Source organism: Thalassolituus maritimus, assembly GCF_900156675.1.
Lineage (GTDB): Bacteria > Pseudomonadota > Gammaproteobacteria > Pseudomonadales > Oceanobacteraceae > Thalassolituus > Thalassolituus maritimus.
In genome coordinates, this window is record NZ_FTOH01000006.1 from 115,343 (window position 1) to 230,685 (window position 115,343).

Sequence of the window (115,343 nt, forward strand, 5' to 3'; positions counted from 1 at the left end):
TTGCGGGATATTAAATTCGCGACGCCAATGGGGCAGTTTCAGGTAATCCGGGCGGAAGTTGTGTCCCCATTCAGAAATACAGTGCGCTTCATCGACGACCAGCAAAGAAATAGCAACGCCCCGGATAAATTCGCGGAAGCGCTCATTCTTTAAACGTTCTACGGAGATAAACAGTATTTTAATTTCGCCATTGCGAACGCCTTGCTGTACTGAAGTCAATTCTTCGCGGCTGAGAGTGGAGTCGAGGCTGGCAGCGGCAACGCCTTTACTACGAAGAAAAGCCACCTGGTCCTGCATCAGTGCCAACAGCGGCGAAACGACTAAGGTCAGGTTCGGAAGCAGCAGGGCGGGTAGCTGATAGCAGAGCGACTTACCTGAACCCGTTGGGAAAATCGCGGCAGCAGATCGCCCGGCCAGTATGGTCTCAATAACGGGTTGCTGGCCTTCGCGTAGCTGTTCAAAGCCGAAGGTACGTTTAAGTGGCGATTGCCAGTCAGGATTCGTATTCATCTGTGCATCCTTGCAGAGTTTGTAGTGGATTAACAGTCCACGATAGCGAAGACAGACGGATCAATCCAACGGATTCTGGCAGCCGCTTTGTCGCTGGTGGCGTATTTTGTCGGGCGATTATGGGGCAGATAAGGCCACTTTGCCTCTTTTGAGATAATAGACAGGCGTTTATCAGGTATTCTGGTGTCCGACTCGAATAACAAATTAAATGGAGTTATCCATGCTCAAGCTCATTAAACCTGCTCTGGCACCTGCGGCCGTTGCTGGTCTTTCTCTTTCGCTGGCGGGGTGTTTTCCTCAGGGGTTTACTGGTCTGCCGCTAGTTGATCGCAGCCTGAGCGCGGAATCACCAGAGGGTATCTGGATGATTGTGACGGAAGAAAACTCCAGTATCCCGAACGCTGAAGACAGCATGAATCCATACGCCTATGCGGGTATGACCCGTGAGTTTGTAAAAGTCACTGCGAACGAGCAGGGCATTTACGAGCTCACCCGATGTGACAGCGAGTGGCGCAAAGACTTTGAACTGACAGCGACCGAAACAGGTTATGAGGCGACGCTGACTGAAACTGGTGACATGGATGAATCCGGTGTCACTGCAATGACACTGACCGACCTGACTGTGACGTTCGCCAGCAATAACCGGTCGCTGTCGGCAGAAGGTAGCCGCGTCACCACGCCTGTGGGTGAAAGTACGACGCTGACACTCGAAGGTGTCAAAGTCAGTGACAGCACCAGCTTTGAAGATGCTGAGCAACTGACCTCAACGTATGGCCTGGACTACACTAATTTAGGCAATGCAGGCTCAGTAGATAGCTCGATTGCTAACTGTGTTGGCATAGAGTACGGCGAACAGGTGACTGAGCAAGGTGGTGATGATTTTATCTACACCGAAAACATTTATACCTACTATGACGAAAGCGATCGTCAGACACAGTACTATCGCTTCTATCAGGCGAACGCTGGCACGGTGACGGAGTCACTTGGTGCGATCATTAACACTGAAGATGTTTTCACTTTATACGTTAACGCCTGCAGTGATGGTGAACCGGCCTGCAGTGCGGCTGCTGAGTGGACAGAAACGTCCTCAAACTCTATCGCGGGTGTGAGCTTCGATATCAATTACGAGGTGATTGATAATACCTACGTCATCAACCCGCTGGCGCTGACGCCATGGACAGCCTTCTTATGGCCACATGACGGCGACTTTATGCATGCACAGGTGGCGGTCACTATCGACAGCTACCAGCAGTACGAAGATTGATGATTACTGAATGATTATGAGAGCCCGGCAGCAGCCGGGCTTTTTTTATGCTTAGTCTTCGTTATCAGTGCTTTTGGCAGACAGTTGTTTGAGCAGGCTCTCTGGCACCTTGTGAATGAGAAGAGATTTGTTCGCAGGATTGAATTCAATATCTTTCCCCAGTAGGGCGGCCGAAAAGCTCAGACTCAGATCTTTGTTTTTTCCACTGAAACGAATAAACCCTTTGAGCTTCTTACGGTCCGGAATCAGCTCTGCTTTTACGGCATCGGCAACGTTTGCCACGGGAGCGCCGGCTGCAACCAGTTCTTCGGGGGTAGCGCCTTCGGGAGCGGGCTGCTTACGCCGCTCTTTCTTCTTTTCTATTACGTAATGCGAAAACGCTTCTGCAGGTTTTGCGTTGGTCTCGTTGGCGAGGTGGTTTTCCAGTTCTTCGAAGACGACGGGTTCGCCACGCAGATCCTGTTCGATGCAGTAATCGACGACCTTAGACTTATATTCAAACGCCTGCTCCTCGGGAAGCGTACGACTGTAGGAGTCAACGATTTCAAGGAACTCCTCTGTTTCTGCTGTTGTATTCAGGGTATCCGTGAACCCGATAGCGTCGAGGATCGCGTTCTGGAGAGGGCGGTCACCGCGGCCAAAAGAAAAGGTGATGTACTTTGCGTCTTCATCCTGTGCCCAGTCGGTGAGGTTGATACATACACCAAAGCCGGTATTTGAGAAGTCCAGGTAGCGGGTTTCTGACAGGTTGAGGTTAGCATCGACCGTTACGCTGTCTTTGTAGCGCAGGTGGAAGATATAGAGCTTGTCGGCATCCGCAAGTTCTTCGTGAAAGACTGCGATATAGCCGTCTACAAGAAGGTCGGTACTGTCGAGGCTGGCGCTGATGTGTGCAATGGCTTTGCGTGCCCAGCTCGAAAACGGCATGGCTTCTTTCTGCCAGTTGCGGATAAGCGCGCTGAACGCTGGCGATTCGGGATTGAAGACGCCATAACGCTTGCCGCTACGCTGAAGAAGAATGCCTTTCAGTTGAGAGGCACAACGCTGGTAGTAACCTGACAGAGTATCTTCACCTACTTCGCCCTCTAGGTCGCTGTAGGTCACAGTGGCCGCTGGTTCTTTTTCCAGCTTAGCTATTTTGTGAGTGATGAAGTGCTTGAGCGCCATACTATCTCCTGACATCACGCCTCAGCGACGTGTACGAAATGTGGCCGGATAATATCATGTCAGCGTTAAGACGGCCTGTTCCTTACCTGTCAGCGTTTTTGCTATCCTTAATAACCACATTGAGGAGAAAACCATGCGTAATTCACTCAAGCAGTTATTTTTTATCGGTGCGCTGTCGTTAACCTTTGCAGGCATCAGTGTTCAGGCTGAAGAAAGTGAAGGTAGCTATCCAGAATCCTGCCCGGAAATTTATCACCATACGATGAAACAGCTTCACAGTAGTAAGATGCTGAATCTGTGTGATGTGACGGACGGTAAGTCCGTATTACTTGTGAATACGGCGAGTCACTGTGGCTTTACCGATCAGTTTGGCGATCTTGAAGCGATTCATGAGAAATATAAGGATCGCGGACTGGTCGTTCTGGGCGTGTCTTCTGATTCTTTTAATCAGGAAGCAAAGGACGAGGCAGAAGCCGCTGAAGTCTGTTTCAAAAACTTTGGCGTCACCTTTACCATGTTATCGACAGTACCTGTGAAGGGGGAGAATGCTCACCCACTTTTCAAAGAGGTCGCCAGTCAGGACCAATACCCTCGCTGGAACTTTTACAAGTACATGATTAACCCGGAAGGTAAGGTGGTTCACTCGAATTCGAGTTTCCGCATTCCAGATGAAGAAGTCATCGAGAACCTGCTCAGCAGTGCTGGCCTGTAAAACAGTTTGAACTTCAGACCGGATAAGCCATCTATATCTTTACGTTCATTATGATGGAGAGTAAGACATGGATCTTATCCGGATTTTACTATCAGTACTGGTACCCCCACTTGGTGTGTTTTTGCAAGTTGGTATTGGTGGGGCATTCTGGCTGAATATTCTGTTGACCCTGTTGGGTTATCTGCCAGGTATCATTCACGCGGTATGGGTTATCGCGCGTAGATAGTTGCAGCCTAACGGTTGTGCAAGAACACAAAGAAGCCGCATCTGATGCGGCTTTTTTGTGGGTGTTTGATTTGTTGGTGTTTTAATACCAATACTCCGGCATCCGTGCCTCAGAAGTATTGAAGCCTGACGTCTTACCGGTTTTCAAGACGAGCGTAATCAAGCACGCCGTAGTTCAGCGGACTGTCCTTACGGAACCAGCTATGCAGCTCGTCACTCTTCTGCCAGAAGTCTGGTGACGTGCGACGGACAGCGAACTGCCCTGCCAGCGACTTGTAGTCTTCCTCTGATTCAAGCGCCTTAATGCCAGAGATAAAGTCACCTAACCTGTACTCAGGTACACGGTAAATGGCCGCTGGATAAGTGCCAAGAAGCCCAGGTACGATCGTCAGGTAATCCTCTTCCGGAAGACGATTGTTTTCCTCATACAGCAGGCCCGTCAGGTTGCTGTGGCCGCTTGCTCTCAACAGCGTGAATACCTGAGGGTCACCCATCACCTGATCAATCATAACGAATGAGATCTCAGGCATCAGCGTGGCTTGCTTACCCACAACATCATTGATCGGTAAGAGTGCTGAAAGCCGCTCAGGAGTGACGGCACCTGACAACTCGTAGCGCATAGAGGTGGCGCCTTTCAGGTGGGTCTTCAGCAGGCCATACAGTTCGATTTTCTGTTCCTGAGTCTGATATTCAATCCCCGGATCAGTAATAACTGAGTCTTCATAATTTACCAGATACTCATCGACTTCATCGCTGGCGTCCCGATACCAGTAATTGGCCAGTTCAATCCGCTTTTTCTGAGGTAGGAAGGTAAGGAAGTTGTGTTCGCCCTCCATTCTCAGAAAATCCATATACAGACGGGTCATCAGCTGATGGCCGACGTTACCGTAGACGTCGAATTCGGCGACTAGCAGATAGTGGATTCGCTCAAGCAGTGTGTAGTCGACTACCCAGGCCGTTTTGGTCGGCTGACCAATAAAACCCTGCTCAACAGACGAGCTGTCGAAGTGCCTCATAATTGTCAAAGCGGCATTCGGGTTATGCCCATCGCCGTCCCAGATCAGATCCAGATCGAGCTCTTTGCCCTCAGGGAAGTGCTCGATCATTTTTTGGTTTTTAGCTTCGAGGTAGTCTTTGTGCAGGTCAGAGTACTTCAACCAGTTGCTCAGAATCCCTGCGTTACTCTCTGCCTCGCCCGGTAAGCGCAGGTTCTCGCTTTGTTCGCTGAGGAAGTCTGCAAGCTCTCCGGAGTCAATGGCATCAGGGTCGATAAATACGGCCCAGAAGTGGTCATCGATCACATTCAACGCAACTTGCCCACGACAAACCGGCCCCTTGATAAAGCCACGGATAATGTATTCAGACTCTTCAAGCATAAAGCGATAACGGGATTTCACCGGTAAATCGTGGAAGGCGATAAAGGGATTGGAGGCGATATGAACTTCGTATCCCGGCAAGCTGCTAATTTCATAGTCTGGCTCGTTGAACAGCGACTTCATCCATTCCATGCGCTCATCGTTGAGGCGGTAAGGCATGTGAGTTTTGGCTACGATGGTTTCTTTTATACGCTCTAATCGATAATAGATACGCTTCACGCCCGGGTCGTCATATGGGCGACGCGTCGCTACAACCTCGATGGGGAGACCCGGTGGGGTATACGAACGGACCAGCCGGAAGAAGTTTTCTGGCCGTTGTTTCGGGTCGATACCACGGAAAAGAGGCTCATCCGAAAAATACAGGCTGGCCAGGAAGAGGTGTTCGTACATATACCGACTGGCCAATTGCTGTTTCAGGCTGTCGTCGTTCAGGTACGTTTCCCAGTCTCTGATCGTCTGTTTAGTTTTATCGGAAAGGGGCTTCGGCTGAGACATCGGCGAGCCGGCTCTCAGCCACTGCACCAGAGTGTTATATTCGCTATCACTGATCTCAGGGAGCCCGTATGGCATTCCCCATTTTGGGTGCTCTTCTGCGTACTCATTGAAATCTTCACGCGTCGGGCAAGACTGGGAGCGATTCAGAGCCAGATTGTAGTCATCACTCAGAAGTACATTTTCAGGTGCCGGCGCGTTTTTCTTCAGTGCCAGCATTTGATAAATGAGCGAGTTAGCGAGGTTTACTTCCGGGCTTTGAGTTCGCTCATTAAGCACAGAGTGGAAACCCATTTGTCGCCACTCCGCCGTTGAGTCTGCGTCGATACCTAATCGGGTCGGTTCGGCCGCGGTCAGCCTTGTTCCGTGGTATACCTTCTGAGGGTTAGCTCCCCTCATAATGCCTTCCGCCGACGTCAGTTTTAACTGGCACGGTGCATCGTTACAGGCATGACAGACAACACAACGCTGATCCAGAACCGGCTTTACTTCCTCTCTGAACCAGGCGGCTTCCTCAGCCTTGAAGTCAGCTCTACGCTCTACAATAAGCGATTTACCGAATAATTCCTGGGTGTCTAAAGACTGCAAGCCTGCAGTAGCACAGCCCGTCAGGACGATAATCCAGACGAGCCAGGTTCTTTTAAAAAATTTCATCATAATTCAGCACTACGATCAGGCGTAATCGTATGGTCCACCTTTCTTGAGTGCGTTCTGGTAGGCTGGAAGCGCGTGTACTTTTTTCACCCAGGCATTGATCGCGGGTAACTTAGAGGCAATATCGGAGCGGGTCATGGCAGCTTCCAGAGGGAATATCATCTGGAAGTCGGCGGCGGACATATCGTCTCCGGAGAACCAGACGTTTTTACTCAGGTGATCCTCGATAAAGCGCAGGGAGCTCTCAACGTTCGGGCTGATGAAACTCTTCATTACCTGATCGGCAATTCCTTTGGCTACCGGTCGGACAAAGAAAGGCATCGGGGCCGTTTTTACTTTGGTGAATACCAGACTCATAACCAGATACGGCATTAGCGAACCCTCAGCAAAGTGCAGCCAGTATTCATTTTGCTGAGCGGCATCAGAGTCGGGGGCATTGGTGAAGCGATTATCTTTGTCGTAGTTGCGGATCAGGTAGTTGATGATCACAGCGGATTCGGCGATCACTTTTCCACCGTCTGTTATCAGCGGTGACTTTCCAAGAGGGTGTATCGCTTTGAGTTCATCAGGCGCCAGGTTGGTTTTAGGATCGCGTTTATAAAGCTTGATTTCATATTCGATACCCAGCTCTTCGAGCAACCAGAGAATACGTTGTGAACGCGAGTTTTCAAGATGATGAAGCGTGACCATAAGTACCTGACCATTAAGAATTGAAGTTTACACACTCTTATAACGGACACGCTTTAGGATTGAAAGTGCCTTATCCGAGCGGGTACTGAATTGAGTGATAAAGAGAGGGATATGCAGCGAAACAGAGTGTTCCGTTGCTTCCAGAGCTGGCCGAATCAATCACATCTGTTTTTAAGCGGAGGTAACCAACCAGGGAACCGCGCTGACGGATAGCATCCCGCGTTGAACTCGGGACAGCATTGTCTGGAAGCGCATTCAGAAACTCGTCTGGAGCCTCCTGAAATCCTCGCGTCTCAGAACGAAGCAAGTGATCTCCACCCACGAGGAAGTTGTCGCCTGTTCATTGTAAACGATATCGCCACGGTCAGAGGCCAGGAAAACGTCATACAGGCCTTCGCCACTCAGATACTCGCGCTTCTCATGGGAGTTTCCGTTTATCGATCTGCCCAATCATCATAGAATACGGGAATCAAAGTGTGAGCTGATGTCATATATGACATAGGTTCGGAATTATTTATGGCCATTTGGCCCGACTGAGAGTGTAGTAAACAATGGAACGGACAGAGCGGGATTTTTACGCGCGCGATAAAGAAGATCAGGAAGCCTTTCTGACGCAAACCTGGTGCAATGACTGCATGGAAGTGGACCTGGGAATGAAAGACCCGGTTGAGTATGAAATGGGCGGCGTTGTTTATATCGACGGTAAGTGTGTAAAGTGTGGCAGCACGGTTACGACTGAGATTGCCGACGATGATACGGACGGAGAGTGGGACGACGAGTAACGTCATCCCATTCGTAGTGAGCAGGCTTTGATCGCAGATTAAGCCTGTTCTTCTGCTTTCTTCCAGCGCGTAAACATCAGCGAAGCGATGAACATCAGCGCTATGGTCAGAACCTGAAGCCACATCCAGGTGCCAGCTCCTGTTGCGATAATCACAACGAAGTAGAACATGGCCATGTACGCAAGCCAGGAGGCTGCGTAATGCGATTTCTTGATGATGCCCGGAATGAATAGCAGCAGTGGGATACACTTCACTAGCCAGAACATCAGTGTAGCTCCGAGAATATCCTCATCGCCTTTTACATGTTCTGGTGCGCTGGCGTAAGTACCTGCCAATAAAAGGCCGAAGAGGCCGAGATAACAGATCACCATTGCCCACCAGGCGCGGTTTGACTTCATTCGTCTGCTCCAGACAGTCGTTTCGCCAGTGTTGCCATGCGTGCCCCCTGAGCTTTACACAATCCAATTTCTTCCTTGCTTAACTCGCGATCGCCGTTCGGGCCCGCCCAATGCGTAGCGCCGTAAGGGGTACCGCCTGAGGAGGTTGTGGATAAACCGGCCTCACTGTAGGGTAGGCCAGCGATGACCATCCCGTGATGCATCAATGGTGTCATCATGGATGTCAGTGTGGTTTCCTGGCCGCCGTGCAAGGACGAAGTAGAAGTGAACACACTGGCAGGTTTATCAATCAGCGCGCCCGTCAGCCAGAGGTTGCTGGTGGTATCGAGGAAATATTTCAGCGGGGCAGCCATGTTGCCAAAGCGGGTTGGGCTGCCCAGTACCAGGCCAGAGCAGTGCTTGATATCGTCGAGAGTGCAATAGACTGCGCCGTCGTCTGGCACTGCCGGTGCCGTGGCTTCAGATACCGGGCTGACTTCTGGCACAGTGCGTAAACGGGCCTCTAGTCCGGTCGATTCGATACCGCGTGCAATCAGCTTAGCCATTTCTGCTGTTTTGCCGTGACGGCTGTAATACAGCACCAGAACGTAGGGCGTAGCCATTAAATAATCTCCAGTACCTGCTCTGGTGGGCGGCCAATGCGTGCCTCATCACCCTTGATCACAATTGGGCGCTCAATCAGCTTGGGTGATTCGATCATTGCCCGAATGATGGCATCGTCACCAACGTTTTTATCATTCAGACCATGTTCTTTATATTCGGCTTCTTTGGTTCGAAGTAGCTCACGCGGCGTGATGCCGAGCTTATCAATGACCGCTTTCAGGGTCGCTGCATCGGGTGTTTCTTTCAGATACTCGACCACCGTTGGCTCGACGCCGTTTTCTTGCAAAAGCGCCAGTGTCTGGCGGGACTTGGAGCAACGGGGATTGTGATAAATGGTAATATCGCTCATGCTTTTTCTGAATTCCGGTAGACAGTCATTTGGTCGCCATTGTAACAAGGATACCCGTTAAGGATACCTATGAAGCCGAGTTTTATCCCTGAACCAGCCCATGTCGGACGCGTTTTATGGCAGACACTCAAACGTTTCGAAAGCATGGAGCGTCGCAAAGAAGCTGCTGCTCTGACCTACACCACGCTGTTCGCCCTGGTGCCTGTGATCACCGTCAGCTATTCGATACTCAGTGCTATCCCGACGCTGCAGGAGTGGGGGCAGGATGCGAACCAGCAACTGCTTAGCTATGTTTTGCCGCAGGGCAGTGAAGTGATAACGGATTACCTGCGCCAGTTCAGTGAGCAGGCACGACAGCTGACCTGGATAGGTATCGCCGCCTTATTTGTGACTTGTATTTTCCTGCTGCAAACCATTGAAGGACAGTTCAACCGAATCTGGAACGTTGAAAGTTCGCGTTCGAAAATTCAGACATTTTTCCGCTATTGGGCTGTATTGAGCCTCGGTCCGCTGCTGTTTGGTGCCGGCGTGGCCACATCTTCTGTTCTGGCGTCGATGCCGCTTTGGGAGAGCTCTCCCGGTGGACCTCTGACAATACTAGCGCGGCTTATCCCGTGGATACTGACCATCGGCGCAGTGACTGTGGTTTATCTGATGGTGCCTAACTGCAAAGTACCCGTGCCTCATGCATTGATAGCCGCCGTTATCGTTGCCTCGGCTTTTGAATTGGGCAAGTTTCTGTTCAGTGGCGCTCTGGGGCTTTTTCCATCATATAAGCTGATTTATGGCGCGTTTGCTGCCGTTCCGCTGTTTCTGTTGTGGATCTATGTATCCTGGATGCTTCTGCTACTGGGGGCTGAGCTGAGCTATGGCCTGAGCCATTATCGTCGGCCTGGTGCAGGGCGTCATCCGGTGAATGAGCGATTGCGACTGGCAGAAATTCTGATCAAAGCCCGGAGTGGTGAACCTCTAAATCGCGAGCTGGATATCCGGCGCCAATTGGGTGACGTCGATGCAGGGCGAGTTACCAATATGCTTAATGAATTTCGCAAGTCGGGTTGGGTTGTATTCACGGAGGAGGGGCGCTGGGCCTGGGTTCGGGCGCCTGAGACCATTAAAACCTCTGAGTTCTTTGCCGGGCAGACATTGAAGGAGCTGTGTAAGGCCAATGCCGGAGATGCCAAAAAGCTGGTGAAATTACGCCAATGGCAAAATGACTTTAGTTCAGAGTTCGGAGAGCGCTTCGATATACCGCTCAGTGAATTACTTGACTGAGAGCGCGTGTCAGCCCCGAGTGATGAGCAGATACATCAGGAGAACCCAATGAAACATGCGATACAGGAAGTAGCGAGTGAGGCGGGCACGCCCGAGATCAGCGCTCCGGCGGTCTCGCTGCGCGTACACCCGCAAAGGTCATCGCTCTACGAAGAATTGCACAACCGTCCATCGCCAATCATTGAGGGCGGTTGTCAGGTCACTCACTTTACAGTGATGCTCGATAACAATCGTGAAGAAATTCTCGAGCACGTAAATGACCTATGTCGTCGTTATAGTGTGCCGGCTCCGGGTAACGACTCCAGTTGCTTGTATCAGGATTTTGGTGGGTTTGAGCTGCGCTGGGAACGCCATCTGGAATTTGCGAACTTCACCTTTATCAGCAAAGACGCAGCCCCGTTTTCTGACGATGCTCTGGCGTTTATTCCTAAAGACTGGCTAGCCAGCATGCCCGGAGAATTAGTCGTAGCCGTTAATCTGGTGATGGTTGAATCCGAACCCAGTGACGTTGACCTGAAGCGCTGGTTCGAAGGTCAGCGTGTGTCTGGTTCAGAAGTCGCTGAGAATAAAGCCCAGGTCTGGACCGCGTTTAAGCTTCATAGCGACGGATTTGGGCGTATCGTCGCCTGGAACCGGGATCTCAATGCTTATCAGGCCGGTCGCATGGTACAGCGGTTGTGTGAGCTGGAAACTTACCGCCTGATGTCATTGCTGGCTCTGCCTGTAGCCCGGGAAATGGGCGCAGAATTGTCACGTATCGAGGACAATCTGGCGACTCTGAATTTGAGTATCTCAGAAATCGACAAAGACAAAGATGAGCGCGAGCTGCTGCAGGAACTGTCGCATCTGGCGGCAGAAGTCGAGCGCCATCGCTCTGACACAAACTTCCGATTCTCAGCTTCAGTGGCCTACCACGATCTGGTCAGAGACAGGATCAAACAGCTGCAGGAAGTCCCAATGGATGGTGTTCAGAGCCTGCAGGAGTTCCTTGAGCGTCGACTGACGCCAGGCATCAAAACCTGTAACTCGGTCAGGGATCGTCTTGAGGATTTGTCGCGTCGTATTCACCGGACCACAAGTCTGCTGAGAACACGAGTCGACTTGTCGATTCAGGAGCAGAATCAGCACCTGTTATCCTCCATGAACCGTCGCAGTCAGTTGCAACTGAGATTGCAGCAGACGGTGGAAGGGCTCTCGGTGGTTGCTATCGGCTACTATCTGTTGTCGTTGCTGGAAATAGCATTTAATGGCCTGAAAGCGGTAGGGGTACCTATCGATGTCAGTCTGGCGAAGGGCGTAGCGATGCCTGTGGTGCTGTTATTGGTGCTGCTCGGTGTTCGCAGCGTCCGAACGCATATCACACGACGGAACCGGGCTGCTGACGGAAACAGCGGAAAATCAGAGCGGCAGTAAACTGACACTGTGCGGTAAGAAACGACCGCATATCTTTTTATCTATCTGATTTTTAAAGGATTTGTTATTTTGGCTTGCTAATTGCTGAATCCTCCTCATCTTCAGTGGAGGATGCAGTATGCTGAATTGGTTGCCTGAACATATACAGAAGCCGGTGGCGTCGATACCAACCACCGGCACTCCTCATTCTCTCGTCCGTCGTTCAGCGGATGTATTGGCTCTTCTTATTCGCGATGCGCTGCTGGCGGGCGATCATGAGAGCGCATTCGCACTTGCCGGAGTACGTGATGTACTCAATGGTCTGAGTAAACCGACAGATCCTCTTCGTCGACGTGCCGAATCTGACGCATATGACTTTATTGCCGACTACACTGAAAGTCAGGCAGAGGTTGGAGTGCGCGGGCAGGCTCTTGCAGATCTGAAACTCGTTGCTGATGTTCTTGCAGCAACCGATATCGCCCGTAAACAGGAAGCAGCCTCTGGGCAACTCTGCAGTTTTGCCCGTGTTGAAGAGATTATCGGAAATTTGTATGCGAAAAGTAACGACTAGCCTGCTGCTGTCATTGGCAGCACTTCAGGCAAATGCGTCCACCTTTCAATGGGGGCAGGAAATTTCAGGGGCGCCCGACAGCGGCGTAGGTACACGATTTGCGACCAGCACCGTTGCGATTTCATTGCCGCTTGAGCGGGCTGACCGTGGCACAGAATCTCTGACTTCTGATGTGTCTCTGGAGTTAACTGAATTCCGTTGGGAAGGCGCGAATGCCGCCGAAGGTGAATACATCTGGTTATCTGTACCAATTAAATACCGACAGAAACGCACTGGCAGCACTGAGTTTCATCTGATGGCTGAGCCCGGCGTCATGACGGACCTCGATGCTGTTGGTACTGAGAATCTCAATCTGAACGTTGAGGTCAGTGGCCGGACTTACACGGGCCGCACGACCTTCTGGCAATACGGTATTGTGGTTGACCGTAAATTTGGCGACCGCAAACCCCGGCCGCTTCTGGCGCTGGCCACCAAGCTGACCTCCGATACTGAAATGTGGTTGGGTTTTCCCAAGTCGAATATTCAGACCCGATGGAGTCAGGAGTTCTCAACCTATGCCCGCTTCTATCCTGACGGTGGTTACTGGAAAGAAGAAGTCGATGATCTGACCCCAGCAAAGGTAACGACCGTCTCTTATACGAACTGGAGAATGGGGGTTGGTGCAGAGTTTCGCTGGCGCAATGGCGTGTGGCTGAATGCCGAGATTGGTCAGCTAAGAAATCGTACGATCAGAGCGACCGACAGTACCGGAGTTGAAGTCAGTGCAGACCCGGCTGAAAACGGTTACTGGCAGCTGGGTGCCAGCCTGAGATTCTGATACATTGGGCAGAGTGTCACATAACAGGTTGCTTATGCTTCTCTTTGCCCGCTACATCCGGTTTTACCCTCTACTTCTGGCGGTAGTTTTCGCTTCTATGATGCCCTCTGGTGCATCTGCAGCACCGCCACCATTCCCCGACAGTGAATTAATCGAACGTTCTGAAGAGAGTGTTTCGCGTTACAGGCTTGTACTTTCTGAACTGAAGCACCAGCGTGCGGATACATTTGGAGAGCGTGAGTTGCGTGTCTCCGGAGAACGTGAGCGTACCGTGTATAATTTGCCGGACGGCGTAAGTCTCGAAGAGGTGAGAGTGTACTTCCGGCGTCAGACCGATGGCCAGAGAACGCTCTATGAGTGTATTGGTATCGATTGCGGAAGCAGTAACTTCTGGGCAAACGACGTGTTTGATCTGTCCAGCCTGGTCAGCCGCGACAAAGATCAGGCGTATTTCGTAACCATTGAGCCATACGCTGATACCCAGAAACTGACCATGGTGTATATCTCCATGCGTGGCGGGCGTCAGCCGAAAGTTCTGATTGATCAGCTAGTCACACGGGCACCCCTGAAAATCGGTCAGGTCACCCAGGACGAAGTACTTGCATCATTGTCCGTGACGTCGGGCTGGCTTCCGGGCTTTGTAGCAGACAGTCGTGGCGTGAACGTTACCGAAAGCCAGATTCTGTTTGATGCTATTCAGGGCCTCTCTGTTGGTCTGAAGACACGCTTACACTTGATGGTGCATTGTTATGATGGTGCACATATCAAGGACACATTAGAATGCTCCGAACGTTTGGCCGAGCAGGTACGCAAAGCGTTACCGGGCATTGATGTCAGAGCGCTGGGTGCATTAACTCCAGCCCCTGCGGCGGACCGCCGACCGGCTGTTCGCTTTACGTTCTGGCCGGGCCGTTAAAGCAGATAAATGCCAGCTCTGGCCTGGCGATAGGACTCGAAAATCCGATGAAACAGTCAAAGAAAACCGTCGCTCTCGCGCTGGGGAGCGGTGGCGCGCGCGGTTATACCCACATAGGTGTCATCCAGGCGCTCGAAGAGCGTGGCTACGATATCGTTAAAATTTCCGGTTGCTCAATGGGTGCCATTGTTGGTGGCTTTTATGCGGCAGGAAAACTTCCGCAGTATCGTGACTGGGTCACCAGTCTCGGTTATATCGACGTTCTTAAACTTGTGGATTTCAGCTTGTTATCCGGTGGTGCTATCAAGCTTGAGAAAGTCTATGGTGTTATCAGTGAGCTGCTGGGTGAGATCAATATTGAAGACCTGAATATTCCTTACACCTCGGTGGCTACCGACCTGAAGCATGAAAAAGAAATCTGGTTCCAGCGGGGTTCACTGGTCGAAGCAATGCGTGCTTCTGCTGCAATTCCAACCATTCTTGAGCCCGTCATCACTGACACAATGATGCTGGTGGACGGCGCGGTATTGAACCCCTTACCTATTACCCCGTGCGTATCAGCTCATGCTGACCTGATTATTGCCGTTGATATCAATTCGGATGTGCCGACACCACAGAACCTCGTAAGAGATGTTGCGGAATCTGAAAGCGAAAAGAAAGCCTGGCTCAATACCGTTATGGATCGTGCTTCTGAGTGGCTTGGTAAGCGCACGAATGAAGCCCGTAAAGAAGCGAATGAGAATCTGGGAAAACTGGAGACCCTGACCCGTATGTTTGAGGTCATGCAGTCTTCTCTGAGTCGCTTTAAGACGGCAGGGTATCCGCCTGATCTGCTGATCCGTATTCCGACTGAAAGCTGTGAAATGTACGAATTTTATCGTGCACAGGAGATGGTTGATCTGGGCTATCAGATTGCTAACGACGCGCTTGATGCGTTCGAGCACGGCCACAGTAGTCTCTATGGTGAGCGCCGCTGCTGATCCTGATACAATAGCGCCTTTTTTGGACGGCCAGACCTGATGAAATTCGACCAACTTGCTCAGGAAGCTATCAATGAACTGTCTACGTTGCAGGATTTTGTGCGCTGGGCTGTGAGTCGGATGGCGGAACATGAGGTTTATCATGGGCATGGTACCGACAATCCGTGGGACGAAGCTCTGTATCTGGTTGCACACGCATTGAATCTGCCATGGCAGTTAGCAGATAACTGGCGTTCGTCGAAACTGACTCGCTCAGAGCGTGAACGCGTTGTTGACCTGCTGAGCCAGCGGATACACGAAAAAGTACCGACACCGTATCTCACGGGGGAAGCCTGGTTTTGCGGTAAACCCTATCTGGTCGATGAGCGGGTTCTGGTGCCACGGTCGCCGATTGGTGAGCTTATTCAGGCACGTTTTTCGCCCTGGCTTCCTGGCAGTGCAGAGCCGGCGCGTATTCTGGATCTTTGCACAGGCTCTGGCTGCATCGGCATTGCCTGCGCTCATGAGTTCGGGAACGCTCAGGTGGAACTGCTCGATATTTCGTTTGAGTCCTTAGAAGTGGCTGAAGCCAATATTGGTATGCATGGCCTTGATGATCGCGTTTTTGCATTACAGTCGGACCTGTTTTCCGCGGCTTCCGGACGTTACGACATCATTGTGTCGAATCCTCCGTACGTCGATGCCGATGATATGGCGGAGTTGCCGAAGGAGTACCGCCACGAGCCTGAGCTTGCACTGGCGGCCGGGGATGATGGTCTGGATCTGGTCAGAATTATGCTGGCAGAGGTCCGGGAGTATCTGACGGACGACGGTATCTTCATTCTGGAGGTCGGTAACAGCTTCCCGGCCTTACAGGCGGCATACCCTCAGCTGGCGTTTGAGTGGCCCGAGTTTGAACACGGTGGGCACGGTGTCTGTGTTCTGAGAGCCTCAGACCTTGATGTATTAACTGAAGAATTAACAACAGGCGCGTGAGCGCTGCGACGGAAATCTTATGTCTGGTAACAGTTTCGGAAAATTATTCACAGTCACCTCGTTCGGTGAAAGTCACGGACTTGCCCTCGGGGCGATTGTTGATGGTTGCCCACCGGGTATTCCACTGACTGAAGAAGATCTTCAGGCTGACCTGGATCGTCGTAAGCCGGGAACCTCGCGTCACACGACTCAGCGTCGCGAGCCTGATCAGGTAAAGATTCTTTCTGGTGTTTTCGAAGGCAAGACCACAGGCACGCCGATTGGCCTGATTATTGAAAATACCGATCAGCGCTCTAAAGACTATTCAAACATTGCCAAAACCTTCCGTCCTGCACATGCTGACTACGCTTATACGCAGAAGTATGGTTTCCGCGACTATCGTGGTGGTGGTCGTTCATCAGCACGCGAAACCGCGATGCGTGTTGCTGCCGGTGCGATTGCAAAGAAAGTGCTGGCCGGAAAGGGCATTGAAGTCCGTGGTTACCTTTCTCAGCTTGGTCCAATTAAGGCTGAGGCCTTCGACTGGAACGAGGTTCACAATAATCCTTTCTTCTGTCCTGACGCGAGTAAAGTGCCAGAAATGGAAGAGTACATGGATAAGCTACGCAAAGAGTGTAACTCTATTGGTGCCCGAATCAGCGTCGTGGCGACAGGTGTAAAGCCGGGTCTGGGTGAGCCGATCTTTGACCGACTTGATGCAGATCTCGCTCATGCACTCATGAGTATCAATGCAGTGAAGGGTGTAGAAATTGGTGACGGTTTTGATGTTGTTGAGCAGAAAGGCACTGAGCACAGAGACGAAATGTCGCCAGAAGGCTTCCTGAGCAATCATGCGGGGGGCGTACTCGGTGGAATTTCTACGGGACAGGACATCATTGCGCATATTGCGCTTAAGCCAACCTCGAGCATGGCTCTGCCGGGGCGCTCTGTAGATACTGACGGTAATCCGATTGAAGTCATCACGAAAGGGCGTCATGACCCGTGTGTTGGCATTCGTGCGACACCGATTGCCGAAGCCATGATGGCCATCGTGCTGCTTGACCACCTGATGCGTGACCGTGGCCAGAATGCCGATGTTGTATGTACTACGCCAGTGATTCCAGGCCAGGCGCCGGAATAAACATCAAGATAAGCACTTCGACTACCAGCGGGCGCTTATGACCGCTGGTACCTTCACCTCATACGTTTGTCTGGTCGTCCGCTGATGCCAGTTTCACCATCGCGCTTCGCCTTATTTTACGCCCTGTACTTCGCACTCCTGGGGTGTATTGCTCCCTTCTGGGGCCTGTATCTGAAACACCTCTCGTTCACTGCGGTCGAAATTGGCAGCCTCATGGCCTTGTTTGGCGTTGTCAGAATTCTTGCACCCAATATGTGGGCCGCTCAGAGCCGACGATTCCGTGGCCCGGTTCAGATGGTGCGAATGGCTGGTCTTCTTACTCTGGTTTGCTTTTCTCTGATCTACGCAACACAAAGCTTCTACGGCGTGGCTGCAGTTATGATCGCGTATGGCTTTTTCTGGGCAGCCATGCTGCCGCAGTACGAAGTACTCTGCATGCAGTCGCTGTCGAATCAGGTCGATCGCTACAGTCGCGTTCGCATGTGGGGTTCCGTTGGTTTTATTGTCAGTGTGGTGTTGCTTGGTGCAGTACTTCAGGCGTTAAGTATATCAGTGTTGCCTGCTGTGATGTGGGCGCTCATGTTCTGCATCGTAGCTAACGCCTGGCTGATGCCACATGTTAATCACCCTGTCAGACCTGAAAATCAGACAGACCAGCAGTTCTGGCGGCGCTTACTTAAGGGGCCGGTTGCAGGTTTTATTCTTCTTAATATTCTTCTGCAGTTGTCTTTTGGACCTTATTACACCTTCTTTAGTATTTACCTCGATGAAGCTGGTTACAGCGCCAGTCTGACCGGGGTTATCTGGTGTGTGGGGGTGATCGCCGAAGTTGTGCTGTTCTGGCAATTCGGACGCATTATGCATCTGCTTAGCTGGAGAGGCTGGGTCGTTCTGAGTCTTGTTCTTACAGCCGTTAGATGGATGTTGACCGGATACCTTATCGGGTCTCTCTGGGTGCTTATGCTGTTGCAAATCTTACACGCGTTCAGTTTTGGCGTGATGCACGCAGTATCAATGCGTTATGTTCAGACACTTTTTCCGGATCATCTTCAGGGGCGTGCCCAGGCTTTATACAGCAGTGTCAGTTTTGGCTTAGGAGGTGCGGTGGGGGCCTGGGTCAGTGGCTTGCTCTGGGAGCCTCTGGGTGGCACGCTGGTGTTTGTGCTTGCAGGGGCAGCCTCCTTGGCCGGTGCGGTCATAGCCTGGCTTAGTTTGTCCCCAGATGAGCAGCGACAGAGCCGCCAATAACCAAATAAAGGAACACGAAATGAAAGTGAATGTCACATTCGATATGACGCCAGAAGAATTCCGTCGTCTGCTTGGTTTACCCGACGTTCAGCAATTTCAGGCAGATGTGTTTGAACAAATGATGGAAAAAATGAAGGCGGGAGAAGATGGATACGATCCAATGAGTATCTATCAGCCAATGATGGAAAAAGGCATGAGCGCAATGACCAATTTTCAGCAGAATCTGATGTCTATGATGATGGCGGGACAGTCCAAAGACTGACGGAATTGGATAAATCCGGACACAGTGGCGGGCAATGTAAGCTTTGCTCATTGCGGTGCGGTTAAAGAGGTGCAATCACCGCTGTGACTGCTACTTTAATCGTACGGCTGTCACCCAAGTGTAATGATACTTCTGCAGCATGTGGAAGTGAAAGTTGTTCTTACCAACCATTGAAGGAGCAAGACCATGCAAGAGAATATTCTTAATGCATTCGCTGAACAGGCAAAAACGATGTACGCGCCTATGTCGAAGTTCAACAGTCTGTTCGTTGAAAACATGGAGAAGCTGACTGAGTATCAGATCAACGCGGTTAAGAGCTACGCTGAAATGGGACTGAGCCAGATGAAATCCGCGGCTGATGTACAGGACCTGGAATCAATGCGCACGTTCGCATCTTCTCAGGCTGAAGTTGCATCTGGCATGAACAAGAAAATCATGGAAGACGTTAAAACACTGTCTGACATGACTATGGAGTTCAAAACCCAGATGGAAGGCATCATGGAAGAGATGCGCAACACTGCGGCTGAAACTGCCAAGACAACTGCTAAAACTGCGGCGTCAAAAGCTAAAGCGGCTTAATCTGACGGGTGCAGTGAATAAGGCCACCCTTGCGGTGGCCTTTTTTGATTGGACGTCTTACCAACTGGGTTGTTTATTAATTACATGGAGATTGAACGTCGATGAGTGATGTGTCTGAGCAGCTGACGGCTGCAGTTAGCGATTATTTTGATATGGCTATACAGGCGGCGGAGCATACCGGCAAAGTTTGGGAAAAATTCATACAGCAGCCAACCTCGGCAGAAGACCCGGCAGCCTGTGTATTGAACGATTTCTCAGAAGCCCTTAAAGAACTGGGCGAAGCCATGATGGAGCACCCGGATAAACTTATCGATGACCAGATGGATCTGCTCAAAAAACAACAGGCGTTATTTCAGAACACCGTACTTCGTCTGATGGGTAAAGAGGTAGAGCCAATTGTCGAGCCCGAAAAAGGCGATAAACGATTCAGGAATGCCGAATGGGAAGCGAACCCTTTCTTTGATTATCTGAAGCAGCTTTACCTTATTCAAGGAAATACCCTGAAAAAGATGATCGATGACACAGACGGCCTTAGCGATAACGCACGACGTAAAGTTGAATACCTGATCCGTCAGTATACAAATGCGATGGCACCCTCCAATTTTGCCGGCCTGAATCCTGATGTGATCAATAAAACGCTCGAAACCGGAGGGGCGAACCTCGCTCACGGTATCGAGCAACTAACTGAAGATCTGGAGGCCAGTGCGAATGGCGCACTAAATGTTGCTATGACGGATACGTCGGCCTTTCAGGTCGGTGTGAACGTAGCAACGACGCCGGGTAAGGTGGTGTATCAGAATGAACTGATGCAGCTGATTCAATATTCGCCAACAACGGAAGAGGTTTTCAAGCGCCCACTTCTGGTCATTCCGCCTTTTATCAACAAGTACTACATCATGGACCTGCGTGAGAATAACTCGCTGCTTCGCTGGCTGGTAGGTCAGGGGCATACGGTGTTTGTTATCTCGTGGGTTAACCCCGGTCCGTCATTACGTGATAAAGGTTTTGATAACTATCTGCTGGAAGGCCCGGTTGAAGCGCTGAATGTGATTGAGCAGATTACCGGTGAAAAAGATGTTAACGCGATCGGTTATTGCCTAGGCGGCACTCTGTTATCGGCGACTCTGTCTTACCTGAAGAAAAAGCGCAAAGAGCGTATTAAGTCGGCCACCTTTCTTGCGACACTGATCGACTTTTCGATGCCGGGAGAAATTGGCGTATTCATTAACGAAACGACCATCGCTGGGCTGGAAAAACAAATGGATATGCTCGGTTATTATGATGGCCGTCAGATGTCGTTCAGCTTTAACACCTTACGCGAGAATGATCTTTTCTGGTCTTTCTTTGTGAATAATTATCTGAAGGGCGAGCGTCCGGCTGCATTTGATTTACTGTACTGGAATACGGACAGTACGAACCTTCCGGCGCGCATGCATTCTTACTATCTGCGCAACATGTATCTGAACAATCTTCTACGCGAGAAGAATGCACTGGAAATCGATGGCGTAAAAATCGATCTTTCTGCAGTTAAAGTTCCGACCTATTTCCTGTCGACGTCTCAGGACCATATTGCTCTGTGGAAAGCCTCTTACGAAGGAGCCAAAGTGCTTGGTGGAAAGCCACGCTTTGTCCTGGGCGGCTCAGGTCATATTGCAGGTGTTATTAATCCTCCAGCCGCCAACAAATACAACTACTGGACCAACGACTGCTTGCCTGAAGACAGTGATGAATGGTTCCAGGGCGCCGAAAGCCATCGTGGCTCATGGTGGCCGGACTGGGAGGCCTGGATTCAGGAGCAGGGTAGTGCGGAGCGTGTGCCGGCTCGTGAGCCCGGGGACGGTCCACTTGCAGCGATCGAAGATGCGCCCGGAAGCTATGTGCGTATGCGAATTCAGGACGTGGTCGGCCGTTGAGTGGTCTTTATAATGTTTCCATTCAGGGTGGCTCCGGCAGTTTCTGTTGGAGCAACTTTTGGGTATGATCAAAGCCTTAGTCAGCATTGAGAGAAGCTCGTGTCTCAGTTTGATCAGGAATCGATCGTTTACGGCGTGATACGCCACATTCCTTCCACAGAAGACCTCGCAGCCCGCCGCGAGCGCCGCACCAACTGGAGTGCGATACAGTCCTTGCCTGTTGGTCTGGATGATGACTTCTCCCTGCTTAAGCGTGAGATGTTCTCAATCTCTGGAGATGACATTTTCAGTGGGGCCTATCAGACGCAGATCATTCACTTCGCTGCCTCTTACCGTGCTGTAGAGTATGAGTGGGAAAGCTGGTTGCGCCAGTTCGAAAGTCTGCTGAAAGCGATGCACTGGGTTTCCGCCACGGTCCACCTGGAAACCGAACTCTCTGGTAAGCACACCTTTAACTGGCAGGCCGAGCACGGTCACACACCGTCAGATGCTGAATTGCGTATGAGTTGTGAGTGGGAGCGGGAGGGTGCTTTTGCAATCTGACTTTCACTCTGGCGATGGACAGGCGCCAGAAGAGGGTGTCATCCGCGTTCCCTACGACCGTCTTTCGGCCGACGCCCTGGACGGTATTATCGAAGAGTTTGTCAGCCGTGAAGGCACCGATTACGGCGACTATAACTACTCTTTTGACGACAAAAAAGAACAGGTTCGTGAGCAGATACGCCGCGGGCAGGTTGTCATCCTGTTTGACCCGGTTGGGGAAACCTGCCAACTGGCGCTTCTCGATCAGTTACCCCCGGGGCTTTGACCATCGGCTTTTATAATTTATTGCGGATTAAATCCCGCAATAAAAACCGGTTTGGCGCCAAAGCATCGACCACGGTTTGACTGGTACTGACGGCATCACCAGCCATCTGTTCGGCGATCAGTTCTGCGCATAAAGAAGAGGACGCCAGTCCTCGCGAGCCGTGGCCAATATTCAACCAGACTCCGCTCATCCAGGGCATAGGCTCACGAGGGATGCGCTTCGCGTTTTTGGTCATCGGGCGAAAGCGCTTTACGAATTCATCTTTAACAACCAGTGGCCCCGCCATCGGCAGGTAGTCCGGTGTTGTACAGCGAAAGCCCACACGGCCACCAATAATTTCAGCGGAGTTCGCAGCAGTTTCCCATTCAGCACCAAAATCACAGAGATGGCTCAGGTTGGTTTGATGATCCGAGTCCCGAAGCTCTGCTTCTTCATCTTTTAAGTTATAGGTAGCACCGAGTACGAGGCGCCCGTTGAGTGGCGGTGCCATGTAGCTGCGCGCGCAGAGTACGGTATCTGCCGTTGGTAATGCATCAGCATTAAGATAAGTAAGCTGCCCACGAATTTTTTTGGTTGGCAGGTAGCTATGCTCACCAGCAAGTTCATTCGCTTGGTGGGCTGTTGCTATTACGATCGCAGAGGCATCAAGGTCACCAGAGTCTGTAGTAATGGCCAGTGCATTCTGTTCGCCGGTTATCCTTGTTACTGCGGCGGTAATAAACTGAATATTCGGGTGGTTGACGAGAGCTTTGCAGAAATCAGCCGGAGATACCCATCCGGCCGCTGGGAAGATCAGCCCTTTCTTTTCGCTATCAGACGCTACGAATTCAGCGGGTGGTTGATGCCGCTCTACAAAGCGTTGCTGACGCACTTCTTCTTTAGCGCTGTAGGCGAGCTGTAGTACGCCACAGGCATCCCAGGTTTTATTATTCTCTACTGGAGCTTCCAGCATACGCTCGACTTCTTTCAGAGCGAGCAGATAGGCCTGACGATAAAAATCAGAATGGGTTGCCTGGTTGTCTGCGGCCAGCTTTATGTAAAGTCCGCCTTGTGGATTCCCTGAGGCCCCATTGGCGATACCTTCAGGGTCGCACAGCGTGACCCGGAAACCACGCTCTGCCAGCGCTCGCGCTGTGGTGCAGCCAGAGAGACCAGCACCTGCAACGACGACTTTGCTGGCGTCTTTAAGTGGTGCAGGAAACAGTTGCCATGGTAGATGGTTATGCAACCGACCTTGCTCTGGGCCGGTGGTTGCCGCATACCTGCCTGCGAGCATTTCTCTTTTGCGGCCGAAGCCTGGTACTTTTGCGATGTTAAAACCGGCGCCTTTTAACCCTCGCCTGACCACGCCTGCTGCGGTAAAGGTCGCCACCGTCGGTATTCGATTTGAGCGAGGGTTTCTGCTAATGCGTCGAATCTCAGAAAACAGCGCGTCAGACCACATCGCAGGGTTTTTCGCTGGGGCAAAACCATCAAGAAACCAGGCGTCAACCGGGCCATTCAGTTGGGGGAGAGCAGAATGAACATCATCAAAAATCAGCGTCAAAGAGACCCGCTCATCCGGCCATTTGAGAGTATGGAATCCTCTTAATGCCGGAGGGTAAGCTTCAATAAGCCTGTCTGATAATTCCCTAAGCTCCGGCCACAGGGCCAGTGCTTTTTGCAGTTGTTCACGGCTTAACGGGAATTTTTCGATGCTGGTAAAGTGCAGCCAGTTATTCTCGCCACGAGTGGATTGGAAAGCCTGCCAGGTAGCAAGAAAATTGAGCCCGGTGCCAAAGCCGGTCTCAATAATGCGGAAGGGCGCCTGGTGAGACTGCCAGCGCTGCGGAAGGCCATTCTGTTTCAGAAAAACGTAGCGGGTTTCCTCTAAGCCGTTCTCAACTGAAAAGTATGGGTCGTCGAAGTCATCAGCCACCGGGAGCCCATGCTCGTTCCAGGTGAGGTCTGGATGCCTCAGAACCGTATCGGTATCACCCGTGGTTGTTTCTTTGATGCTCAAATTTCTCACCCGTCCGGTTTCTCGGTGCGTATTGTAATAAAGCTGACGAAGGAGCGGTATACTCCCGGCTATGATGATTGAAATAGCAACCGTACTCTTTCCTGTCGTGCTCTGTGCTTTGCTGGGCGCAATATGGGCACATACCCGCACTGGCTACGACAGTGATTTTGTGTCCCGTCTGGTGCTGAATATAGGCGCGCCTTGCCTGATGTTATCGGTATTAGGGCAGGTCGATATTGATCCTCAGGTCTTCGGTCAGACAGCTCTGGCATGCGTGCTGGTAACGGTCTTGATGACACTTCCGGGCATCATAGTGCCGCGTATGCTGGGGGACAGTGTCCGCACGTATTTACCCTCATTTCTTTTTCCTAACGTTGGAAACATGGGGCTTCCTGTTTGTATGCTGGCATTTGGCGAGCAGGGGCTGGCTCTGGCACTGGCGTTTTTTATGATGTTGTCTGTCGCGCATTTCCCAGTAGGTATTCTGCTTGCAGGAGGAAAAGACGCCGGAGGACTAAGTGGTGTTGCGCGTATGCCTATTATGTACGCAATTCTGCTTTCCGTCATTCTCGTTATCAGCGGCGCGCGTTTGCCTGAATTTCTGAATAACGCGGTGGCCTTGATCGGTGGTATGACCATTCCCCTTATGTTGATTACTCTTGGTGTATCGCTCTATGGCCTGCAGGTGAGCGGGTGGGGGAAGGCATTTTTATACAGCCTGATCCGGATACTCGGCGGTCTCGCAGCCGGGTTGCTTGTGTGCTGGTTTATGGAACTCGAGGGTGTCGCTCGCGGTGTGGTGCTCATCCAGAGTTCGATGCCTGTGGCGGTATTCAATTACCTTTTTGCCGTCCGTTATAACAAAGAACCCGGCGCAGTGGCCGGGTTAGTGGTCGTGTCGACCTTTCTGTCGTTCGCATTCCTGCCGGTTCTTCTGGCAGTGTTACTTTGACAGACACGTGGCTGACGACTGTGTGTCGATCATCCGCTTAGGGCTTCAGTTTTCAATCAGAGGGGCGGGTGCTTCTTCGCTGTCTTTTTCAACGACGACAGCGCTGTTGATAATAATATCTTCCGCCGGCTGATCGCGGCGGCCGACGCGTGTTTCCGCAATCTTATCGACCACATCCATACCTTTAACAACTTCGCCGAATACTGCATAGCCGTAATCACGTACGCCATGGTCCAGGAAGGTATTGTCTTTTACGTTAATGAAAAACTGGCTGGTGGCACTGTCTACGCTTGCAGTACGAGCCATTGCAACCGAACCGCGCTTATTTTTAAGACCATTTTTAGCTTCGTTTTTTATCGCCGCACGGGTTGGTTTGCGGTTCATTGAGGCATCGAAACCACCACCCTGGATCATGAAATTCTTAATTACGCGATGGAAGATGGTGCCATCGTAATGACCTTCCTCAACATAGGTAACGAAGTTTTCAACAGAAATTGGTGCTTTCTCTTTATCGAGTGCCAGCTCAATGTAACCTTCGCTGGTATTCAGACCGACGTGGACGGTCTCCTCGGCATTCGCGCTGAATAAAGGAAGTGCCAGGAGTGCCAGCATTAAAAACTTACGCATGAAATTTTCCTTATTTATTAATGTATCTGCTTTATGCCCAGCCGCTGTTACTACGACGACCGCGGAGACCCGGTAGAATAAGGCCACCGATAATACCTACGACAACCAGGCCGCCGCCGTAGATCAGATAAGAGAGACTTCTGTCGCCACGAAGTTCCTGATTTTCCGCTGACAGTGTACTTACCTGAAGTTCCAGTTCCTGTGTTTTTCGGGTCAGCTTTCGTGCTTTTTCGTCAAGCGCGACGGCATTCTCTGAAATAGTACGGATACGTTCGAGTTCGCGCTCTAACTCTGTGCTGGAGCGACTGGCATCGGCGCGTTCAGACTTGGCCGTTTCGAGTTCTTGCGTCAGTTCTTCTACCTGGTTCCGGGCGGTTGTGAGTTCAGCTTTGATATTATCGAGTTCACGATTTGCCAGAATCAGATTTTCTTTGGCCACGGGTTCGTTAACCAGGTATTGAGTACGTACGTAACCTTCCACGCCTTTCGTTGTTTTCACGTGCGTGAAGTCACCTTCTTCGCCAAGGTAGATAAGGTGCTCGCCACTCTGAACGACTTTCAGAATCCGATACTCATTAGATGGGCCAGAGCGTAGCTGGATATACAGTTTGTCGGTTACATAACGCTTTTCGACAGCTTGTGCTGCCTGGCTGGCAAGCATGAGTCCGAGTAGCAGGCTGATCATGTACTTCATTGAGTCCTCCGTCACTGATCTTGTTGGTCTTCTTGGCTTCAGTGGGTACTGTTTAAGGTAATACTTTTTTGAACGGTTTGACGACGACGTGTGCGTACACGCCCGCTGCAACGTATGGGTCGGCATCTGCCCATGCCTGTGCTGCATCAAGTGATTCAAACTCAGCGACGACGAGGCTGCCGGTGAAGCCTGCTTCACCCGGGTCTTCACTATCAATGGCAGGGTGTGGGCCTGCGATCAGGAGTCGACCTTCGTTTTTCAACGCTTCAAGTCGTTCAAGGTGGGCGGGGCGGGCTTCTTTCCGCAGTGGCAAGCTGTTTTCTATGTCCCGACTGATAATGGCGTACCACATGTTACGGTTTCCTCGTTGTATCACTTATTCTGTTGTTCGGAAGGTTTGGACAGGTTTTCTCGCTCACAAGAGAAAATATGGCTCAAAATCGCTTATTCGCTATGTGGCGGCTGTGCATTTACAATGGTCTGCATTATGTCGTAAGCCACCCAGAGCGTCCAATCGTGAACTCCGTGATAGACCTTCACTGCCATACTACTGCTTCCGATGGCAGCCTGAGCCCAGCCGAGCTGGTGGAGCGGGCGTCAGAACGTGGCATTAAAACGTTGGCCATCACAGACCATGACACCCTCGAAGGGTTCCGTCAGGGACGTGATATGGCCGAAAAAAAGAATCTGCGTCTGATACCGGGGATCGAGCTATCCTGCGTGTGGGGCGGTGCGACGATACATATCGTGGGCCTGAACATGGACGTAGATTCTGCAGCAATGAAGGAAGCCGAGGCGTTTCAGTTGAAGGCGCGCAATGAGCGCTGTGAGTTAATTGCTCAGCGAGTCGGCAAAAAACTGAAGCAGGATATCTGTATGGACTCAGTGCGGGAGTATGCGGGCAGTGATATTGTGGGACGTCCGCATTTTGCCCGCTACCTGGTCGATCAGGGTTGGGTGCCTTCGATGCAGGCCGCTTTCACGAAATATCTGGGCTCGGGAAAAGTCGGTGACGTGAAAACCAGCTGGCCTGAACTTGAGCAGGTGGTGCGATGGATCGTTGATGCTGGCGGTGTGGCTGTTATGGCGCACGCGCATCTGTATAAAATGACGCGAACCAAGCTTCGTGCCTGCATGTCTGACTTCATTGAGGCAGGGGGCTCCGCCGTTGAAGTCGCTTACGGGCAGATGGACAACAATCAACGCGGTCAGATGACGACCCTGGCAAAAGATATGGGTCTGATGGGCTCATGTGGTAGTGATTTCCATGGGCCGAACCGTTTTGGGCTTGATCTGGGCGTTATGCCAGCGTTCCCTAAAGATGTCACGCCAGTATGGTCTTTGTGGCAATAAGCAAAGAGCCATCTAATTGAACTATTGAAGGATTTATTTTGAGCCAGTTTTTTCAGATCCACCCAGAAAATCCTCAGGCACGTCTTGTTAAGCAGGCGGCGGACATAATCCGTGAGGGCGGGCTGGCAGTTATTCCGACAGACTGCGCCTATGCGCTGGCCTGTCGCCTGGGCGATAAAGCCGCGACTGAGCGTGTTACAAGGCTGCGCCAGTTAGGATCTAAGCATAACTTCACTCTGTTGTGTCGTGATCTCTCTGAGTTGTCGACTTTTGCAAAGGTTGATAATACCGAATACCGGTTGCTCAAATCGCATACGCCAGGGGCATTTACCTTTATCCTCCCGGCAACCCGTGATGTACCTCGCCTGTTGATGCATCCTAAAAAGCGGACGATAGGTATCCGTGTTCCGGATAACGCGATTGCGATGGCGCTGCTTGAAGAAATCGGCGAACCTCTGATGACGAGTTCGCTGATCATGCCCGGAGATGAGCTACCTCTTTCTGACCCGTATGACATCCGCGCCACGCTGGAGCATCAGCTGGATGTGGTCATTGATGGTGGTTTCTGCGGTTTTGAAGCGACGACCGTCGTCGATATGACCGGAGACGTTCCTGAGATCGCACGTCAGGGCGTGGGCGATGCCAGCGCCTTTGCCGAGTAAATTAAGTAAGTAATCCGCAGGTTACCGGCCCTGTGACTCACCGGTTAAAACCGCTATCATTGCGCCCTTTACGATTGAACGGATGTAACGGGTTCTTCCAATGAGCAAACAGCGTGTTTTAACCGGTATCACGACCACCGGGACTCCCCACCTGGGTAATTATGTCGGTGCTATTCGTCCGGCGATTGAAGCCAGCCGCGATACCAATAACGAGTCCTTCTACTTCCTTGCTGACTTCCATGCGCTGATCAAGTGCCAGGACCCTGCAGCTGTCCATCAGTCGACTAAAGAAATTGCCGCCACCTGGCTGGCTCTCGGACTGGACACAGATAACGCCGTATTCTATCGCCAGTCTGACATCCCTGAGATTCCGGAACTGACCTGGGTGCTTAACTGCGTGTGCGCGAAAGGGCTTATGAACCGTGCTCACGCTTATAAAGCTGCTGTTGATGCCAATGTTGAAGAAGGTGAGGACGCGGATAAAGCCATTACCATGGGGCTGTTCAGTTACCCTGTTCTGATGGCGGCGGACATCCTGATGTTCGGTTCAAACAAGGTACCTGTCGGTAAGGATCAGATTCAGCACGTTGAAATGGCCCGTGATATGGCGCAGCGCTTCAACCATATCTACTGCAAGAAAGAGCCATTGCTCACTTTGCCGGATTATCAGGTGGACGAAGACAGTGCCATTCTGCAGGGGTTGGATGGTCGTAAAATGAGTAAAAGTTACGGCAATACCATTCCTCTGTTTTTGCCAGAAAAGAAGCTGCAGAAGCATATCAATAAGATTAAAACCAACCTGCTTGAGCCGGGTGAGCCAAAAGATCCGGATACATCAGCCGTGTTCCAGATCTGGAAAGCGTTTGCGACTCAGGAGCAGACCGCTGAAATGCGTCGTGCTTTCGAGGAAGGTATTGGTTGGGGCGATGCCAAGAAGAAACTCTTTGCACTGATCAATGAAGAAATCGCCGAGGCCCGCGAGCGCTATGAAGACCTTCTTGCGCGTCCAGCCGACATTGAGGCTGAGCTTCAAAAGGGAGCTGAGAAAGCGCGTGCCGTCAGCAAGCCTATGCTGGCGCAGGTACGTGAAGCCATCGGTATTTCCGGTCTCAAGTAATTTTGAGCGGTAGCGGTGGTTACCAGAGCGTGACATCGCTGCCGAGTCAGCGTAAAAACGAATACATAAGAAGCAAAGAGAGGAAGCAGGCTTGAGTACAGTGGATCCGCAGAGGCGGGTGGTTTCCGGAATGCGCCCGACTGGCCCGGTACATCTGGGGCACTATCATGGTGTTCTGAAAAACTGGGTTAAGTTGCAACACGAGTACGATTGCTTTTTCTTTGTTGCCGACTGGCACGCCCTGACGACCGGTTACGCCTCCCCGGAAGACATCGCTTCAAGCACCTGGGAAATGGTGGTTGATTGGTTAGCCGCCGGCGTGAATCCTGGTGCCAGCCATATGTTTATTCAGAGTCGTGTGCCGGAGCAGGCGGAGTTGCACCTTCTTCTGTCTATGATCACGCCTCTCGCCTGGTTAGAAAGGGCGCCAGCCTATAAAGAGTTCATTGAATCTAACCGGGAGCAGGATAAGGCCAGTTACGGCGTTCTGGGTTATCCATTACTGCAAAGTGCAGATGTGCTTGCGTACCGGGCTGGTCTGGTGCCGGTGGGGGCGGATCAGACGCCACATGTCGAACTGGCCCGCGAAATCGCCCGTCGGTTTAATCATCTGTACGGTTCAGAAGAAGATTTTGCTGCCAATGCAGAAGCGGCAATCAGGAAGCTGGGCAAGAAGACCGGAAAGCTTTATACCGAGCTGCGTCTTGCACACACACGTCACGGCGATACAGAAGCTTTGGCAACGGCTCAGGCGCTGATTCGCGAGCAGAATAAGCTGACGCTGTCAGATAAAGAGCGACTGCTCGGGTATCTTGAAGGGGACAGTGTAGCCATCCTTCCGGAACCTCAGCATGTGCTGGCAGAGCAGGCGGCGAAAATGCCGGGGCTAGACGGACGTAAGATGTCCAACACCCACGATAATATTATTCCGCTGAGAGCGGAGCCGGAAACGGTTGAGAAGGCACTCCGTAATATGCCGACAGACCCCAACCGGGTGCGGCTTGCGGACCCTGGTACGCCAGAGGCCTGTGCTGTATGGCAGTTCCATCAGGTTTACACCGAAGGGGCTGAACTCATCGAAGTGCACGATAAGTGCAGCAGTGCTGGCTGGGGTTGTATTGAATGTAAACAATGCGTTGCTGACAAGATCATTGCTCAGCAAGCACCGATCAGACAACGGGGCCGGGACTTCGAAGAGAACATTGACCTGGTGCACAGCATCATCGCTGAAGGTACAGAGCGTGCTCGGGATGCTGCCCGGGCAACGTTAGAAGAAGTACGTGATGCGATGGGCTTAGCCTATCGCTGAGATCACTATGGAAGAAAACGGATCAGAGAAAACCAGTAAAGCCCGTCAGAGCGAAATGCCGTTTGCACTCGTGCAGGGGCAGCCAATGACGCAACTGCCACTCGATCTGTATATTCCGCCAGACGCTCTGGAAATTATCCTTGAACAGTTTGAAGGGCCGCTGGATCTGCTGCTCTATCTGATCCGTAAACAGAATCTCGATATCCTTGAAGTGCATGTCGCGGATATTGTTGAGCAGTACATGCAATACATCAGTATGATGCAGGCCCTGCAGCTCGAACTTGCCGCCGAATACATGGTAATGGCGGCCATGCTGGCCGAAATTAAGAGCCGGATGTTACTGCCGAGGCAAAAAGCCGAGGGAGAGGATGGCGAAGAAGAAGACCCGAGAGCTGAACTGATTCGCCGCCTGCAGGAGTATGAGCGTTTCCGTACTGCAGCGGAGCAGATTGATGAGCTTCCCCGGCTTGAGCGAGATATCTTTGTCGCTGATGTTGATGCTCCGGACAGAATTCAGGAGCGTATTCACCCTGAGGTCGATATGCGCGAAATCATGCTCGCTATGGCAGCGGTTATGCGTCGGGCAGAGCGCTTTGAACATCATGAGATTGAGCGCGAGCAGCTCTCAACCCGTGAGCGAATGGCTGATATTCTCGAAAAACTGAAAGGCGGGCATTTTGTTCCTTTCAGTCAGCTGTTTGCGCCGGAGGAGGGTAAGCTGGGCGTTGTGGTCAGTTTTTTGGCAATACTAGAGCTGATCAAAGAGCGCTTACTCGACCTTGTTCAGCATGAGGTGCTCGGCGTGATACATGTGAAATTGAGGGGTACGGATGAGCACGCCACCGCTTAAGAATATACTGGAAGCAGCCATGATGGCCGCAGGCGCGCCATTGTCTGTTGAGCGGATGAAAACCCTGTTTGCGGAAGGTATGGAGCCGACATCCTCTGAGCTTCTTGATGCGATAGTTGAACTGCGCAAAGACCTTCTCGGACGTGGAATAGAGGTGTCAGAGGTCGCTTCTGGCTTCCGTTTGCAGGTCCGTACAGAGACAGCACCGTTTGTTGCCCGTCTCTGGGAAGAGAAACCGCAGCGTTATTCACGGGCTTTGCTTGAGACACTGGCCCTGATCGCGTACCGTCAGCCGGTTACTCGTGGGGACATTGAAGATGTCCGTGGTGTCGTGGTCAGCAGTTCTACGATCCGCACACTGCTGGAGCGGGACTGGGTTCGTGTTGTCGGGCATCGTGATGTGCCTGGTCGCCCGGCCATGTATGCCACTACGAAAGAGTTTTTAGACTATTTTGGCCTTCAGTCGCTGGAGGATCTGCCATCTTTAATGGAGATTCGCGAACTGGAAGACACCAGTCGTCGGCTTGAGCTGGGCGATGATGCCGAAGCACGCCGGCCAACGCCTGACCGGTATGACTTTACCAGTGATGAAGAACGAGAAGAACGCGGCGCCGAAGTACTCAGTCAGACTGAGGATGACCTGGCGGCGGCCTCGGCACTGGTTGATAAAGTAGAAGATAACGTATTCGAACCGGTAGAAGGCAAACCCGGTAAAGGAGAGCCGCGCAAGGTCCGCGATCTTGGGCAGATCTTGCAGCGACTCGAAGAACAGCATTCTTCCGCGGAGGAGACCACGGAAGAGAATGACGAAACACAACGCAGTGACGAACATGATGATGTCACTGCTCAGGAAAAAGAATCTGACAATGAATGAGCGTATTCAGAAATTACTGTCGCTGACAGGTGTCGCCTCCCGTCGTGAAGCTGAACGCTGGATAGCAGACGGTCGTGTAACGGTGAATGGTGAGCGGGCTAAGCTCGGAGACCGAGCGGGGCGCAACGATGATATCCGCGTTGATGGCCGTGCGGTATCTGTTGAAGAAGCAGGGGTTAATACCCGTGTGATCGCCTACAACAAACCCGTTGGTGAAGTCTGTACCCGTGATGACCCTGAAGGTCGACCGACCGTTTTTGATCATCTGCCGAAAACAAAGAATGAGCGCTGGATCAATGTCGGCCGCCTGGACATCAATACCAGCGGTCTGTTGCTTTTTACTACCGACGGAGAGCTTGCGAATAAGCTGATGCACCCTTCGAGTGGTGTCGACCGCGAATACGCCGTACGAGTACGTGGTGACGTTGATCAGGATATGATCAATCGCCTGAAAGAGGGCGTGTTGCTCGAAGACGGCATGGCCAGCTTTACCGACGTTCGTTATTTTGATGGCGAAGGTCAGAATAAGTGGTATCACGTTGTTCTTATGGAAGGCCGTAACCGGGAAGTGCGTCGACTCTGGGAAAGCCAGGAAATTACGGTCAGCCGCCTGAAGCGTGTTCGTTATGGTTGTATCTTTATGCCAGCGAATGTCCCGGTCGGTACCTGGGTCGAGCTTGGGCAAAAAGAAGTGAACGATCTGTATGATCTGGTGGATCTGCGTCGTCGTACAGTGAAGAAGTTTGTTGGCAAAGAAAAAGAGCAGTATCTACGCCAGATGCGTCGCCAGAAAGTTCGCCAGACTGCGAGTCGCAGAAAGCGCTAATCGAGCCTCAGGTTCGCGCCAACCAGAAAAAAGCCGTGCAATGCACGGCTTTTTTAATCGGCTTATTCAGTGCCCATTAGCCTCCTGGTTTGGCTCTGGGCTAGGCTCCTCACTGACATCGCCCTGTCGGGTGTACTCGATATCAAGATCACTGATAACCCGGTTGCGACCGCTGTCCTTGGCAACATACAGCGCTGTATCGGCCCGAGATACGAGCTCTTCGGTATCATCGCTTGGCTGCAGTGTTGCACAACCAATACTGGCGGTGACCTGCAACTTGTCTTTTTTACCTGCAAAGGACAGCTGGCCAATGCCCATGCGAACGCGTTCGGCAATGCGTAAAGCGCCCGACTGATCTGCATTGCTGAGCATGATCAGAAACTCTTCACCGCCGTAGCGAAAACACATGTCGGTCTGGCGAATGCAGCCGGTCATGGCTTTAACGGCTTCTTTCAGTACTTTATCACCCATGCTGTGGCCAAACTCGTCGTTCACTTGCTTGAAGTGATCAAGGTCGAGCATCAGCACCGAGAGAGGTTGGTCGTGACGTTTGGAGAGTTCGACTTCGCGACTCAATGTTTTATCGAGCGCTACCCGGTTGCCGGCACCAGTGAGAGGGTCGCGGAAGGCAGCAGCTAATGCTTCATGGTATCGAAGCGCATTGCGCAACGGATAGACCAGTGTCGTCATTAAGCCTTCTATATTAGCGAGTTCATGTTCGCGGAAGCGAGTAGAGCGATGGAACGTCATATCACCCATGTAATCCTGTTGTGTCTGAAGTCGGTAGTTCGCGGTGTGCAGGCTGTTGCGCCCAACCGCTATTGTCGTATTGGTGGGCTCATGATGAAACGTCAGGCCGTCGACCAGAACCGCTTGCTGAATTTCTTCGAGAAAGATCTCGAGTAACTGACCTAATTCGAGCGTGGTCTGCAACTTGCCAGACAGGCGTAACAGCACCTCAGGGCGGATATCCGGTCGGGGTGCCAGATCCCCGAAAGGTGTAATGACCTTGTCGTCTCGCAGTTCCGCTCTGCCATTCATTGGGCTGACCATGAGCTACCTCATACATTGGTGATATCAATGTGAGGGAATAAGCGATTTCTGTGCCATAGTTTTAAAATCTTAAAAGTTGTTTTAAAACAATAGGTTATAAGATTTTTGGAAGTGGAGTGAAATTTAACGCCAGTTCATTGACGAAAAAAGCGGCAAAACTGAGCCAAATTGATGACTAAGTATGCCGCCCGGAAGGATGTCGTTTATTTTTGCTGAGCATCCAGGCTCTGCCCGTGCGTTCCTATTGAGGCTGGGCTCATCAGATGCAGGTAGAGATCCATGATTTCTGAGGCTGGTTTGACCGTCGCAGGGTTCTCTGCAGGATACGCTGCCGCCCGCATGCCGGTGCGTGTGGCGCCCGGGTTGATGCAGTTGACGCGAATATCACTGGTATTCTCAAGTTCTTGTGCAGCGACCTGCATCAGGCCTTCTGTTGCAAACTTGGAGACAGAATACGCACCCCAATAGGCTCTGCCTTCACGCCCTACGCTGCTGGTGGTGTAGATCAGCGATGCGTCTGCGGGGGCTTCGCGGAGAAGAGGAATCAGGTGCTTAGTCAGTAGGAACTGGCCGTTGACGTTGATTTTCATTACTTTCTGCCAGGTGTCCCAATGATAATTGTCGAGCATGGTGCGTTGCCCGAGAACCGATGCATTGAGTAACGCGCCGTCGAGATGCCCGAAGTGCGAGCCGATAAGCTGAGCCAGCTCGACAAAGAGGCTTTCGTCCTCTGATGCAAGGTCAAAAGGCAGTACGGCAGCCTGAGGCAGGCCTTCGGCTTCTATCAGGTCGTAGGTGTCATTCAGAGCCTCTTCCGTACGACCGAGCAGCAGAACCGTCGCGCCAGCTCTGGCGTATGTCAGGGCGGCTTCGCGGCCGATACCGTAACCACCGCCTGTCACTAATATGACGCGATTCTTTAATGTTTGCTCTTTATCTGCGGTCATTTTCTGATTTCCGTTTGATTCTTTGATAACTCGTAAGGGTTCTGGGCGGCAAGAGTGGCAACTGCCGGTCAGGCTTTGCCGCTCAGAAGGGCCGTAATTTCATATGGATCGTTGACGTAATGGTCGGCTTGCCATGCTTGAGGATCTTCTGATTCTTCTATATAGCCAAATAGAGCGGCGATGCTTGTCATGCCCGCTGCTCTGGCGGCTTCGATATCGCGGATATGATCGCCAACATACCAGCAGGAAGATGGCTGAACCTCCATCATAGATGCACACAGCAACAAGCTGTCCGGGGCTGGCTTGGTTCTTTGAACATCTTCAGGGCACACGACGAACTTACACGCCAGTGGCATCCTCTCCAGAAGCAGGTCGGTGTAGAGCCGTGGTTTATTCGTGACGATACCCCAAGGAACAGAACCTTGTTCCAGTTTATTGAGTAGCTCAGAGAACCCTTTAAACAGCTGAGCTTTGTCGCCTACGGTGTTCTCGTAGCGATCCAGCAAGCGTTGACGGTAGTCCTGAATATCCGGGTGGCTCCGGTCTATCTCCCAGGTAAGGCAGGCCAGTGCAACTCCACCGTTGCTTACCTGCTCGCGGATCGTGGAATCAGCGAGCGCGGGCAGGCTTTCTTCCTCACGTAGAGAGTTCACGACATTGAAGAAATCTAAGGCCGTATCGACCAGGGTGCCGTCAAGATCAAACAGAACAGCTTCGGGTGTCATGCGTCTTCCCGGCGGGTCGCAACGAGATAGTTCACGTCCACGTCCTGATCCTTGAGGCTGTATTCCTGCGTCAGCGGGTTATAGATCATGCCTGTCATATCAAGCACCGAGAGATCTGCCGCACGGCACCAACGCGTCAGTTCGCTGGGTTTGATGAATTTATCGTAATCGTGCGTTCCTGCAGGAAGCATGCGCATGATGTACTCAGCGCCAATAATGGCCATTGCGTAGGCTTTCGGATTTCGATTAATAGTCGAGAAAAATACCATGCCTCCTGGTTTTACCAGTTTGTAGCAGGCCTGAATAATCGATGCTGGATCTGGCACGTGCTCAAGCATTTCAAGGCAGGTGACTATGTCGAACGAGGCAGGCATTTCTTCGGCGAGTTGCTCAACCGGTATTTGTTGATACTTCACACTGACGCCGCTTTCAAGTGCATGCAGCTTAGCGATATTCAGAGGCGCTTCCCCCATATCAATACCGGTTACATCTGCGCCGCGTTGCGCCATGGCTTCACTGAGGATGCCGCCGCCACAGCCGACATCCAGTACCTTTTTACCCGCGAGAGAGGCGTGACGGTCAATGTAATTGGTACGCAGCGGGTTGATGTCGTGCAGTGGTTTGAATTCACTCTCACGATCCCACCAACGGGAGGCGAGGGCCTCAAACTTAGCAACTTCTGCACGATCTACATTCAGTTTTTTTAGTTCAGTCATAATATGTCCGCTGTTCTGTTACGCGTTAAGACCCGGCTCTGATATGCCCTTTGGTGGCATGTCTCAGGGTTGAATCTTGCTTTGCCATTGGCGTGTTTTTTCGAGAATCTGACTGGCGTCGATGGATGTCAGTTCACCCCGGCTCAATAGTGCTTTGCCGGCTACCCAGACGTATTCGGTGTAGCGGCTGCTGTCTGTGTATACAAGCTGTGACGCCGGATCGTAGAGCGGGCTCTGGGTCAGTTCGCTCATGCGCACTGCCTGCAGGTCTGCGTACTTTCCAGCTTCTATTGAACCTGTCAGTTCATCAATACCCAGCGCTTTGGCGCTGCCAGAGGTTGCCATTCTCAGCGCGGCCATAGCCGGGACGGCGGCGGCATCGTTAGCAACGGCTTTAGCGAGCATGGCGGCCGACTTCATTTCCCCCTGAATGTTCAGGTCGTTGTTGCTGGCCGCGCCGTCTGTGCCTAAGCCCAAATTAACGCCTTCGCTCAGGAGTGAGGCTACCGGACAAAAACCGCTGGCTAGTTTTAAGTTGGATTCCGGGCAGTGGACAACATTAGCGCCGGTCTGTTTGAGAATATCGATATCGATGTCGTTTATCTGAGTCATGTGAACACAGCTGACACTTTCGTTGAGAAAACCCAGTTCTGCCAGTCTCTGGGTAGGGCGCATTCCGCGTTCTTCAAGACTTTGGCTCACTTCAAATGCGGTTTCGTGAAGGTGAATCTGCACAGGCATCTGAAGCTGGCTGGCGGTGGTTGTTATCTCTTTCAGTGGTTCGTCTGACACCGTGTAGGGAGCGTGTGGACCAATGCCTACATGAGCTAAAGGCTGGTGGCGGTATTTGCTGTGAACGTCCAGAGTTTTGCGAATGTACTCGTCTGCGTTCTGAGCAAAGTTCGTCGGGAAGTCCAGCACAGGCGTATAGCTGACAGTCCTCATGCCCGCATCAATCGCTGCCTCGATGCTGTCGCCTGAATAGAAATACATATCGGCAAAGGTCGTGGTGCCGCAACGCAGCATCTCCGCGATGGCAAGCTGAGTGCCCTGATAAACAAAGTCACCACTGACCCACTGCGCCTCTGCAGGCCAGATATGATCCTGTAGCCAGGTCATCAGGGGCAGATCGTCGGCCACGCCGCGGAAAAGAGACATGGCAGCATGTCCGTGCGCGTTGATATAGCCGGGCAGGAGAACATGGTCTTCCAGATTTATATGCTCTTTTGCTTCGGGGCCTTGCTCAGTTTGGGGCTTCAGTCCGACAATCCGGCCGTTGGTCACGTATACCGAGTGGTTTTCCAATACTTCGCTGCTCTCGCCAAGGGGCAGTACCCAGCGAGCATCAATGCGCAGATCAGCCTGCATGGTGCTTCCTCATTCGCTTTGCTCGCGATTATAGCGAATGCAGAGGGCAGGGTGCGAACTGTTCCGCAAGGCTGACTGTTAATTGAACAGTAGGGAACGTCCGTTCAGAGACGAAAACGCCTCAGAGAGCCATTCAGGAGCTCTCATTAGGTATCAGCACGATTTGTGGTATGATCGCAGCCCTTGTTTGTCGCTCTGTGAGCGGCAACTCCATTCAAAGGAAATCCGCCGCCGGCGGGAGAGAGTACAGGCCCGAGTTTATATGAGTGACTTAGCCAAAGAAGTTCTGCCAATTAATATTGAAGACGAGCTGCAGCAGTCGTACCTTGATTATGCGATGAGCGTAATTGTAGGGCGGGCTCTGCCTGATGTCAGGGATGGCCTTAAGCCTGTACACCGCCGCGTGTTGCACGCTATGAACATTCTCGGCAATGACTGGAATAAGCCTTACAAAAAGTCTGCGCGTGTTGTTGGTGATGTGATCGGTAAATACCACCCGCACGGTGACTCTGCGGTGTATGACACCATTGTTCGGATGGCTCAGGACTTCTCTATGCGCTACACCCTGGTCGATGGTCAGGGTAACTTCGGTTCGGTGGATGGCGACTCTGCTGCGGCGATGCGTTACACGGAAATCCGGATGGAGAAGATCAGCCATGAAATGTTGGCTGATATCGATAAAGAGACCGTTGACTGGGTACCCAACTACGACGGTACTGAGCAGATCCCAGAAGTGCTTCCTACCCGCATCCCTAACCTGCTGGTGAATGGCTCGTCTGGTATCGCTGTTGGTATGGCGACGAATATCCCGCCTCATAACCTGACAGAAGTTCTGAATGGCTGTCTGGCCTTGATCGATGACCCGAATCTGACCGTCGATGATCTGATGGAATATATTCCAGGCCCGGATTTTCCAACAGCCGCATTTATTAACGGTCGCGATGGTATTGTTGAAGCGTACCGCACTGGCCGTGGACGCATTTATCTGCGTGCTCGTCATCAGTTCGAAGAGGACGAGAAAAACGGCAAAGTATCCATCGTCTTCACCGAAATCCCATACATGGTCAACAAAGCTCGCCTGATCGAGAAGATCGCCGAGCTGGTTAAAGACAAGAAAATCGAAGGCATTACCGAACTGCGCGACGAGTCGGATAAAGACGGTATGCGTATCGTCGTTGAACTGCGTCGCGGTGAAATGCCAGAAGTCGTATTGAATAACCTGTTCGCTCAGACTCAGTTGCAGGGTGTATTCGGTATTAACACCGTCGCCCTCGTCGATGGGCAGCCTAAGACTCTGAACCTTAAGCAGTTGCTTGATGCGTTTGTTAAGCACCGTCGTGAAGTTGTTACAAGACGCACAATTTATGATCTGCGCAAGGCGCGTGAACGTGGTCATATTCTCGAAGGTCTTGCTCTGGCGCTGGCGAATATTGATCCAGTGATTGAGCTGATTAAAAAGTCGCCTACCGCGGCGGAAGCGAAAGAGAGCCTGATTGCGGCGGCTTGGGCGCCAGGTGATGTGCTGGATATGCTGGAACGAGCAGGCGAAGATGCCTGTCGTCCGGATGACTTGCCAGAAGAGTACGGTTTCCGTGATGGTAAATATCACCTTTCACCGGTTCAGGCTCAGGCAATTCTTGATCTGCGCCTGCAGAAGCTGACTGGCCTCGAGCATGAAAAACTGATTGCTGAGTATCAGCAGAAGCTTGAAGAAATTGCAGAATACCTCGAAATCCTTGGCAGTGCTGAGCGCCTGATGGAAGTGATTCGCGAAGAACTTGAGTTGATTCGTGAAGAGTATGGCGATGAACGTCGTACTGAGATCATTGCGCAGAAACGCGATCTCACTATGGCCGACCTGATTCCGGAAGAAACTCTGGTTCTGACTTTATCCCACACCGGCTACGCCAAGACTCAGCCAATGGATGCTTATCAGGCACAGAAGCGCGGTGGTAAAGGTAAGTCGGCGACGTCGATGAAAGACGAAGACTTCATTGAGCACCTTTTGGTTGTTAACAGTCATGATACCGTTCTCTGCTTTACCGATGCCGGTAAAGTGTATTGGTTGACGGTTTATGATATCCCTCAGGCCAGCCGCAACTCTCGCGGTCGCCCTATTGTGAATGTGCTCAATCTGTCTTCTGAAGGCGAGCGTATTACTGCAATTCTGCCGGTGGAAGAATACCGTGATGACCTGTACGTCTTTATGGCAACGGCCCGCGGTACGGTTAAGAAAACCACGCTGGATCAATTCAGTCGACCACGCTCATCAGGCCTGATTGCCTGTGAGCTGGACGAAAACGACTGGCTGGTCGGTGTGGCTATTACTGACGGCCAGCAGGACATCCTGATGTTGAGCGATGCGGGTAAAGCAGTCCGCTTTAAAGAGTCGGATGTTCGTGCCATGGGCCGGACCGCTCGCGGTGTGCGCGGTATCAAACTGGCGGAAGACCAGCGTGTTATCTCACTGATCGTCCCTGAGGAAAACGGTACGATTCTGACGGCATCGCAGCGCGGCTTTGGTAAACGCACAAACGTAGAAGAGTTTCCAACGAAAGGGCGTGGTACGCAGGGCGTTATCGCTATGGTGACCAGCGAACGCAATGGCGCTCTCGTGGGAGCGGTTCAGGTCTTCAATGGTGATGAGGTCATGCTTGTCAGTGATCGCGGCACGCTAGTGAGAACGCGTGTCGACGAAGTGTCAGTTCTGGGTCGGAATACGCAGGGTGTCACGCTCATTAAAGTCTCTGAGAAGGAGAAGCTTGTTGGTGTTGAGCGCATCTGTGATGAAGACGAAGCTGACCTTCTTGACGGAGAGCAAGTGGACTCTGCGAACGACGTTGATTCTGATGGAGAAACAGCTGAATGACTGAAAATATGAGTCAGCAGTCGCATGATGACGAGATCGACCTGTTTGATCTTATCGACGATGTTCGTGATAAATGGTACTGGCTGGTGGGTAGTCTGCTGGCTGGTATTGCACTTGCAATAGCTTATGTGATGACGGCGACGCCCGAATACCAGACCGAGGCGACCATTACTGAAGCAGCTCCTTCGGAGTTGCTGCCTTTTAGTCAGGCAGCACTGCGAAATAGACTTACCCTTAGTGCGTCGGTTAAAGACGTGCAAAATAATGGTGTCGAAGATGAGCCTGTTAGTTTGACGGATGAGGCTGTTTTTGAATTGGATGCTGAGGCTGCTTTTTCCAGTGCGCGTTCTGTACTTCGTTCTGCGTCAACTCGTAAGGCTTTCTATAATTTTTTGCTGAGTCAGCCTGATGAAGAGTTATTGCCACTGATTTCCTCGCAAGCGCTGACGGAAGAACAGAATCTCGCTAATTTTCTTACGCGGTTCTCATTCAGCGATCCGGGGAAGGGCGATACAGACACCTACCTGACTGTAAAGTTTAAGTTGGGCAGTAATGCCGAGCTAGCGCGAGATGTTCTGAATGACTACATCGCTTACGGGCTCATTTTGCATGAGAAGCGCGTCAAAAATGAGTTCGAGCGTAAGGTTCATGCTGAACTTGAGCTATACCAGACCTGGGTTGATAACTTCCGTAGGGTCTACGAATCAGAGAAAGCGCGCCAGATAGCCCGATTGGAAGAAGCTGCTCAGATTGCTGCGAGCATCGGCCAGAAAAAACCGTTTTATAATACAAACGATGTGGTTGTCAGTAGCGAACCCCCGCTTTACATGATGGGAGAGCAAGCGCTTCGTCAGGAAGCTGAATTACTGCGCAAACGTTCAGACTCTCCATCTGAAGATATTTTTGTATCCGGCCTTTCTGTTGTTAAGAATTCGATAGCAACTCTTGAGGGTATCGTCGTTGATTGGAACGAAGTCGAGTTGGTCGATGTGGATCAGCCTGCACTCTTGCCTTTGAAGCCAGCTAAGCCCAAAAAACTTCTTGTCGTGGCATTGGGCGCCGTGGGTGGCGCAATGTTCGGTTTGCTGGCCGCTTTGATTGCTGCGGCCTCAGCTCGCCATTTGAGACGTAATGAACGTAACCCTTTGCATTTTTAAGCGTGTGGAAAAATTATGAATCGTATTTTTAATTTCTGTGCAGGACCGGCTGCGCTGCCTACAGCAGTGCTGGAGCGTGCTGGTGCTGAGCTGGCGGACTGGCACGGCAAAGGCATGTCTATCATGGAAATGAGCCACCGCAGCAAGGAGTTTGTTGGTGTGGCCGAGAAAGCTGAGCAGGATCTCCGGGATTTAATGCTTATTCCGGACAACTACAAAGTTCTTTTTATGCAGGGTGGCGCCAGCAGTCAGTTCGCTATGGTGCCCATGAATCTGTTGCGCGGTAAAAGCACCGCTGACTACATTAATACCGGGCAGTGGTCGTCTAAGGCGATCAAGGAAGCGAAAAGCTTCTGTACGGTGAATGTTGTGGCCTCGACGGAAGGTAATAATTTCACATCTGCGCCCTCTCAGGCGGAGCTGAAACTGAATCCTGATGCGGCTTATGTTCATTACACTCCGAACGAAACCATTGGTGGCGTCGAGTTTGACTACATTCCTGACACTGGCGATGTGCCTTTGGTGGCCGATTATTCCTCGTCCATTCTTTCTGAAAAAATCGACGTGTCGAAATTCGGATTAATCTATGCCGGTGCTCAGAAAAATATTGGCCCTGCTGGTTTATGTGTCGTTATCGTTCGTGAAGATTTGTTGGGTGATGTTGTTGCCGGTACTCCGACGATGTTCGACTACAAAGTGGCTGCTGATAACGCATCTATGTATAACACGCCACCCACCTACAGCTGGTACCTTGCCGGTCTTGTATTCGCCTGGCTCAAGGAGCAGGGTGGCGTTGAAGGAATGGCCGAGATAAACAAGCGTAAAGCGGATCGGCTGTACAGCTTTATTGACGCGAATGATTTTTATGCGAACCCGGTTGCGAAGAACAATCGCTCCCGTATGAACGTTCCATTTACCCTTGCTGATGATGCGTTAGATACGGTGTTTCTTGAAGAGAGCGAACAGGCAGGTCTTATGAATCTGGCTGGATATCGCAGTGTTGGTGGAATGCGTGCCAGCATTTATAACGCAGTGCCAGAAGAAGGCGTAGATGCATTGATAGCGTTTATGGCTGACTTCGCTAAACGTCACGGGTAACAGGTTGAATCATGAGTGAAGCACAGGAACTGGATAAGCTGCGTCAGCAGATAGATTCGCTGGATAAGCAGATTCAGGAACTGATTAATCAGCGCGCGCAATGTGCCCAGGATGTCGCTGAAGTTAAGCAAAAGTACGCTTCTCCGGGGGAGAAGGTTGTATTTTACCGCCCAGAGCGAGAAGCCCAGGTTCTGCGAAAAGTTATGGAGCGCAACCGAGGTCCTCTCGGCGATGAGTCAATGGCCCGGCTCTTCCGTGAGATCATGTCTCAGTGTCTGGCCTTGGAAGAGCCACTGCAGGTAGCCTACCTTGGCCCTGAAGGAACCTTCACTCAACAGGCGGCAGTGAAACACTTTGGTCATGCAGTGAACTGTGAAGGGCAAGTGTCTATTGCAGATGTCTTTCGTGAAGTGGCCAGTGGCGCCGCGAATTATGGTGTCGTTCCAGTAGAGAATTCTACTGAAGGTGTCGTCACCCACACGCTCGACAGCTTCTACGATTCCAATCTCCATATTTGCGGAGAAGTTACTTTACGTATTCATCACCATTTATTGGTGAAGAGCGAGGATCAGCAGATCACACGCGTATACTCTCATGCTCAGTCTCTGGGGCAGTGTCGGCGTTGGCTTGATCAGAATTTTCCTGCAAGCGTAGAGCGCATCGCGGTGAACTCGAACGCTGAAGCAGCGAGACGTGCGGCTGCAGAAGAAGGCGCAGCAGCGATTGCAGGGGAAGCGGCGGCGGAGTTATATGAGCTCGTGACGCTCCATGCGAATATCGAAGACCGTCCGGATAATACGACCCGTTTTCTTATTATCGGTCGACAGGAAACCGGAGCAAGTGGAGCAGATAAGACGTCTATCATGGTATCGAATCGCAACAAGCCCGGGTCCTTATATCAAGTGTTGGCACCTTTCCATGAGGCTGGCGTTAACTTGACGCGGATCGAAACGCGCCCGGACCCTTCCGGTACCTGGAATTATATTTTCTTTATTGATTTTGAAGGACACTGCGAAGACGATGCAGTGGCGGCTATTCTGAAAAAGTTGCGTGAAATTGCGGTCGATTACAAACTGTTGGGTTCTTACCCGCGCGCCGTGCTCTGACAGAGGTTATAAATAGTGGCTGTAGATTTTTCTGAATTGGCAGTAGAAGGTGTTCGTTCACTGCGCCCTTACCAGCCAGGTAAGCCTATTGATGAGCTTGCCCGGGAACTTGGTCTGAACGAGTCAGATATTGTGAAGCTGGCGAGTAATGAAAATCCGATGGGTCCGAGTCCTGCGGCTCTGGAAGCAATTCGTCGCGAAACAGCTGAATTGCATCGTTACCCTGATGGTGCAGGTTTTGTCCTGAAGAAAACCCTGAGCGATAAACTGAATGTTCGCTCCGAGCAGATTACTCTGGGCAACGGCTCAAGTGATATTCTCGATTTTATTGTCCGCGTGTTTGTGAACGACGGTGACAACGTTGTCGTGTCTCAGCATGCGTTTGCTATATATGGTTTGGTCGCACGGACGGTAGGTGCCGATTGTATCGCCGTACCTGCGAAAGACTTTGGCCATGACCTTGAAGCAATGCTGGGTGCAATTAATGAACGCACCCGTATTGTGTTTGTGACGAACCCTAATAATCCGACAGGCACCTGGAATCATCGCGACGAGCTGATTGCGTTCCTGAATAAGGTGCCAGAGAACGTTATCGTTTTGCTGGACGAGGCGTATTTTGAGTACGTCCATGAAGCCGATTACCCAAATGGTATTGAGCTTCTGGATCAGTATCCGAATCTGGTGGTAACCCGCACTTTCTCAAAAGCATACGGTCTGGCCTCTCTTCGAGTAGGTTATGGGGTTTCCAGTCCTGAACTGGCAGACCTAATGAATAGGGTGCGCCCTCCGTTCAACGTTGATTCTTTTGCTCTCGCTGCAGCCAACGCGGCGATGCTGGATGAGGAATACGTGCGGGAAAGCATTGCGCTTAACGATCGTGGCATGAATTATCTGACATCCGCTTTCGATAACCTCGGTCTCTCTTATATTCCATCTGTCGGTAACTTTATTAGTTTCCGCGTGCCGGATGGTGTAGATGCGATGGAAGTATACTCCGGCTTACTTAAGCAGGGCGTTATCGTTCGCCCTGTTGCGAACTACGAGATGCCAGAGTACCTCCGGGTATCAATCGGTACTGAGTCGGAAAATGAGATATTCATACGTGCGTTACAGAAGGTGCTGGCTTGAGCGGCAAACTTCTGATTCCTCGTGTTGCCGTCATTGGATTAGGGCTGATTGGCTGTTCCTGGATTAAGGGGCTCAGGGTTCGTGGTTGCCTGGAAGAGGTTCGTGGGTATGACCGCAACCTCGACTCCATGCAGCTGGCATTATCGGAGGGCCTGATTGACGCTTACAGTGAAAATATCGCTGATGTTGTCAGGGATGCTGACCTTATCATCATCTCTGTGCCTATCATGGCAGTTAAGAGTGTGCTTGAAGCGGTGCGGGATCACATTTCCGAGACTGCAGTATTAACGGACGTCGGCTCTGTAAAGGGGGCCGTTGCTTCAGATGTTGCAGCGATACTTGGCGCGAATTTCTCCCGCTTTGTATTGGGACATCCGATCGCAGGCTCAGAGAAGAGCGGTGTGATGGCTGCAAACGAACATCTTTATGTTCATCATAAGGTCATTATTACCCCGCAGGATCATACAGATAAAAACGCACTGGCATTGGTGCGCAGCGCCTGGCAGGCTGTCGGTGCCGACCTTGAGCATATGTCGGTAGATCATCACGATGAAGTACTGGCTGCGACCAGTCACCTGCCGCATCTTCTGGCCTATTCGCTGGTTGATACTCTGGCGAACAGTCACGAGAACAAAGAGATTTTTAATTACGCTGCGGGCGGCTTTCGTGATTTTACCCGAATTGCTGCCAGTAGCCCGGTCATGTGGCGCGATATTTTTGCTGCCAACAAAGACCACTTGCTGAAGACGCTGGACCTCTTCAGTCACGACCTGTCTTCTTTACGAGCTGCGGTTGAACAGGGCGATGCCACCACTTTGATGGGGGTGCTGACCCGTGCGAAAGCAGCTCGAGACCATTTTTCTAAAATACTTGCCCGCCGGGCCTATGTTGAACCTATGAAAACAGCTTCTATTTCTTACATCGCTAATCCAGGCAAAGCTCTGTCGGGTAGCTTCCGGGTGCCGGGAGACAAGTCCATTTCACACCGTTCAATCATGCTGGGTTCACTGGCGAATGGTACGACTGAAGTGACGGGCTTCCTTGAAGGTGAAGATAGCCTGGCAACGCTGCAGGCGTTCCGCGATATGGGCGTAGTGATCGAAGGCCCACATCGCGGTCGAGTGACGATTCACGGTGTCGGGCTACACGGTCTCCAATCTCCGCCTAACGCGCTCTATCTTGGCAACTCAGGGACGTCAATGCGCCTGCTCGCAGGTCTGATGGCCGGGCAATCTTTCGATGTTGAGATGAGTGGTGATGAGTCTCTCTCTAAACGCCCTATGGGGCGCGTTGCTGATCCTCTAGCTCTGATGGGGGCTATTGTTGATACTGCTGAAGGCGGTCGACCACCTTTGAAAGTTAAAGGCGGTAGTGACCTGAAAGGCATTCACTATGATTTGCCAATGGCCAGTGCTCAGGTCAAAAGTTGTGTATTGCTGGCGGGACTGTATGCCGAGGGTGAAACCTCCGTTACTGAGCCTGCACCGACTCGCGACCATACCGAGCGTATGTTGCGTGGCTTTGGTTATGACGTTATCACTGAAGGCAACAAAGTGACGCTGCGCTCTGGTGGCGAACTCACGGCAACTGAAATTGACGTGCCTTCTGATATCTCTTCGGCGGCCTTTTTTATGGTGGGCGCGAGTATCATGCCGGGTTCTGATATTACGCTGGAGCACGTGGGTATTAATCCAACGCGTGTAGGAGTGATTAATATTCTGCGAGCTATGGGCGGTAATATCGATGTTCTGAATGAACGTGAAGTCGGCGGCGAGCCCGTTGCTGATATCCGCATCCGTTCAGCTCAACTGAAAGGCATTCATATCCCTGAAGATCAGGTGCCTTTGGCGATTGATGAATTCCCAGCGATCTTTATTGCTGCTGCCTGTGCCGACGGCGAAACCGTACTGACCGGTGCAGAAGAGCTGCGCGTAAAAGAGAGCGATCGTATCCAGGCGATGGTTGATGGTCTGGTAACACTGGGCGTAAATGCAGTCGGCACAGAAGATGGGGCTGTTATTCAGGGCTTTGGCTCTGAAGGTAGTTTCGGCGGCGGCGAGATTGATAGTCAGCATGACCATCGAATTGCTATGAGTTTCGCCATGGCGTCGCTGCGTGGTTCCGCGCCGATTGTGGTGCGTGACTGTGCCAATGTGGCGACGTCTTTCCCGAGCTTTGTTGAACTGTCGACGACGGCCGGCCTGGAGTTGGTGGTTGAAGGTGGTGATTGTGAGTAATCCACAGGCGTTACCGGTGGTGATCACGGTTGATGGTCCATCTGGAGCGGGCAAAGGCACTGTCTGTGCGATTCTTGCCGAAGCTTTGGGTTGGCACCTCCTCGATAGTGGTGCTCTGTACCGAATTACCGGACTGGCTTCAGATCGCAGAGGCATCGCTCTGGATAGCGAAGAGCTGGTTGCTGACGTGGCGGCCAACCTTGATGTGCGATTCATCCCAACTGGGTCCGGTGTGCAGGTTATTCTCGAAGGGGATGATGTCACCACGACGATCCGGACTGAGGAGGTGGGTAGTCTTGCTTCGCAAGTTGCTGCGTTGCCAAAAGTCCGTGAAGCACTCCTGCAGCGTCAGCGTGACTTTCGTCAGGCACCGGGGCTGATCGCGGACGGTCGGGACATGGGTACTGTCGTATTCGCTGATGCCCAGATCAAAGTCTTCCTCACAGCCTCCGCCGAAGAGCGCGGTCAACGTCGCTATAAACAGTTGACTGAGAAGGGCATTGATGCTAGTTTGCCCGCCCTTATCGAAGACATCCGGGTTCGTGATGAGCGTGATAGCAACAGAGCTGTCGCTCCGTTGCGCCCAGCGAGTGACGCGACAGTGATCGACAGTACCTCTCTTTCTATCGAAGAAGTGCGTGAAGAGATCCTTTCGCTGGTCCGCCAAGCAGGACTGATCTGAGATTAAAACCTCTGTATCTGCCAGCTTCCCGAAGGAAGTCGGTACGGAGAGTTTTATTATTAACTAACCCCAGATGCTGGCAGTCTGGTCAGCGCTTACTGTTTATCCGATGGCGGATAGCAGCGCGTTTTATGAGACAGGTGTATATACATGAGCGAAAGCTTTGCTGATCTATTTGAAGAATCCCTTAAAGAACTGGACATGCAGCCAGGTTCAATCGTTGCTGGTACCGTTGTTGATATCGACAGCGATTGGGTGACGGTTAACTCAGGCCTGAAGTCGGAAGCTGTTATTCCGCGCAGCCAGTTCCTGAACGAAAAAGGCGAACTGGAAGTTGCTGTTGGCGACGAAACCTTCGTCTCACTGGAAGCTGTAGAAGATGGCTTCGGTGAAACTAAACTGTCTCGTGAAAAAGCTAAGCGCGCTGAGAGCTGGAAAGAGCTGGAAAAAGCCTTCGAAGCTGATGAAATGGTTACTGGTGTTATCAACGGTAAGGTCAAAGGTGGCTTCACTGTTGAACTGAAGAACATCCGTGCGTTCCTGCCAGGTTCTCTGGTTGACGTTCGTCCAGTACGCGATACCGCGCACCTGGAAGGCAAGGAACTCGAATTCAAAGTGATCAAGCTCGACGCTAAGCGTAACAACGTTGTTGTTTCACGTCGTGCCGTTCTGGAAGCTGCTAACAGCCAGGAACGTGAAGAGCTGCTGGCTAACCTGCAGGAAGGTCAGTCTGTTAAAGGTATCGTTAAGAATCTGACCGACTACGGCGCGTTCGTAGATCTGGGCGGTGTTGACGGTCTGCTGCATATCACTGACATGGCGTGGAAGCGCATCAAGCACCCAAGCGAAATCGTTGCTGTTGGTGACGAGATCGACGTTAAAGTACTGAAGTTCGACCGTGAGCGTAACCGAGTATCTCTGGGTCTGAAGCAGCTGGGTGATGATCCATGGGTTAACATCAACGACCGTTACCCAGAAAACGCCCGTGTTAAAGCACGCGTTACTAACCTGACTGACTACGGCTGCTTCGCTGAGCTGGAAGAAGGTGTTGAAGGTCTGGTTCACGTTTCTGAAATGGATTGGACTAACAAGAACATTCACCCAAGCAAAGTCGTTCAGGTTGGCGACGAAGTTGAAGTGATGATTCTGGACATCGACGAAGAGCGTCGTCGTATTTCTCTGGGTATCAAGCAGTGCACCATGAACCCATGGGAAGAGTTTGGTACTAAGTTCAACAAAGGCGATAAGATTTCTGGCAAGATCAAGTCAATCACTGACTTCGGTATCTTCATCGGTCTGGACGGTGGTATTGACGGTCTGGTTCACCTGTCTGATATCTCTTGGAACGACACTGGCGAAGACGCAGTTCGCAACTACAAGAAAGGCGATGAGCTGGAAACCGTTATCCTGTCTATCGATCCAGAGCGTGAGCGTATCTCTCTGGGTGTGAAACAGCTTGAAAGCGATCCATTCTCTGAGTTTGTAGCTGAAAACGACAAGGGCACTATCGTTACTGGTAAAGTGATTGCAGTTGACGCTAAAGCAGCAACTGTTGAAATTGCTGAAGGTGTTGAAGCAACTCTGCGTGCTTCAGAAATCAGCCAGGACAAAGTTGAAGACGCGCGTAATGCTCTGAACGAAGGCGACAGCGTTGAAGCTGCAATCACCTCTGTTGATCGCAAGAACCGCACTATCAGCCTGTCTGTTAAGGCAAAAGATTCAGTAGCTGATAAAGAGGCTCTGAAAGAGCAGCGTGCTAAAGCAGAAGCTGAAATGACTGGTCCTACCACTATTGGTGACTTGCTGAAAGAGCAGCTTCGCGGTAAGGAGTAATCCTTCACCCCGTGCTAAAGAAACCCGCTCCGGCGGGTTTTTTTGTGCCTGAATACCTTGGATTGCTCACAATTGACTGTTTCTTGAGCTTGCGACTTGCAAATTCCATAAGCTAACTGCATGATTTAACTGGAATTATCTAAAAGCTTCGTTCTCAAGGAGGGAATGCAGTGACGAAATCCGAGTTAATAGAGAGAATCGTCAGTCGTCAACCGCAGTTGTCGGCGAAAGATGTTGAACTGGCGGTCAAGACGTTGTTGGATCATATGTCCCAGACATTGTCTTCTGGAGACCGTATTGAAATACGGGGCTTTGGCAGTTTCTCGCTTCACTATCGAGCGCCGCGGGTTGGTCGCAATCCTAAGACTGGTGAGACTGTCGAGCTGCAAGGGAAGTTTGTACCGCATTTCAAACCCGGAAAGGAGCTCAGGGATCAGGTGAATGATAGTATGGCGGTGTGACTTCTACGCCTGCTGTACTTAACCAGCTATTGCTGGCCCAAACTCTGAATCTATACGAAGTACACACCAATCATGCTGTCTGCTGAACTGTTCGACACGGCACTCCTTTATATCCTTCTACTCGCAGCAGTGGCGCTGGGTTGGACGCTTGGTTATCGCTATGCGCAACAAGGTAAGAAAGTAAATTACCCGGACTGGATTCCCTCCGTTGATTACTTGCTTGCCGAGAGCAACGATGCCGCTCTCGAAAAGCTTATAAAAATAGACCAGATGGACGATGAGTCTATCGACTTGCTTCTGAAGCTTGGTAAGAGCCTTCGTGATAAAGGCGAACTCGACCGGGCCATGCACCTTCATCAGAAACTTTTTGCCCGTGCGGATCTGGAGCGTAGTGCCCTCTACGCGATTCAGTTTGAATTGGCCTGTGATTATTCAGCCGCTGGGTTGCTTGATCGAGCGGAGCGCATATTGCGTGAGCTACTCGCTGCAAAAGGGCGCAATTCAGATCGGGCGGCGACTCTTTTGATCGAACTCCTTGAAGAGGAAGGAGAGTGGAGCAATATCCTTGAGCTTTATAAGGATAAAAAGTTGCCCACGACTGCCCGTCTCAGTCGCCGAGTGTCCCACGCTGTTTGTGAACTGGCGGAGAGAGCACTCAAAAAGTCCGATTTCCTTGAGGTTCAGCAGCTCTGTAAGCAAGCACTTAAAATAGACTCGGCCTGTGCTCGTGCTTACGTCGTTCAGGGAGATCTTGCGTTTGGCCAGAACGAGTATCGGGAAGCTGTGCGCTGCTATCTGAAGGCGGCAGAAATCGACGAGAGCAGCGTTGTCAGTGTTGTTGAGCGAATGACAGAAGCTTTCAGTATCAGTGGTGATAAAGAAGGTCTGAAAACGCATCTTCATGACCAGTGGGCCAGGACCGGGTACGTGCCCGCCCTCATGGCGTCCATGGGGGTTGTTGTTACACAGGGGGCCCCCGAAGAGGCAGTAAGCAGGATTCTTGATGAACTCAGGCTGCGTCCCTCGAATCAAGGGTTCCTGGCACTTGCTGAGCTCGTTGTTACGCAGCGTCAGCAGCTCGACAAGTCGCAGTTGTTACAGCTCTATGATATTCTCCGCGGCATCGTTGCAGTCGAACCAAAATTCGTCTGTTCTAATTGCGGATTTAAGGCGAAGGAGCCACATTGGCGCTGCCCAAGTTGTAAGGACTGGGCAAGCATTAGGCCATTCGTACCGTCGCCTGTTCAGAAAAAGCCAGATATATGACCACAACCTCACCTATTGTTGTCGCGCTCGACTTCCCCGATATGAAACAGGCATTGTCGATGGCAGATCAGCTCGATCCATCTTTGTGCCGCGTCAAAGTAGGTAAGGAGCTCTATACCGCAACCGGTCCTGCCATCCTGGAAGAGCTTCATAAGCGAAATTACGAAGTATTTCTCGACCTTAAGTTTCACGACATCCCGAATACCTGCGCCAAAGCCGTTGGGGTTGCTGCCGACCTAGGGGTCTGGATGGTCAATGTTCATGCCTCTGGTGGCCAACGGATGATGGAAGCCGCCCGCAACGAACTTGAAAAGAAATCGCACAAGCCACTACTGATAGGTGTGACCGTCCTTACCTCAATGGAGCAAAGTGATCTTGCAGGAGTAGGCTTGGATGTCGAGCCGATGAAGCAAGTTGAGCGATTAGCGAAGCTTACTCAATTATCTGGGCTGGATGGTGTGGTCTGTTCGGCTCGTGAGGTTGCTCTAATCCGGGATGTGTGCGGTCCAGAATTTCTCACTGTCACGCCAGGGATAAGACCGGATGGTTCTGATGTGGGCGACCAGAAACGCGTTATGACGCCGAAGCAGGCGGTTGACGCTGGCGTGGATTATATGGTGATTGGCAGGCCCATTACTGAAGCTGCACATAGTGGGTGTGCACTTGAAACGATAGCAGGCGAAGTGGCCTAAAAGAATTTAGTTGTGGAAAGAAAAATGACGGATAAAAAAGTTGCACTCATCACCGGCGTTACCGGCCAAGACGGCTCTTACTTAGCAGAATTTCTTCTGGAAAAGGGATATGAGGTCCACGGTATCAAACGTCGTGCCTCACTGTTTAACACAGAGCGTGTTGATCACATCTATCAGGACCCGCACGAAGAAAACGTTAACTTTCACCTGCACTATGGTGACCTGACGGATACGTCTAACTTAACTCGTATTCTTCGTGAAGTTCAGCCAGATGAAGTATACAACCTGGGCGCACAGTCCCACGTTGCTGTTTCCTTTGAGTCGCCGGAATACACGGCTGACGTCGATGCTATGGGGACGCTGCGTCTGCTTGAAGCGATTCGTTTCTTAGGGCTTGAGAAGAAAACACGCTTCTATCAGGCATCCACTTCTGAGCTGTATGGTCTGGTGCAGGAAATCCCTCAGAAAGAGACCACGCCTTTTTACCCGCGTTCTCCATACGCCGTTGCAAAAATGTACGCGTACTGGATTACCGTAAACTACCGCGAGTCATACGGTATGTACGCCTGTAACGGTATTCTGTTTAACCACGAATCTCCACGTCGTGGCGAAACCTTCGTTACCCGTAAGATTACCCGCGCGCTGGCTAACATCTCTCAAGGTCTCGAGAAGTGTCTGTATCTTGGCAACATGGATGCGCTCCGTGACTGGGGCCATGCTAAAGACTACGTACGTATGCAATGGATGATGCTGCAGCAGGACACCGCAGAGGATTTTGTAATCGCTACGGGTAAGCAGATTTCTGTTCGTGAATTTGTTCGCCTGTCCGCTAAAGAGCTGGGTATTACACTGCGCTTCGAAGGCGAAGGTGTTGAAGAAATTGCCATTGTTGAAGCGATTGAAGGCGACAATGCTAAAGCTCTGAACGTCGGTGACACCATCGTTCGCGTTGACCCTAAATACTTCCGCCCAGCAGAAGTAGAAACCCTGCTTGGTGATCCTACCAATGCTAAGAACAAGTTGGGGTGGACGCCAGAAATCACCGTTGAAGAAATGTGCGCTGAGATGGTTCAGTCGGACCTGCAGAAAGCAAAGCAGCATGCACTCCTGAAAGAGCATGGTTTTGATGTCGCTGTTGCGATTGAAAGCTAAGCCTCAGGCAAGGAGATAGATAGAGCTATGAAGCGCATATTCGTTGCTGGCCACAAGGGAATGGTGGGATCAGCCATCGTTCGTCAGTTGTCAGAGCAAACAGACGTTGAGCTGATTGTGCGAGACCGCATTCAGCTCAATCTTCTGAATCAGGCAGAGGTCCAGGCATTCTTTGAAAAAGAGAATATTGACCAAGTATATTTGGCTGCGGCTAAGGTAGGGGGCATTATTGCCAATAATACCTATCCAGCGGAGTTCATATACGAAAACCTCATGATCGAATGCAATATCATTCAATCAGCGCACCTGGCGGGAGTGAATGATCTGTTGTTCCTGGGGTCATCCTGTATCTATCCTAAGTTGGCCGAGCAGCCAATGTCCGAGAGCGCGTTGCTTACTGGCACTCTGGAGCCGACCAACGAACCGTACGCAATCGCCAAGATTGCTGGTATTAAACTCTGCGAAAGCTACAACCGTCAGTATGGTCGTAACTACCGTAGCGTGATGCCAACGAACCTGTACGGTGAAAACGATAACTTCCACCCGGATAACTCCCACGTTATTCCTGCGTTAATGCGTCGCTTTCATGAAGCCAAGCTCAATGATGTGCCCGAAGTCGTGGTGTGGGGCACTGGCAAACCAATGCGAGAGTTTTTGCACGTGGACGATATGGCTGCGGCCAGTATCTTTGTGGCGAACGTGAGTGATGAAATCTATCAGTCATGCACTGAGCCTATGCTGTCGCATATTAATGTGGGTACGGGTGTGGACTGCACTATCTCTGAGATGGCACACACCATGGCCGAGGTGGTTGGGTATAAAGGTAAAATTACCTTTGATACGACCAAGCCCGATGGTGCACCGCGCAAACTGATGAATGTGGATACGCTTAAGAAACTGGGTTGGACGTACAATATCGAGCTGAAAGAAGGTTTAGCCAGTACGTATGAGTGGTTTTTAGAGCATCAGGATGATTTTCGCGAATAGTTCAACGCAAGCCCTGTCATGTTTTTGAATATTCTATTTTGAACAATTTTTGTAGGGTTGCGGGCATCGGAGCAGCTTGGAAATCTTCGGTGTATTGCGTGGCTTTAACCAAACGCTAGTTTCGAATACTAAAGCCTGATAAAGGGTGGCATAACCAAAGCTCAGCGTACCTTTTATCAATGATTGCACAAGGCTAAGATATGGATACTGTAGACAGGATATTTTTAGGCTTACGAAAGATAGTTGCGAATACTGTGAACAGTGTTGTAAATATATTTCGTAAGGACGTGCTAGTAGAATCCTCTGCAGTACATCGTAGCGTTGTTATTGGTACGGGATCACAAGTTAAGGTTGGTACCGCAATTGACCCGGCGAGTACTATAGGTTCATACGTATACATCGGGAAATATTGTAACGTGACCAGAGCTAACATCGGTTCCTATGTCTCAATTGCTAATGGTGTATCAATTGGTCAGGGTGAGCATGATATTACAAGAATAAGCACAAATTCGTTATTCTATGAGAGTGCTTATGATGAGCTGACAAAGGAAGACCTCATCATCGAGGAGGATGTATGGATTGGGGCTGATTCTATTGTATTGAGAGGTGTTGTTATTGGGCGAGGAGCTGTAATCGGTGCTAATAGTGTTGTTACTAAAAGTGTTCCTCGTTATGCCGTCGTTGTAGGGGCTCCTGCTAGGGTAATTAAATACCGGTTCTCAAATGATCGTATCGCTAGTATTGAAAAATCTGAATGGTGGACCTATAGCCCAACGGACGCTAGATTAATATTTAAAAGAATTACTGAAAATGTATAAAAAGGCTAGTTTGGTAGTTGATTACCATCTGAATAATAAAATATTTGACATTAATGACTGTGCGGTCAATAGGGATGACTATGGCTATTCCATATGGCTCTTAAAAGAGAGATTAAAAGCGAAAGGATATGAGCTTTCAACTTGTGATATTAATCGGCCTTCAGATTCTGAACTGGTAATATACTTTGACTACCCGGCAACGGGAATTGAAAATCCTTCAGCTATAAACATATTATGTCTTTTTGAAAATGAAATAATAAAACCAGAAAATACGCCGTCACCCGTTTTTGATCAGTTTGATTATGTGTTTTCTTGGAACGACGACTATCTAGAGAAGCGTAATTTCAGGAAGTTTAATTATACTCACAAACTGAATCGCCCATACAACTTCAGAAATTACCCCGGCTTCACTGATAGAAAGCTATGTACTTTGATTTCAGCAAATAAGATGACTGAACATCCTCGGGAACTTTATTCTGAGAGACTGAAGGCTATAGCTTGGTTTGAGAACAATGCAGCGGAAGATTTCGATTTGTATGGAGTTGGTTGGGATCAATTTCCTAACGACGGTAGATTGAGAAGTAGAGTATTGAATAAACTAGCTCCATTTACTAATTTTATGAAGAAGTCATATCCCTCTTATAAGGGTATGGTTGAATCAAAAAATCAAACTTTAAGAAATTATCGGTACAGTATTTGTTTCGAGAATGCCTCGGGATATCCGGGTTATATATCAGAGAAGTTATTTGATTCTCTAATGGCTGGTTGTGTTCCCATTTATTATGGTGCGCCGAATGTGGCTGATTACATTCCGGAGGGTTGTTACATAGATTTTAGAGATTTCACTTCATATCATGATTTATATGATTATCTTATCGTGGCTTCATCAGATGAATTCTACAGTCGTCAGCGTGAAATCGAGAGCTTCTTGAATTCGGAAAGGTCTAGTCCGTTTGAGGCTCAGCGGCTACCTGAGCTGATACTCAAATGCTTGGAGGAGCACTAGTGATTACTATTAAACTCAATGGAGGGTTGGGAAATCAACTATTTCAGTATTCAGTAGGAAGAGCTCTTTCCCTTAAATACGACGTTCCATTAAGAATTGACGCTTCATTGTACCAATTCTATGACGTTCATCCTTTTAGACTTAGTAGTTATTCAATTGGTGGCAGCTTATATAGTAGACCAGGAAAACTATATAAGATTATTAATAGTATTAAGGTACAATCTAATCTTAAGAAACTTAACCTGAGGAAGAATGTTTATATTGAAGAATCAATTGAATATGACCCTGGTGTTATATCAATGGGCGCGGATGCGGTTCTGTATGGGTACTTTCAATCAGAGAAATACTTCTCATCAATAAGGGATGTTTTACTCAAAGACCTTCAGATCGGTCAGCTTCAGAAAGAATGTTGTGGGCATATTGTTAACGAAATAGTTGGTCAGGAATCTGCATCATTGCATGTTCGCAGAGGTGACTATGTTACAAATGGTGAAGCTAATAAGGTACATGGCCTATGTGGTTTGAATTATATATATGAATCAGTATCTATAATTCGAAATCGAGTTGGTAACTCCCATTTAAGAATATTTGTTTTTTCTGATGATATTGAATGGTGTCGGAATAATATTGAATTGGATAATGTATTTTTTGTGGAGGGGAATGATACATCACCTGAAGTAGACCTGTACCTAATGAGCCTTTGTAGTCACAATATAATCGCAAATAGTACGTTCAGTTGGTGGGGGGCATGGTTAAATCAGAACTCCAAAAAAATAGTCATATGCCCAAGGCAATGGTTCAGAAGTAACTCCCTTAGTGATAGAGATATAGTTCCCGACAGCTGGCTTAGGTTATGAGCTTAAATTTTAATAGAATAGATCGTGACCTGCTAATAGTTGCAACAGGAAAAATAATACAGATAATGGTCGCGTTTGTCGCTCTCAGGCTTCTGACGTATCAGTTGGATGTTTCAGAAGTAGGGCGGTATTACATACTACTATCGCTGCTCACATTCGTTAATTTTCTATTTTTAAATGGGGTAGGTCAGTACTATAATCGTTTCTTATATAATTACAAAGATGCTGGTAGTTTGGCCTCTGCCACAAAAGCACTTTTCTTAGCTCGCACTATCTTGATTTTAGTTGCGACGACTGTCATGCTTCCGTTTTTCTTTCTTTCAGAAATATCCAAGAATTTTAGTTTTTATTACTTTTTTCCTGTTATCTTACTTTCACTTTTTGCGGGCACTGCATTAGCTTTTATCAATGCGGTGAATATATTGAAGTTTCGGGTTGCTTTTGTTGGTTACACTGTTGTTTATTCTGTTGCTGGCGTAGCGCTGGCTTTTACTTTTACAGAAGCTACTGAGCTTGGTGCTATAGGTTGGTTAATTGGAATATCTATTGGCCAGCTGTCTGTCCTGTATTTTTCTTATAATAAGTTAATTATAATGACGGAATCAGGTGTTAGTCTCAAAGGTTTCTTGATGGGCGTAGACTTTAAAGGTCTTATTGCCTTTGTTATTCCTATATCTCTGGTTCTGCTACTTCAATGGGTGAATAATAGCTCTTTTCGGTTGCTTATTGCGGAGTCATATAGTCTTGAAGTTGTTGCTGGTGTGTCTGTCGCCTTCGCTGTCTCTGCTTCCATTTTTAATGCCTTCGAAGGTTTTCTCACTCAGTACTATTTACCTGGTTACTATAGTAGTATTTCAGCAGCGGATCGTGAAGTGCGTTTACTGCATACGAATTCTATAATTTCAAAACTTTTAGGATACTACTTTTTATTATTTGGCTTTATAGTGTTTTTTAGCGACTACATACTTATATTGCTAGTAGACAGTAAATTCCATCATCTTGGCTTATATCTAAAGATTGCTGCCGGGTTTGAATTATTTAGGGCCTCGTCGAATGTCATTTATTTAGTATCGCAATCCGAGGTTAATACAAAGGGTGCAATATTTCCTTATGCTGCCGGTGCTGCTGCTTTAGTTTTCTCACTAAGTATCTTTAATTTTCAATCAGAAATGTTTTTTGTTCCGCTAATAGTGTTCTTATCATCATTGTTGGTTTTTATATTGTTATTTTTAAGTATGAGAAAGTTGCTACCGATAGTGTTTCCTTGGAAATCGTTGATGCGATCGCTAATATTGGTGATGCCACTGAGTGTTACGCTCTTACTGGAAATTCGCTATGAGTTGTTATGGGTGATATTTCTTTCTTTAGCTGGTTCGGTTTATTTTCTGTTTTCTCTTTTAATATTATATCGAGAGGATTCTAGCGGATGATCAGACGATTTTTACTGGATTAGTACATGGAATATTTTTCGATTCTTTTCTTTGTCATATTATTTTCAGTACTCTCGATATTCAAGAGACGTAATGCAATCTATTTTTTTCCTATTGTTTTATGCTTGGTTGTTTTTTCTGGTACTAGGTACCAGACAGGTAATGACTGGATGGGCTATCAGCAGGTTTTTGATGCGCAAATATCGTCTAGAGCGGGCATATTTGATACGTCTGGGCGAATGGAAATAGGGTATTTAGTAGTAAACAATATAGTTGTTTCTGTTGGAGGAGAATTGTGGTGGATATTTTTTATATTCGCTTTAATGAATGTGTTTCTTTTCTATAAAGGATTTTTGATTTATACGCCGTTTGTATCAGTTGCTTTGCTATTGTACTTGAGATTTAGTTACTTACAGCTTGATTTTATGTTCCTACGGCAGGGATTAGCGATAGCGATATTCTTCTATGCGTTAAAGTATATAGTGGAGAAGAGAGCGAAACTTTACTTTATATTGATATTATTAGCTTGTTTTTTTCATATCAGTGCAGTCGTTCTTTTTCCTTTGTATTTTCTTCTTAATCGTCATTTTAGTTTGAAGTTTTTGTGGACTTTGGCTTTGACTTCGTTGATTCTAGGAATGTCTCCATGGATGGAGTATCTATTCTCTATTATTGAGGCACCGCTTAAGGTAATAGGTTTGGCCTCCCCAATCAAATCTTATCTATTTGGAGATACCTGGGCTGACCAGGGCCGTGGGTTTAGTATATCTATTGTTGAAAAGGTTTTTGTACTTGTATTTTTCTCTTGTTATATAAATTACTTCAATAGAAGATTTAATTACTTTTCAATATTCTTCAATCTAGGGTTTCTTGCCCTGCTTACTAGTTTGATTTTTATGAACTATTATGTTTTCTCTGAACGTCTTGTTATTATTTTTAATGTGGCATATATCATTTTGATATCCTACACTATGTCAATACTTTCACCTTATACTAGGGTTTTCGCACTGATGGCGATCGCATCTTATGTGTCCTTCTGGTGGATTAGATACATCTTAACAAGTGATGTTTACTTACCCTATAATAGTATTATTTATACCGGTGGTTTATGAGTGTGTCTGTTATACTCCCTGTCTATAATGGTGGGAAGTATCTATGTCAAGCCGTTGAAAGTATATTAAGTCAAACTTACAGAGATATTGAATTAATCTGTATAGATGATGGTTCTACTGACGGCTCTCTTGCCGTTCTCGAGTCATTTAATGATATACGTATGAAGGTTATATCTAGGGAAAATAGAGGTTTGATCGCTACATTGAACGAAGGAATACAGCTTGCCAAATATCGGTATATCGCGAGAATGGATGCTGATGATGTATCACTGCCAGATCGACTGGAGAAGCAAATTAAGCATATGAAGCGTCGCAGGCTTGCTGTTGTTGGAAGTAGCTATGAGTATATAGACTCAGATAGTGTAGTCTTGGGACGTAGAGTTGTACCTGGGAGCAGAGTGTTCACGAAGTACCTCTTAGATTTCGGTGCGTCCCTTTGTCACCCGTCTGTAGTTTTTGATCGAGAACTGCTCGGTGAAGATCTGTATTATTCTAAGGACGCTATCGCCTGTGAGGATTATGAGCTTTGGCTCAGGCTATCTAATTTAGGGAAGCCTATGGGTAACGTTAAAGAGGTTTTACTAAGGTATCGTGTATTAGATAGTAGTATCTCAAGAATGTTGTCCGAAAAGCAAAAGAATGGGAAGGTAACTTTATTGTTAGGTGAGTCGTCATATATAAAAAGCTTTTCTGACGCCGAGTATATGCTTGGAGAAAGTGGCTCGGGTGCTAGTATCGGTTTGCTTAGAAAATTATCATTGTCCATATCTGCATTCCGATGTCACGGGCCACTCAGAGCTTTATTTGTATTGACGTATCTAGTAATTCGGAGGTAAACATTCTTTGGCTTCTATAGACTTTTTATTTTCTACTTTTGAAGAGAGAATTGATGGATTATTGAAGAACCTTCCGGGATTCTGTTCAAATCGAAATATTATAATCGTCCATCAAACTCAGGATCCCAATAGTTTTCGGTACGTTAAAGAATATTTGTCTGATAGAGATGATGTTCAATATATTCAACAGAATGAATATGGAGTTACAAAAAGTAGAAATCTAGCAATTAAATATTCATCTTCGGACTATGTTTTATTTTGTGACGATGACGTCGTATACGAAGATAATGTCACTAGTATTCTTCTTCGCAGTATGGTCGGGTGTGACGCCTGTACTTTCAGAATATCGTCAACCGCTGAGGGCTATACTAAAGACTTTAAAAATTATGAATTTACTCATAGTAGGTTTTCTATTTTATCGGTTGGTACTATTGAAATTGCATGTGATAGAGCATTCTTGATTAAATATGAAATTTTGTTTCCAGAGGAGTTGGGAGCAGGAGCTAAGTACCCAAGTTGTGATGAACCTGTTTTCCTTTCTAAAATTCTCGCTAATGGAGGAGTCTTAAAATACAAACCTGTGACAATATGTTCGCATCCTCCCATTAGCAGCGGGATCAAGATTGACACATTTGAATCATTGTTATCCAGAGCTATTGCTTTTAAATATATTTTTGGTAGCAGAGTTTATATTGCGGTATTTGTTTTATTCTGGATTAAAAATATTCGACGCATAGACGCGAAATTGGCATTATATGTCCTTCTAAAAATTTTTAGAGGTAAACTACTTTAATTTTTTTATTAATCCATGAACAGAATACTTTAACATTCGGCTTAAACTTTGTTTTTTCGAAAGGCCTACGGTTTTTGTATATAAGTCCCACTGTGCTCTCGCTGCTGAAAGCTTGTTTTTTGTCATCCCTGTATCTGTTCGGTAGTAGGCTAGGCTTTCAGTGATGCAGTACGCACGATCTATGTGTGTCAGTAGAGTTAACCACAATGCCATATCTTGACGCATCCTAATCGTCGGCATGTAATGTTTGCCAAGTATATATTGGTCATATACCGCCGTGAGGCACCCTATGCAGTTTGAGTCCAATAATTTGTCATAAGTAACGATAGGAGGAGCTTTTACTACTGAACCGTATTTCTCTGATGTAAACTTTTGGTAGTAAGTATATGTAAAGGCGTAGTTGTACTGCTGCATAATACTTATTTGTTTTGATAGCTTTTCCTTCCCCCAAAGATCATCCGAGTCAAGAAATGCTATATAGCGCCCGGTGGCACGAGCAATGCTGTTGTTTCTTGATACCCCTGCTCCGTAATTTTTTTTCGATACGGCAAGTTTAATTCGCGGATCTTCGAAGTTGGCTATTAGCTGCGTGGTATTATCGCTGGAAGCATCGTCGGTAATTAACAGTTCCCAGTTTTGATAAGTTTGGTTGATTACGGATCTTACAGATTCTTCAATTGTGCTGGATGCGTTGTAGGTTGGCATTATGATAGATACAAGCTCTTCACCCTTTGTTACCGTGAGGCTCATCTGGCACCAAACCCGGTCAACATCGTCTTTATCGTCTTGAAGACGATGTCTAGGTCCAGCCAAATGCTTAGGTTTTTTACATAGTAAAAATCGTGAGCAAGTTTTTCCCGTGTCTCGTCTTCATCGGCAGCGTAGCCATGTGTGACTTGTGCCCATCCTGTGATCCCGGGGCGGACGATGTGTCGGAAGCTGTAGAGTGGAATAACTTTTTCAAATTCCTTAACGAAAGCAGCCTGCTCCGGGCGCGGGCCAATCAGGGCCATATCGCCTTTGAGAATATTCAGGAACTGCGGCAGCTCATCAATCCGCATTTTTCGTATAAATTTACCTATACGTGTAATTCGTGGGTCATCCTCGCCCGCGAACTGAGCACCGTTCGCTTCAGAATCAGTACGCATACTACGGATTTTATACATGCTGAACTCACGACCACCTTTGCCTACTCTACGCTGTACAAAGAAGGCTGGCCCCTTTGATTCTAACTTTACCGCTATGGCTACTATGATGATGAAAGGCACGGTAACAGGTGAAGTGGCTAGTATGAGAGACGACTCAAGCAAACGCTTCGCAGTCAGGTAAGCTTGCGAGGGCAGGAGCTCATGTCCTGCAAGCTCGCCGTAGTGGTCGAGAGGGCTTTTTCCTGAAATTGATTCGTAGGCAGCTACTGAATCCATTACGGGAGTGTCTTTTGAGAGCTCTTCTGCAATGAATTGCTGCCATTCTGCAGGCAGCTGCTCATTGCTATCCACAATGATGCCGATCGTGTCAGGGGCGGTAAACGATGGCTTTTCAAGTGCATAGAACTTGGATGGATTCAGCCTGATTAATTCCTGGTAGAACCCAAATGGAATAACTGCATAGCGTCCAGTTTGCAAGTGCTGTCTGAGCTTGAATTCGGAATATGTAACGATTGGAACTACACACAAGGACAGAAGTAAAACTGAGCGTGAATAATCGATGCGCGTGAATATGATAACTGCAGTAATAGATAGCAGAGAAACCGTAAGCACCGGGATCATATAAGACAGCGGTCTATTCCCGGGGAATCTGCCCAGGTTATGGAGAGTAACGCTCGAAATAAGATAGCCTATCAGTGATCCAAACAGCACGTTCAGAAACTGAGGTGCTTTTAGATTTAATCCGGTAAAGAGGGCTGAACCCGATGTGATAAGCGAAGCACAAATAAATAGCCCGAGAAGGACGGTAGTGCTGTGTATCAGGAAAGATTTTCGAGAGAGTGACGCTGGCTGCAGGGAGCTGTCAATCGCGTGTCCTTGTACCATGCCGCCGACCTTGGAAAAAGAAGTGGCTCCCCGAGCTGGACTTGAACCAGCGACCAATAGATTAACAGTCTACTGCTCTACCGACTGAGCTATCGGGGAACATCAAGCAAGTGGTGCGCATTATGTCAGGATCTTTTTTTCTGTCAATACAATAATGCGCAAAATTATGATTTTTATAGAGTTTTTACGACTCAGAGTATCCGTTAGGGTTGGAGCTCTGCCAGTGCCAGGTGTCTTTTACCATTGCGGCGATGTCGAGCTCAGTTTCCCATTGAAGTATCTGCTTCGCCTTGGTCGCGTTTGCATAGCATGCTGCGACGTCTCCTGGGCGACGTGGGGCTATTTCGTACGGTACGGGCGTGTCGTTGACTTCAGAGAATGTGTTCACAAGTTGCAGCACGCTGGTGCCATTGCCTGTGCCCAGATTAATCGCTTCTACGCCAGTTACAGCTTTACTACTGAGTAAGTTGTCAACGGCTTTCAAGTGACCCTTTGCAAGATCCACGACGTGAATGTAATCACGTACTCCTGTGCCGTCTATGGTGTCGTAGTCGTCGCCAAACACCGAGAGCTTTTCTCTTCTGCCGACCGCGACCTGCGAAATGTAAGGCATCAGATTGTTGGGAATGTCTTTCGGGTCTTCGCCAATTAACCCCGATTTATGTGCTCCGACAGGGTTGAAGTACCTGAGCAGAATAACGGCCCATGGTTGTTCAGTTTCTGTGAGGCGGTCGGCTTCAGGCAGATCGCGGAGCATCTCTTCAATAATGAGCTTAGAGCGTCCATAAGGGTTGGTCGCCGACAAGGGCATGTCTTCCGTTAATGGAAGCTTTTCTGGATCGCCATACACGGTTGCAGAGGAGCTGAAGACCAGGTTTTTTACACCGGCTTTCTCCATTTCCTGGCATAGAGTGATAGTGCTACCGAGGTTGTTGTCATAGTATGCCAATGGCATCTGGCAGCTTTCCCCAACGGCCTTCAGGCCAGCGAAGTGAATGACTGCCGCAATGCTGTGTTGGCTGAAGATACTTGCTAACAACGCTGGATCACGGACATCACCTTCAATGAAAACAGGCGCTGTTCCGGTGATTTTTTCTACACGATTGAGGGCTTCAGGTGAACTATTACTCAGGTTGTCGATCACGACCACATTGTAGCCGGCTTCGATCAGTTCAACGCAGGTGTGGCTTCCAATATAGCCAGCGCCACCGGTGACCAGAATTGTTTTACTCATATCAATCCTTCGCTATTCGTGAAAATACCGCACCTTTCTGGCCGCGATATTTTGCATTCTCTCGTTTGTTATAAGGACGCTCAGCCGGGCTGCTCAAGGTCTCGAATGACATAGCACAGATAACCATTTCGGGCCTGAGCGCGAGTGGAAGCTTGCCATTGTTATAAAATTCGAGAACGATCTGTCCCTCCCAGCCTGGATCAATCCGGCCAGCGGTTACGTGGACCATCAGGCCGAGGCGTGCGAGTGAAGAGCGGCCATCGAGCCAGCCAACGAGGTTGTCCGGAATACTGACAGACTCCATAGTGGCGCCCAGAATCAGCTCGCCGGGGTGGATATAGAGGGCTTCATCCTTCGGGATCTCGATCTCTTTGCTCATGATACGATCTATATCGCGGTTGAGCTGATCGCGGTCTCCCGACAGGTCCAGGTGGGTGACCGAGTTGTTATTAAACACTCGAAAACGGTGATCCAGGCGCAGGTCGACACTGATTCCAGCAATTGCATCATGCCCGGGTGGTGGGTCGATGATGATATCGCCAGAGGCAATTTTCTGTTCGATGTCTACATCGCTGAGTCTCATTGTTTGGCCTCGTTATTGCGCACTGTTGTCTGAAAGTTCAGCCTTGTGCTGCGGGTAATGTACTTTAGTCGCTTGAATCTGGTAGCGGAGCTTACCGTCTTTTTTATCACGCAAGCGGATCAGTGGGTAGCCAGGGGCATCGGCTAGCCAGGCATACACTTCTCGCTTCTTGCTGTCGCGTACCTGCTCGATCTTAATCGCGTCGAATGTTCCCGCTTTGATTCTAATTTCTTCTTTTCCAACTACGCGGAAGCGGAAGGGTTTCGTTTTTGATTTTTCAAAAACGGGTAAGGTGAACTCTGTATTACCTTTCGCTACCTCTATGCTAGCTTGCAGCATGTAAGTCAGGTTGTCCTGAATACCTTCCTGCCAGTGATCATCACGCTTCCGGTCTTTCTCGAGGTCTTCAATGCTTTCGGCATCTGCAACAAAGTGCAGGGTGCGGTCGGGTTCGTCGATCATCCCCGAGGCACGATAGCTGTAGTTGACCGGTACAATCTGATTGTCTTTATAGATGAAATCACTGGTCTCCCGCAGTGATGCAATGCTTGCCTCTGCATCAAAGTCTACCCGCCAAAGGTTCTCTGAGCGTTGTTCCAGTGTACGTGTTGCGTCGATATCGAAGCTGAACCACCCAATACGGTACTCACTTGTGTACTCAACAGAATAAGGCGTTAGTGTTTGGGGAGTCTGAGCTTTAGATTCATCTGATATTGCAGAATTAGGTGTGATGGTGGCACATACGGCGACCAGTACGCTGGTCAGCTGCTTGCGGAGTAGGCCTTGAATCATGGTGCCGTCCTGTCGTTGAAAGGTCTCTTATGAGACCTCGGATTATCCTTCCAGTTTCACACCTGTGTCTGGCATTGGTTTGCCATCGAAGGTGGCGAGGCCTGACACCATCTCCAGTCGGCCTTCGACGAACCATTTTACAGCGATGGGATAAATAATATGCTCTTGAAGCTGGACGCGTTTCCGCAGAGTTTCTTCGGTATCGCCGTCCATTACCGGTACGACCGCCTGAATAACGTTGGGGCCGTCATCCAGTACTTCAGTCACAAAGTGCACCGTGACGCCATGCAGGTCATCGCCAGCTTCGAGTGCCCGGCGGTGGGTGTGCAATCCCTGATATTTAGGCAGCAGAGAAGGGTGAATATTGAGCATTCGGCCTTCATAGCGGCGCACAAGATCGGGAGTGAGGATTCTCATAAAGCCCGCGAGAACGACCAGGTCAGGTTGGTAGTCGTCGATGGTGCGCATCAGAGCGACGTCAAACTCTTCTCTGGAAGTGAAGCCACGGTGATCGATGACACTCACATCCAGGTCGCGGTCGCGGGCTTTCTGCACACCCGCGGCCTCAGGTTCGTTACAAATCACGCCAGCGATTTCTGCATCGATTGCGCCACTCAACACCTGATCGGCAATGGTCAGCATATTGCTGCCACTGCCTGAAATCAGAATAACGATGCGTGGCTTTTCTACATCTCCAGTAGGATAGCGTGACGTTACGTCGTTCATGCACGGTTTCCTGTGAACTGAACAGCGTCTTCATCGCCATTGAGTTCCTGGATTTCACCGATGATCCACGACTGTTCACCTTCGGCGTTGAGAAGAGCGATGGCTGCGTCTGCTTTCTCTTCTGGTAGCGCGATGATCATGCCGACACCACAGTTGAAGGTTCGGAACATCTCGCGGGTTTCCACGTTGCCGTTACTCTGCAACCAGGTGAAAACTTCAGGCCATTGCCAGCTATTGGTATCAATGACAGCCTTGGTGCCTTCTGGCAGGACGCGCGGAATGTTTTCCTGGAAACCACCGCCGGTGATATGAGACAGAGCGTGGACGTCTGAAGCATTGATCAACTTGAGAAGAGATTTAACGTAAATCTTTGTTGGCGCCATCAGAGCATCAGCAACAGGCTGGCCGTCGAGGTCAGCTGCCAGATCGGCATCGGATACTTCAATGATCTTACGGATCAGAGAATAACCGTTTGAGTGAGGGCCGCTGGATGCAAGGGCGATCAGCTTATCGCCTGCCTGCACCTTGGTACCGTCAATCAGATCGTCTTTTTCGGCGATACCGACGCAGAAGCCAGCAAGATCGTAGTCTTCGCCTTCATACATGCCTGGCATCTCAGCGGTCTCACCGCCTACCAGAGACGCTCCAGCCTGGGCGCAGCCCTCACCAATGCCTTCGACCACAGCAGCGGCCACGTCGACGTTCAGTTTGCCGGTTGCATAGTAGTCGAGGAAGAACAGAGGCTCCGCACCTGCGACAACGAGGTCGTTCACACACATGGCAACCAGATCGATACCGATGGTGTCATGCTTGTTAAGATCCATGGCAAGGCGCAGTTTCGTGCCCACGCCATCGGTTCCGGAGACCAGCACAGGCTGACGATAGCCCTGTGGTAGCTCGAAGAGGGCACCGAAGCCGCCAAGGCCAGCCATGACCTCCGGTCTGCGAGTGCGTTTGGCGACGCCTTTGATGCGGTCAACCAGTGCGTTACCAGCGTCGATATCGACGCCTGCGTCTTTGTAGCTCAGGGATTTTTGATCACTCATGCCGTCTGTCACAGGTAGTGGCTTATGAAAGGCGCGTATTCTAACGATTTGTCCGCCATCCTGCATCCCGCAAATAAAAACAAACTGCAGACTGTTTATCGGCGGGCTTCGTGGCACAATAGCCGCGGACACGAAAGACTGAGGAATAGTAGTGCGTCTTCTGACATTCCTAACAATATTTTGCATAAGCGTTTCAGCTTCCGCCGCGACAGTTAATAACCTCTATGATGTTGCGGTTCCTGTTGCAGATCAGACAGAAGAAAGCCGCAGTGATGCGATCGGCGGTGCTTTTCAGCGCATGTTAGTGCGCCTTTCGGGGACTGAGCAGGTGCTCGAGAACCCGGTTTTAATGGGCGAACAAGGCAATGCACAGAGTTATATGAGCAGCCTGCGTTATGAGCGCGGCAGTGAAGAGCAGCTGTTGCTCAGCGTCACATTCATGGCCGGGCCGATGCAGAAGTTACTTGAGCGGGCCGCAGCGCCTGTCTGGGGTAGCTCACGCCCACGCACCCAGATATGGCTGGCGGTGAACTCAGATGATGGGCGTACCGTCGTTGGGCCAGAAGAAAGTCAGTGGAAGTCAGCATTTGATGATGCCATGCGTAGCCGCGGCTTGCCCTGGATGTTCCCAGCCTGGGATCTCGAAGATCAGATGGCTCTGCCTGTTGCCAGTCTCTGGGGACTTTTTGAAGAAGACATCAATTCCGCAGCCGCGCGTTATTCCAGTGATGGCTATGTAGCAGGGCGTATCATGGCCCTTGGTAGTTCGTTCAGTTTCACTGGCTATATCAATCACGCAGATATTCATCATTCCCTGTCAGTACAGGCCGACACTCCTGAATTGCTGGCATCAGGCGTCGCAGGTGAGATTGCTGAAAAGCTGTCAGAGCGCTACGCGGTCATTCCTCTCACGGGAATAGATAACAGTGAATTGATTCGCGTCACTGGTGTGACGACCTTTGCTGATTACCGCGCGTTGCTCGAGTACCTGAGCGCGAATGTCGCCGTCAGGGATGTTGTAGTCGTGGCGTCTGACCGGGATGAGGTCACTCTTGCGCTTGATTTGACCTCTAGCTGGTCGCAGGTGCTTGATAGTATGGCACTCGATAAGAAGATTACGGCAAACGAGGAGGGCGTCGCCTATGTCTGGCAGCGCTGAAGTCCGTAACAACGAGCCATCTCAGCTGACCCTACAGGTCGCACTCAGAGATGACGCCCGGTTCGCGAATTTTTACCCCGGAGTGAACCAGCAGGTCCGGGATGCTCTGCAAGGGCAGTGGACGACCGCCGGTGAGCCGTTTATTTATCTGTGGGGCGCTACTGGCTCTGGAGTCAGTCACCTTCTACAGGCAGCGTGCCATTACGCAGAAGGGATCGGACATCAAAGCATGTACCTTCCTCTTACAGAGCTTAAAGACATAGGTCCGGGAATGCTCGAAGGCGTCGATCAGCTGCCTCTGGTCGCCATTGACGACCTGCAGGAAGTCATGGGGGATGCGGAGTGGGAAGAAGCGCTTTTTCACCTCTACAACCGCATACGCGACCGCCAGAGCCACTTGCTGATTGGCGCGAGTGCTCCACCGTCGCAAGCAGGCGGTAAACTACCGGATCTCGTATCCCGACTTAGCTGGGGGATCACCTACCAGGTTGAGACGCTATCGGACGAAGAGAAGGTACAGGCTCTGATTCTACGGGCTCGTCAGCGTGGTTTTGATCTTCTTGATGATGTTGCAGTGTTTATTATGAACCGCGGTCCGCGGGATATGGCAGGGCTGTGTCAGATACTTGATCAACTGGATCAGGCATCGTTGAAAGAGAAGCGAAAACTGACGATTCCTTTTGTGAAGTCTGAGCTCGGCTGGTAGCTGCTGGTAGCGGGCTGATGCTATTACCACAGATACAAAAACGGCGACCTTAGGTCGCCGTTTTTATTGGTTGCCTGAGTGACTTAACGCAGAGCAGTCATCCCAGGGGATGACATGCGCATGTAATCGAGCAGGATATTGCCAGTCTCAATCAGCATAGCGTCAGGCTCTTCGTCGTCCTTGTCGTCCGACTTAGCTTTTTCTTCACCTTCTTCAGACTTTTCGTCTTCTTCTGGATCATCGAGTGAAGCCAGCTCGGGCATGCCCTTCGCTTTGCGGCGCTTGTTCTCAAGTGCCAGGCGTCGGCGGTCGTTCTCTTCCCGTTCTGCTTTGCGCTCTTCTTCGTTAAGAGAAACCTGGGTTTTATCCCGCATTTCAGAGACTAAGGCTTTTTGCTCTCGGATGAAGATGAAGTCCGGGTTGTCGCTGATACGTTCCTCATGCAGTTCTTTTAGACGTGAGAGTTTGCTGCGCACTGGGTTGCTCTTGGTCTCGCGTGCGGGCTTGATGGTATCCCACGGTAGTGCCTTCTCAAGCGCACTCTCACCGATTTTGTCTTTATCAAAGAGCGAAGGGAACATAATGTCCGGTATCACGCCCTGGTTCTGGGTGCTGTCACCTGACACACGGTAAAATTTCGCCTGGGTGATCTTCAGCTGGCCCTCGGTCAGCGGTCGCAGTGATTGAACCGTCCCCTTACCAAAGGTCTGTCCACCGATGACCAGACCTCTGCCGTAATCCTGAATGGCGCCGGCAAAAATCTCAGAGGCGGATGCGCTTAAACGATTGACCAGTACCGTCATTGGGCCGGCATACAGAACTTCGGGGTCGCGGTCGCGCAGAACATCGACATCGCCGCGTGCCCCACGTACCTGAACCACTGGGCCAGTCGGAATAAACAGACCTGTCAGGTTAATTGCTTCTTCCAGTGAACCGCCACCATTACTGCGAAGGTCGATGATCAGACCATCGATTTTTTCGTCCAGAAGCTCATTGACCAGGCGGCGTACATCGCGGGTCGTGCTGCGGTAATCTGGCAGGTTATTCATCCGGCCTTCGAAGTCGATGTAAAAGGTCGGAATATCGATAACACCGATGCGGCGGGTTTCTTTTCCGTCCTGGATCTCGATCACTTCTTTCTGCGCAGACTGTTCTTCCAGTTTTACCTCGTCACGGACGATAGAAATCGTTTTCGGCTCTGCTGTGGCGACGGCACCGCTGAGGATCTCAAGGCGGACTGTCGAGCTTTTTGGCCCGCGGATCAGGTCCACAACTTCATCAAGGCGCCAGCCGATCACATCGACCATGTCCTCATCGCCCTGAGCAACGCCGATGATCTTGTCTTCCGGTTCAAGGTTGCCTGCTTTGGAGGCTGGGCCACCCGGTACCAGGCGAACCACTTTGGTGTGTTCGTCTTCTGTCTGCAGAACTGCGCCTATGCCTTGCAGCGACAGACTCATATTGATGTTGAAGTTCTCAGAGTTACGCGGCGAGAAATACTGAGTGTGTGGATCAAAGGTGCGGGTAACCGCGTTCATAAAGGTCTGGTACGCGTCAACCGGTCTGCTCTGATGCACTCGGTTGAGCTGATTCTGATAGCGCTTGGTGAGCAGCTCGAGGATGTCTTCATCCTCTTTGCCTGCCAGGCGCAGGTTCAGCATTGAGTTCTTCAGGCGCTTACGCCAGAGCTGGTTGAGTTCTGCCTTGGTAGATGCCCATGGAGTCTCTTCGCGATCCAGCTCCAGAACTTCTTTGCTTTTGAAGTCGTAACCTTTCGCTTTGCTCTCAAGCTCAGTCAGCATAAAAGACAAGCGTTCACTGACACGCTGTTGAAAACGATTGTAGATATAGAACGCAGGCTTCATATCACCGCGGCTGAGGGCTTCGTCGAGGTGATTACGGAATTGCTCAAACTCTTCGATATCAGACGCCAGGAAATAGCTGTGGGTGCCATCGAGGTCATCCAGCAAGGTATTCAGGACTTCCGACGAAAGATCGTTATTCAGGCGCTTACGCTCGTAATGCCCTCGCAGCAGGTTGCTCATGATCTGCTGCGTTGTGATCGCTTCTTCCCGCGTTGGCTCCAGTGGAGTAAACGGGGTGCCGGGTTTTATCTCAGGAATCGTCGCATTCGCACTGATTCCCGAGAGGGTGAGTACGACAGCGATGGCTGAGAGAAGAAGGCGTTTGCCGGTATGCATCATAGCTTTACCTGATCCTTTGTTTCCTGCGATTGTCTTTATGAGTCAGCGCCGCTACCATGCGCGCCGTTCGTCCAGTCAGGCCCGGACATGCGTTAATACTTAATAGTAGACCCTAACAGAGAGCCTGATACCAACGTAAATCCCCGTTGTTTTGTGAAGAAGCGTCGGGTTCACGCCGAATTTGTAACCCATATAAGACAACAGGAGCCATCAGTGGCACGCGTTAATCTTGAATTGCCCGACGTTTTTACCTTTTCTACACACCTGACGGTTCGCGTCTCGGACATTAACTACGGTAATCACCTTGGGAATGACCGGATGATTTCGTTACTGCACGAGGCACGTCTGCGGTATCTTCACGATCATGACTTCAGTGAGTTCAACATCGGCGGCGTTGGCCTGATGGTGACTGACATCGTTGTAAGCTTCGTATCTGAATCATTTGTGGCAGATCGTCTGACTTTCAAGGTAGGTATCACTGATTTCAACAAATACGGCTGCGATTTCGTTTACCTTGTCGTCAATGAGAGTCAGAACAAAGTCGTGGCCAAGGCAAAGACGGGCATCGTTTTCTTTGACTTCGATGAGCGCCGCATCAGCCGGGTTCCCCCGGTCTTTTATGAGCGCTGTGCTCCGGACGTCACTCCCGTCACTGAATAGTATTACCCGTTGTTAAAGTAGGCCGTAAGGAAGTCCAGGAAAGCGCGACTTTTGTTCGCCAGATAGCGATTCTGCGGGAACACTACCTTTATAGTGCGCACCGGGATTTCCATGTCGCTGAACAGGCGGACTAATTCACCATTGCGGATATGACGCTCTGCCACGTAGGTCGGTAGGGCAGTAATCCCCATGCCAGCCAGGCAAGCCTCGTAGATCAGGTCAATGTCGTTCACGGTGAGTTTGCGTTCGATATTGGCCAGGGTGAAGTTGTTTTCTTTCTCGAACTGGCGTAGCCAATTGATCCGCGCGTACTCGGCGTTTGCTACCACCAAAATACGATGACTCATCACTTCCTCTAGCGTGGTCGGCGTTCCCCACCTCTCAAGGTAAGCCGGAGAGGCGCAGATAACGATGCGTTGCTCAGCCACTGGCTTGGCGATCAGGCGAGAATCTTCCAGTGAGCCGATGCGCAGCGCAAAATCATACCCTTCTTTTACGATATCCAGTGGACGGTCCGAAATGTGAAGGTCAAAGCTCACATCCGGGTACTTATCAGAAAAATCGCTGAATATACGAGCCAGCTCCTTGCGCCCGAAGTTCGACATCGCGGTAATGCGTAGCCGGCCTTTCGGCGTATCGTCGAAGTCCGTTACCAGCTTTTCGGCTTCGGTGATGGAATCGAGAATGTTCTCGCAATGCTGGTAGAACATCTGGCCGGCCTCCGTAGGGCTGACCGAGCGGGTTGTCCGGTTCAGCAGTCGGACGCCAAGGCGTTCTTCAAGAGCGCTGATCTGCTTACTGACGGCCGAAGGGGTTACGCCAAGAGATTCTGCCGCACTGGAAAAGTTTCGGGCTCTGACCACCGAGACAAAGGTTTGTAACGGATCGACGCGCGACATGGGCTGTCCTTTCTGGTTGTCTGGCTGAACTCTTTCCCCGATGAAAAGCAGCCTGGCTTTTCCTCAAAGTAGGGAATGAGTGAAATATTCTCCTCATAGTTAAACAAAAGGAAATAATAAAAGCCAGAATCTGCCAACGGAAGGTCAGGCTTTCTTGGACGGCCTGTAGAGATTGATAAAGCCCGCGGCAATAATTAACGAGGCGCCCAGCCAGGTCGTCCACATCGGGATCTCATCCCAGATAAGCCAGCCCATCAAGGCGCCGTAAAGAACAGCGCTGTAGGCATAAACCCCCACCTTACCTGTGGGCGCCGTACGGTAGGCTCGGGTCAGGGCCAATTGGCCGAGTGTGGCCACAAGGCCGAGAAGAAGTATCCAGCCCCAGAGATCCGCTGATACAGGTTGCCAGGTCACGGCCGCCCCGGGGGCACTGACGAGGGCCGCAATGACGCCAAAGTAGAATACGATCGTCTGACTGGATTCCGTTTCAGACATGCGTCGAATCGTGACTTTGGCCAGGGCAGCGAGAAAAGCACCGAGCAGGGCGACCAGTGCAATAAAAGTAAATGTGCTGTCGTCGGGTCTGAGAATGCAGGCAACACCGGCAAAGCCGACAAATACAGCGGCTATGCTGTATTTACCTGCGCGCTCGTCAAGCCACAACAAGCCGATGAGTGGCATAAAGAAGGGGCTGGAGAGTTTCACCAGAAATGCCTCAGTCAGGGGCATGTGTCCGAGCGCCCAGAAATAACAGTACATGGCGCTGACGCCGACCAGCCCTCGCATCAGGTGCCAGTGCCAGACTGAGGTCTTCAGTAAGGTGGTGCCTTGCCGCAGAATCAAAGGCATCAGAATGATCAGGCCAGCCGCGTTGCGGAAGAACACGATCTGTTCTGTCGACAGGCTTTCTGAGAGGTATTTAATCAACGCACCCATGATGGCCAGCAGAGCCTCTCCGCCGATCAGAAATAAAGCCGCTTGTCGCAAGTTTGAGGTCATAACATCCAGAACAGTAAGCCGTGCCCTTGAGCTAAGCCCGACTGACACTATATAGAGAGTGATAGACGCTACAGCGCGCCGTCAGAGGCGTCGCATTATACGCATGAATCGAGCTGTCTGATGAATTGAATGGTCTTCGGAGTAAGCTTGCGCTGTATCAATGAATTAAAAGTGAATTTTACTAAAGTTATATATGTAGTTGTTGAAATTTATTAATTTATCACCATATAGACTGCAGACCAGACACTTAAACAGGCAGCTGCATAGATAGCCAAATAGCCAGATAAATAGTTGCCCAGAGATTTAAACCGAAATCAAAACTCGGTTAGCTCGCCAGCCCTCACCGGGAGCGCGCTAACCATGAGCAGGAGAACGAAACGATGCGGATGGACCGTTTAACAACAAGCCTTCAGAACGCCCTGGCTGAGAGTCAGAGTATCGCGCTTGGTCAGGATCATAATCAGATTGACACAGTGCACGTGCTCCTGGCGTTGTTCGAGCAGACCGACAGTTCGGTAAAAGACGTTTTGCGTCGTTGTGGCGCGAACGTCAGTAACCTCGAAGGGCGCTTACGTGCCATTCTCAGTGATCAGCCCAAAGTCAGCTCGCCGGATGGCAATGTGCAGCTGGCCCCCGAACTGGGCCGCTTACTGAATCTCGCCGATAAAGAAGCCCAGAAGGGCGGCGATCAGTTTGTCTCCAGCGAGATTTTTCTACTGGTGGCACTGGATGAGCGTGGCCCTTCAGGTCAGGCCTTAAAAGAAGCGGGCGTTACCCGCGAAAACGCTGAGAAAGCAATCAAAGATATGCGTGGTGGAGAAAAAGTGACCGACGCTAACGCAGAAGACAGCCGACAGGCGCTGAGCAAATATTGTGTTGACCTGACCGAGCGTGCAGAAGCTGGCAAGCTCGATCCTGTGATTGGCCGTGACGAAGAGATCCGTCGCACTATTCAGGTGTTGCAGCGTCGTACTAAAAACAATCCGGTGCTGATTGGCCCTCCAGGTGTGGGTAAAACCGCCGTGGTCGAAGGGCTGGCGCAGCGCATCATCAATGGTGAAGTACCAGAAAACCTGAAGAATAAGCGCATTCTGTCGCTGGACATGGGCGCGTTACTCGCGGGTGCAAAATACCGTGGCGAATTTGAAGAACGTCTCAAAGCCGTTCTGAAAGACGTCTCGAAAGAAGAAGGGCAGATCATTCTCTTCATTGACGAGCTACACACAATGGTCGGCGCTGGTAAGAGCGACGGTGCCATGGACGCGGGCAATATGCTCAAGCCGGCTCTGGCACGCGGTGAGTTGCACTGTGTCGGCGCGACCACGCTGGACGAATATCGCGAGTTTATTGAAAAAGATGCTGCGCTCGAGCGTCGTTTCCAGAAAGTGCTGGTGGATGAGCCCAGCGTCGAGGATTCGATTGCCATTCTGCGTGGCCTGAAAGAGCGCTATGAAGTGCATCACGGTGTCGAAATTACCGACAGTGCCATCGTCTCGGCGGCCAAACTGTCGCAGCGATATATCGCTGATCGACGTCTGCCGGATAAGGCGATTGATCTGGTGGATGAAGCCGCGTCAGTCATCCGTATGGAGATCGACTCCAAGCCTCAGGAAATGGATCGTCTGGAACGTCGCCTGATTCAACTGAAGATCGAGCGCGAAGCCCTGCGTAAAGAAAAAGACGATGCCGCCCGTAAGCGACTCAGCGACCTGAACGAAGAAATCAACAAAGCCGGTCAGGCGTACGTTGAACTCGAAGAAGTCTGGAAGAAAGAGAAAGCTCTGCTCGAAGGTGCCAGTAAGGCAAAAGAAGAACTCGAGCAGGCAAAACTGGAGTTGGACGCCGCGCGCCGCTCTGGTGATCTGCAGAAAATGTCAGAGCTCCAGTACGGGCGCATTCCAGAGCTGGAGAAGCAGGTGGCCTCGGCCAATGAAGCCGAAACCACAGGTACGCAGGAGTTTACGCTGCTGCGTAACAAAGTGACGGAAGATGAAATCGCCGAAGTGGTCTCTAAGTGGACCGGCGTGCCCGTGACCAAAATGCTGGAAGGCGAGCGTGAGAAGCTGTTGCGCATGGAAGACGTGCTGCACGATTCTGTGGTTGGTCAGGATCAGGCGATCTCGGCGGTCTCGAATGCGGTGCGGCGCTCACGTGCAGGGCTCTCTGATCCGAATCGTCCGAACGGCTCGTTCCTGTTCCTTGGGCCAACCGGGGTCGGTAAAACAGAGCTGTGTAAAGCGCTGGCCGGTTTCCTGTTCGACAGCCGTGACGCCATGATCCGTATTGATATGTCGGAATACATGGAGAAGCACTCGGTAGCCCGCTTAATCGGCGCGCCTCCGGGCTACGTTGGCTACGAAGAAGGTGGATACCTGACCGAAGCCGTACGCCGCAAACCCTACTCGGTCATCCTGCTGGATGAAGTTGAGAAGGCACACCCGGACGTCTTCAATATCCTGCTTCAGGTGCTGGACGACGGACAGCTGACGGACGGTCAGGGCAGACGTGTCGACTTCAAAAACACCGTACTGGTGATGACGTCGAACCTGGGTTCGGATCTTATTCAGACCATGGCCTCGGATAGCGGCAGCGATTATGAAACGATGCGCGATGCAGTGATGGAAGTCGTGGGCAGTCATTTCCGCCCGGAATTCATCAACCGTATCGATGAAGCTGTGGTGTTTCATCCACTGGAGAAAGATCAGATCCGCGGCATCGCGGACATTCAGTTGCACATGCTGCATGAGCGCTTACGCGAGCGCGATCTGTCTCTGGAGCTGACGGATGCGGCTACCAGCAAGCTGGTGGATGTAGGGTACGACCCCGTGTTTGGTGCGCGTCCTCTGAAGCGTGCGATTCAGCGCTGGATTGAGAACCCATTGGCACAGGATATTCTGTCGGGGCGCTTTATGCCGGGCAGTACTATTGTCGCTGATGTAGAGAATGATGAATTTATATTCTCCGCACGAGAAGGCTGATCGCTGAGGTCGTAAAAGCCTGACAAGTCCTGACGCTAACCAGCACCTCGGTGCTTTGTGTCCCCTGACAGGCCAGGGAGCGGCCTGTATACTTGCCGATATCTATACTGGGTATCGGCTTTTTTATAGGGATTCATGATGTTGAGCGTACGTTTCTTCTCCTCTTTATTGGTCGCTGCGTCTGCAGCCGTGCTGTCAGCCTGTGCCGGTACGACTTCGCAGCTCGACCTGGCCGCAAGTACAGACCTGCATTGTGGATCAATTCCAAGTGTTACCGTGGTGGATGACGTACTCACCATTGGGGCTGGTGAAAAACCGACTCCGGGCTATGCCGTTCAATTGAATGAGCAAAGCCGAAAAGGAGACAGAATTCGTATTGCTTATCAGGTCTCCGGCCCAAAAGAAGGCGCAATTTTAGCGCAGATGATCACAAGCCCATGCACCCGTGTGACCCTACCCGAAGACTGGCAGCGTCTGACCGTCGAGAATAAAGATTCTGGTCAACAATGGGTGTTTGAGAACGCAGCGAACTGACCCTCACTTGTGATTATTCTCGGTATTGACCCTGGTTCGCGTATTACAGGCTTTGGCCTGATTAATTCGGTTGGCGGTCGCAAAATTGAATACATTGCCAGCGGCTGCATTCGCGCAGGCACCGGTGAGCTGCCTGAGCGACTTGAAACCATCTACAAGAGCGTCTCCGAGCTTATCCAGCAATATTGCCCCCAGGAGTTTGCCATTGAGCAGGTATTTATGGGGAAAAATGCCGACTCAGCGCTCAAGCTTGGTCAGGCCCGTGGTGTGGCGATTCTGGCTGCTCAGCTGGCGTCCTTGCCAGTACACGAATACGCTCCACGCACTATTAAACAGGCGGTGGTCGGAACCGGTGGCGCAGGAAAAGAGCAGGTTCAGCACATGGTCCAGCGTCTGCTTAAGCTCCCGGGGCTACCACAGGCGGACGCCGCCGACGCACTTGCCATTGCGCTTTGTCATGCGCACACGAACGCCAGCCTGATCAGCCGTGCTGGCTTAAAAACCTATCGTCGTGGCCGCGCTTCCTGATTGAGCAGTACTGTATTTTGCTGGTAGTCTATGCCGGTTAATTTATACAGCACACAAGCGAAATTCATACATGATTGGTCGACTGCAAGGCTTCATCCTCGAAAAGCAGGCCCCGGAATTACTTATTGATGTTCAGGGCGTCGGATACGAGGTGCAGGCACCTTTGTCCACATTCGCGGTCCTTGGCTCCATTGGTGAGCCCATTACTCTCTATACCCACCTCGCCATTCGCGAAGATGCGCATCAGCTCTACGGTTTCAGTGATAAAGGGCAGCGTACTTTATTCCGTACGCTGATTAAGGTCAGTGGTGTTGGCCCCAAGCTGGCGCTAGCCATTCTGTCTGGTATGGATGTGAATGCCTTTGCTAACTGTGTTCACAATGAAGATGTTAAATCCCTGACGCGTTTGCCCGGCGTGGGTAAAAAGACCGCCGAACGCCTGATTGTAGAAATGCGTGATCGTCTGAAAGAATGGCAGGCTCCGGCACCTCTCTGGGCTGCTGCCGATCAGGCGGAGAAGAACACTCAGGAGCAAGCGTTCGCTGAGGCGGAAGGTGCGTTGGTTGCCCTCGGCTATAAGCCGCAGGAAGCGTCAAAAATGTTGATGAAAGTGGCGGATCAGTGCAGCACCCCCGAAGAAATGATCCGTATTGCTCTGCGTAACACCATGGGTGGCAAATGATAGAAACTGATCGCTTTGTTGCACCGACACCGCAGCTTGGTGAAGAAAAGCAGGATCGCGCTATCCGCCCCCGTATGCTGGATGACTACATTGGTCAGCCGCACGTGCGGGAGCAGATGGAGATTTTCATCGGAGCGGCCAAAGGACGTGGTGAAGCGCTGGATCACACCCTGGTATTTGGCCCGCCGGGTCTGGGTAAAACGACCCTCGCCAATATTATCGCCGAAGAGATGGGTGTTCAGATCAAGTCGACATCCGGTCCGGTACTTGAGCGAGCAGGCGATCTGGCTGCGATTCTGACAAGCCTCGAAGAGGGCGACGTGCTCTTTATCGATGAAATTCATCGCATGAGTCCGGCGGTCGAAGAAGTACTCTATCCCGCTATGGAAGATTATCAGCTTGATATCATGGTGGGTGAGGGTCCGGCCGCACGATCAATGAAGATTGAATTGCCGCCGTTCACCTTAGTCGGGGCGACCACAAGAGCAGGTTTGCTGACCTCACCGCTGAGAGATCGTTTCGGTATTGTGCAGCGTCTGGAGTTTTATAACATTCATGACCTGTCGAGCATCGTCAGCCGCTCCGGGCGTCTGATGGAGCTGGAGGTCGAAGAAGAAGGCGCGCAGGAAGTCGCCCGTCGGGCACGTGGCACTCCCCGTATTGCGAACCGTTTGCTGCGTCGTGTGCGTGACTACGCTCAGGTCAAAGCGGACGGACGTGTAACCAAAGAAGTCGCAGACCTCGCCCTGAACATGCTGAACGTCGATGCGCAGGGCTTTGATCACATGGATCGCCGTCTGCTGCTGACGTTAATGGAAAAATACGACGGAGGTCCGGCCGGGGTCGAAAGCCTTGCAGCGTCTATTGGTGAAGAGCGGGATACCATCGAAGATGTGCTTGAGCCATACCTGATGCAGCAGGGCTACATCACCCGTACGCCTCGTGGGCGAACGGCGACAAAGCTCGCTTATCTCCATTTCGGGATTGATCTGCCAGCACGTTTCGGGTCGGATAATGATGGCGTTTGAATGGCCGCTGAGAGTCTATATCGAAGATACGGACGCCGGTGGTATCGTGTTTTACGCCAACTACCTGCGCTATATGGAGCGTGCCCGAAGTGAATGGCTGCGCTCACTCGGTTTTGAGCAGCAAGCTCTGATGCAGGCGGGAGTCCGTTTTGTTGTTCGGGATCTCAACATCCGATATCGCAAAGCAGCCGTATTAGATGACCAGATAGTCGCGACAACAGAGTTAGCTGAAATAACGAAAGCCGGGATGACGTTGAACCAGACGGTGATCCGGCGGTCTGAATCAGCGGAAAAAACGGAAGAACGAACCGAAGAACTTTTAGTCGATGCGCAGGTGCGTGTCGCGTGTATTAACAACGAAGGGCGGCCTGCAGCAATACCTGCTGATATCGTTGCCCTGATGAAAACCTAACGGAGCCAAAGTGAACGAGTCGGTTTCAATTACGCATCTGATTTTAAATGCGAGTTTTGTGGTACAGCTGGTGATGCTGATGCTGGTGGCAGCGTCAGTATTAAGTTGGGTCATTATTATTCAACGCGGTCGCCTGATCTCTGCCACTGAGCAATCTATGCGTCAGTTTGAAGAGCGGTTCTGGTCAGGTATTGACCTCAACGATCTTTATCGTGAGTGCCAGCAGCAGCCAGAAAATTCGTCTGCCGAAAAAGTCTTTATGGCCGGCCTGAAAGAATTTGGAAAAATGCGTCAACAAAGCCCGGGGGATCCTGAAGCCATGATGGCGGGTGTTCAGCGTGCCATGCGCATCGCGATTACTCGGGAAACCGAAGAGCTGGAAAATCATCTGCCAATGCTGGCAACCATTGGCTCGACCAGCCCGTACGTCGGCCTGTTCGGTACGGTATGGGGCATTATGCACTCCTTCCAGGGCTTAGCCAGTGTGAAGCAAGCAACGATTGCAACGGTAGCACCGGGTATTTCTGAAGCTCTGGTCGCGACGGCTATGGGTCTGCTTGCGGCGATTCCTGCGGTAATTTTCTATAACCGTTACGTCGTTAAAACCGAGAAGTTCCAGACGGCTCTCGTCACTTTTGCCGATGAATTCAGTGCTCTGCTGTATCGCCAGGCACACAAGGTAAGTCAGAGTCAGCGTACCGGAGCGGAGGCTCTCTGATGGAACCGCTTCAGCAGCAAATGACGAAACGCCGCCCAATGGCGGAGATCAACGTTGTTCCCTACATCGACGTGATGCTGGTTCTTCTTATTATTTTCATGGTGACTGCGCCCATGCTGGTGCAATCTGTCCCTGTGAACCTGCCTGATGTTGACTCTACGCCGACCGAAATTGATCCGGACGACACGACGCTAATGATCTCTGTCAGTTCAGATGGTCTTTATTATGTTGAGCGTGGGGAAGAAGAGCCAGAGCCAATGTCTTTGACTGGCGTGACGGATTACGCAGGAAAGTTACTGAAAGCTCAGCCGGACACTCGCTACATGATTCGCGGTGATGAGTCTGTGCCTTACGGTAAGGTGGTGCTGCTGATGGGTAACCTTCAGGGGGCAGGAATTACCAACGTCGGCCTCGTCACCGAAGCGCCAGACCCGGAGGCTCGCCCCTGATATGAATTGGCGCGAGCCCGGCAGTTATACCCTGCCAGTTGTAGGTGCCGTAGTCATTCACCTGGTCGCCGTTATCCTGCTGGTGAGCGAGTGGCAACGTGATAAGCCGGTCATGTCTGAGCCTGTTCCACCGCACATGATTGCGAAAGTTGTTCAGGAAGAGAACAAGGCGGCAAAAGAGCGAGATCTGCAGCGTCAGCGTGAAGCTGAACGTCTGCGGCAGCAAAAACTCGCGCGCGAGAAAGCAGCGCGAGAAAAGGCTGCCCGCGAAAAAGCAGCGAAAGAAAAAGCCGCTCGGGATAAAGCTGCGGCTGACAAGGCTGCAAAAGAGAAAGCTGAAGCCGAACGAAGAGCGCGCCAGAAAGCTGCTGAAGAGAAGGCAGCTAAAGAAAAAGCTGCAGCGGAAAAGTTAGCGAAAGAAAAAGCGGCCAAAGAGAAGGCTGCGAAAGAAAAAGCAGCACGCGAAAAGGCGGCCGCAGAAAAAGCCGCTGCTGAGAAGGCTGCTGCCGAAAAAGCGGCGCGGGAGCAGGCTGCAGCTGAACAAGCATTGATGGAACAAATGGCACTTGAGCAGGCAGAGGCGGAAATACGCCGACAGGAAGAGGCTGCGCGCGCTGCCGAAGCGGCAGAAAAAGCGGCCCAGATGACGGCGGAGTATCAGGATCTTATTCGCGCACAAGTAGCGTCCGTCTGGAACTATCCACCGAATGTCAGTGCCGAACTGGAAGTTGAAGTACGTCTTGTTATGGTGCCAACCGGTGAAGTTATTTCCGCCAACGTAACGCGTAGCAGTGGTAATGATGCACTGGACCGTTCGGTAGAGCAGGCGATTCTGAAAGCGTCGCCGCTTCCTGTGCCTGACGATATTCGGGTGTTTGAGCAAAACTTCCGACGCTTAACCATGAAATTCAGACCGGAGAATGCCTCTTGGTAACACGAGTATTATTTGTACTGGCGCTGGTATTGGGCCAGATCGCACACGCAGAATTAGTGATTGAAGTAACGCAGGGCAGACAGAGCGCTTTGCCGATTTCTGTTGTGCCTTTTGAATGGAACGGAGCACTGGAACTGCCAGAAGACATCAGCGCCATAGTGAATAATGACCTCGGAAGCTCGGGATATTTCCGCACGCTGGATCGCTCTCTTATGCTGGCGACGCCTCATACTCCGCAGGACGTAAATTACGTCGACTGGCAGCGGCTGAAACAGGATTATCTGGTAGTTGGCCAGATAAGTTCCGCAGAAGGTGGATACGCTGTCGAATTTCAGGTGCTGGACGTACATCAGCAGCGAACTCTGATTCATCACCGTGTTAAAGGTAAGGCGACTCAGCTTCGGGATCTTGCGCATTACATCAGCGATCATATTTTCGGGCAGCTGACTGGTATCCCGGGAGTATTTTCGACCAAGATGGTTTACGTCACCACTAACCGGGAGCGTTCACGTTTTAACCTGAACTTTGCCGACGCAGACGGTGCCCGGGAGCAACTTATCTTCCGTTCAGACGAACCTATCCTGTCGCCGACCTGGTCTCCTGACGGCAAAAAAGTAGCGTACGTTTCATTTGAAAATGGACAGAGCGAAATCTTCTTCCAGGAGCTGGCAACCGGGAAACGCGAAAAGGTCGTAGCATGGGATGGATCAAATAGTGCGCCATCTTTCTCATCCGATGGAACCAAACTGGCCTTTGTACACTCAAGGTTGGGTAACCCGGATATTTACGTGATGGATCTGAACACCCGTAAGGCGGAAAGAATTACCAAACACTATGGCATTGATACTGAGCCGCAGTGGATGACCGATAATCGCCATATTCTGTTTACCTCCAGCCGGGCTGGTGGGCCGCAGATTTACAAACTGGACACTGTCGATGGCTCGGTAGAGCGGGTCACCTTCGAAGGTCGGTACAATGCCAGAGCGAGAATGACCGCAGATGGCCGCAAAATGGTCTACGTACACGGTAACGGAGACCAGTTTCATATCGCTTCGCAGGACATGGAAAGTGGCCGGGTAAGAATACTGACCCGGGACACGAATTTGGACGAATCGCCTAGTGTTGCCCCCAACGGAAGTATGGTAATTTATGCGGCAACTGAGAAAGAACGAAGTATTCTGGCGGCAGTATCGGTGGATGGGGAAGTAAAATTCCGGCTGCCATCCAGATTCGGAGACGTACGCGAACCGGCCTGGTCTCCGATACTGAATTAATCTGAACTACTAACCACAATTGGGAAGAAGCAACTATGCAAAAAACAGCACTGTACAAAGCACTGGGTATCGCCTTCGGCGCACTTCTGGTAACTGCATGTGCCAACAATGGTGACCTGGAAGAGGGTGCAGGCGCTGCAACGACTGCTACCGAACAGCAGGCAAACGAAGCAGCTGATAGCGCTACTACTGGTGTTGAGTCTGCGTCACTGCAGGGTGAACAAATGATGTCAGACGCTGAGAAAGCGGCTCAGCAGGCTCTGCTGGACATCACTGTTTTCTACTTTGACTTTGACCAGTCAAGCATCAAAGAGTCTGGCAAAGCTGCTCTGAGTGCGCACGCTGCATACCTGGCGTCAAACTCAAGTGCCCGCATTGTACTGGAAGGCCACGCTGATGAGCGCGGTACTCCTGAATACAACCTGGCTCTGGGTGAGCGTCGTGCAATCGCTGTTCGTCAGTTCCTGATGGCGAAAGGTGCTTCTTCAAGCCAGATCAAAGTTGTTAGCTTTGGTGAAGAGAAGCCAGCAGTTACTGGTAGCACCAGCTCGGCATACGCTAAGAACCGTCGCGTAGAAGTTAAATACCAGAGCCGTTAATGAAGCGGCTTGTCGTTACTCTGGCGCTGGCAGCCTCGTCTGTCAGCGCGCTTTCAGATGACGGCTGGGTATCGGTCGGGTCAACCCAAGTGGTTGCCCCGGCCAGTTCTGAACCCGTCGTTACTCCCGATCAATCTCCGATCCTTGCCCCATCCGCCAATCCTGGTGGAGACCTTCTTACCGAACTGATGCTCCAGGTGGAGCAGATGAAGACGGAAGTTGCCTCCTTGCGCGGCCAGCTCGAAGAGCAGCAGGCCAAAGTCAGGCGAATGGAAGCGTCGCAGCAAGATCGCTACCTTGACCTTGATAGTCGAATCTCTGCATTAACTCTGGCGCCGCCAGCGGTTAACAGCCAGGAAGTGTCTCAGTCAGAAGCTGATAACAATGACGGCGAGGCACTCCCTCCAGCAGGAGAGGCCTATAAGTCAGCGATGCAGCTTGTGCGGGATAAAAAGTTTGCTGAAGCACGTAAGGCCTTCGATAGCTTTGCTGAAAACTACGCCGGCGATGCACTCGCAGTAAATGCAATTTACTGGGCAGGCGAAGTCAGCATGGTTGAGGGGAAGCTCGATGTTGCGGAAGCGCGCTTCCGAACCGTGAAAGAGGATCACAGTGATCACTCGAAAGCCGCGGATGCTTCATACAAGCTCGCCGTGGTGCTTGATAAATCAGGTAAGAAGGCAGAGAGCAAGGCGCTGTTGCAGGAAGTCATCAGTCAGTACGCTGGCAAGAGCGACAGTACCGTTTCTCTTGCGCAGGCCTACCTGAAAAAAATGCAAGGCACCTCTGAATAATGCACTCGCGCGCTGCATGACTGCATCACTCAAAGGTGCCCAGGTTCAGTAACGCGGGCTTTCAGGGGCTAAGTTACTGAATCTGAAACTTTTTTCAGAAAAAGGGTTGTCAGCCGCGAAAATATCAGTAATATACGCGGCTCCTTCGGGTCGTTAGCTCAGTTGGTAGAGCAGTTGGCTTTTAACCAATTGGTCGCTGGTTCGAATCCAGCACGACCCACCACCTCCACACGTCAGGTGGGTTGAAGGAGTTAAGTTGCTGAAATTGTTGACATTTTCAAAGCGTTCTGTAGAATGCAGCAGCAACTGGGGGTCGTTAGCTCAGTTGGTAGAGCAGTTGGCTTTTAACCAATTGGTCGCTGGTTCGAATCCAGCACGACCCACCACCTTTTCTTTCTCGTCCGAGAAGTCTGATTCCCCAAGCCTATTGAAACCTTCGTATCCATACTGCTATAGAGCTGTTTTTTCGTGGTGAGCGTATGAAACTGCGCACTCAGTGCACAGTTTCTGTCAGTCTGGCCGCACGAATCGCGTAATCGTTATCCTCCTGAGCCAGGGCGTTCAATACTTCTTCCGCCTCTTCCGTAAAACCTTCCCTTCGTAACAAAAGGCCATGGTAATAACGGCATCGTGGGCTTTTCTTTGATGCCTCTGCCAGCCTGTTGAGTAAAGCACGAGCCTCCGAATCAAGGTACTCGGAGATATATAGAACGGCCAGTTCGAGTATCGCACTCTGGTCATCTGGTGTTTGCTCGAGAATGGTCTGGAAATGTTCGATGGCCGCTTCCTTATCGCCTTGGGTCAGTACAGCCAGCGCCAGATGCCGTCGTGCATTGGTATCCGAGGGATTCAGTACGAGTGCCCTCTGTAGTGCTTCTTTTGCATCGCCAATATTGTTCATCATAAAGCTGGTGATGCCGGCCTGGGCCCACGCCTCTGAATTCGACGGGTTCAACTCCAGCGCTTTCTGGTACTGAGAGAGAGCGTCTTTGAATCGCCTCTGAGCGGCTTGCGTGATGCCAAGGCGAACATAGAAGCTACTTTCTTCGGGTGCAATACCAATAGCTCTCTGAGCGGCGTATTCAGCGGTTGTGAAATCTGCAGCCAGAACGCGGAAGCGGGCGAGGGTATCCCAGGCAATAGCATTCTCAGGGTTCTTCTGAACAGCAGTCTCAATGTGTGCCATCCCGGTATTGGTGTCGCCCGTCGCGATCAGAACCTGGCCGATATTACAGTGCGCCATGGACGAATCCGGGTCGAGTGAAAGTGCCGAACGAAGATGAATGAGTGCGGGTTGCCACTGTTGTTGCTGCGCAAGCGCAAAGCCCAGATTGTTGTGAGCGTTGGCATTGTCCGGGTCTATATCGACCGCGGCCTGGAAGTGGTTTTCCGCTGCAGTAACGTTGCCTTGTGAAAGCGCTGCAACGCCTTGTTGTAGATGGTCAGCAACAGTCATCAGGTAATCCTCGAAATCAGACCCTTAAGCAGGTCGTTGGTACTAATATCTGGTATCTCAAATTCGATGTCATCGGTGGATATATCGAACGGCTCGCCTTCTTTGTAATGTACTGGGAGTTTTATACCAAAGCGATAATCAGAGCCGAATGTATAAGAGGCGAATTCAAAGCGGTCATCGTAGACGCTCCACCCGAAGACCTTCACACTGACGTAACCGCCGATATCAAAGGTAAAGCTAGGTTGAGCATAAACTTCGAGATCGGCTGTCAGGTCCAGACCGGTAGCGGGTGTCCAGTCAATGTGTACACCCGCGGTAGCCGCGCCAGATATGCCTAACGTTCCCCCGATATCTAAGCCACCAGTCGCGCTCGCACCTGTAATACCCAGGCCGATGCCAGCTCTGACCGATAAGCGTAGCCCTGCATCGGCAGGTACTTTGAGGTGAGCATCGCCGGTGACTTTCGTGTCTTGTTCCCGGGCCGGGTTGTATTCGATACCAATCTTGAGCTCGTCAATAACACCCGGTCCAATACCGGCAATGGCGGAAAGGCCACCGCCAACTTCTGCGACAATGCCTGGAATAATAGGTACCTGAACTGCAACCTGAAAAATCGTTTTATTGATCTCTTTTCGGGCGAAAATTTCCAGCTCATCCGGAATACCAATTTCACCTGAGACGGTTACCTCACCGTTAGGGTCAAATTTTACTCCGGCGGTTCCTTGTAGCCATGGTGCAATCTGTATCGTGGCTGACCCAGAGCCGTACACCAATAGTTCGCCGCCGGGCAGTGGGTCACCGCTGGGCTTGCCGTCTTCACCGACAGCCCGGTTACTCACACCTACAGTAACGTCTCCGGAGAGCATACCTCGTTCGAAGCCACCGCTGAACTCCGCGACAAATCCACCGTCTTCGTAGCCGACAGTCAGTTCTGAATCAATGCCCGGAATATCAGGCTGGGCCGTACCTTCGCCACTGACTTTCCAGTTTTCGTCCTGCTTACGTAGCCTCAGGTTCACTTTTCCTGATCGGATACCCGGGCTTTTTGCTATCTGAACTTCGCCAGAAATATCCAGCCCTTCTTCCTCTGAGTAATTGAGCTCTAACGTACCTTGTTCAATTGCAGGAAGGGCAGGCTTTACTTCACCTGTCGCTGAGAAGGTGCCATCGTCATAGCTGGCTTTAACATTTGCACTTTTAATACCTTTTATTTTGTCAGGCTTGTCGATTCCTATTTCACCTTCACCGCCAAGCTTGCCTTCGCGGTACCACATTTTTATTGAGGCTCTGTCGAAAAGGTCAGAATCGAAGTCGAATCCACCCTCTAAGCCCAATCCTCCAGATGACCCAATTTCTCCTTCAAGATAGCCCGCCCCAAGGGCATCGACAGTAAAGTCAAGGCGGCCGCTTGCAGCAAACCCTCTAGAGCCTGCTGAAATTGTAAGGTCACAGCTCTCCATCTCTATCGGCTTAGGTAGGTTTATTTCGCTGACATTGAAGGTTTTGGATAGGGTGAAGTCATTCCCAGAAATTTCGTAGCCAATATCCGCTTCACCAATTATAGGGAGTGTGGGAAGTATTTGGCCTTTAATAACTAAACCAGTATCGGGTATGAGATCGACGCTATCGTGTGTGAGTGGGCTAAAGCCTGTTGCCTCCAGAGAATCTGAAGACTCAGAGGGTGTTGCACCTTCCGATTTATTTTCTCTGCGGAGCTTCATTATCTGGCTCCAGCGCTCCATCGGAAGATAGCCTACCTGATCAGAGCCGTTCAGGCTCATAACGTCTATGGTTTTATCTGAAGAAAACTTTTTCAGTTTGGTATTGCTGTCCGGAACATTGACAGACAGTGTTGCGATTTTCGATGCATCACCTGTTTCGAAGTTTACATTGGTAATACTGAAGGGCTTGAATAATTTATTCTTCCACCCGGCAGTATTAGTCTTATGAACCTCATTTTTATAACCGCCACTGGGGCTATTAAATATCCATATATGATTTTCTTTGACGTCCATTTGGTCAACAGTCAGGTACTGTATCTCGTTGGCATCGATTAACGATTGGAGGTGATCGCCACCTTTCACTTGCTCGCGGGTCCAGCGATCTTTATCGTTTATTGACAGGCTCCCTCCAGCTGTTGTTGAGTTGAACTTAACACTCAGCTTACCGAGAAGAGCATTTGTACTCCATTTTGAGAATTCTTTATTTCGGTATTTATCTGTATTGTTTTCTTTAAATGTATCTACCTGAGACCGGACTGCGTTCTTTACTTCATGCATCTTATCCGTATTTTTACTATCAATAAGAAGTTGGAAGTTATCCAGACCATCCAGATCCTCTCTCATCTGAAATTTCTTTCCAGATTCTGACGCCGACCCAACTTGTTCCTCTACAATATGATCAACATCGTAGGAGGTAAGCCTGTCTCCTCTCTTTGGTTTAACACTCTTTCCATCTGTGTCCCAGCTAGGAACAGATAGCTCTCTCGCAACTTCATCAAGACTTCCCATCGCAAATCTTGGACTCTTTCCATTGATTTGCTGATGAGGTGAGGGCACCTTAAATATATATTGTTGCGGAGAGGAGCTGGCGACGTTAGGGTGTGAACTCAGTACCGACTGAAGTTTGCTGATACTTCCGGTCTTTTCAATGTCATTCTTCCATGTCTGCTGTTGTTTTGTTGTTCGGTTATCTTGTGAAAAAGCACGATGCCTGATCAGAGGAACCTTGCTCTGGTAGAAAGCTGCGTGGGGTGAAGGAACAGTAATGTTATCAAAGACGATTACACCACTACCTTTTGTGTAGGTTCCAGCTCCTCCGTCTGCTTTTGCTTTACGACTAATCTTTCCGTTCTGCTGAACAACATGCGTCAACTCATGAGCGAGTAACTCCTGACCGCGTTCACTATCTGGATTAAACTCACCTGTAGCAAAGTAGATGTCATTCCCAATAGCAAACGCCCGAGCATTCAACTCTTTGCAAAGCTCGTCAGACTGCATATCCGTATGAATGACAACCCGCGAGAAATCTTTGCCAAACTGCTGCTCCATTTTCTGACGGATCTGGTCGGGTAGGGGAGATCCGTTGCCACGTGACTGGGCGATGCGGGCTTCCACCTCATCCATTTTTTCATCGTCAGCTTTCTGTTCGTCCCGCTCTTTTCTCATTAACTTGGCTTGAACGGGTTCTTCTTCAGTCCGCTGCAGCCTGGTTTTTGCGACTTCCTCTTCTTCCTGCCGGTGCAGCTTTGCCTGAGCGAGTTCATCTATGTTCCGGAAAAGTTTTGGTTGAGCTGCTTCTTCCTCTTCTTCCCGGAAAATTTTGGTTTGAACTTCCTCTTCTTCACGATGTACTTTTGTCTGCGCTTCTTCTTCCTCTTCCCGGAATAATTTAGCCTGTACGTCGTCTTCTTCTGTTCGGCTGACAGAAGGCGTAGAGGAGCTTACGCTTCTGGCCGCAACGGCAGGCTCGTCGTTGCCTCGCTGAAGGTTCTGCTTCACATCGGCTGCAACTTTGTCAGCTTCTTTTTCCTGGCTGTCTGCCGGGTCGCTGACAGCCATTTTTTTCTGGATCTTCTTTTTAAGGTATTCGGGCTTAGTGGCTTTCTTTCTCGCAGGTTTCTTATTTGCGAGTTCAGTAGCTTTGTTTCCCTTCTTGCTGAGCGACTTTGATTCCATCACATCACTCCATGACTTTGTAGTGCCGCGGGTAAGGACTTACCCAGCTTCTGGTATTCGCGGGATATCGCCTTGATGATCGCCGTTTTACTGAGTACTTCAGAATCCGGGCTGTTCGCGGCGGCACTGAGCACGGTGTTGCGAATCTGCCCACCAGACAAATCACAATGGCTGGCCAGAGCTTTCAGGAAATCGTCATCAGGGCTGCGTTGCCCCATGTGACTGCCCCACAGAGCCAGCCGCTCATTAAAGCCCGGCTGTGGAAAATCGATAATGATTTCAAGGCGGCGGTTGAACGCCGGGTCGATACGGTCCCTGTGGTTCGATGTCAGTATGACAACCCCAGGGTGAGTCTCTATGCGGGAAAGCAGGTAGTTAGTGAGATTATTGGCAAAGCGTTCATTGCTGCTGCGGGCATCAGTACGGTTGCCAAATACAGATTCAGCTTCATCGAATAGTAGTATGGTATCGGTAGCTGCGGCGTAGTCGAGCAGCCGACCTAGGTTTTTCTCACTTTCCCCAATGTATTTATTGATGACAGAACCAAGGTCTACACGAAACAGTGGGGCACCTATCTGGCTCGCAATATAACTGGCTGCCAGGGTTTTTCCCGTTCCACTGGCTCCCACAAAGAGGGCGCGCAATCCAGGGTTCTGGTTGGCGGTCAGAGTATCTCCGAGTTTCCAGTACAGAGATTCCCGTTGAAGCGCGCGGGCAATAAGATCATCCAGATGTTCATTGATCAGTGTTGGAAATATTACTGCCTCTTTCGGAATATCCTTCGTCACGGCTTGCGCAAGCTGGGTGAGCCCGGGGGCGATATTCAAAGAGCGCCACGTACGAATTTGTTGCTCCTGATTTACCCCTGATGAGCCCTCAGGTGGGGTAATTTGCTCTCCGATGTTTTTAATCATTGGGCCACTGAGCAAAGCAGAGCCTGCCAGCTTTTCGGCTAAGCTCTGGTCTGCAACATGTTTATTCCAAAGCTTTTGGCGCAGTGTCGAATCTGGCATAGGTAACGCGTAGTTGTAGCAGCTGTTTGCAATCACACAGCTGTGCATGCCCGTTATTACGATGGCAGGCGTTTGATATCCTGAACTGACAAGCTTGTAGTTTTCACCCGGTACATCAGGCAGTGTGATGACTGGAAGCCAGCCGGCGACTGCTGCTGCGAGCCGCAGCTGCGGCTCCTCTTGCCAGTTCTGGTAGGGAATACGCATGGCGCGGTAACCCGAGAGCAGTCCCAGTTCAGCAGCCAGTATTGATCGGCCACTGTGCTCCTGTCCGCGCAGAATCAGAAACTCGCTCGAAGTGAGTTTCTTGCACAAGTCAGGCAATATTTTTCGCGTTGCAGCTGGGAGTAATTCCCGCTCATGAGAGTCGAGTTCCTGGACGCCTTGCCAGCGATTGTGCTTGCTCTTGAGGATCGACCAGAGTGGAACAGAGATTGCCAATCCCTGGAGGCTGAGTGGGCCATTATCTGATACGGTGACCACGGACTCATTAAACAGAGGTGTGTTGATGAGGTCGAGAACATCCCAGTCTGTCGTATCCGGAAACAGAAACTGAACCATATCAAGCACCAGGTGTACACTCAGCCGGGCCTGTTCGGAAGGCTGTTGCAATTCATTGATGGCAAAGGCAATTCTGGGCTGCGTCTCCATCATGCCGGTAATAAACAGAACGAAGGCTTCGGCGGGAGATAAATTAAGGGTTTGGATCAGACGCGAAGTTCGCCCGTTAAGGTTCTTCCACTGCTGTTCAAGGTCACGAGTCAGTGTCTGAAATTGAACGCCTGAAGGAAGTGGAGCCGTAGCTTCCAGGGATAGCGATTCTGTATAGAACACCAGACCAGCTTCTGCCCATTGCTGAAGTGGATTGAAACAGTCTGCCTGGGGCTTTATTACAGCGAGATCATTCATGCTGCCCTCTCTTAACAGGCGTAGGCCGAAAGCCATGCTCGAATTGGAACTGGACGGTATATCCCAACCATGGAAGCCAGCCAGGATTAATGTCCAGGCCGTGTAGCCGGGCGTTAATATTGGCCTCAGATATATCAGCACGTACGACAATGCGGTCCTGAGAAATACCAATGTCAGACGAAAGAGACAGCAATTCGGTATTCCATAAATGGCGTGGATACAGAGTCTCTGAAACTTGCCGTAGTTCACAGATCAGTTCTGGGCTTAAACAAGTTGTGTTGATAGGGTGTGTACCGGCCTTTGTGCGCGCTGGATGTGTGCGGTGAATTATGTAGTCATATAAAGGGTCATTCTTTAGTACTGAGTTGTTGTCGAAAGTCTCTACTGCGCCTGATAGCCAGGTCCAAACGCCAGGAACACTTCGCCAATGTTTACGGATGATTGCCTGTACTGGTTGGCGATTTAAGAAGTTAAGCAGGTAGAGTATTCCCCCGAATTGGCTGCCAAAGCTCCTATCGGCATCCTGATCTTTATTGAAGCTATTAAGAAGGTCTGAAACAGGTGTGACTTCCGTGTCATCTTTTACTGAACGAACTGCCTGTCTTATTAATGACTCTCTACCTGATGATTCACTCTCAGAAGAGATATGTAGTGATATGGACTCGTCGGCGATCGTCGTGTCTTTGTCGGCGGATTTATCCGAGCCATGGTCTGTAGTCATGGTCGATTTTTCTGAATCTACTACTGGCTGTCGGTATTTATTTTCGTGCTCTCCCGAAAAGCCTGACTGCGGTTGATAGCTCTTGTTCGTATACTCCTGATTTTCAGGTCGTTCAACCGATATACCCGTATCAAAAACAGATCTATTGAATTTTTCTGCGACCACAGATAACACCTCTTCTGTTCGATTATGTAGTGGAAGAGGTAGGTGCTCCTGAGCAATCAAAAAAGCGACAAGCGCCAGGTGTGCTCGTGATACGGTATTGGCCAATGCCGTTTGCCAGATACGAAAGTGATGTTCGGGGATTTGATTTAATGACTCCTTATCGAAGGTAAAATCATACGAGTCTATATCAGATATTCGATTCTCTGATGCGGAAGCTGGATCAATTGACTCTTCGTGCGGCCGAGGATTGTCTTCTTCTGGCGTGTTCCTGATAACATGACTGCCACGCCCCATAGCTGTAAGGCTATTTAAATAATCCGTATTCAGAGAGTATCCCGAGTGAGAGCTCAACTGTATGAGTAGGTCGCCAGCTTCTCTTTCTGACAAAGCTTCCATGATTACCGCAGCTTTGTTTTGTTTTGCCAGAAATGTCAGTGCAGAGCTTATGGTCGGAATATGCTCTGACAATATGCTCATTACAGGACTATGCGCAGAGCGAAGCACGGTTTCATTCCATTTTCGCCAATACCAGTGATGACCCAGCTCGCCTTTTGCGGCATCCATCAGTAACTGAGCAAGCATTTGATGAGTATTGGGAAAAATACGCACATTATCGCCAGGTTGCTCACGGATCTGGCGCAGTGTTTCTTCACGAAGAGAATGAGCGATCTCGTTGGCTGGTCCCGTAGCGGTAATCTTCCTGATGAATATGATCCTCTCATCATCCGTAGACGGCCAGTCAGCTGTGGTTACGTCCCTTTCGATCTTCGAATGCAAAGCTTCCGGGGCTTTAATAGTCAAAGCCCGTATGCGAGTCGTCTCTGCTCCCTGATAATCAAACATCATGCTCAGCGAACCCGGCCAATGACGGTGATGTTGTCTTCAAAGTCGATGTCTTCCCGCAGAACCTTGGTAATTTTTACTCGGGTACTGGATTCATCGTGCTCTTCAATGGTCAGTTCAGCTGCAACTTCCTGTTCTCTATTAAGTAATTGCAGCGTCTTACCTATGCGCACAATCTGGTTAAGGCTGACGCTGAAGCGCTCGCCGTAAGCGATACGCCGTGGTGGGCTGAAGATACTGCCTTTCACTATTTCCTGTGGGTTACCGAGTGAGGCATAGATGACTGCCGCACGGACCATGTCCCGCATGGCCTGGCGACTGTCACTGTCTGCATTTTCGCCAAGCTGTTTAAACCACCACTCAATCAGCTCTGCTAATGTGCGAGTGGTGTTGAAGTCAAGTTCCTCTGCTTTTTTAAGCCCGGGCCAGCGACTGATCGCTTCAACGGGTAAGCGGTTGTCCTCTGCGAGTTGTCCCCAGCGTAGCCGGATTGACCCCGGCAGTGACCCAAGTACTTTCTGAAGGCAAAGCTGGCACTGCTCCAGCTTTTCCTGGAGCGTGCGGCTCGCTCTTCTGAGTATCCGATGACTGTGGTTATTGAGATCTTCCAGCGAAAGTACTTCAGCTACTTTATGGGCTGGAACAAAATCAGTCATCGGAAGTGGAAGTGACGCCCAACGTTGAACTCTTTTCTTGCTATTCGCTGCCAGCTCGACGAAAGCGGGGCTGTCTTCAATAGACCTCATGGCAGCATTCGCATAAGCGGTTGCGACTTTTGCTTTCAGAACCGGCAACTCAGGGTACGCCTTAGTCATCCTTACTTGTCTTAGCTGTGCGAGATAGTCGATATTCGGTTGGGTATTAAGACGTGCAGCGAAAGGCGATATTGCGCGCCAGTGTCCTGCAGGAATTTCCAGTGTTGCCTGCCAGAAGGGAAGAAGGGCCTCAGCAAGGTCGGCATCGTCGTCAGCCGAACAGCCGGGAACAAGATCTTCAGCATTATCACGGCGTAACGGCAATGGGTCTGCTAATGGTCTGCTGATTTCAACCTGCCGTACCCGAACGTAGTAAAGCCCTTCGACCTGTGTGGTGAGCACGCGAGTGCGCTCCTTATACTCTTTGTATACGCGTTGCCAATCTTCATCAACCAGCTGTTGAGCGACGGTGTAATCACCGAGTGCCTCATCGGCAATACTGTCGAGGTGGCGAAGAGTCTGGCGGGTACGTACAATTTCAGCCTTACGTTTTTCTTGCGTCGCAATCAGTTCTTTCTGAGTTCTTAACAGGGCCTGAAGCGCCTGTTCGCTGCCGTTATATTGATTTTCAACCACGCTGATCCAACGAGTGAGAATCTTGCCTGCGGTAAAGATTGCTTCGTATCTTCGCTGGTTGGCGATCAGATTACCGAAATGCGCTTTAGTTGGCTTACCCTCTGTCGGTAAGGCTGCATATTCTCTATCGGTTTCAGAAGTAATCTCAGTCTCCAGATCCGACGGTGATATCAGCTCCGTACTCAGGTCGGTTAACTTGGTATGTAGATCGGTTGCATCAGGTTCTTCGAAAATATCCAGAACAGTCATTAGGAGGTCATGCATTCCCGAGTAGATTTTCTTGTACTCGTTAATGTCCGGGCTGATGTGATCCATGACACCAAAGCTGAATTCTTTGGCGTTAAACGCAGGCTTGCTGACTGATGCCGTAGGAATCTGCAACCGGTCTATCCGGTCTTTATTCAGCGTCAGTTCGAACGCAGAATATTTATCGGGCTCTATTTTTGTATACGTAGTACCTTTAATTGCTTCCGTATATTGATAATTGCGGGTACCGAGTAGTTCGAGTTTTTTCTGCTCTTCGAGTGATAACATTTCTCTCTCAGCAACCCGATACTGAGTATCAGCTGTCTTCTTTGACTCTGTCGCTACCTTAACGGACGACGTCGAACTGGTCGCCACTGACGTCGCAATACTACTTGTTTCGGTCGGCAGCTTATCCGTATTCAGACTGGCGTAAGGTAACCAGCGAGCCACCTGCATGCCTTTACCGTCGCCTGCTACGCCACCGGCCAGCGCCGCCAGCGCGACGGTTTGAGAGTCCAATTGCTGACGTTTTAAAAGAAGAATATCCCGTGTCGCTTCCAGCTTTTTACGCTCATCACGTATTTTCTCTTCGGTGGTATCGAGATCTTTTTCCGTGATGGCGTACTGACCAATAAGACCGTGCTTATCCGGGCGCTCAGGTATCGGAGGCATACGTTCTTCATCAATCTCTGGCGCCCACTTATCGAAAAATTCAGGAATTTCGAACTCGGTTCTGTCGTATGGGTAAGGGGCGTTTTCGGAATCTTCCAACGCAAAGCGATTCATAGCCGCAGCGATCAGGCGGTTGAACAATGCATCAGGGAGCAGAGGTGATTTCGCGGGCTCAGGAAGATTAAGACTTTTAACGTCTTCTGCGCTCAATTCGTTGTCGTACTTCGAATCTGATTTCGGAGCGATGTAGTACAGGCTGTAGAATACTTCTTTCCAGTCGTACCAGCGCATGTAGGCTTTCTGGCAGTAGCGGTAAAGGTCTGTCTCGAGCTGTTTGTCTAGGCCTGGAATATCCAGTAGATCCGGCTTATAGACTGAGCGCTTCATGGCTAATAAGAGGCGAATACGATCTCCCGCTGGTTGCGTCAGGTCAATCACACGACGCGGAAGGTGCCTGAAGACTAATTCATCAATACCATCTGCCGCGACGGGTATGACGTCGACGCCCAGGTAAGCAGGAAGACCATGCATTTTCGGTTTTTTGCTGGCTATGTCCTCCAGCCAGGAAAGCGGTAACTGGCCCGACGCTGGTAAATAGTCCAGCTGCAGGTGCTTATCGAGAAACTTCTTCAGAGTTAATTGATGGTTCGAGCCTTCATTGCGCAGAGTGACCAGCTGGCGCAATGCTGCCTGTGTCTGATTTAATAGCGTCAGGTAACCCGAAGCACTATTTGATTCGTAACGCCCGGCCTCTTCTGACACCCAAAGTAGGGTGGTTTTATTCTGATCATTAATAGCAACGAGTGCGAGCGGAACAGAATTCGGAAACTGACGTGCAAAATCAAGGTCGACGCGATCAGCACAGATCGTATTCTGTAGCCGATGAGGGTGTTCTGTTTTTATCTTTTGACTATCGATATCTAAGCGGCGCAGCCTTAGCGACGCGAGCGTGACCAGGCGTGTATCCCGTGTCGGGTCGAAAGCTGTGCGCTGGCATGGGTCGACGTTGGGTGGGTCAATATGTAATTGACTCTGGTGTAAGGTCAGATAGAAAACACCGCTGGCATCACTCACTTGTTTGCGGTTGCGATACTCTTCGACTAAATCCTGCCAGGTACAGTAGAGAGGGGATTCCAGTGTGAGGGCTGCACCCTTGGGAGTAATAGCACTGCCTGGGCTGACTGCCAGCTGGATATCATCCACTGGGCCGCGCTCGCCTCGGGATCGCACGTGCAAGCCTGAAACTACACCCGGCAACTGCTGTTTTAATAAGGGCGCAAGACGAGCTTCAGCGTAGTTCTGTCGTTGGTCGAACTCGTCTTCTCCCAGATGTCGTCCCGCAAACAGATGCAGTCGTTCAAGGTCTGGGTGGCTTGCAACGGGACGGTGCAGCAGGATAGTCGTCATGATCGTCTCCTTACGCTTTTTCCAGTTTCATGGCTAACTCTTCCCACTGCTTCAGTAGAGTTTTGCTTACGCCTTGGCTGGCCATGAGCTTAACGAGTAATTTTGCCGTCATCACCGGATGGCCCGTTTCATTTTCGGACAGAATTTCCTGCGCTTTTTCAATCAGGTTTTTCTGGAAGAGTGCTTTGATCGTGCGCCACAGTACCGGGTCATACCAAGGGCTGATTCTTAACAACAGAAACAGTAGTTGCTGCAATGCCTCTGCTTCTTGCCCCGGTTTTTCTTCTACCCAGGTGAAGGCCTTTTTCTCGACCTCAGTTCTTGGCATGCGGAATTCACCAATGGCACGCAGACTCAGGAAGCGTTTTATAACGTCGTCTTCATCGACAATAACGCCACCCCGATCGGTTGGTGAGTTGGCAATGGTGAGAATGTTATTGTCTGACGTGCTGACCGTGGTATTGCTGCTCGTCGGTTTCTTGACCGGCGGGAAATCAAACCCGTTCGCTAAAACAATACCGCTTACCTGGGTTTCGGCAGCACGTAACGGACGTCGAACATAAAGCAGGGTGTCTTCTTCAGTCGCATTAAAAATAGCGCGCCATACGGCTTTATCGGTATCCAGCTGGTGTGGTGCTGGTCGTGGGTAAATAGTAAGACGCAATGGATCAAAGGCTCTTAGTTTGCGCTCACTGATATTGGGATCACGCTCAAGCTGAGACGCATAGCGTCCGTAGTTCTGATTGCTGAGTGGCACCAGAATAATAATATCGACCGTTTCACTGGAGGTCAGGTCGACTGCCGGAAGAGGCAATGATTCCTGCAGAAGCAGATCGACCTCGGCCATTCTGACCGGGGCAATATGAATCTGATAATTATCTGGAAAGTAACTCTGCACAGCGCGTTCAGGATCAATGCAGGCTTTTGGCATCGAGCCGGCTGCGGGCATCAGGCTGAAGTAGTCACTTGCAGAGAACTCCAAGGGCAAGCCGCCAGACTCGCGATGCTCCAGCACGTCATAGAACAGATTTTCGTGTTGCCGGTGCAGGTCTTGTTTCATCGAAAGTGCACTGTCATCGCGACGATTCGGGTGGCGCAATAATTCAGAGTCGAGCCACAGTGGTGTGTCGTCGCGCACCGCTAAAATACCTAACGGCAAACTATCACCAGGAATCATATCGTCCACTAGCTTATTATCCTGCAGCGCGCGGATGAGACTGGCCCGGGTATGAAGTTCACTCTGTTGTGCAAGTGGTACCGGAAGCGGAACAAGTCCAAGCTGAACCGCTTCCGTCACTGAGGCATATTCGGCGCCGCGTTTACTCGCCAGATCGGTTGGGAAAACTTCCGCAAGATCCGTCGCGACTTCGACGTAATTGAGAACCACGGCGTACAGCCCGCGGTTAAAGCGGCGGTACTTGCCTTTATTCAGCTGAGATATCAGAGCGGAGTCTGTGACGTTGACGGTTAGTTGTTCATCAAGCTGAAGAATCCGCCCGTGTCGGGTCACACCATAACCGGCTTCCAGAGTAAGCAGACCGGAGTAGCGGTCGAAGCTGAGTTCGAGGCCCGAGGCAACACCTTCACCAAGCACCTTACCGGCCTCGCGGAGACGTTCATCCAGGTATATCTGATCGCGCTCAAGATCTTCAGCCGTCAGCAGGCGTCCATCGAAGTAATGCGTTCGTGTCAGACGCGAATCTATGTCAGCTATTTTTTCCATCGGGCGGCTGGCGGCCAACGGATTACCCAGTGGTTGGAAGAGTATCTCAGTCATGGTGTCTCCTTGCGCTCTGTGAGTCCGTTAGTTGTTATTCTGCGATTGGCGATTCAGCCAGGCGAGTTGGCTGGGCGTTGTTAAAAACGGACGCACAAGATTATTAATCTGGATTCGCATCGGGTTGATAATCGGGTCTCCGGGTTGGCTGGTTTCAATCCGGATTCGGGCAAGCAATAGTCTTGCGCCTGCATCTAATTCATCAGCGAGGTTCGTTGTGCTGAGTCCACTTCCATCGAGCGCATGAAGCAGTCGGGCGTGCATCTTCAACTGTGATTCGGCTTCGGGGCTGGTGGCTGTTGCAGCCTGGAGTGTCTGCGTTTCAATACTGCTTAATGGCGGCATGGCATCACTGACCGGTTCGTGACTGGACCACGGGTGATAACGGTCATCCTCGGGAGGCAGTCTTTCGGGGATGAGTTCCAGCTGAACACTGTCGGCAGTACGAGCCGGTTGAACGGCGTCTGTACTCAGATTGAGTTTCCGTGCTAATACCGGCTGGCGGGCAATGGCGCAGTCTTTGTGACGGATACAGACTTTTAGCCACAATACTTCTGGCCCGCCGTCATAGCCTTCGAGCAAGTGCGCTTCCGATTGAGCTTCAATCCATTGTTTCAGATCTATGCAGTAGGCTTCGTGCAGCATGACTTCGCGGCCAAGCCCATCGATGGCGACACCGGGGCTGACATGTAGACGTACACTGACGTCGTCGTTGGCGTCCGGGTGAGTGTCTGGCGTCATAGTGACGTTCAGACCTGCAAGGGTACCGAAGCCCTGTAGCCAGTATTGGTGGCGTGTCAGTCTACGACGATGATAGGCCTGCTCGTCACGGGTTGCTTCAAGCCCAAGCATCATGCCTGCTTCGTAAGACACCCGACGCAGGGGTTCAGCCAGTTGGTCGTCCTGTTCTAGCGTCGGTAGATCATCCATCTCAGACATAAGGCCTCCTTTTAACTCTGCCTTTAATTTTGTGTTATCAACTCAGGCGTTGATTGATGTCGCTGGGTGAAAATGCCAATGGATTCATCAGCAGATCGGTACGACCAATATGGGTTTTATTAATCTTCAATTGTTCATAACCCGGCCGTTGTTCAAGCCAGGTATCGATACTGAGAAGAGGTGATGTCCCTAAAATAAAGGGTTGTTCTGTTTCGATAATTCGCCATTGAAGGTGCGCGGGTAGCTGCGCTTCCAGCATGGATTCAATTTCCTGACGTTGCTTACGGGTATCGCCGTGCAACAGGATGCTCACTCTGTGCGCGTATTTCTCGAAGAACTCAGTCACGGCCTGACGCTCATCTTCTGTTGCTATTTCTGGTGCGAACAGCGCAAGGAATTCTTTGGCGCCCATTTCAGAAAGAATCAGGCTGTCACCCACAATGCTGTTGCCACTGATTCCGGTACCAAGCGTAAGCGGGTGGTCTGAATCATCCATGTGTACCCCGAGAAGGGTGGCCATGGTTCTGCGCAGGCGAAAGTTCTCAGTCACGACCACGCTACCATTCTGAACGCCGCCATCTGTGACGATATCCAGTGCAAGGTTCAACGCGGGCAGGGTGCCTTTGCGCTGTTGTATCAGGGTTGCGTTTTCCAACCAGCGGCGCCGGCGTCGCTCTGGCCAGTGAGACGGAATTGCCTCTCCTACACTCTGTGCCAGCCAGTTCAGATTTCCGGTAGGCGCTGCCATCGGGTGAAGGAGCTGGTCTGCTGCCGCGACCCGGCCTTCCAGGGGGGTGAGAATACTCTCGAAGCTTGCCAGCAGACGCTCCCTGACATCGGCACCGTTAGCAGGGCCGATTGAATTTTCTGGCGTCGGGCTTTCTTCCTGACGGAACAGCTCGGGGAGGTACGCTTCCTGATAGGAAAACCGCGGAGAATAAACGCGGATGGCATGAATCTCTGGGGTCCTCCGGCCACTGCCAGTCAGATGCAATTGCAGTTGCAGATAGCGTCCTTCGAGGTTCCTGACCCGCCCCTCCGGGCGTTGCAGGAGAACCTCGAACAGTCCGCGTCGATCTTTTTCATAACCTGATAATGCCTTCTGAAAAGGATGCTCTGAAGGCAGAGGATTCCATACTGGAGCAGGCTGCATATGAATATCAGCCTGGCTGCGGGCGTCGTCATCATCGAATACCCGTGCACCAATTTCTACACTGCAGCCAGCAGGGATACAGGCATCAATATATACCCTGTGCCAGACAGTACCAGGCGTACCTGAGTCCAGAACTTCCCGGAGCAATGCTGAGGCGCTGTCTTCATATCGTGGCTGGCGCAGTACATGCAATTCACGCGGCCTTGGCGAGAACCCCGGATAATCGTCATCTTCTGGCGCTTGATAGCGAAGCTGGCCATCGGCGCTACTGGCAAAACGAGGAACCGCGAGGTTGACCATGGGGTAGCGTTCGTAAATCAGTCGAGCAGACCCTGGCCCACCATCACCGGACGCCTCAAGGCGAACGACCGGACAGTCCCGCTGAACGAAGCCAGAATCATCACTCTGTCTCGGAGCCAGTAAAGCGAGGCGACCCTGGCCAGCCAGACCAATATCAATAGCAAACGGACAATCTCTGTCGACAGAGTAGGTATGCAAGGGTGAGGCTGGGTTATCGGTCAACGAACGTACAAGTATTTGCTGGCTCCCTGCGCCGTCGTGCACTAACACATAAAGGTATTGCTCGTCGCAGCATAAGCCTAATGGCGACCAGCCTAACGGTAGCTGCTGTTGCCAGTGGCACGTCAGTGGCGCAGGGTTAATTACTTCGGGTTCGAAGCGCGACGAATCAGGCGCGTAGGGTGCGGGCAAAGGTTGCCCATCGCAGAACATCAGACTGGTCGCAGACACCACCCAGATACGTTCTTCGTTATCTACCTGGCTTCGCACGGGTTCTTCGGGCAGGGTGCAGCTCGTTAACCAACGCTTGCCCAGATGAAATACGGTCAGTCCATGCAGTTCATTTCTATCTGTGTAAGGCAGTGCCATGCGACCGCTCGAATTCAGCGTCATATCGGTAAATTGGCAGCCCTCGGGACATGAGAAACTTGTTCCCGTGTCGTGATCCAGTGTCTCCCAACCGCGTCCTCCGTTGCAGATCACAGTATCGCCGTCGTTGTTGAGCAGCGCGACCTGATAGTGCTGATCAACTGCCATGGGTGCAGCGTTCTGCCATTGCGTCAGAGCATCTGCCTGAGTATCCGGAAGCCGCAACGATTGTTTCTGCCGTAGCATTAACGCCTGTTGACCCGGGTGCCACTCCATTCTGCTGGAGCCTTGCCGCAGTTCATCTTCGGTACGGAGTAAAAAGTAGGGAGTATTGTTCGCGTCCATCAGCACACATCCGGAACAACAGGTATCGCAATTTCGTAGTCGCCCTGATCATCGCCAGTAAGACCGTCGCGAATTCCTTGAGGGAATGGCGGTAACAGATGGTTGGCATTACTGCCGTGTCCATTCGGCGAGCCCGGTGATCCGTCACCAGCAGAACCACTGGCGCCCACGTAAATACCAGCAAGTTCAGGAAGTTGGAAATCATCGAGCATCAGGCTCTCATTTGCCGTTAGTCTGCGCCAAGCTGGTTTTCCTTCGTCATTAGTGCCCTGCGCAAATAATGAAATTGCATTAACCGACAAAACGCCGGGAATACGTGCTGCCTGAGTCATTAATTCATTCGCGCGGACTGTCGCGCCGACAGGCCAGCCGGTACCTTTACTTCCACCCGGAGCGAGAGGCGACAGATATTGAGTGACGGTTTCGGCTACTGCATTTAATGTTTCGCGTTCGGTGGATGGGTCCCGGACTGTGACCAGAATACTGACCGCCATAGGTACAAATTGCGGGCTGAGTACGTACAGCTCGGTGCCCACCATGCAGCGGTTAATCAGATAATTAAAAACGTCTTTCAACAGTCCTCTGGTAGGGCGAGGCCAGTTATTAATGCTGACCTCTGTCGGCGGCAGTACAAATATACTGATGGCTCCGGGAACGTCGCGTTGCGCTGCGGCGAGCGTTGCGCCGGGTAAAAAGCCTTCTTTTACTTCGGCACGGGCAACCGGGCTGACTGGGTTGTTCAGGCAGAGCGCCTGAAAGTCGGTCGCGGTAACAGCGCGGTTGCGGTGAGTGAGGAACTGGGGGATACGGCTCTCGGCCTGAGCGAGTGACTCGGCATCGCGACCGCCGCTCAATGGCCACTCGTGACGCACCCGTAAACGGGAGCTGCCATCAACGATCTCTTTAATTTTCCCTGCGGGGAGATTACCTGCGTTTCCTCCTCCCGAACGATAGGATGCAACGCGTACGCGAGCGCCTTTCGGGGGGCGGAAACCAGAATCCAGACCATCGCCAAAATAGACAAGACCCGATGCTGCATCGAGGCGATACACCCGGGCATCCTCACCTTGACCTGACGTAAAATCCATACCGCGCCAGGTCGACCAGGCACCATTTTCTTCGACCTGAAGTTCCAGAGATGCGGTATCAATATCTGTATCGGGAAGTTGAAGCACCTGCTCAGGCAGTCCCGTGCCTGTGCCGATCAGTAGATCATTACGTTGCCCCTGAGCGACGACATCGACCGCATTAATTGTGAGGTAAGCAAGCTTCAGGTCGGGTTCATCAGGAGAGCGAAGGCGGACCCAGAAGGCCACTCGCTCTGCGGCCTCATCGTCCTCAGGAGCCGGGGGCAAACTGCTCGTACCGTTAAACATCGGGTCTGCATTAGCAAAACCACTGAATAAATCCGGATTCGCCGGTAACCTGAGTGTAACAACACCGGTTTTACGCCCGCCCATGGAGGAGTCACGGATAACTTCCAGAGGGAGAAAACGGGTTTTTCCGTCTGGCGTTTCAGACATCAGCTCCCAGACCAGATGACGCGGATACAGGGTACTTTCACTGTCGACGATAAAGTCTTCTTCCTGAAGCGAATCTGCAGGGGCTATTCCAACATTAAGCCGCAGTCCTGAAAAAGACGAGCGCAGTGCGGTCATCTGATCTGATAAGGGTTTCGGTGCAATACAAGCCAGGTAGAAACTCTTATCCAGTGTATTACCAATACTCAGGGTTTCCTGCCCCAGCGAAAACTGGCGGGCGCGAAACGGTTTAGGCATCTCGCCTGCACGTAATCCGTACTGCTCGTGCAGGTCCTGGAGTGTCATTCCCATGGCTTCGAGGTCGCCGGGGCTGAGCAATTCTTTAATCAATACACTCAGACTCAGGCAGGTAGGCTGCACCTCGTTGGACGTCGATAACGTGACTTTCCCCGCACGTAGCTGACTCCCCGCCGGAAGATAATCCTGTAACGTCAGACTGTTAGGGCTGGCATCAATCGCTACAAAGCCAGTCGCAGGTACCGCCGGGCGAACAGGAATCTGGAGGAGGTTTAAAAAGACTTTGCGCTGGCGTTCAGGAATAAGGTTGGCGCGATAAATAATGGTCTCGGTAAGCCAGGCAAACAGGTCAACAAATGCATGTACCGGATCTCCCGGTGCAATTTGGGTAAGCTCCGGCAAGTGACCGGCAAGGCGTGTTCTGGCTTCAGCAACCAGATCATCAAAGCGGCGATCGTCCAGATTTGGAACAGGTAATGGCATAGCCGTAAATCCTCCTTACACGCCCAGGTTCAGGCGTAACCCCAGCGACGCTGGTGTCTGGTTATGTCGCAGACGGTAACGAATATTGATGTGCACTTCGGCCAGGTTGTCTTTTGCTGTCGTGACATCGACGCCGTCTACCTGTACGCGTGTCTCCCACACGGACAGTGATTTTTTTACGACGCCAGCAATCAGGTTGCGCGTCGTTTCATTGTTAGGCTGGTGAATAAACTTGAGCAGCCCAGCGCCAAACTCCGGACGTTGAATACGTTCGCCGGGGCGGGTTAGCAGAATATTGAGCATATTCTCGCGAATACTGTTGTCGTCTTCCGACCAGCTCAGGCTGCCATCACTGTTAATTGAACCCAGAGGCCAACTGATTACTTTAGGTACCGGTGTACGCAGCGTCATCCATCAGATCCTTTTGGCATTTTCGGGAAGGGCAGGCAGACTTTTACCCACGGCATCCAGAAGAAAATAATATTCAGCAGCGATACCATGATCATTAACAGGATCATGGCGACGATGGTGATAACAGGCAGGCTGAAAGAGCATATCCATTGAATGCCTGCTCCGAGATCAAAATTGCCACTGACCGTGTCTTCGCTGATGCCTTTTTTGAATTTAAGCGAATTGACCAGAGAGAAGGTGTCTCCCGGTGTCAGGATGCTTGCGCCTTTGGCCAGACCACGTTTTAAATCGCGCATAGAGGGCATTGGAATCAGTGAAGGGCGACTCGCCTCCGGGTCAAATGTGGCAGCGACACGGAAGGTCGTTGACTGAGAGTTCTGGTCAGCCCAGGTAATCTGCTCATGCCGCTCATCATTGACGGATCTGACGAAGGGAATAATCCGGAATAAATCGTCAGGTCCCTGAGCAAATTTCGGCAGTGGAATTTCGAGTGAGGTTGCCAGAGTCAGGTCACGCAGGCGCTGACCGAGTGAAGAACGCATGGATTCCGCCTGACTCTCGGTAAATGCCAATGAATCGCTAAGGCTTCCCTGGCCGTTATGTAATGGTAATGCAGGAATATTACCAAGACGATTCATGCCGCCGGCTGCATCAGCCAGATCGCTGACCTGTGCGGCCCAGCGTACCAGGGGATTATTTTCTTTATCGGCAAAGCACAGGCGCAGATAGTCAATCAGGCTGGTGGTGCGGTAAACGGGAATAAATTCTGCGTGAGAGAAGTCGAATGGGTTATGAATACCTGTGCGCATTTTCTGCATTTTCGGTAGGTAAATCGGAATGCGTCTCCAGGCATCAGGGTCATAGAAATAGATTTGATCACACAGGGTTTCGAGTTGTTGGTTATCCGCTCTGTCTTCCTCTCCGAGGTGATAGCGATGGATCAATTGCATTAAGAGCTCCGCAAAGGCCGCGGTTGGCCGGCCACGGTCCAGCTGAATGCGGTCCTGTTCAGGGTTCCATGCCTGGTTCGCCCCATTTGAATACCCAAATGGCCAGGGCAGGTTTGCAACGGCAAGATTATTAATCTCCTGAACATCACTGGTATCAAACTGAACGTTTCTTTCGTAATAGAAGCCACCCAGAGGTACATATCCAAAGAGCAGGGTGCGGCACTTTCCCTTGCTGTCTTTAACTTTAACAGGATGAAGTGGGTGTACTTCTTCACCACTGAATACAGGGGATGAAGTCCGTTTTTGCAGTAGACCGTTAGGGCATAGCCGGCGGTTGATATCCGGGTCGGCTATGGGGCGTTGGCGGCTTTGCCATCCCACGGCTTCACCTTCTTCTATGATCCAGGCCTGTTGTCCCGTTGGTTTTTCTTTGCGGATCACAAAGCCCGCCGAGCTGATTTTCTGTGGGTCCAGTGCCGGCATTCCTGGTCGATGACAGACAACCTCGCAGCAGACAATGTGAAAGGCACGGTGGGTCGGTAATCTGAGCACAGGGTGTCGATCGTGTTGACTGTGTCGCTCTTCCTCTAACCAGCGGCCAAACTGAACGGCATTAAATCGCTGCTGCTGAATATCCTGTTGAAAGCGATTAATAAAATCAGGATCAAGGTAGCGTAATAACGTCGCTTGCTGGCCATCCTCGAAGAAGGCGGGCTGGAGTTTTACATCGTGCAGAGAGTGTCGTTTATTCATCATTATCTATGCCCCTTTACCAGATATTTCCGGCACCCGGCGTGTAGGTCGTCCCTACTACGGAGGTGGCAATGATGGTGTCGCACTGTACGACGCCACTGAATTTAGACATACCAGCGTCGACCTGAACCATGGACGCACTGACGTTTACGGTAGCGGCGTTGATATTCACCGGCCCTGAGCTGTCGATATCGATACTCGATGTGCTCAGCGTTACGGTTTGTGTGCCTCTTTCGATACGAATCTCGCCACCACTGCTTTCATCAATGGTGATGTTGTATCCAGAGCGTGTTGTCAGGGATGCTTTAGGCTCTTCATCACTGAATTCAAATACCGTTCCTGATGGTGTTTTAACCGCGTATTTTTCTTCGACGGGAGTGGCTACTTCGGGCTGACTTTCTGCGCCTTGCCAGACACTTCCAAGCACCATGGGCACGTCGTGACTGATGAAACTGACGACGACGATTTCATCGAGGCGCGGTAAGAAGCTGGTACCGTAATCCTGACCTGCTGAAGGCACGACAACACTGGCCCAGAGTTCGAGCGAGCTGGCCTGCATTCTGACTTTTACGCGCCCGCGTCTGTCCGGGTCCTGGTTATCAATGACCTGCGCTATCTGTAATGCCTGTAATTGTCCGGTGGAGTGCGTATTCATTGCGTACTCCAGTCGGCTTTATTTACTTTCAGATGTGTTTCAAACCCAGAACGTCGATCAAACCTGTGGGTGCAGTGGATAACCTGATATTTACCGAGTAGCCTTGAGGACACACCGCTCAGCTCGATCTCGCGTCCAGAGGTCAGTTGTGGAATGCCCTGACATGCGATATCACCGGATATAAACCGCTTAGCCTGACGTTGAAAATGTGCCTTAGCGTAGGCTTCTGCTTCGGCCTGAGACCGGGCAAATGGGTGGGGCAGAATCTCTTCGCCATCCCAGGATAATTGGTTGAGGCTTTCAGCAGCCGAGGTCTCGCCCGGAGCTGGTGTCATACTGTCGCCGTCGAAATTTACTTCCTCAGCCGTGGCGAGGTTGTAACCCTGAGTGCGTGATTGAGTGATCTGATGATTGAGGTCGGCCAGCAGGCGCAGTTGTAAAATATTGTCCTGAACATCTAACGCAACAGGCGAGTTGTCTTCCGCTTCAGGCCGGGCCCGCAAACTTGAACCGTCCAGACGCGGAGATATATCGAAACGCTGACAGAGCCGCAGGATAAACGCGAGATCACTCTCATTGATCTGATGCCAGGTATCGGTAATAGCAGATACCTGAATGTCGCTTTGCAAGCCAGCGTCACTGGCGATGCTTTGAAGTATGTCGTCAGGAGACTGATCTTCCCAAGCCTGGCTACGGCGATGACGAGCGAGGTGATGGAGTTTATCCTGCAGTAATAGCGTAAGTTGAGGAGCACCCTGGCCGTACTCCTCTTCGACGGCGGTAATTTCGCCACTGAAAATGAGTTCGGGCTCAGGCTGACCGATATGAATTTCAATCGCTGCTCCGGGCAGGATATCGCTGAACAGAAAGTCCGGCTCCTGGGCGTCTTTGCTGAGTCCCCAGTTGTTCACCTGTAATTCCGCATGTGCACATCCGCTAAGACCCAGGTTGACCACCATGCTGCCAATTGCATCGCTCAGGTCTTCACGGTTTTCTCCGTCGACGTTGATCGCCGGAGCACTGCTGTAAAATGCCTCAGGAATCCCCATTGCTATTAATCCACCTGCAAGCGATCTTGGCGCTGTTGTTGTTTTTCAAGCAGACGCAGCATGTCCTGCGCGACCGGCGGCACAGTTTGCTGGGATGATGGTCGTTCTGCTGCCGCTTGAACAGGGGTTGCAGGTACATCCGCGATAACTTCATCAATGATGACGGGCATGGTTCTCCCTTCCTTTGAATATCGACGTGAATTTATTCAAAGCCAACTCCGTTATCCGTTTTAATTCGTGATTTAACAGAGGTGGAAATCTTTGCTTCTACGTTAACAGTGACGGCAGCTTTCAGTGCTGCTGACAGCCCGGCTCGTGGCTTACAATCTGGCGTAGGCGTCGCTAATACAGGTACACCGGGCATACGTGGATTTTCGATGCCGTTGTACTCTGCGGTATCACGCCAATTGTTTTTGCCTTCACTCGGACCCGGAACAGGTTCTGTTTCCTGCTCTTTAGCTTTCGGTTTTGCCGGGGGCTGATTGTTGTCTGGATCTCCCGGGTTATCAGGTTTTTCTCCTGACTCAGCATCCGTATCTTTTCCGCGGGGTGACAGCTGCGGCATGGCTGGTTTTGTAGGATCTGAGAAGTCGCTTGTCTGGCGGAACTGAAAGCGGTCTTCTTTCATTTTCAGTGCCAGCTTGGCTCTTAGCGGGGTACCGCCCGGTGAAAAGTAATCCAGCGTTTCATCGTAGCTTTCGATCATGCCGATAAATTCGAACGCGCCCCATTGAAACAGGCATCGTTTAGGGGCCTTTAGGTCGCTGCCCGATTTTTCTGGTTGGATAAACTGTGTTGCTATTTCACCCGTCAGGTTACGAACGTCGGAGCCCTGCTCGTAATTCGCATCTTCTTCTTTCCGTGTGGTGTCAAAGATCAGCTCAAGGCTCAGACTCGATGAGCTTTTCTCGACGAACTGAGCAGCACTGCTGCTGCCACTTTGTTCGCTCGCTTTCAGTGTGTTGGAGAGATTTATTTTCAGAGTCACCGGATTGAACTGCACATCAATGGCGTTCTCCATATCCGGTTCATCATTTTCTCCCGTCACCGGGATTAACTTACCGCGCTCAGGTACCGTCATGGCAGAGCCCCCTGAGTGTCAGAGTTCGCTGCGGAAGATTGATCATCCGCCTGCTTAGTCCGTTCGAGCTCCAGCCCTTCGTGAACCAGCTGTACTTCTTCAATCGCGACCTGGCTTGCGGTTGAGTTCAGGTCGGGCCCTTTAAACTTGGTTGCCATCACTCCGGTGAGCTTCCACGTCATAACCGGATTGTCTTGACCGTCCTGGGTCTGGTGCCCGAGAACAATAATTTCACCGCTGAGGCGATATCCGTAATTTGCACCACGTGTGGTTGCATCAAACCAGCTCCATAAATCATTGACGCTGGTGACTCCGCGTTTGAGTGTCATAGGCGCAAATTTGGTCTGACCCGAGCGGTGAATTTCGCCCCAGTTGCGGCCACCTTCCTGAAACGTTTTGGGCTCCATGGTCAACTCAAAACCGCTGACTTCGCTGAACTTTCCGGAGCACAGTAATGTGTTCTGCTCTGAGTCATACAGATTGACTTTAAACCGGAAAGGCACAAATACATCGGCAAGAGGGTTAGGCACTTTGCACCTCCGTTTGCCAGTCGGTGCCGGTGTTTGTGAACGTCAGTCGAATGCGGTCAATAGGAAGTGCCGGCGCAATTTCTATCTCCAGAAGCAGGGTACTTTCACCTGCAGGAATCTGACGCAGGCTAAAGGCGTGTTCTGAGCGTTCTCCACGCAAAGCACCCCTTTGCCAAAGCTGTCGCAAAAAATGCTCGATCAGGAGTTTCGGCCGGGGGTCGTTAACATCGGAATTAAAAACGAGTTGCTCACCAAATTGGCGTAACTGACGGCGTAGATATCCCATCAAACGCATCAATTCTGCGGAGCGATAGCCATCAAATCTTTCCAGACTGGCTGCGTGTCGATAGTCATCGGCAGGCAGCGCAGGTACGCATAGCCGTTCATCGTCCAGTTCGACCCGGTTGTTTCGCAATTCAAGAATCGAAATCCCCGGTGTTTCCCTGAGGCTGACGACACTGGCCCGTTTCATGCGGGGGTAGGGTAGGTTTTTAGACACCATGGGCTGCCCGGCAATAGATCGCCATGGACCTGCCGATCTGGCTGTCGCCGCCTGTTTACCAGATACAACACCAACCGGTGAGAGTAGAGCTCTCCCCTGACCACGAAGGTAGGGGTAAAAAAACTGTACCTGCCGCAGATAATGCGCAGCATCGGACAGCTGCATGTTGGACAGTAATTCAAGAGCCTCCGGATCGGCATCCGGGCTGTCAATTTCATTGGCGTAGGCGAGAGGCAGTGTCAGCAGGCACTGAATATCCGGGCGATAGCGGGTCAGCCAATGTAATATTTCGCGCAAAACCCGCTGAAATTCTATCGGCTCCGGAAGATCATCCAGCGCCATTTCTGAGGTATTCCGCCGTTCGCGATGATCGTCATCGAGAGACTGAGAGCAGGGTAAAAATGCTGGCTCCGGATTATCCAGACGGACCCGAGGAACGTCGGGCAGCCGCGCCGGAATCTGTAGCCGCTCGAGATCTGGCAGACAGATAGAGCCCACAGAGGGCACTGCAAGCAGAGTCGCTATCCCTCTCAATGTGCTGGTGTCGGTCAGATCCGTACTTTCAGCTGCGAAAAAGCCTTGTTGTGATTCTTCTTCAGGTACTACTACGATCCAGAGTCGATGGCCTCCATTAGCGAAGAAATCTTCGACACAGGGAGCCAGCCAGGCGAGGTTTCCTGCCAGTGAGCTTCGATACTGTGCAGGAGCGCTGGCTGCATCCGGAAAGATATCGTGAAACTCAGACGCTGAATGGAGAGGGAGCGGCAAATGATACAGGGAAGCACTGGCCGGATTGCTGAGGATCTGATCAATGACCTCACCGAATCCTGCTTGACGAATGGCTGCAAGAGCATCTTTCAGCGCCAGTAACCGCTCAGGGCGTACACGCCCCGGGCAGTGTCCGAGCATAGCGACTTCCAGTGGCAGCGCAGAGTCGTTCTGCGGCCTGGGGGTCAGCTGAATCCGTCGTGCCAGTAAATCCTGCATCATTGGCGACTTATTCCTGCTCGATATGCTCAACAGACAGAACAAGTTCTTCCATCGCAACATCACTTCCGCCCTTGGCGGTTAATGTTGGGCCTGTCCATTTAATCGGCATTGCGCCACGCAGTTTCCAGGTGACAACTGCCGCGGAGCTGGTGGGGTCTTCGTTTTTTAATTTGATCGTAACGTCGCGCTTGGACATCACATTACCGCCACGAACTTCTTCCAGCCATTCGTAGATATTGCCAGCGCCGATGACTCCGCGTTTCAGAGTGACGTCTCCGGTTTTGTGCAATGCCGGTACTTTGTTGACGTAATTAACGGCTGAATTACCGTTGCGGTATTCGGCGACGGTAACTTCGGCGTTCAGACCGGAGACTTCTGAGAAACCTCCAGCGACCTCACCTTCGGTGCCGTCGTCCAGGTTGACCAGATAGTTAAAAACGCCATAAGGGGTTTCACGAAACTGTGCCATGATTTTATTCCTTCTTTAGTCCCAGTGGCTTCAGCAGAAGCTACTGTCGGGATGAATATTGTTTAGCTATCGGCGGTTTTCTGACCGATGCGGAAAATCACAAACTCTGCTGGTTTCAGAGCGGCGACGCCGACCTCGCAAACCAGGCGACCGTTGTCGAGATCGTTCTGAGTCATGGTGCTCCGGTCACAACGCACGAAGTAGGCTGTTTTAGCAGTGCCCAGCAGGCGGCCGTTTGCCCATTCGTTGTAAAGGAAGTTTTCGATGGTAATCCGGACGTTGTCCCACAGGCGTTCGCCGTTAGGTTCGAAGACCACCCACTGAGTGGATTTCTCGATAGAGCGCTCGAGGTACAGGAAGTAGCGACGCACATTGACGTACTTCCACTCAGGGTCGCTCGACAGCGTGCGGCCGCCCCAGACGCGATGACCGCGACCAGCGAAAGAACGTAGGCAGTTCACACCGGCTGGGTTAAGCAGCTCCTGCTGGAACTGGTTGATTTCCTGAGTGAAGCCCAGTGCTCCAATCACAGGTTCATTGGCTGGTGCTTTGTGCACACCGCGTTGAACGTCGGTGTTGGCATAAACCCCGGCGATAAAGCCTGCAGGTGGGAGGTTCACGGTCGGCTGAGTGCCACGGGGGTCTGCGGCGACGACCCATGGGTAGTAAAGTGCCAGGCGGCTGTCGTCGAAATTGGAGCGGAATTCGCGCACCTCAGAAAGTGACATCCCTTCACGGCTGTCGACAATACCGACGCGGTAACGCATCTTGCGGCAGTGCTTCTGCATTTCGGCGACAATCGCCTGATGATTTGTTTCATCGGCAGCGGCCGCCGGACACATCACGATTGAAATGTCTTCGATATCTTCAAATGCTGCAAAGCCGGTGCTGCCGTTTACTTCGTCGGATTCACCACTGTAATTCACTGCAACCGGAGTGCTGCCATCATCGCCACCGGACAGAGTGATCAGGTAGCGTGGGCCTTCAACGGACATCGGCCCTGGGTTCATTGCCCCTGAGTCGAACATGTTATAGAGCGCAGCAATGATCTGGTCACCGGTGACACTGTTTGCCAGTGTGCAGCTGACGGGGCTGGTAAGCTCGTCGTAGCGCTTACCAGGTGATGCACTCATGACATTACTCAGACTGTTCTCAGCGTCCGGTGCAGAGGAGATGTCGGCGTAGGTGTAAATAACCGCGCCGTCGGCACCGCCATTGCGAACGTTAATGTTAAACGAACGCTGAACCATCATGGCGCGAACACTGCCGGGGGCTGCTGCCAGTGCGCTCAGGTAAAGTTTGATTGGGGCTCCTACGACGGCCGGATTGCGCGAAGAGTCTTCGATTATGAACTCGGTTCCTGCGGCGTTCAGCGTGCCATAGAGAGTCGTCAACGTCCCCCAATCGCCTTCATGAAATCCATTCAGTCCTGCGATCTCACTCAGCGAGAGCACAGCCTCGGTCCCGTCAGCAAGCGCACCGCTGGATGGTCTGCGAGCGGTGACTTTGGTGAAGGTAACGCTGGTTGAGCCATCGTTCACCAGTCCTGCAGCTTCGAGACCATAATCGCCAACTTCAATATCCGTTACATCTACGCTGTCGCCATTCGTATCGGTAATCACTGCGAGGTCGTCGACAATTTCATACTGGCTACCGGCTTTACGAACGAGTCCGCGGAAATCAAATGGGTGGGCTCTTGCGGAGGTGTCTGCGGTGGTTGCTGTGTTGGTCAGGCCTGTCGCTTCAAGGAACACCACCTCACCGTCAGCGGGGGCGCTGGTGATCACAGAGAGCAGAAGGTTTTCACTGTCGCGCCAGTCCAGTTCCAGAGTCAGGTTGCCCATGGCGCCGGGGAACCGGCTGGCAAAGGTGACATGGTTGTTGGAGTTGGTCGCTGAGGCGAATCCCGACGAGGGTGTGCTGAAATTAGCAACCCGAGAAACAAACAGTTGTTTGCCGCCGCCATCGAAGAAAGCTTTGGCTGATAGAGCCGTGTGGTTCAGTACCGTTGAGCCAGAAAAACTCAGGTCCTGAACATCGCCGTAAATGCGGGTGAATTCAGCGAAGCTGGTAACAACCTCAGGCTTACCCCGCAGCGGACCGGTACGGGTCGGGCCTGCTATGGCGGCGACACTTGTGCCCACGCCTTCGATTGATTTGGAGCGAAAGCTCACTTCCTCTACAAACACACCCGGGGCTAAGTATTCAGGCATGGTCTTCTCCTTTCAGACGGGTCATACAGGTTTCAGGGCAAGAAAACTCCTGCCGTCAGACCGCAGGGTTAAAATGTCACCGGGTACTACTGAGAATCCGATGGTTTGGGAAAAACTGGTGCTGTTCAGCTCGCCAACATCAAGCGGGCTGAAGGTGTCGGGGTCAGCGGGAACTTCACTGTCAGTGTCGAGCCTGCCGACTACTTCGAGGGTAGCGCTGTAATCACTCACGCCTTCCGGTAATGGTGGAAGACGAAGGAAGGGCAGTAACAAGTCGCCATGTTGATCTGTCT

At 50.9% G+C, this 115,343-nt stretch carries 107 protein-coding genes and 3 tRNA genes (2 of these 110 running past the window's edge); 63 read left to right on the forward strand and 47 right to left on the reverse strand.

Annotated elements, in window-relative coordinates:
* On the reverse strand, positions 1-510 hold the beginning of the coding sequence (locus BW941_RS10690; RefSeq protein ID WP_076515962.1) for a RecQ family ATP-dependent DNA helicase. Its footprint begins 1,464 nt before the window's first position; the window shows 510 of its 1,974 coding nt (coding positions 1-510); it begins with the start codon at positions 508-510; its stop codon lies beyond the left edge, outside the window.
* 220 nt (positions 511-730) lie between these two features.
* On the opposite strand from BW941_RS10690, the gene BW941_RS10695 reads away from it, so the two are divergent.
* Positions 731-1,774, forward strand: coding sequence for a hypothetical protein (locus BW941_RS10695; RefSeq protein WP_076515965.1), 1,044 nt, complete (start codon positions 731-733; stop codon positions 1,772-1,774).
* 51 nt (positions 1,775-1,825) lie between these two features.
* Here the strand turns inward: BW941_RS10695 and BW941_RS10700 are convergent, their stop codons facing one another.
* Positions 1,826-2,941 carry a nucleoid-associated protein gene (locus BW941_RS10700; RefSeq protein ID WP_076515967.1) on the reverse strand — a complete coding sequence of 372 codons (1,116 nt, stop codon included), beginning with the start codon at positions 2,939-2,941 and terminating at the stop codon, positions 1,826-1,828.
* Positions 2,942-3,074: 133 nt separating this feature from the next.
* On the opposite strand from BW941_RS10700, the gene BW941_RS10705 reads away from it, so the two are divergent.
* Entirely contained in the window at positions 3,075-3,653 is a 579-nt protein-coding gene (locus BW941_RS10705) for a glutathione peroxidase (RefSeq protein ID WP_076515969.1), read from the forward strand.
* A gap of 67 nt (positions 3,654-3,720) precedes the next feature.
* A complete protein-coding gene (locus BW941_RS10710) occupies positions 3,721-3,879 on the forward strand; it encodes a YqaE/Pmp3 family membrane protein (protein WP_076515971.1) in 159 nt (52 codons plus the stop codon).
* A 133-nt stretch (positions 3,880-4,012) separates the two neighbouring features.
* On the opposite strand, the gene BW941_RS10715 is transcribed toward BW941_RS10710, so the two are convergent.
* The gene (locus BW941_RS10715) at positions 4,013-6,403 is read right to left on the reverse strand and encodes a fatty acid cis/trans isomerase (RefSeq protein ID WP_084188858.1); all 2,391 of its coding nucleotides are present in this window, start codon (positions 6,401-6,403) and stop codon (positions 4,013-4,015) included.
* 15 nt (positions 6,404-6,418) lie between these two features.
* Positions 6,419-7,090, reverse strand: a complete 672-nt coding sequence (locus BW941_RS10720; RefSeq protein WP_076515976.1) for a glutathione S-transferase — start codon at positions 7,088-7,090, stop codon at positions 6,419-6,421.
* Positions 7,091-7,641: 551 nt separating this feature from the next.
* On the opposite strand from BW941_RS10720, the gene BW941_RS10730 reads away from it, so the two are divergent.
* Positions 7,642-7,872, forward strand: coding sequence for a hypothetical protein (locus tag BW941_RS10730; RefSeq protein WP_068439062.1), 231 nt, complete (start codon positions 7,642-7,644; stop codon positions 7,870-7,872).
* 38 nt (positions 7,873-7,910) lie between these two features.
* Here the strand turns inward: BW941_RS10730 and BW941_RS10735 are convergent, their stop codons facing one another.
* From BW941_RS10735 to arsC, 3 genes are read right to left on the reverse strand one after another with little or no spacing between them, the layout of a single operon-like run.
* A complete protein-coding gene (locus BW941_RS10735; RefSeq protein WP_076515980.1) occupies positions 7,911-8,270 on the reverse strand; it encodes a DUF2069 domain-containing protein in 360 nt (119 codons plus the stop codon).
* Positions 8,267-8,872 (reverse strand): NAD(P)H:quinone oxidoreductase, encoded by a 606-nt coding sequence (gene wrbA / locus BW941_RS10740; protein WP_076515981.1) that lies wholly within the window; start codon positions 8,870-8,872, stop codon positions 8,267-8,269. The genes BW941_RS10735 and wrbA overlap by 4 nt, the downstream gene beginning before the upstream one ends.
* A complete protein-coding gene (gene arsC / locus BW941_RS10745) occupies positions 8,872-9,222 on the reverse strand; it encodes an arsenate reductase (glutaredoxin) (RefSeq protein ID WP_076515983.1) in 351 nt (116 codons plus the stop codon). Before arsC ends, wrbA begins: the two co-directional genes overlap by 1 nt.
* Positions 9,223-9,291: 69 nt before the next feature.
* Here arsC and BW941_RS10750 point away from each other — a divergent pair, with 69 nt between their 5' ends.
* From BW941_RS10750 to BW941_RS10815, 14 genes are all read left to right on the forward strand, one after another.
* Positions 9,292-10,497 (forward strand): YihY family inner membrane protein, encoded by a 1,206-nt coding sequence (locus tag BW941_RS10750; protein ID WP_076515985.1) that lies wholly within the window; start codon positions 9,292-9,294, stop codon positions 10,495-10,497.
* A gap of 48 nt (positions 10,498-10,545) precedes the next feature.
* A complete protein-coding gene (locus tag BW941_RS10755; protein WP_068441212.1) occupies positions 10,546-11,910 on the forward strand; it encodes a DUF3422 family protein in 1,365 nt (454 codons plus the stop codon).
* Between the two features lie 118 nt (positions 11,911-12,028).
* Positions 12,029-12,460: a hypothetical protein gene (locus BW941_RS10760; protein WP_076515987.1), complete on the forward strand. Its 432-nt coding sequence runs from the start codon at positions 12,029-12,031 to the stop codon at positions 12,458-12,460.
* Positions 12,441-13,277: a hypothetical protein gene (locus tag BW941_RS10765; protein ID WP_076515989.1), complete on the forward strand. Its 837-nt coding sequence runs from the start codon at positions 12,441-12,443 to the stop codon at positions 13,275-13,277. Before BW941_RS10760 ends, BW941_RS10765 begins: the two co-directional genes overlap by 20 nt.
* A 34-nt stretch (positions 13,278-13,311) precedes the next feature.
* Complete coding sequence (locus BW941_RS10770) at positions 13,312-14,193, forward strand: DUF4892 domain-containing protein (RefSeq protein ID WP_076515990.1); 882 nt, start codon at positions 13,312-13,314, stop codon at positions 14,191-14,193.
* A gap of 47 nt (positions 14,194-14,240) precedes the next feature.
* Positions 14,241-15,173 carry a patatin-like phospholipase family protein gene (locus BW941_RS10775; protein ID WP_076515992.1) on the forward strand — a complete coding sequence of 311 codons (933 nt, stop codon included), beginning with the start codon at positions 14,241-14,243 and terminating at the stop codon, positions 15,171-15,173.
* A gap of 39 nt (positions 15,174-15,212) precedes the next feature.
* A complete protein-coding gene (gene prmB / locus BW941_RS10780) occupies positions 15,213-16,148 on the forward strand; it encodes a 50S ribosomal protein L3 N(5)-glutamine methyltransferase (RefSeq protein WP_076515994.1) in 936 nt (311 codons plus the stop codon).
* A gap of 19 nt (positions 16,149-16,167) precedes the next feature.
* Positions 16,168-17,268, forward strand: a complete 1,101-nt coding sequence (aroC, locus tag BW941_RS10785) for a chorismate synthase (protein WP_076515996.1) — start codon at positions 16,168-16,170, stop codon at positions 17,266-17,268.
* An 84-nt stretch (positions 17,269-17,352) separates the two neighbouring features.
* Positions 17,353-18,516 carry an MFS transporter gene (locus BW941_RS10790; protein WP_076515998.1) on the forward strand — a complete coding sequence of 388 codons (1,164 nt, stop codon included), beginning with the start codon at positions 17,353-17,355 and terminating at the stop codon, positions 18,514-18,516.
* Between the two features lie 19 nt (positions 18,517-18,535).
* Positions 18,536-18,778, forward strand: a complete 243-nt coding sequence (locus BW941_RS10795) for a DUF6489 family protein (protein ID WP_076516000.1) — start codon at positions 18,536-18,538, stop codon at positions 18,776-18,778.
* A 186-nt stretch (positions 18,779-18,964) separates the two neighbouring features.
* Positions 18,965-19,357, forward strand: a complete 393-nt coding sequence (locus BW941_RS10800) for a phasin family protein (protein WP_068436212.1) — start codon at positions 18,965-18,967, stop codon at positions 19,355-19,357.
* A 101-nt stretch (positions 19,358-19,458) separates the two neighbouring features.
* On the forward strand, positions 19,459-21,270 hold the full coding sequence (locus BW941_RS10805) for a PHA/PHB synthase family protein (protein ID WP_076516002.1): 1,812 nt from the start codon (positions 19,459-19,461) through the stop codon (positions 21,268-21,270).
* A gap of 99 nt (positions 21,271-21,369) precedes the next feature.
* On the forward strand, positions 21,370-21,813 hold the full coding sequence (locus tag BW941_RS10810; protein WP_076516004.1) for a hypothetical protein: 444 nt from the start codon (positions 21,370-21,372) through the stop codon (positions 21,811-21,813).
* Positions 21,803-22,078, forward strand: a complete 276-nt coding sequence (locus BW941_RS10815; RefSeq protein WP_084188860.1) for a YheU family protein — start codon at positions 21,803-21,805, stop codon at positions 22,076-22,078. The genes BW941_RS10810 and BW941_RS10815 overlap by 11 nt, the downstream gene beginning before the upstream one ends.
* Before the next feature lie 10 nt (positions 22,079-22,088).
* Here BW941_RS10815 and mnmC read toward each other — a convergent pair whose 3' ends face one another.
* Positions 22,089-24,080 carry a bifunctional tRNA (5-methylaminomethyl-2-thiouridine)(34)-methyltransferase MnmC2/FAD-dependent 5-carboxymethylaminomethyl-2-thiouridine(34) oxidoreductase MnmC1 gene (mnmC, locus tag BW941_RS10820; protein WP_175607894.1) on the reverse strand — a complete coding sequence of 664 codons (1,992 nt, stop codon included), beginning with the start codon at positions 24,078-24,080 and terminating at the stop codon, positions 22,089-22,091.
* A 70-nt stretch (positions 24,081-24,150) separates the two neighbouring features.
* Here mnmC and BW941_RS10825 point away from each other — a divergent pair, with 70 nt between their 5' ends.
* Positions 24,151-25,032 (forward strand): AEC family transporter, encoded by an 882-nt coding sequence (locus BW941_RS10825; protein WP_076516006.1) that lies wholly within the window; start codon positions 24,151-24,153, stop codon positions 25,030-25,032.
* 45 nt (positions 25,033-25,077) lie between these two features.
* On the opposite strand, the gene BW941_RS10830 is transcribed toward BW941_RS10825, so the two are convergent.
* Genes BW941_RS10830 through BW941_RS10840 form a run of 3 tightly spaced genes read right to left on the reverse strand, consistent with a single transcriptional unit; the run spans position 25,078 to position 26,705 of the window.
* Positions 25,078-25,659 carry a peptidylprolyl isomerase gene (locus tag BW941_RS10830; RefSeq protein ID WP_084188864.1) on the reverse strand — a complete coding sequence of 194 codons (582 nt, stop codon included), beginning with the start codon at positions 25,657-25,659 and terminating at the stop codon, positions 25,078-25,080.
* A 31-nt stretch (positions 25,660-25,690) separates the two neighbouring features.
* Complete coding sequence (locus BW941_RS10835; RefSeq protein WP_068436203.1) at positions 25,691-26,353, reverse strand: TIGR04211 family SH3 domain-containing protein; 663 nt, start codon at positions 26,351-26,353, stop codon at positions 25,691-25,693.
* A gap of 52 nt (positions 26,354-26,405) precedes the next feature.
* Positions 26,406-26,705, reverse strand: coding sequence for a YciI family protein (locus BW941_RS10840; protein ID WP_076516008.1), 300 nt, complete (start codon positions 26,703-26,705; stop codon positions 26,406-26,408).
* Between the two features lie 77 nt (positions 26,706-26,782).
* Between BW941_RS10840 and BW941_RS10845 the strand changes: the two genes are divergently transcribed.
* The 7 genes from BW941_RS10845 (at position 26,783) to rluB (ending at position 33,344) form a co-directional block, all read left to right on the forward strand.
* The gene (locus BW941_RS10845) at positions 26,783-27,706 is read left to right on the forward strand and encodes a PHP domain-containing protein (protein WP_139325823.1); all 924 of its coding nucleotides are present in this window, start codon (positions 26,783-26,785) and stop codon (positions 27,704-27,706) included.
* Between the two features lie 38 nt (positions 27,707-27,744).
* The gene (locus BW941_RS10850) at positions 27,745-28,368 is read left to right on the forward strand and encodes an L-threonylcarbamoyladenylate synthase (protein ID WP_068439569.1); all 624 of its coding nucleotides are present in this window, start codon (positions 27,745-27,747) and stop codon (positions 28,366-28,368) included.
* A 100-nt stretch (positions 28,369-28,468) separates the two neighbouring features.
* On the forward strand, positions 28,469-29,485 hold the full coding sequence (locus BW941_RS10855; RefSeq protein WP_068439571.1) for a tryptophan--tRNA ligase: 1,017 nt from the start codon (positions 28,469-28,471) through the stop codon (positions 29,483-29,485).
* Positions 29,486-29,576: 91 nt separating this feature from the next.
* Complete coding sequence (locus BW941_RS10860) at positions 29,577-30,794, forward strand: tryptophan--tRNA ligase (protein ID WP_076516010.1); 1,218 nt, start codon at positions 29,577-29,579, stop codon at positions 30,792-30,794.
* 7 nt (positions 30,795-30,801) lie between these two features.
* Positions 30,802-31,644, forward strand: a complete 843-nt coding sequence (locus BW941_RS10865) for a segregation and condensation protein A (RefSeq protein ID WP_076516012.1) — start codon at positions 30,802-30,804, stop codon at positions 31,642-31,644.
* On the forward strand, positions 31,625-32,518 hold the full coding sequence (scpB, locus tag BW941_RS10870; protein ID WP_076516014.1) for an SMC-Scp complex subunit ScpB: 894 nt from the start codon (positions 31,625-31,627) through the stop codon (positions 32,516-32,518). Before BW941_RS10865 ends, scpB begins: the two co-directional genes overlap by 20 nt.
* A complete protein-coding gene (gene rluB, locus BW941_RS10875; RefSeq protein WP_068439579.1) occupies positions 32,511-33,344 on the forward strand; it encodes a 23S rRNA pseudouridine(2605) synthase RluB in 834 nt (277 codons plus the stop codon). Before scpB ends, rluB begins: the two co-directional genes overlap by 8 nt.
* Positions 33,345-33,410: 66 nt before the next feature.
* Here the strand turns inward: rluB and BW941_RS10880 are convergent, their stop codons facing one another.
* The 5 genes from BW941_RS10880 to BW941_RS10900 all read right to left on the reverse strand — a co-directional run bounded on the left by BW941_RS10880 (position 33,411) and on the right by BW941_RS10900 (position 38,153).
* Positions 33,411-34,385 carry a GGDEF domain-containing protein gene (locus tag BW941_RS10880; protein WP_245820089.1) on the reverse strand — a complete coding sequence of 325 codons (975 nt, stop codon included), beginning with the start codon at positions 34,383-34,385 and terminating at the stop codon, positions 33,411-33,413.
* Between the two features lie 215 nt (positions 34,386-34,600).
* Positions 34,601-35,344: a YciK family oxidoreductase gene (locus tag BW941_RS10885; RefSeq protein ID WP_076516016.1), complete on the reverse strand. Its 744-nt coding sequence runs from the start codon at positions 35,342-35,344 to the stop codon at positions 34,601-34,603.
* A gap of 68 nt (positions 35,345-35,412) precedes the next feature.
* A complete protein-coding gene (locus BW941_RS10890) occupies positions 35,413-36,069 on the reverse strand; it encodes an HAD family hydrolase (RefSeq protein WP_076516018.1) in 657 nt (218 codons plus the stop codon).
* Positions 36,066-36,785, reverse strand: a complete 720-nt coding sequence (gene ubiG / locus BW941_RS10895) for a bifunctional 2-polyprenyl-6-hydroxyphenol methylase/3-demethylubiquinol 3-O-methyltransferase UbiG (RefSeq protein ID WP_076516020.1) — start codon at positions 36,783-36,785, stop codon at positions 36,066-36,068. The genes BW941_RS10890 and ubiG overlap by 4 nt, the downstream gene beginning before the upstream one ends.
* A gap of 63 nt (positions 36,786-36,848) precedes the next feature.
* Entirely contained in the window at positions 36,849-38,153 is a 1,305-nt protein-coding gene (locus tag BW941_RS10900) for a TRZ/ATZ family hydrolase (protein WP_076516022.1), read from the reverse strand.
* Between the two features lie 262 nt (positions 38,154-38,415).
* Between BW941_RS10900 and gyrA the strand changes: the two genes are divergently transcribed.
* The 20 genes from gyrA to BW941_RS11000 all read left to right on the forward strand — a co-directional run bounded on the left by gyrA (position 38,416) and on the right by BW941_RS11000 (position 61,673).
* Positions 38,416-41,022 carry a DNA gyrase subunit A gene (gene gyrA, locus BW941_RS10905; protein ID WP_076516024.1) on the forward strand — a complete coding sequence of 869 codons (2,607 nt, stop codon included), beginning with the start codon at positions 38,416-38,418 and terminating at the stop codon, positions 41,020-41,022.
* Positions 41,019-42,179 (forward strand): Wzz/FepE/Etk N-terminal domain-containing protein, encoded by a 1,161-nt coding sequence (locus BW941_RS10910; RefSeq protein WP_076516026.1) that lies wholly within the window; start codon positions 41,019-41,021, stop codon positions 42,177-42,179. Before gyrA ends, BW941_RS10910 begins: the two co-directional genes overlap by 4 nt.
* 15 nt (positions 42,180-42,194) lie before the next feature.
* Entirely contained in the window at positions 42,195-43,277 is a 1,083-nt protein-coding gene (gene serC, locus BW941_RS10915) for a 3-phosphoserine/phosphohydroxythreonine transaminase (protein WP_076516028.1), read from the forward strand.
* Between the two features lie 11 nt (positions 43,278-43,288).
* Complete coding sequence (gene pheA / locus BW941_RS10920) at positions 43,289-44,383, forward strand: prephenate dehydratase (RefSeq protein WP_076516030.1); 1,095 nt, start codon at positions 43,289-43,291, stop codon at positions 44,381-44,383.
* 15 nt (positions 44,384-44,398) lie between these two features.
* Positions 44,399-45,511 (forward strand): histidinol-phosphate transaminase, encoded by a 1,113-nt coding sequence (hisC, locus tag BW941_RS10925; protein ID WP_076516032.1) that lies wholly within the window; start codon positions 44,399-44,401, stop codon positions 45,509-45,511.
* Positions 45,508-47,748, forward strand: a complete 2,241-nt coding sequence (locus BW941_RS10930) for a bifunctional prephenate dehydrogenase/3-phosphoshikimate 1-carboxyvinyltransferase (RefSeq protein ID WP_076516034.1) — start codon at positions 45,508-45,510, stop codon at positions 47,746-47,748. The genes hisC and BW941_RS10930 overlap by 4 nt, the downstream gene beginning before the upstream one ends.
* Positions 47,741-48,430 carry a (d)CMP kinase gene (gene cmk / locus BW941_RS10935; RefSeq protein WP_076516237.1) on the forward strand — a complete coding sequence of 230 codons (690 nt, stop codon included), beginning with the start codon at positions 47,741-47,743 and terminating at the stop codon, positions 48,428-48,430. The genes BW941_RS10930 and cmk overlap by 8 nt, the downstream gene beginning before the upstream one ends.
* 150 nt (positions 48,431-48,580) lie before the next feature.
* Positions 48,581-50,263: a 30S ribosomal protein S1 gene (rpsA, locus tag BW941_RS10940; protein ID WP_068434477.1), complete on the forward strand. Its 1,683-nt coding sequence runs from the start codon at positions 48,581-48,583 to the stop codon at positions 50,261-50,263.
* Positions 50,264-50,433: 170 nt separating this feature from the next.
* On the forward strand, positions 50,434-50,724 hold the full coding sequence (gene ihfB / locus BW941_RS10945; RefSeq protein WP_068434480.1) for an integration host factor subunit beta: 291 nt from the start codon (positions 50,434-50,436) through the stop codon (positions 50,722-50,724).
* Positions 50,725-50,796: 72 nt separating this feature from the next.
* Positions 50,797-51,990, forward strand: coding sequence for a hypothetical protein (locus tag BW941_RS10950; RefSeq protein WP_076516036.1), 1,194 nt, complete (start codon positions 50,797-50,799; stop codon positions 51,988-51,990).
* Entirely contained in the window at positions 51,987-52,682 is a 696-nt protein-coding gene (gene pyrF / locus BW941_RS10955; protein WP_076516038.1) for an orotidine-5'-phosphate decarboxylase, read from the forward strand. Before BW941_RS10950 ends, pyrF begins: the two co-directional genes overlap by 4 nt.
* 24 nt (positions 52,683-52,706) lie before the next feature.
* Positions 52,707-53,834, forward strand: coding sequence for a GDP-mannose 4,6-dehydratase (gene gmd, locus BW941_RS10960; protein WP_076516040.1), 1,128 nt, complete (start codon positions 52,707-52,709; stop codon positions 53,832-53,834).
* A 27-nt stretch (positions 53,835-53,861) separates the two neighbouring features.
* Positions 53,862-54,821, forward strand: a complete 960-nt coding sequence (gene fcl, locus BW941_RS10965; protein ID WP_139325824.1) for a GDP-L-fucose synthase — start codon at positions 53,862-53,864, stop codon at positions 54,819-54,821.
* Positions 54,822-55,021: 200 nt separating this feature from the next.
* Entirely contained in the window at positions 55,022-55,639 is a 618-nt protein-coding gene (locus BW941_RS10970) for a CatB-related O-acetyltransferase (RefSeq protein ID WP_076516044.1), read from the forward strand.
* Positions 55,632-56,645: a glycosyltransferase family 10 domain-containing protein gene (locus tag BW941_RS10975; protein WP_076516046.1), complete on the forward strand. Its 1,014-nt coding sequence runs from the start codon at positions 55,632-55,634 to the stop codon at positions 56,643-56,645. The genes BW941_RS10970 and BW941_RS10975 overlap by 8 nt, the downstream gene beginning before the upstream one ends.
* On the forward strand, positions 56,645-57,502 hold the full coding sequence (locus tag BW941_RS10980) for an alpha-1,2-fucosyltransferase (protein WP_076516048.1): 858 nt from the start codon (positions 56,645-56,647) through the stop codon (positions 57,500-57,502). Before BW941_RS10975 ends, BW941_RS10980 begins: the two co-directional genes overlap by 1 nt.
* Complete coding sequence (locus tag BW941_RS10985; protein WP_076516050.1) at positions 57,499-58,932, forward strand: lipopolysaccharide biosynthesis protein; 1,434 nt, start codon at positions 57,499-57,501, stop codon at positions 58,930-58,932. The genes BW941_RS10980 and BW941_RS10985 overlap by 4 nt, the downstream gene beginning before the upstream one ends.
* A 26-nt stretch (positions 58,933-58,958) precedes the next feature.
* Positions 58,959-60,044, forward strand: coding sequence for an EpsG family protein (locus tag BW941_RS10990; protein WP_076516052.1), 1,086 nt, complete (start codon positions 58,959-58,961; stop codon positions 60,042-60,044).
* The gene (locus BW941_RS10995; RefSeq protein ID WP_076516054.1) at positions 60,041-60,880 is read left to right on the forward strand and encodes a glycosyltransferase family 2 protein; all 840 of its coding nucleotides are present in this window, start codon (positions 60,041-60,043) and stop codon (positions 60,878-60,880) included. The genes BW941_RS10990 and BW941_RS10995 overlap by 4 nt, the downstream gene beginning before the upstream one ends.
* 7 nt (positions 60,881-60,887) lie before the next feature.
* On the forward strand, positions 60,888-61,673 hold the full coding sequence (locus BW941_RS11000; protein ID WP_076516056.1) for a glycosyltransferase family A protein: 786 nt from the start codon (positions 60,888-60,890) through the stop codon (positions 61,671-61,673).
* Here the strand turns inward: BW941_RS11000 and BW941_RS11005 are convergent.
* The 8 genes from BW941_RS11005 to purM form a co-directional block, all read right to left on the reverse strand.
* Positions 61,665-62,423, reverse strand: a complete 759-nt coding sequence (locus BW941_RS11005) for a glycosyltransferase family 2 protein (RefSeq protein WP_076516058.1) — start codon at positions 62,421-62,423, stop codon at positions 61,665-61,667. The genes BW941_RS11000 and BW941_RS11005 overlap by 9 nt on opposite strands.
* Entirely contained in the window at positions 62,420-63,298 is an 879-nt protein-coding gene (locus tag BW941_RS11010; protein ID WP_217693592.1) for a sugar transferase, read from the reverse strand. The genes BW941_RS11005 and BW941_RS11010 overlap by 4 nt, the downstream gene beginning before the upstream one ends.
* Positions 63,299-63,729: 431 nt before the next feature.
* Positions 63,730-63,805, reverse strand: a tRNA-Asn gene (locus BW941_RS11015).
* Between the two features lie 85 nt (positions 63,806-63,890).
* A complete protein-coding gene (gene galE, locus BW941_RS11020; protein WP_076516060.1) occupies positions 63,891-64,940 on the reverse strand; it encodes a UDP-glucose 4-epimerase GalE in 1,050 nt (349 codons plus the stop codon).
* Position 64,941: 1 nt separating this feature from the next.
* Positions 64,942-65,523, reverse strand: a complete 582-nt coding sequence (gene dcd, locus BW941_RS11025) for a dCTP deaminase (protein ID WP_076516062.1) — start codon at positions 65,521-65,523, stop codon at positions 64,942-64,944.
* 12 nt (positions 65,524-65,535) lie between these two features.
* Entirely contained in the window at positions 65,536-66,315 is a 780-nt protein-coding gene (locus tag BW941_RS11030) for a DUF3108 domain-containing protein (RefSeq protein WP_076516064.1), read from the reverse strand.
* 42 nt (positions 66,316-66,357) lie between these two features.
* Positions 66,358-67,041, reverse strand: a complete 684-nt coding sequence (gene purN, locus BW941_RS11035) for a phosphoribosylglycinamide formyltransferase (protein WP_076516066.1) — start codon at positions 67,039-67,041, stop codon at positions 66,358-66,360.
* The gene (gene purM / locus BW941_RS11040; RefSeq protein ID WP_068434540.1) at positions 67,038-68,087 is read right to left on the reverse strand and encodes a phosphoribosylformylglycinamidine cyclo-ligase; all 1,050 of its coding nucleotides are present in this window, start codon (positions 68,085-68,087) and stop codon (positions 67,038-67,040) included. Before purM ends, purN begins: the two co-directional genes overlap by 4 nt.
* Positions 68,088-68,238: 151 nt before the next feature.
* On the opposite strand from purM, the gene BW941_RS11045 reads away from it, so the two are divergent.
* Together BW941_RS11045 and hda are read left to right on the forward strand one after the other, a co-directional pair.
* Positions 68,239-69,246 (forward strand): DUF2066 domain-containing protein, encoded by a 1,008-nt coding sequence (locus BW941_RS11045; protein WP_076516068.1) that lies wholly within the window; start codon positions 68,239-68,241, stop codon positions 69,244-69,246.
* Positions 69,230-69,952 carry a DnaA regulatory inactivator Hda gene (hda, locus tag BW941_RS11050; protein ID WP_076516070.1) on the forward strand — a complete coding sequence of 241 codons (723 nt, stop codon included), beginning with the start codon at positions 69,230-69,232 and terminating at the stop codon, positions 69,950-69,952. The genes BW941_RS11045 and hda overlap by 17 nt, the downstream gene beginning before the upstream one ends.
* An 83-nt stretch (positions 69,953-70,035) precedes the next feature.
* Here the strand turns inward: hda and BW941_RS11055 are convergent, their stop codons facing one another.
* Complete coding sequence (locus BW941_RS11055; RefSeq protein WP_245820090.1) at positions 70,036-72,156, reverse strand: carboxy terminal-processing peptidase; 2,121 nt, start codon at positions 72,154-72,156, stop codon at positions 70,036-70,038.
* Positions 72,157-72,369: 213 nt separating this feature from the next.
* On the opposite strand from BW941_RS11055, the gene BW941_RS11060 reads away from it, so the two are divergent.
* The gene (locus BW941_RS11060; protein ID WP_076516072.1) at positions 72,370-72,816 is read left to right on the forward strand and encodes an acyl-CoA thioesterase; all 447 of its coding nucleotides are present in this window, start codon (positions 72,370-72,372) and stop codon (positions 72,814-72,816) included.
* Between the two features lie 2 nt (positions 72,817-72,818).
* On the opposite strand, the gene BW941_RS11065 is transcribed toward BW941_RS11060, so the two are convergent.
* Together BW941_RS11065 and BW941_RS11070 are read right to left on the reverse strand one after the other, a co-directional pair.
* A complete protein-coding gene (locus BW941_RS11065) occupies positions 72,819-73,715 on the reverse strand; it encodes a LysR family transcriptional regulator (RefSeq protein ID WP_068434552.1) in 897 nt (298 codons plus the stop codon).
* Positions 73,716-73,859: 144 nt separating this feature from the next.
* Positions 73,860-74,714 carry a DMT family transporter gene (locus BW941_RS11070; protein WP_076516074.1) on the reverse strand — a complete coding sequence of 285 codons (855 nt, stop codon included), beginning with the start codon at positions 74,712-74,714 and terminating at the stop codon, positions 73,860-73,862.
* A 380-nt stretch (positions 74,715-75,094) separates the two neighbouring features.
* Between BW941_RS11070 and clpB the strand changes: the two genes are divergently transcribed.
* The 14 genes from clpB to BW941_RS11140 all read left to right on the forward strand — a co-directional run bounded on the left by clpB (position 75,095) and on the right by BW941_RS11140 (position 86,030).
* Entirely contained in the window at positions 75,095-77,692 is a 2,598-nt protein-coding gene (clpB, locus tag BW941_RS11075; protein ID WP_076516076.1) for an ATP-dependent chaperone ClpB, read from the forward strand.
* Between the two features lie 135 nt (positions 77,693-77,827).
* Positions 77,828-78,226 (forward strand): protease complex subunit PrcB family protein, encoded by a 399-nt coding sequence (locus tag BW941_RS11080; protein ID WP_084188878.1) that lies wholly within the window; start codon positions 77,828-77,830, stop codon positions 78,224-78,226.
* Positions 78,227-78,235: 9 nt separating this feature from the next.
* Positions 78,236-78,754: a crossover junction endodeoxyribonuclease RuvC gene (ruvC, locus tag BW941_RS11085; RefSeq protein ID WP_068434567.1), complete on the forward strand. Its 519-nt coding sequence runs from the start codon at positions 78,236-78,238 to the stop codon at positions 78,752-78,754.
* A 70-nt stretch (positions 78,755-78,824) separates the two neighbouring features.
* Entirely contained in the window at positions 78,825-79,436 is a 612-nt protein-coding gene (ruvA, locus tag BW941_RS11090) for a Holliday junction branch migration protein RuvA (RefSeq protein ID WP_068434570.1), read from the forward strand.
* Positions 79,433-80,464 carry a Holliday junction branch migration DNA helicase RuvB gene (ruvB, locus tag BW941_RS11095; RefSeq protein WP_076516080.1) on the forward strand — a complete coding sequence of 344 codons (1,032 nt, stop codon included), beginning with the start codon at positions 79,433-79,435 and terminating at the stop codon, positions 80,462-80,464. Before ruvA ends, ruvB begins: the two co-directional genes overlap by 4 nt.
* The gene (gene ybgC / locus BW941_RS11100; protein ID WP_281251178.1) at positions 80,451-80,876 is read left to right on the forward strand and encodes a tol-pal system-associated acyl-CoA thioesterase; all 426 of its coding nucleotides are present in this window, start codon (positions 80,451-80,453) and stop codon (positions 80,874-80,876) included. Before ruvB ends, ybgC begins: the two co-directional genes overlap by 14 nt.
* Positions 80,877-80,886: 10 nt before the next feature.
* Positions 80,887-81,594 carry a protein TolQ gene (tolQ, locus tag BW941_RS11105; RefSeq protein WP_076516084.1) on the forward strand — a complete coding sequence of 236 codons (708 nt, stop codon included), beginning with the start codon at positions 80,887-80,889 and terminating at the stop codon, positions 81,592-81,594.
* Positions 81,594-82,043, forward strand: a complete 450-nt coding sequence (tolR, locus tag BW941_RS11110) for a protein TolR (protein ID WP_068434582.1) — start codon at positions 81,594-81,596, stop codon at positions 82,041-82,043. Before tolQ ends, tolR begins: the two co-directional genes overlap by 1 nt.
* 1 nt (position 82,044) lies before the next feature.
* A complete protein-coding gene (gene tolA / locus BW941_RS11115) occupies positions 82,045-82,977 on the forward strand; it encodes a cell envelope integrity protein TolA (RefSeq protein ID WP_076516086.1) in 933 nt (310 codons plus the stop codon).
* On the forward strand, positions 82,971-84,251 hold the full coding sequence (gene tolB, locus BW941_RS11120; protein ID WP_076516088.1) for a Tol-Pal system beta propeller repeat protein TolB: 1,281 nt from the start codon (positions 82,971-82,973) through the stop codon (positions 84,249-84,251). Before tolA ends, tolB begins: the two co-directional genes overlap by 7 nt.
* Before the next feature lie 35 nt (positions 84,252-84,286).
* Positions 84,287-84,850: a peptidoglycan-associated lipoprotein Pal gene (gene pal, locus BW941_RS11125; protein ID WP_068434591.1), complete on the forward strand. Its 564-nt coding sequence runs from the start codon at positions 84,287-84,289 to the stop codon at positions 84,848-84,850.
* Positions 84,850-85,644: a tol-pal system protein YbgF gene (gene ybgF / locus BW941_RS11130; protein ID WP_076516090.1), complete on the forward strand. Its 795-nt coding sequence runs from the start codon at positions 84,850-84,852 to the stop codon at positions 85,642-85,644. Before pal ends, ybgF begins: the two co-directional genes overlap by 1 nt.
* A gap of 147 nt (positions 85,645-85,791) precedes the next feature.
* A tRNA-Lys gene (locus BW941_RS11135) sits at positions 85,792-85,867 on the forward strand.
* An 87-nt stretch (positions 85,868-85,954) separates the two neighbouring features.
* A tRNA-Lys gene (locus tag BW941_RS11140) sits at positions 85,955-86,030 on the forward strand.
* A 107-nt stretch (positions 86,031-86,137) separates the two neighbouring features.
* Here the strand turns inward: BW941_RS11140 and BW941_RS11145 are convergent.
* The 20 genes from BW941_RS11145 to BW941_RS11235 all read right to left on the reverse strand — a co-directional run.
* Positions 86,138-87,100 carry a tetratricopeptide repeat protein gene (locus tag BW941_RS11145; protein ID WP_076516092.1) on the reverse strand — a complete coding sequence of 321 codons (963 nt, stop codon included), beginning with the start codon at positions 87,098-87,100 and terminating at the stop codon, positions 86,138-86,140.
* Entirely contained in the window at positions 87,100-90,777 is a 3,678-nt protein-coding gene (locus BW941_RS11150; protein ID WP_076516094.1) for an eCIS core domain-containing protein, read from the reverse strand. Before BW941_RS11150 ends, BW941_RS11145 begins: the two co-directional genes overlap by 1 nt.
* Positions 90,777-92,699, reverse strand: coding sequence for an ATP-binding protein (locus BW941_RS11155; RefSeq protein WP_076516096.1), 1,923 nt, complete (start codon positions 92,697-92,699; stop codon positions 90,777-90,779). The genes BW941_RS11150 and BW941_RS11155 overlap by 1 nt, the downstream gene beginning before the upstream one ends.
* Entirely contained in the window at positions 92,692-94,431 is a 1,740-nt protein-coding gene (locus tag BW941_RS11160; protein WP_076516098.1) for a hypothetical protein, read from the reverse strand. The genes BW941_RS11155 and BW941_RS11160 overlap by 8 nt, the downstream gene beginning before the upstream one ends.
* A gap of 2 nt (positions 94,432-94,433) precedes the next feature.
* The gene (locus BW941_RS11165) at positions 94,434-98,084 is read right to left on the reverse strand and encodes a hypothetical protein (protein ID WP_076516100.1); all 3,651 of its coding nucleotides are present in this window, start codon (positions 98,082-98,084) and stop codon (positions 94,434-94,436) included.
* Between the two features lie 10 nt (positions 98,085-98,094).
* A complete protein-coding gene (locus BW941_RS11170) occupies positions 98,095-99,861 on the reverse strand; it encodes a hypothetical protein (RefSeq protein WP_076516102.1) in 1,767 nt (588 codons plus the stop codon).
* A gap of 27 nt (positions 99,862-99,888) precedes the next feature.
* A complete protein-coding gene (locus tag BW941_RS11175) occupies positions 99,889-100,800 on the reverse strand; it encodes a hypothetical protein (RefSeq protein ID WP_076516104.1) in 912 nt (303 codons plus the stop codon).
* A gap of 37 nt (positions 100,801-100,837) precedes the next feature.
* On the reverse strand, positions 100,838-103,186 hold the full coding sequence (locus BW941_RS11180) for a phage tail protein (RefSeq protein ID WP_076516106.1): 2,349 nt from the start codon (positions 103,184-103,186) through the stop codon (positions 100,838-100,840).
* Positions 103,186-105,447 carry a putative baseplate assembly protein gene (locus BW941_RS11185; protein WP_076516108.1) on the reverse strand — a complete coding sequence of 754 codons (2,262 nt, stop codon included), beginning with the start codon at positions 105,445-105,447 and terminating at the stop codon, positions 103,186-103,188. The genes BW941_RS11180 and BW941_RS11185 overlap by 1 nt, the downstream gene beginning before the upstream one ends.
* Positions 105,448-105,462: 15 nt before the next feature.
* Complete coding sequence (locus BW941_RS11190; RefSeq protein ID WP_068438512.1) at positions 105,463-105,858, reverse strand: GPW/gp25 family protein; 396 nt, start codon at positions 105,856-105,858, stop codon at positions 105,463-105,465.
* Positions 105,855-107,564, reverse strand: a complete 1,710-nt coding sequence (locus tag BW941_RS11195; RefSeq protein ID WP_076516110.1) for a hypothetical protein — start codon at positions 107,562-107,564, stop codon at positions 105,855-105,857. The genes BW941_RS11190 and BW941_RS11195 overlap by 4 nt, the downstream gene beginning before the upstream one ends.
* Positions 107,565-107,577: 13 nt before the next feature.
* Positions 107,578-108,216: a phage baseplate assembly protein V gene (locus BW941_RS11200; RefSeq protein WP_076516112.1), complete on the reverse strand. Its 639-nt coding sequence runs from the start codon at positions 108,214-108,216 to the stop codon at positions 107,578-107,580.
* A complete protein-coding gene (locus tag BW941_RS11205) occupies positions 108,213-109,265 on the reverse strand; it encodes a phage late control D family protein (RefSeq protein WP_076516114.1) in 1,053 nt (350 codons plus the stop codon). Before BW941_RS11205 ends, BW941_RS11200 begins: the two co-directional genes overlap by 4 nt.
* A 5-nt stretch (positions 109,266-109,270) precedes the next feature.
* A complete protein-coding gene (locus BW941_RS17830) occupies positions 109,271-109,435 on the reverse strand; it encodes a hypothetical protein (protein ID WP_175607895.1) in 165 nt (54 codons plus the stop codon).
* A gap of 32 nt (positions 109,436-109,467) precedes the next feature.
* Positions 109,468-110,346, reverse strand: coding sequence for a CIS tube protein (locus BW941_RS11210; RefSeq protein ID WP_076516116.1), 879 nt, complete (start codon positions 110,344-110,346; stop codon positions 109,468-109,470).
* Positions 110,343-110,876 (reverse strand): phage tail protein, encoded by a 534-nt coding sequence (locus BW941_RS11215; RefSeq protein ID WP_076516118.1) that lies wholly within the window; start codon positions 110,874-110,876, stop codon positions 110,343-110,345. Before BW941_RS11215 ends, BW941_RS11210 begins: the two co-directional genes overlap by 4 nt.
* Positions 110,869-112,368 carry a hypothetical protein gene (locus tag BW941_RS11220; RefSeq protein WP_084188882.1) on the reverse strand — a complete coding sequence of 500 codons (1,500 nt, stop codon included), beginning with the start codon at positions 112,366-112,368 and terminating at the stop codon, positions 110,869-110,871. Before BW941_RS11220 ends, BW941_RS11215 begins: the two co-directional genes overlap by 8 nt.
* 7 nt (positions 112,369-112,375) lie before the next feature.
* A complete protein-coding gene (locus tag BW941_RS11225; RefSeq protein ID WP_068435592.1) occupies positions 112,376-112,837 on the reverse strand; it encodes a phage tail protein in 462 nt (153 codons plus the stop codon).
* A 62-nt stretch (positions 112,838-112,899) separates the two neighbouring features.
* Entirely contained in the window at positions 112,900-115,050 is a 2,151-nt protein-coding gene (locus BW941_RS11230; RefSeq protein WP_076516120.1) for a phage tail sheath subtilisin-like domain-containing protein, read from the reverse strand.
* Positions 115,051-115,071: 21 nt separating this feature from the next.
* Positions 115,072-115,343 carry the 3' end of a hypothetical protein gene (locus BW941_RS11235; RefSeq protein WP_076516122.1) on the reverse strand. 511 nt of this gene lie beyond the right edge of the window, so the window shows 272 of its 783 coding nt (coding positions 512-783); its start codon lies off the right edge, out of view — the gene reads right to left on this strand; its stop codon occupies positions 115,072-115,074.

Bases quoted from the DNA above. Each gene is read 5' to 3' on its own strand.
- pyrF (WP_076516038.1), top strand. From the start codon at position 51,987: ATGACCACAACCTCACCTATTGTTGTCGCGCTCGACTTCCCCGATATG.
- BW941_RS10790 (WP_076515998.1), top strand. From the start codon at position 17,353: ATGCCAGTTTCACCATCGCGCTTCGCCTTATTTTACGCCCTGTACTTC.
- BW941_RS17830 (WP_175607895.1), bottom strand. From the start codon at position 109,435: ATGCCCGTCATCATTGATGAAGTTATCGCGGATGTACCTGCAACCCCT.
- BW941_RS10800 (WP_068436212.1), top strand. From the start codon at position 18,965: ATGCAAGAGAATATTCTTAATGCATTCGCTGAACAGGCAAAAACGATG.
- BW941_RS10825 (WP_076516006.1), top strand. From the start codon at position 24,151: ATGATGATTGAAATAGCAACCGTACTCTTTCCTGTCGTGCTCTGTGCT.
- ybgF (WP_076516090.1), top strand. From the start codon at position 84,850: ATGAAGCGGCTTGTCGTTACTCTGGCGCTGGCAGCCTCGTCTGTCAGC.
- ybgC (WP_281251178.1), top strand. From the start codon at position 80,451: ATGATGGCGTTTGAATGGCCGCTGAGAGTCTATATCGAAGATACGGAC.
- ruvA (WP_068434570.1), top strand. From the start codon at position 78,825: ATGATTGGTCGACTGCAAGGCTTCATCCTCGAAAAGCAGGCCCCGGAA.
- BW941_RS11150 (WP_076516094.1), bottom strand. From the start codon at position 90,777: ATGGAATCAAAGTCGCTCAGCAAGAAGGGAAACAAAGCTACTGAACTC.
- BW941_RS11205 (WP_076516114.1), bottom strand. From the start codon at position 109,265: ATGGGGATTCCTGAGGCATTTTACAGCAGTGCTCCGGCGATCAACGTC.
- BW941_RS10775 (WP_076515992.1), top strand. From the start codon at position 14,241: ATGAAACAGTCAAAGAAAACCGTCGCTCTCGCGCTGGGGAGCGGTGGC.
- pheA (WP_076516030.1), top strand. From the start codon at position 43,289: ATGAGTGAAGCACAGGAACTGGATAAGCTGCGTCAGCAGATAGATTCG.
- prmB (WP_076515994.1), top strand. From the start codon at position 15,213: ATGAAATTCGACCAACTTGCTCAGGAAGCTATCAATGAACTGTCTACG.
- BW941_RS10835 (WP_068436203.1), bottom strand. From the start codon at position 26,353: ATGAAGTACATGATCAGCCTGCTACTCGGACTCATGCTTGCCAGCCAG.
- BW941_RS10865 (WP_076516012.1), top strand. From the start codon at position 30,802: ATGGAAGAAAACGGATCAGAGAAAACCAGTAAAGCCCGTCAGAGCGAA.
- BW941_RS10885 (WP_076516016.1), bottom strand. From the start codon at position 35,344: ATGACCGCAGATAAAGAGCAAACATTAAAGAATCGCGTCATATTAGTG.
- BW941_RS11080 (WP_084188878.1), top strand. From the start codon at position 77,828: ATGATGTTGAGCGTACGTTTCTTCTCCTCTTTATTGGTCGCTGCGTCT.
- BW941_RS10705 (WP_076515969.1), top strand. From the start codon at position 3,075: ATGCGTAATTCACTCAAGCAGTTATTTTTTATCGGTGCGCTGTCGTTA.
- BW941_RS10700 (WP_076515967.1), bottom strand. From the start codon at position 2,941: ATGGCGCTCAAGCACTTCATCACTCACAAAATAGCTAAGCTGGAAAAA.
- BW941_RS11200 (WP_076516112.1), bottom strand. From the start codon at position 108,216: ATGAATACGCACTCCACCGGACAATTACAGGCATTACAGATAGCGCAG.
- gyrA (WP_076516024.1), top strand. From the start codon at position 38,416: ATGAGTGACTTAGCCAAAGAAGTTCTGCCAATTAATATTGAAGACGAG.
- BW941_RS10845 (WP_139325823.1), top strand. From the start codon at position 26,783: ATGGCTCAAAATCGCTTATTCGCTATGTGGCGGCTGTGCATTTACAAT.
- ruvB (WP_076516080.1), top strand. From the start codon at position 79,433: ATGATAGAAACTGATCGCTTTGTTGCACCGACACCGCAGCTTGGTGAA.
- BW941_RS11220 (WP_084188882.1), bottom strand. From the start codon at position 112,368: ATGATGCAGGATTTACTGGCACGACGGATTCAGCTGACCCCCAGGCCG.
- BW941_RS10715 (WP_084188858.1), bottom strand. From the start codon at position 6,403: ATGATGAAATTTTTTAAAAGAACCTGGCTCGTCTGGATTATCGTCCTG.
- rluB (WP_068439579.1), top strand. From the start codon at position 32,511: ATGAATGAGCGTATTCAGAAATTACTGTCGCTGACAGGTGTCGCCTCC.
- BW941_RS11165 (WP_076516100.1), bottom strand. From the start codon at position 98,084: ATGACGACTATCCTGCTGCACCGTCCCGTTGCAAGCCACCCAGACCTT.
- BW941_RS10720 (WP_076515976.1), bottom strand. From the start codon at position 7,090: ATGGTCACGCTTCATCATCTTGAAAACTCGCGTTCACAACGTATTCTC.
- BW941_RS11055 (WP_245820090.1), bottom strand. From the start codon at position 72,156: ATGATGCATACCGGCAAACGCCTTCTTCTCTCAGCCATCGCTGTCGTA.
- BW941_RS10855 (WP_068439571.1), top strand. From the start codon at position 28,469: ATGAGCAAACAGCGTGTTTTAACCGGTATCACGACCACCGGGACTCCC.
- clpB (WP_076516076.1), top strand. From the start codon at position 75,095: ATGCGGATGGACCGTTTAACAACAAGCCTTCAGAACGCCCTGGCTGAG.
- wrbA (WP_076515981.1), bottom strand. From the start codon at position 8,872: ATGGCTACGCCCTACGTTCTGGTGCTGTATTACAGCCGTCACGGCAAA.
- serC (WP_076516028.1), top strand. From the start codon at position 42,195: ATGAATCGTATTTTTAATTTCTGTGCAGGACCGGCTGCGCTGCCTACA.
- galE (WP_076516060.1), bottom strand. From the start codon at position 64,940: ATGAGTAAAACAATTCTGGTCACCGGTGGCGCTGGCTATATTGGAAGC.
- rpsA (WP_068434477.1), top strand. From the start codon at position 48,581: ATGAGCGAAAGCTTTGCTGATCTATTTGAAGAATCCCTTAAAGAACTG.
- BW941_RS10755 (WP_068441212.1), top strand. From the start codon at position 10,546: ATGAAACATGCGATACAGGAAGTAGCGAGTGAGGCGGGCACGCCCGAG.
- hda (WP_076516070.1), top strand. From the start codon at position 69,230: ATGTCTGGCAGCGCTGAAGTCCGTAACAACGAGCCATCTCAGCTGACC.
- BW941_RS11145 (WP_076516092.1), bottom strand. From the start codon at position 87,100: ATGACTGTTGCTGACCATCTACAACAAGGCGTTGCAGCGCTTTCACAA.
- BW941_RS11210 (WP_076516116.1), bottom strand. From the start codon at position 110,346: ATGACGGTACCTGAGCGCGGTAAGTTAATCCCGGTGACGGGAGAAAAT.
- BW941_RS10970 (WP_076516044.1), top strand. From the start codon at position 55,022: ATGGATACTGTAGACAGGATATTTTTAGGCTTACGAAAGATAGTTGCG.
- BW941_RS11065 (WP_068434552.1), bottom strand. From the start codon at position 73,715: ATGTCGCGCGTCGATCCGTTACAAACCTTTGTCTCGGTGGTCAGAGCC.
- purM (WP_068434540.1), bottom strand. From the start codon at position 68,087: ATGAGTGATCAAAAATCCCTGAGCTACAAAGACGCAGGCGTCGATATC.
- BW941_RS10695 (WP_076515965.1), top strand. From the start codon at position 731: ATGCTCAAGCTCATTAAACCTGCTCTGGCACCTGCGGCCGTTGCTGGT.
- BW941_RS11180 (WP_076516106.1), bottom strand. From the start codon at position 103,186: ATGGACGCGAACAATACTCCCTACTTTTTACTCCGTACCGAAGATGAA.
- pal (WP_068434591.1), top strand. From the start codon at position 84,287: ATGCAAAAAACAGCACTGTACAAAGCACTGGGTATCGCCTTCGGCGCA.
- ubiG (WP_076516020.1), bottom strand. From the start codon at position 36,785: ATGACTGAACTAAAAAAACTGAATGTAGATCGTGCAGAAGTTGCTAAG.
- BW941_RS10805 (WP_076516002.1), top strand. From the start codon at position 19,459: ATGAGTGATGTGTCTGAGCAGCTGACGGCTGCAGTTAGCGATTATTTT.
- BW941_RS10735 (WP_076515980.1), bottom strand. From the start codon at position 8,270: ATGAAGTCAAACCGCGCCTGGTGGGCAATGGTGATCTGTTATCTCGGC.
- fcl (WP_139325824.1), top strand. From the start codon at position 53,862: ATGAAGCGCATATTCGTTGCTGGCCACAAGGGAATGGTGGGATCAGCC.
- BW941_RS10950 (WP_076516036.1), top strand. From the start codon at position 50,797: ATGCTGTCTGCTGAACTGTTCGACACGGCACTCCTTTATATCCTTCTA.
- BW941_RS11185 (WP_076516108.1), bottom strand. From the start codon at position 105,447: ATGCCATTACCTGTTCCAAATCTGGACGATCGCCGCTTTGATGATCTG.
- tolR (WP_068434582.1), top strand. From the start codon at position 81,594: ATGGAACCGCTTCAGCAGCAAATGACGAAACGCCGCCCAATGGCGGAG.
- BW941_RS10985 (WP_076516050.1), top strand. From the start codon at position 57,499: ATGAGCTTAAATTTTAATAGAATAGATCGTGACCTGCTAATAGTTGCA.
- dcd (WP_076516062.1), bottom strand. From the start codon at position 65,523: ATGAGACTCAGCGATGTAGACATCGAACAGAAAATTGCCTCTGGCGAT.
- BW941_RS11175 (WP_076516104.1), bottom strand. From the start codon at position 100,800: ATGTCTGAGATGGATGATCTACCGACGCTAGAACAGGACGACCAACTG.
- BW941_RS10795 (WP_076516000.1), top strand. From the start codon at position 18,536: ATGAAAGTGAATGTCACATTCGATATGACGCCAGAAGAATTCCGTCGT.
- purN (WP_076516066.1), bottom strand. From the start codon at position 67,041: ATGAACGACGTAACGTCACGCTATCCTACTGGAGATGTAGAAAAGCCA.
- BW941_RS10760 (WP_076515987.1), top strand. From the start codon at position 12,029: ATGCTGAATTGGTTGCCTGAACATATACAGAAGCCGGTGGCGTCGATA.
- BW941_RS10910 (WP_076516026.1), top strand. From the start codon at position 41,019: ATGACTGAAAATATGAGTCAGCAGTCGCATGATGACGAGATCGACCTG.
- BW941_RS10890 (WP_076516018.1), bottom strand. From the start codon at position 36,069: ATGACACCCGAAGCTGTTCTGTTTGATCTTGACGGCACCCTGGTCGAT.
- scpB (WP_076516014.1), top strand. From the start codon at position 31,625: ATGAGCACGCCACCGCTTAAGAATATACTGGAAGCAGCCATGATGGCC.
- BW941_RS10750 (WP_076515985.1), top strand. From the start codon at position 9,292: ATGAAGCCGAGTTTTATCCCTGAACCAGCCCATGTCGGACGCGTTTTA.
- BW941_RS11190 (WP_068438512.1), bottom strand. From the start codon at position 105,858: ATGACGCTGCGTACACCGGTACCTAAAGTAATCAGTTGGCCTCTGGGT.
- BW941_RS11230 (WP_076516120.1), bottom strand. From the start codon at position 115,050: ATGCCTGAATACTTAGCCCCGGGTGTGTTTGTAGAGGAAGTGAGCTTT.
- BW941_RS10770 (WP_076515990.1), top strand. From the start codon at position 13,312: ATGCTTCTCTTTGCCCGCTACATCCGGTTTTACCCTCTACTTCTGGCG.
- BW941_RS10765 (WP_076515989.1), top strand. From the start codon at position 12,441: ATGCGAAAAGTAACGACTAGCCTGCTGCTGTCATTGGCAGCACTTCAG.
- BW941_RS11225 (WP_068435592.1), bottom strand. From the start codon at position 112,837: ATGGCACAGTTTCGTGAAACCCCTTATGGCGTTTTTAACTATCTGGTC.
- BW941_RS11170 (WP_076516102.1), bottom strand. From the start codon at position 99,861: ATGACTGAGATACTCTTCCAACCACTGGGTAATCCGTTGGCCGCCAGC.
- BW941_RS10880 (WP_245820089.1), bottom strand. From the start codon at position 34,385: ATGAATGGCAGAGCGGAACTGCGAGACGACAAGGTCATTACACCTTTC.
- BW941_RS11155 (WP_076516096.1), bottom strand. From the start codon at position 92,699: ATGAATGATCTCGCTGTAATAAAGCCCCAGGCAGACTGTTTCAATCCA.
- aroC (WP_076515996.1), top strand. From the start codon at position 16,168: ATGTCTGGTAACAGTTTCGGAAAATTATTCACAGTCACCTCGTTCGGT.
- BW941_RS10975 (WP_076516046.1), top strand. From the start codon at position 55,632: ATGTATAAAAAGGCTAGTTTGGTAGTTGATTACCATCTGAATAATAAA.
- BW941_RS11160 (WP_076516098.1), bottom strand. From the start codon at position 94,431: ATGATGTTTGATTATCAGGGAGCAGAGACGACTCGCATACGGGCTTTG.
- BW941_RS11030 (WP_076516064.1), bottom strand. From the start codon at position 66,315: ATGATTCAAGGCCTACTCCGCAAGCAGCTGACCAGCGTACTGGTCGCC.
- gmd (WP_076516040.1), top strand. From the start codon at position 52,707: ATGACGGATAAAAAAGTTGCACTCATCACCGGCGTTACCGGCCAAGAC.
- arsC (WP_076515983.1), bottom strand. From the start codon at position 9,222: ATGAGCGATATTACCATTTATCACAATCCCCGTTGCTCCAAGTCCCGC.
- BW941_RS10730 (WP_068439062.1), top strand. From the start codon at position 7,642: ATGGAACGGACAGAGCGGGATTTTTACGCGCGCGATAAAGAAGATCAG.
- BW941_RS10840 (WP_076516008.1), bottom strand. From the start codon at position 26,705: ATGTGGTACGCCATTATCAGTCGGGACATAGAAAACAGCTTGCCACTG.
- BW941_RS10830 (WP_084188864.1), bottom strand. From the start codon at position 25,659: ATGCGTAAGTTTTTAATGCTGGCACTCCTGGCACTTCCTTTATTCAGC.
- tolA (WP_076516086.1), top strand. From the start codon at position 82,045: ATGAATTGGCGCGAGCCCGGCAGTTATACCCTGCCAGTTGTAGGTGCC.
- BW941_RS10900 (WP_076516022.1), bottom strand. From the start codon at position 38,153: ATGCAGGCTGATCTGCGCATTGATGCTCGCTGGGTACTGCCCCTTGGC.
- BW941_RS10710 (WP_076515971.1), top strand. From the start codon at position 3,721: ATGGATCTTATCCGGATTTTACTATCAGTACTGGTACCCCCACTTGGT.
- BW941_RS11005 (WP_076516058.1), bottom strand. From the start codon at position 62,423: ATGAGCCTCACGGTAACAAAGGGTGAAGAGCTTGTATCTATCATAATG.
- BW941_RS10995 (WP_076516054.1), top strand. From the start codon at position 60,041: ATGAGTGTGTCTGTTATACTCCCTGTCTATAATGGTGGGAAGTATCTA.
- BW941_RS11070 (WP_076516074.1), bottom strand. From the start codon at position 74,714: ATGACCTCAAACTTGCGACAAGCGGCTTTATTTCTGATCGGCGGAGAG.
- BW941_RS10990 (WP_076516052.1), top strand. From the start codon at position 58,959: ATGGAATATTTTTCGATTCTTTTCTTTGTCATATTATTTTCAGTACTC.
- BW941_RS11195 (WP_076516110.1), bottom strand. From the start codon at position 107,564: ATGATGAATAAACGACACTCTCTGCACGATGTAAAACTCCAGCCCGCC.